The organism is Enterococcus sp. MMGLQ5-1, assembly GCF_013155265.1.
Lineage (GTDB): Bacteria > Bacillota > Bacilli > Lactobacillales > Streptococcaceae > MMGLQ5-1.
This window is the reverse complement of sequence record NZ_JABJXU010000006.1, coordinates 1-115,343: the sequence shown is the minus strand read 5'-3', so window position 1 is coordinate 115,343 and position 115,343 is coordinate 1. Positions and strand designations below refer to the sequence as shown.

Annotated in this window: 119 protein-coding genes; 111 read left to right on the top strand and 8 right to left on the bottom strand. The window is 36.2% G+C overall.

Annotated elements, in window-relative coordinates:
- Positions 1-216: 216 nt before the first annotated feature.
- The 20 genes from atpB to nadE all read left to right on the top strand — a co-directional run bounded on the left by atpB (position 217) and on the right by nadE (position 17,385).
- On the top strand, positions 217-939 hold the full coding sequence (gene atpB / locus HOY35_RS07905) for a F0F1 ATP synthase subunit A (protein ID WP_172211966.1): 723 nt from the start codon (positions 217-219) through the stop codon (positions 937-939).
- Positions 940-960: 21 nt separating this feature from the next.
- Positions 961-1,179 carry a F0F1 ATP synthase subunit C gene (gene atpE, locus HOY35_RS07900; protein WP_172211968.1) on the top strand — a complete coding sequence of 73 codons (219 nt, stop codon included), beginning with the start codon at positions 961-963 and terminating at the stop codon, positions 1,177-1,179.
- 38 nt (positions 1,180-1,217) lie between these two features.
- Complete coding sequence (gene atpF / locus HOY35_RS07895; RefSeq protein ID WP_172211970.1) at positions 1,218-1,730, top strand: F0F1 ATP synthase subunit B; 513 nt, start codon at positions 1,218-1,220, stop codon at positions 1,728-1,730.
- The gene (locus HOY35_RS07890) at positions 1,720-2,250 is read left to right on the top strand and encodes a F0F1 ATP synthase subunit delta (protein ID WP_172211972.1); all 531 of its coding nucleotides are present in this window, start codon (positions 1,720-1,722) and stop codon (positions 2,248-2,250) included. Before atpF ends, HOY35_RS07890 begins: the two co-directional genes overlap by 11 nt.
- Positions 2,251-2,318: 68 nt before the next feature.
- On the top strand, positions 2,319-3,848 hold the full coding sequence (gene atpA / locus HOY35_RS07885; protein ID WP_172211974.1) for a F0F1 ATP synthase subunit alpha: 1,530 nt from the start codon (positions 2,319-2,321) through the stop codon (positions 3,846-3,848).
- Positions 3,849-3,859: 11 nt separating this feature from the next.
- On the top strand, positions 3,860-4,738 hold the full coding sequence (locus HOY35_RS07880) for a F0F1 ATP synthase subunit gamma (RefSeq protein WP_172211976.1): 879 nt from the start codon (positions 3,860-3,862) through the stop codon (positions 4,736-4,738).
- A gap of 24 nt (positions 4,739-4,762) precedes the next feature.
- Positions 4,763-6,169: a F0F1 ATP synthase subunit beta gene (gene atpD / locus HOY35_RS07875; RefSeq protein WP_172211978.1), complete on the top strand. Its 1,407-nt coding sequence runs from the start codon at positions 4,763-4,765 to the stop codon at positions 6,167-6,169.
- A gap of 9 nt (positions 6,170-6,178) precedes the next feature.
- Complete coding sequence (locus HOY35_RS07870) at positions 6,179-6,598, top strand: F0F1 ATP synthase subunit epsilon (protein WP_172211980.1); 420 nt, start codon at positions 6,179-6,181, stop codon at positions 6,596-6,598.
- Positions 6,599-6,734: 136 nt separating this feature from the next.
- Positions 6,735-6,974 carry a DUF1146 family protein gene (locus HOY35_RS07865; protein ID WP_172211982.1) on the top strand — a complete coding sequence of 80 codons (240 nt, stop codon included), beginning with the start codon at positions 6,735-6,737 and terminating at the stop codon, positions 6,972-6,974.
- A 200-nt stretch (positions 6,975-7,174) separates the two neighbouring features.
- Positions 7,175-8,473, top strand: a complete 1,299-nt coding sequence (murA, locus tag HOY35_RS07860) for a UDP-N-acetylglucosamine 1-carboxyvinyltransferase (RefSeq protein ID WP_172211984.1) — start codon at positions 7,175-7,177, stop codon at positions 8,471-8,473.
- Between the two features lie 138 nt (positions 8,474-8,611).
- A complete protein-coding gene (locus tag HOY35_RS07855; protein ID WP_172211986.1) occupies positions 8,612-8,794 on the top strand; it encodes a DNA-directed RNA polymerase subunit beta in 183 nt (60 codons plus the stop codon).
- A gap of 165 nt (positions 8,795-8,959) precedes the next feature.
- Positions 8,960-9,136, top strand: coding sequence for a 30S ribosomal protein S21 (gene rpsU / locus HOY35_RS07850; RefSeq protein WP_002356740.1), 177 nt, complete (start codon positions 8,960-8,962; stop codon positions 9,134-9,136).
- Between the two features lie 103 nt (positions 9,137-9,239).
- Positions 9,240-10,007, top strand: a complete 768-nt coding sequence (locus tag HOY35_RS07845) for a competence protein CoiA (RefSeq protein WP_172211988.1) — start codon at positions 9,240-9,242, stop codon at positions 10,005-10,007.
- Complete coding sequence (locus tag HOY35_RS07840; RefSeq protein ID WP_172211990.1) at positions 10,007-10,393, top strand: hypothetical protein; 387 nt, start codon at positions 10,007-10,009, stop codon at positions 10,391-10,393. The genes HOY35_RS07845 and HOY35_RS07840 overlap by 1 nt, the downstream gene beginning before the upstream one ends.
- Complete coding sequence (locus HOY35_RS07835) at positions 10,365-11,300, top strand: YitT family protein (protein WP_172211992.1); 936 nt, start codon at positions 10,365-10,367, stop codon at positions 11,298-11,300. The genes HOY35_RS07840 and HOY35_RS07835 overlap by 29 nt, the downstream gene beginning before the upstream one ends.
- Before the next feature lie 636 nt (positions 11,301-11,936).
- Entirely contained in the window at positions 11,937-13,730 is a 1,794-nt protein-coding gene (gene uvrC, locus HOY35_RS07830; protein WP_172211994.1) for an excinuclease ABC subunit UvrC, read from the top strand.
- Positions 13,717-14,385, top strand: a complete 669-nt coding sequence (locus HOY35_RS07825) for an SHOCT domain-containing protein (RefSeq protein ID WP_172211996.1) — start codon at positions 13,717-13,719, stop codon at positions 14,383-14,385. Before uvrC ends, HOY35_RS07825 begins: the two co-directional genes overlap by 14 nt.
- A 9-nt stretch (positions 14,386-14,394) precedes the next feature.
- Entirely contained in the window at positions 14,395-14,958 is a 564-nt protein-coding gene (locus tag HOY35_RS07820) for a DNA-3-methyladenine glycosylase I (RefSeq protein WP_172211998.1), read from the top strand.
- A 120-nt stretch (positions 14,959-15,078) separates the two neighbouring features.
- Entirely contained in the window at positions 15,079-16,542 is a 1,464-nt protein-coding gene (locus tag HOY35_RS07815; protein ID WP_172211999.1) for a nicotinate phosphoribosyltransferase, read from the top strand.
- Positions 16,543-16,560: 18 nt separating this feature from the next.
- The gene (gene nadE, locus HOY35_RS07810) at positions 16,561-17,385 is read left to right on the top strand and encodes an ammonia-dependent NAD(+) synthetase (RefSeq protein ID WP_172212009.1); all 825 of its coding nucleotides are present in this window, start codon (positions 16,561-16,563) and stop codon (positions 17,383-17,385) included.
- A gap of 194 nt (positions 17,386-17,579) precedes the next feature.
- Here the strand turns inward: nadE and HOY35_RS07805 are convergent, their stop codons facing one another.
- The 3 genes from HOY35_RS07805 to HOY35_RS07795 form a co-directional block, all read right to left on the bottom strand.
- On the bottom strand, positions 17,580-17,993 hold the full coding sequence (locus HOY35_RS07805) for a hypothetical protein (RefSeq protein WP_172212011.1): 414 nt from the start codon (positions 17,991-17,993) through the stop codon (positions 17,580-17,582).
- A 344-nt stretch (positions 17,994-18,337) separates the two neighbouring features.
- Positions 18,338-19,825: a threonine synthase gene (gene thrC / locus HOY35_RS07800; RefSeq protein ID WP_172212013.1), complete on the bottom strand. Its 1,488-nt coding sequence runs from the start codon at positions 19,823-19,825 to the stop codon at positions 18,338-18,340.
- Between the two features lie 14 nt (positions 19,826-19,839).
- A complete protein-coding gene (locus HOY35_RS07795) occupies positions 19,840-20,610 on the bottom strand; it encodes a PHP domain-containing protein (protein WP_172212015.1) in 771 nt (256 codons plus the stop codon).
- A 1,150-nt stretch (positions 20,611-21,760) separates the two neighbouring features.
- On the opposite strand from HOY35_RS07795, the gene hisC reads away from it, so the two are divergent.
- From hisC to HOY35_RS07545, 50 genes are all read left to right on the top strand, one after another.
- On the top strand, positions 21,761-22,828 hold the full coding sequence (gene hisC / locus HOY35_RS07790) for a histidinol-phosphate transaminase (protein ID WP_172212017.1): 1,068 nt from the start codon (positions 21,761-21,763) through the stop codon (positions 22,826-22,828).
- The gene (locus HOY35_RS07785; RefSeq protein WP_172212019.1) at positions 22,825-23,991 is read left to right on the top strand and encodes an ATP phosphoribosyltransferase regulatory subunit; all 1,167 of its coding nucleotides are present in this window, start codon (positions 22,825-22,827) and stop codon (positions 23,989-23,991) included. The genes hisC and HOY35_RS07785 overlap by 4 nt, the downstream gene beginning before the upstream one ends.
- Positions 23,984-24,646, top strand: coding sequence for an ATP phosphoribosyltransferase (gene hisG / locus HOY35_RS07780; protein ID WP_172212021.1), 663 nt, complete (start codon positions 23,984-23,986; stop codon positions 24,644-24,646). The genes HOY35_RS07785 and hisG overlap by 8 nt, the downstream gene beginning before the upstream one ends.
- Positions 24,627-25,907: a histidinol dehydrogenase gene (gene hisD, locus HOY35_RS07775; RefSeq protein WP_172212023.1), complete on the top strand. Its 1,281-nt coding sequence runs from the start codon at positions 24,627-24,629 to the stop codon at positions 25,905-25,907. Before hisG ends, hisD begins: the two co-directional genes overlap by 20 nt.
- A gap of 30 nt (positions 25,908-25,937) precedes the next feature.
- The gene (locus tag HOY35_RS07770) at positions 25,938-26,645 is read left to right on the top strand and encodes an ATP-binding cassette domain-containing protein (RefSeq protein WP_172212025.1); all 708 of its coding nucleotides are present in this window, start codon (positions 25,938-25,940) and stop codon (positions 26,643-26,645) included.
- A 2-nt stretch (positions 26,646-26,647) separates the two neighbouring features.
- Positions 26,648-28,333 (top strand): hypothetical protein, encoded by a 1,686-nt coding sequence (locus tag HOY35_RS07765; protein ID WP_172212027.1) that lies wholly within the window; start codon positions 26,648-26,650, stop codon positions 28,331-28,333.
- Positions 28,334-28,418: 85 nt separating this feature from the next.
- Positions 28,419-29,078 carry a phosphoserine phosphatase SerB gene (gene serB / locus HOY35_RS07760; RefSeq protein ID WP_172212029.1) on the top strand — a complete coding sequence of 220 codons (660 nt, stop codon included), beginning with the start codon at positions 28,419-28,421 and terminating at the stop codon, positions 29,076-29,078.
- Between the two features lie 34 nt (positions 29,079-29,112).
- Positions 29,113-29,697, top strand: a complete 585-nt coding sequence (hisB, locus tag HOY35_RS07755; RefSeq protein WP_172212031.1) for an imidazoleglycerol-phosphate dehydratase HisB — start codon at positions 29,113-29,115, stop codon at positions 29,695-29,697.
- Positions 29,697-30,320: an imidazole glycerol phosphate synthase subunit HisH gene (gene hisH, locus HOY35_RS07750; protein WP_172212033.1), complete on the top strand. Its 624-nt coding sequence runs from the start codon at positions 29,697-29,699 to the stop codon at positions 30,318-30,320. The genes hisB and hisH overlap by 1 nt, the downstream gene beginning before the upstream one ends.
- On the top strand, positions 30,298-31,020 hold the full coding sequence (gene hisA, locus HOY35_RS07745) for a 1-(5-phosphoribosyl)-5-[(5-phosphoribosylamino)methylideneamino]imidazole-4-carboxamide isomerase (protein WP_172212035.1): 723 nt from the start codon (positions 30,298-30,300) through the stop codon (positions 31,018-31,020). The genes hisH and hisA overlap by 23 nt, the downstream gene beginning before the upstream one ends.
- Positions 31,010-31,357: an MmcQ/YjbR family DNA-binding protein gene (locus HOY35_RS07740; RefSeq protein WP_172212037.1), complete on the top strand. Its 348-nt coding sequence runs from the start codon at positions 31,010-31,012 to the stop codon at positions 31,355-31,357. The genes hisA and HOY35_RS07740 overlap by 11 nt, the downstream gene beginning before the upstream one ends.
- Positions 31,358-32,113: an imidazole glycerol phosphate synthase subunit HisF gene (gene hisF / locus HOY35_RS07735; RefSeq protein ID WP_172212039.1), complete on the top strand. Its 756-nt coding sequence runs from the start codon at positions 31,358-31,360 to the stop codon at positions 32,111-32,113.
- Between the two features lie 14 nt (positions 32,114-32,127).
- On the top strand, positions 32,128-32,463 hold the full coding sequence (gene hisI, locus HOY35_RS07730; protein WP_172212041.1) for a phosphoribosyl-AMP cyclohydrolase: 336 nt from the start codon (positions 32,128-32,130) through the stop codon (positions 32,461-32,463).
- Positions 32,463-32,786: a YnfA family protein gene (locus tag HOY35_RS07725; RefSeq protein ID WP_172212043.1), complete on the top strand. Its 324-nt coding sequence runs from the start codon at positions 32,463-32,465 to the stop codon at positions 32,784-32,786. The genes hisI and HOY35_RS07725 overlap by 1 nt, the downstream gene beginning before the upstream one ends.
- A gap of 27 nt (positions 32,787-32,813) precedes the next feature.
- A complete protein-coding gene (gene hisE, locus HOY35_RS07720; protein ID WP_172212045.1) occupies positions 32,814-33,125 on the top strand; it encodes a phosphoribosyl-ATP diphosphatase in 312 nt (103 codons plus the stop codon).
- 299 nt (positions 33,126-33,424) lie between these two features.
- Positions 33,425-33,577 carry a hypothetical protein gene (locus HOY35_RS07715; protein ID WP_172212047.1) on the top strand — a complete coding sequence of 51 codons (153 nt, stop codon included), beginning with the start codon at positions 33,425-33,427 and terminating at the stop codon, positions 33,575-33,577.
- A complete protein-coding gene (locus HOY35_RS07710) occupies positions 33,578-33,787 on the top strand; it encodes a hypothetical protein (protein WP_172212049.1) in 210 nt (69 codons plus the stop codon).
- 12 nt (positions 33,788-33,799) lie between these two features.
- Entirely contained in the window at positions 33,800-34,147 is a 348-nt protein-coding gene (gene acpS / locus HOY35_RS07705) for a holo-ACP synthase (protein WP_172212051.1), read from the top strand.
- Positions 34,148-34,154: 7 nt separating this feature from the next.
- Positions 34,155-35,264, top strand: coding sequence for an alanine racemase (alr, locus tag HOY35_RS07700; RefSeq protein WP_172212053.1), 1,110 nt, complete (start codon positions 34,155-34,157; stop codon positions 35,262-35,264).
- A 99-nt stretch (positions 35,265-35,363) separates the two neighbouring features.
- Positions 35,364-36,017: an adaptor protein MecA gene (locus HOY35_RS07695; RefSeq protein ID WP_172212055.1), complete on the top strand. Its 654-nt coding sequence runs from the start codon at positions 35,364-35,366 to the stop codon at positions 36,015-36,017.
- A gap of 185 nt (positions 36,018-36,202) precedes the next feature.
- A complete protein-coding gene (locus HOY35_RS07690) occupies positions 36,203-38,347 on the top strand; it encodes a glucosaminidase domain-containing protein (RefSeq protein WP_172212057.1) in 2,145 nt (714 codons plus the stop codon).
- Between the two features lie 14 nt (positions 38,348-38,361).
- Positions 38,362-38,805 (top strand): hypothetical protein, encoded by a 444-nt coding sequence (locus HOY35_RS07685; RefSeq protein ID WP_172212059.1) that lies wholly within the window; start codon positions 38,362-38,364, stop codon positions 38,803-38,805.
- A 237-nt stretch (positions 38,806-39,042) separates the two neighbouring features.
- Positions 39,043-41,592 carry a preprotein translocase subunit SecA gene (secA, locus tag HOY35_RS07680; protein WP_172212069.1) on the top strand — a complete coding sequence of 850 codons (2,550 nt, stop codon included), beginning with the start codon at positions 39,043-39,045 and terminating at the stop codon, positions 41,590-41,592.
- A 157-nt stretch (positions 41,593-41,749) separates the two neighbouring features.
- Positions 41,750-42,778 carry a 3-deoxy-7-phosphoheptulonate synthase gene (locus HOY35_RS07675; RefSeq protein WP_172212071.1) on the top strand — a complete coding sequence of 343 codons (1,029 nt, stop codon included), beginning with the start codon at positions 41,750-41,752 and terminating at the stop codon, positions 42,776-42,778.
- 61 nt (positions 42,779-42,839) lie between these two features.
- On the top strand, positions 42,840-43,865 hold the full coding sequence (locus HOY35_RS07670) for a 3-deoxy-7-phosphoheptulonate synthase (protein WP_172212073.1): 1,026 nt from the start codon (positions 42,840-42,842) through the stop codon (positions 43,863-43,865).
- Between the two features lie 147 nt (positions 43,866-44,012).
- Positions 44,013-44,411, top strand: a complete 399-nt coding sequence (spxA, locus tag HOY35_RS07665; RefSeq protein ID WP_172212075.1) for a transcriptional regulator SpxA — start codon at positions 44,013-44,015, stop codon at positions 44,409-44,411.
- Positions 44,412-44,559: 148 nt separating this feature from the next.
- Positions 44,560-44,829, top strand: coding sequence for a UPF0223 family protein (locus tag HOY35_RS07660; RefSeq protein WP_172212077.1), 270 nt, complete (start codon positions 44,560-44,562; stop codon positions 44,827-44,829).
- Positions 44,826-45,596, top strand: coding sequence for an inositol monophosphatase family protein (locus tag HOY35_RS07655; RefSeq protein WP_249641509.1), 771 nt, complete (start codon positions 44,826-44,828; stop codon positions 45,594-45,596). The genes HOY35_RS07660 and HOY35_RS07655 overlap by 4 nt, the downstream gene beginning before the upstream one ends.
- 196 nt (positions 45,597-45,792) lie before the next feature.
- Positions 45,793-46,683, top strand: coding sequence for a competence type IV pilus ATPase ComGA (gene comGA, locus HOY35_RS07650; protein ID WP_172212227.1), 891 nt, complete (start codon positions 45,793-45,795; stop codon positions 46,681-46,683).
- The gene (gene comGB / locus HOY35_RS07645) at positions 46,646-47,653 is read left to right on the top strand and encodes a competence type IV pilus assembly protein ComGB (RefSeq protein WP_172212079.1); all 1,008 of its coding nucleotides are present in this window, start codon (positions 46,646-46,648) and stop codon (positions 47,651-47,653) included. The genes comGA and comGB overlap by 38 nt, the downstream gene beginning before the upstream one ends.
- On the top strand, positions 47,650-47,967 hold the full coding sequence (comGC, locus tag HOY35_RS07640) for a competence type IV pilus major pilin ComGC (protein WP_172212081.1): 318 nt from the start codon (positions 47,650-47,652) through the stop codon (positions 47,965-47,967). Before comGB ends, comGC begins: the two co-directional genes overlap by 4 nt.
- Before the next feature lie 31 nt (positions 47,968-47,998).
- Entirely contained in the window at positions 47,999-48,391 is a 393-nt protein-coding gene (locus HOY35_RS07635) for a hypothetical protein (RefSeq protein ID WP_172212083.1), read from the top strand.
- Entirely contained in the window at positions 48,357-48,683 is a 327-nt protein-coding gene (locus HOY35_RS07630; protein WP_172212085.1) for a hypothetical protein, read from the top strand. Before HOY35_RS07635 ends, HOY35_RS07630 begins: the two co-directional genes overlap by 35 nt.
- A gap of 55 nt (positions 48,684-48,738) precedes the next feature.
- Positions 48,739-49,110 (top strand): ComGF family competence protein, encoded by a 372-nt coding sequence (locus HOY35_RS07625; RefSeq protein ID WP_172212087.1) that lies wholly within the window; start codon positions 48,739-48,741, stop codon positions 49,108-49,110.
- Positions 49,073-49,435, top strand: coding sequence for a competence type IV pilus minor pilin ComGG (gene comGG / locus HOY35_RS07620; RefSeq protein ID WP_172212089.1), 363 nt, complete (start codon positions 49,073-49,075; stop codon positions 49,433-49,435). The genes HOY35_RS07625 and comGG overlap by 38 nt, the downstream gene beginning before the upstream one ends.
- A gap of 85 nt (positions 49,436-49,520) precedes the next feature.
- A complete protein-coding gene (locus HOY35_RS07615) occupies positions 49,521-50,498 on the top strand; it encodes a class I SAM-dependent methyltransferase (RefSeq protein ID WP_172212091.1) in 978 nt (325 codons plus the stop codon).
- 187 nt (positions 50,499-50,685) lie between these two features.
- Complete coding sequence (locus HOY35_RS07610) at positions 50,686-51,882, top strand: acetate/propionate family kinase (RefSeq protein WP_172212093.1); 1,197 nt, start codon at positions 50,686-50,688, stop codon at positions 51,880-51,882.
- Positions 51,883-51,992: 110 nt separating this feature from the next.
- Positions 51,993-53,048 carry a D-alanine--D-alanine ligase gene (locus HOY35_RS07605; protein WP_172212095.1) on the top strand — a complete coding sequence of 352 codons (1,056 nt, stop codon included), beginning with the start codon at positions 51,993-51,995 and terminating at the stop codon, positions 53,046-53,048.
- Between the two features lie 61 nt (positions 53,049-53,109).
- Positions 53,110-54,468 (top strand): UDP-N-acetylmuramoyl-tripeptide--D-alanyl-D-alanine ligase, encoded by a 1,359-nt coding sequence (gene murF, locus HOY35_RS07600; RefSeq protein WP_172212097.1) that lies wholly within the window; start codon positions 53,110-53,112, stop codon positions 54,466-54,468.
- A gap of 183 nt (positions 54,469-54,651) precedes the next feature.
- Complete coding sequence (locus HOY35_RS07595) at positions 54,652-55,452, top strand: ABC transporter permease (protein WP_172212099.1); 801 nt, start codon at positions 54,652-54,654, stop codon at positions 55,450-55,452.
- A 1-nt stretch (position 55,453) separates the two neighbouring features.
- Positions 55,454-56,644 (top strand): polysaccharide ABC transporter ATP-binding protein, encoded by a 1,191-nt coding sequence (locus HOY35_RS07590; protein WP_172212101.1) that lies wholly within the window; start codon positions 55,454-55,456, stop codon positions 56,642-56,644.
- Entirely contained in the window at positions 56,644-57,489 is an 846-nt protein-coding gene (locus HOY35_RS07585) for a polysaccharide pyruvyl transferase family protein (RefSeq protein ID WP_172212103.1), read from the top strand. Before HOY35_RS07590 ends, HOY35_RS07585 begins: the two co-directional genes overlap by 1 nt.
- Before the next feature lie 53 nt (positions 57,490-57,542).
- A complete protein-coding gene (locus tag HOY35_RS07580; protein WP_172212105.1) occupies positions 57,543-58,574 on the top strand; it encodes a glycosyltransferase family 2 protein in 1,032 nt (343 codons plus the stop codon).
- A gap of 40 nt (positions 58,575-58,614) precedes the next feature.
- The gene (locus HOY35_RS07575) at positions 58,615-60,495 is read left to right on the top strand and encodes a rhamnan synthesis F family protein (RefSeq protein ID WP_172212107.1); all 1,881 of its coding nucleotides are present in this window, start codon (positions 58,615-58,617) and stop codon (positions 60,493-60,495) included.
- Positions 60,496-60,511: 16 nt separating this feature from the next.
- A complete protein-coding gene (locus HOY35_RS07570; RefSeq protein ID WP_172212109.1) occupies positions 60,512-62,182 on the top strand; it encodes a glycosyltransferase in 1,671 nt (556 codons plus the stop codon).
- Positions 62,182-63,021, top strand: coding sequence for an NAD(P)-dependent oxidoreductase (locus HOY35_RS07565; protein ID WP_213173263.1), 840 nt, complete (start codon positions 62,182-62,184; stop codon positions 63,019-63,021). The genes HOY35_RS07570 and HOY35_RS07565 overlap by 1 nt, the downstream gene beginning before the upstream one ends.
- The gene (locus HOY35_RS07560) at positions 63,011-64,060 is read left to right on the top strand and encodes an acyltransferase family protein (protein WP_172212113.1); all 1,050 of its coding nucleotides are present in this window, start codon (positions 63,011-63,013) and stop codon (positions 64,058-64,060) included. The genes HOY35_RS07565 and HOY35_RS07560 overlap by 11 nt, the downstream gene beginning before the upstream one ends.
- Before the next feature lie 33 nt (positions 64,061-64,093).
- On the top strand, positions 64,094-65,380 hold the full coding sequence (locus tag HOY35_RS07555; RefSeq protein WP_172212115.1) for a DUF6056 family protein: 1,287 nt from the start codon (positions 64,094-64,096) through the stop codon (positions 65,378-65,380).
- A gap of 19 nt (positions 65,381-65,399) precedes the next feature.
- Positions 65,400-66,344, top strand: a complete 945-nt coding sequence (locus HOY35_RS07550) for a glycosyltransferase family 2 protein (protein ID WP_172212117.1) — start codon at positions 65,400-65,402, stop codon at positions 66,342-66,344.
- Positions 66,345-67,170: 826 nt separating this feature from the next.
- Positions 67,171-68,973, top strand: a complete 1,803-nt coding sequence (locus HOY35_RS07545; protein ID WP_172212119.1) for an LTA synthase family protein — start codon at positions 67,171-67,173, stop codon at positions 68,971-68,973.
- A 70-nt stretch (positions 68,974-69,043) separates the two neighbouring features.
- Here HOY35_RS07545 and HOY35_RS07540 read toward each other — a convergent pair whose 3' ends face one another.
- Entirely contained in the window at positions 69,044-70,105 is a 1,062-nt protein-coding gene (locus HOY35_RS07540; RefSeq protein ID WP_172212121.1) for a nitronate monooxygenase family protein, read from the bottom strand.
- Positions 70,106-70,524: 419 nt separating this feature from the next.
- Here HOY35_RS07540 and HOY35_RS07535 point away from each other — a divergent pair, with 419 nt between their 5' ends.
- The 20 genes from HOY35_RS07535 to HOY35_RS07440 all read left to right on the top strand — a co-directional run bounded on the left by HOY35_RS07535 (position 70,525) and on the right by HOY35_RS07440 (position 90,476).
- A complete protein-coding gene (locus HOY35_RS07535; protein WP_172212123.1) occupies positions 70,525-70,965 on the top strand; it encodes a MarR family winged helix-turn-helix transcriptional regulator in 441 nt (146 codons plus the stop codon).
- Positions 70,966-71,940, top strand: coding sequence for a beta-ketoacyl-ACP synthase III (locus tag HOY35_RS07530; protein ID WP_172212125.1), 975 nt, complete (start codon positions 70,966-70,968; stop codon positions 71,938-71,940).
- 108 nt (positions 71,941-72,048) lie between these two features.
- Positions 72,049-72,273, top strand: a complete 225-nt coding sequence (locus HOY35_RS07525; RefSeq protein WP_172212127.1) for an acyl carrier protein — start codon at positions 72,049-72,051, stop codon at positions 72,271-72,273.
- Positions 72,274-72,402: 129 nt separating this feature from the next.
- A complete protein-coding gene (gene fabK / locus HOY35_RS07520) occupies positions 72,403-73,359 on the top strand; it encodes an enoyl-[acyl-carrier-protein] reductase FabK (protein ID WP_172212136.1) in 957 nt (318 codons plus the stop codon).
- A gap of 25 nt (positions 73,360-73,384) precedes the next feature.
- A complete protein-coding gene (gene fabD / locus HOY35_RS07515) occupies positions 73,385-74,314 on the top strand; it encodes an ACP S-malonyltransferase (protein WP_172212138.1) in 930 nt (309 codons plus the stop codon).
- The gene (gene fabG, locus HOY35_RS07510) at positions 74,315-75,052 is read left to right on the top strand and encodes a 3-oxoacyl-[acyl-carrier-protein] reductase (RefSeq protein WP_172212140.1); all 738 of its coding nucleotides are present in this window, start codon (positions 74,315-74,317) and stop codon (positions 75,050-75,052) included.
- A gap of 124 nt (positions 75,053-75,176) precedes the next feature.
- The gene (gene fabF, locus HOY35_RS07505; protein WP_172212142.1) at positions 75,177-76,412 is read left to right on the top strand and encodes a beta-ketoacyl-ACP synthase II; all 1,236 of its coding nucleotides are present in this window, start codon (positions 75,177-75,179) and stop codon (positions 76,410-76,412) included.
- A gap of 115 nt (positions 76,413-76,527) precedes the next feature.
- Positions 76,528-77,016 (top strand): acetyl-CoA carboxylase biotin carboxyl carrier protein, encoded by a 489-nt coding sequence (gene accB, locus HOY35_RS07500; RefSeq protein WP_172212144.1) that lies wholly within the window; start codon positions 76,528-76,530, stop codon positions 77,014-77,016.
- A gap of 28 nt (positions 77,017-77,044) precedes the next feature.
- A complete protein-coding gene (gene fabZ, locus HOY35_RS07495; RefSeq protein ID WP_172212146.1) occupies positions 77,045-77,464 on the top strand; it encodes a 3-hydroxyacyl-ACP dehydratase FabZ in 420 nt (139 codons plus the stop codon).
- A gap of 200 nt (positions 77,465-77,664) precedes the next feature.
- On the top strand, positions 77,665-79,026 hold the full coding sequence (accC, locus tag HOY35_RS07490; protein ID WP_172212148.1) for an acetyl-CoA carboxylase biotin carboxylase subunit: 1,362 nt from the start codon (positions 77,665-77,667) through the stop codon (positions 79,024-79,026).
- 29 nt (positions 79,027-79,055) lie between these two features.
- Positions 79,056-79,919, top strand: a complete 864-nt coding sequence (gene accD, locus HOY35_RS07485) for an acetyl-CoA carboxylase, carboxyltransferase subunit beta (protein WP_172212150.1) — start codon at positions 79,056-79,058, stop codon at positions 79,917-79,919.
- Entirely contained in the window at positions 79,912-80,697 is a 786-nt protein-coding gene (locus HOY35_RS07480) for an acetyl-CoA carboxylase carboxyl transferase subunit alpha (RefSeq protein ID WP_172212152.1), read from the top strand. Before accD ends, HOY35_RS07480 begins: the two co-directional genes overlap by 8 nt.
- 180 nt (positions 80,698-80,877) lie before the next feature.
- Positions 80,878-81,708, top strand: coding sequence for a transporter substrate-binding domain-containing protein (locus HOY35_RS07475; protein WP_172212154.1), 831 nt, complete (start codon positions 80,878-80,880; stop codon positions 81,706-81,708).
- A gap of 180 nt (positions 81,709-81,888) precedes the next feature.
- On the top strand, positions 81,889-82,572 hold the full coding sequence (locus HOY35_RS07470) for an amino acid ABC transporter permease (RefSeq protein ID WP_172212156.1): 684 nt from the start codon (positions 81,889-81,891) through the stop codon (positions 82,570-82,572).
- The gene (locus HOY35_RS07465; RefSeq protein ID WP_172212158.1) at positions 82,572-83,306 is read left to right on the top strand and encodes an amino acid ABC transporter ATP-binding protein; all 735 of its coding nucleotides are present in this window, start codon (positions 82,572-82,574) and stop codon (positions 83,304-83,306) included. Before HOY35_RS07470 ends, HOY35_RS07465 begins: the two co-directional genes overlap by 1 nt.
- Positions 83,307-83,425: 119 nt before the next feature.
- Positions 83,426-84,667 carry a folylpolyglutamate synthase/dihydrofolate synthase family protein gene (locus HOY35_RS07460; protein WP_172212160.1) on the top strand — a complete coding sequence of 414 codons (1,242 nt, stop codon included), beginning with the start codon at positions 83,426-83,428 and terminating at the stop codon, positions 84,665-84,667.
- 73 nt (positions 84,668-84,740) lie between these two features.
- Positions 84,741-84,977 (top strand): hypothetical protein, encoded by a 237-nt coding sequence (locus HOY35_RS07455; protein ID WP_172212162.1) that lies wholly within the window; start codon positions 84,741-84,743, stop codon positions 84,975-84,977.
- 17 nt (positions 84,978-84,994) lie between these two features.
- A complete protein-coding gene (locus HOY35_RS07450; RefSeq protein WP_172212164.1) occupies positions 84,995-85,312 on the top strand; it encodes a hypothetical protein in 318 nt (105 codons plus the stop codon).
- Positions 85,313-85,482: 170 nt separating this feature from the next.
- Positions 85,483-87,558, top strand: a complete 2,076-nt coding sequence (locus HOY35_RS07445; RefSeq protein ID WP_172212166.1) for a sodium:proton antiporter — start codon at positions 85,483-85,485, stop codon at positions 87,556-87,558.
- A gap of 512 nt (positions 87,559-88,070) precedes the next feature.
- Entirely contained in the window at positions 88,071-90,476 is a 2,406-nt protein-coding gene (locus tag HOY35_RS07440) for a glycogen/starch/alpha-glucan phosphorylase (protein WP_172212168.1), read from the top strand.
- 72 nt (positions 90,477-90,548) lie between these two features.
- Here the strand turns inward: HOY35_RS07440 and HOY35_RS07435 are convergent, their stop codons facing one another.
- The 3 genes from HOY35_RS07435 to ispE all read right to left on the bottom strand — a co-directional run bounded on the left by HOY35_RS07435 (position 90,549) and on the right by ispE (position 93,022).
- Positions 90,549-91,382: a metal ABC transporter permease gene (locus HOY35_RS07435; protein ID WP_172212170.1), complete on the bottom strand. Its 834-nt coding sequence runs from the start codon at positions 91,380-91,382 to the stop codon at positions 90,549-90,551.
- The gene (locus HOY35_RS07430; RefSeq protein ID WP_172212172.1) at positions 91,369-92,073 is read right to left on the bottom strand and encodes a metal ABC transporter ATP-binding protein; all 705 of its coding nucleotides are present in this window, start codon (positions 92,071-92,073) and stop codon (positions 91,369-91,371) included. The genes HOY35_RS07435 and HOY35_RS07430 overlap by 14 nt, the downstream gene beginning before the upstream one ends.
- A 100-nt stretch (positions 92,074-92,173) precedes the next feature.
- Entirely contained in the window at positions 92,174-93,022 is an 849-nt protein-coding gene (gene ispE, locus HOY35_RS07425) for a 4-(cytidine 5'-diphospho)-2-C-methyl-D-erythritol kinase (protein WP_172212173.1), read from the bottom strand.
- Between the two features lie 201 nt (positions 93,023-93,223).
- Between ispE and purR the strand changes: the two genes are divergently transcribed.
- Positions 93,224-94,045 carry a pur operon repressor gene (purR, locus tag HOY35_RS07420; protein ID WP_172212175.1) on the top strand — a complete coding sequence of 274 codons (822 nt, stop codon included), beginning with the start codon at positions 93,224-93,226 and terminating at the stop codon, positions 94,043-94,045.
- Positions 94,035-94,868: a helix-turn-helix domain-containing protein gene (locus HOY35_RS07415; RefSeq protein WP_172212177.1), complete on the top strand. Its 834-nt coding sequence runs from the start codon at positions 94,035-94,037 to the stop codon at positions 94,866-94,868. The genes purR and HOY35_RS07415 overlap by 11 nt, the downstream gene beginning before the upstream one ends.
- Before the next feature lie 85 nt (positions 94,869-94,953).
- On the opposite strand, the gene HOY35_RS07410 is transcribed toward HOY35_RS07415, so the two are convergent.
- Positions 94,954-96,084 (bottom strand): ABC transporter ATP-binding protein, encoded by a 1,131-nt coding sequence (locus HOY35_RS07410; protein ID WP_172212179.1) that lies wholly within the window; start codon positions 96,082-96,084, stop codon positions 94,954-94,956.
- A gap of 244 nt (positions 96,085-96,328) precedes the next feature.
- Between HOY35_RS07410 and HOY35_RS07405 the strand changes: the two genes are divergently transcribed.
- From HOY35_RS07405 to HOY35_RS07315, 19 genes are all read left to right on the top strand, one after another.
- Positions 96,329-96,943, top strand: coding sequence for an HAD-IA family hydrolase (locus tag HOY35_RS07405; RefSeq protein ID WP_172212181.1), 615 nt, complete (start codon positions 96,329-96,331; stop codon positions 96,941-96,943).
- A 32-nt stretch (positions 96,944-96,975) separates the two neighbouring features.
- Positions 96,976-97,359, top strand: coding sequence for a DUF1149 family protein (locus HOY35_RS07400; RefSeq protein WP_172212183.1), 384 nt, complete (start codon positions 96,976-96,978; stop codon positions 97,357-97,359).
- 57 nt (positions 97,360-97,416) lie between these two features.
- Entirely contained in the window at positions 97,417-98,265 is an 849-nt protein-coding gene (locus tag HOY35_RS07395) for a DegV family protein (protein ID WP_172212185.1), read from the top strand.
- Positions 98,258-98,599: a nucleotide pyrophosphohydrolase gene (locus HOY35_RS07390; protein WP_172212186.1), complete on the top strand. Its 342-nt coding sequence runs from the start codon at positions 98,258-98,260 to the stop codon at positions 98,597-98,599. The genes HOY35_RS07395 and HOY35_RS07390 overlap by 8 nt, the downstream gene beginning before the upstream one ends.
- A 40-nt stretch (positions 98,600-98,639) precedes the next feature.
- Positions 98,640-99,404, top strand: coding sequence for a 4-hydroxy-tetrahydrodipicolinate reductase (dapB, locus tag HOY35_RS07385; RefSeq protein WP_172212188.1), 765 nt, complete (start codon positions 98,640-98,642; stop codon positions 99,402-99,404).
- Positions 99,401-100,612: a CCA tRNA nucleotidyltransferase gene (locus tag HOY35_RS07380; RefSeq protein ID WP_172212190.1), complete on the top strand. Its 1,212-nt coding sequence runs from the start codon at positions 99,401-99,403 to the stop codon at positions 100,610-100,612. The genes dapB and HOY35_RS07380 overlap by 4 nt, the downstream gene beginning before the upstream one ends.
- A 19-nt stretch (positions 100,613-100,631) precedes the next feature.
- Positions 100,632-102,506, top strand: a complete 1,875-nt coding sequence (locus tag HOY35_RS07375; protein WP_172212192.1) for an ABC-F family ATP-binding cassette domain-containing protein — start codon at positions 100,632-100,634, stop codon at positions 102,504-102,506.
- A 27-nt stretch (positions 102,507-102,533) separates the two neighbouring features.
- Positions 102,534-102,854 carry a DUF2200 family protein gene (locus HOY35_RS07370; RefSeq protein ID WP_172212229.1) on the top strand — a complete coding sequence of 107 codons (321 nt, stop codon included), beginning with the start codon at positions 102,534-102,536 and terminating at the stop codon, positions 102,852-102,854.
- 39 nt (positions 102,855-102,893) lie between these two features.
- Positions 102,894-103,730 (top strand): thymidylate synthase, encoded by an 837-nt coding sequence (locus HOY35_RS07365; RefSeq protein WP_172212194.1) that lies wholly within the window; start codon positions 102,894-102,896, stop codon positions 103,728-103,730.
- A 95-nt stretch (positions 103,731-103,825) separates the two neighbouring features.
- Positions 103,826-104,329 (top strand): dihydrofolate reductase, encoded by a 504-nt coding sequence (locus tag HOY35_RS07360; RefSeq protein ID WP_172212196.1) that lies wholly within the window; start codon positions 103,826-103,828, stop codon positions 104,327-104,329.
- Positions 104,330-104,347: 18 nt separating this feature from the next.
- The gene (locus HOY35_RS07355) at positions 104,348-105,220 is read left to right on the top strand and encodes a glucosaminidase domain-containing protein (protein ID WP_172212198.1); all 873 of its coding nucleotides are present in this window, start codon (positions 104,348-104,350) and stop codon (positions 105,218-105,220) included.
- A gap of 130 nt (positions 105,221-105,350) precedes the next feature.
- Positions 105,351-106,412, top strand: coding sequence for a 23S rRNA (adenine(2503)-C(2))-methyltransferase RlmN (gene rlmN / locus HOY35_RS07350; protein ID WP_172212200.1), 1,062 nt, complete (start codon positions 105,351-105,353; stop codon positions 106,410-106,412).
- Positions 106,413-106,655: 243 nt separating this feature from the next.
- Positions 106,656-107,816 carry a 30S ribosomal protein S1 gene (gene rpsA / locus HOY35_RS07345; RefSeq protein ID WP_172212202.1) on the top strand — a complete coding sequence of 387 codons (1,161 nt, stop codon included), beginning with the start codon at positions 106,656-106,658 and terminating at the stop codon, positions 107,814-107,816.
- Positions 107,817-108,381: 565 nt separating this feature from the next.
- Positions 108,382-108,597, top strand: a complete 216-nt coding sequence (locus HOY35_RS07340) for a hypothetical protein (RefSeq protein ID WP_172212203.1) — start codon at positions 108,382-108,384, stop codon at positions 108,595-108,597.
- A gap of 12 nt (positions 108,598-108,609) precedes the next feature.
- Positions 108,610-110,118: an ABC transporter permease gene (locus HOY35_RS07335; protein WP_172212205.1), complete on the top strand. Its 1,509-nt coding sequence runs from the start codon at positions 108,610-108,612 to the stop codon at positions 110,116-110,118.
- 30 nt (positions 110,119-110,148) lie between these two features.
- Complete coding sequence (locus HOY35_RS07330) at positions 110,149-110,829, top strand: ABC transporter ATP-binding protein (RefSeq protein ID WP_172212207.1); 681 nt, start codon at positions 110,149-110,151, stop codon at positions 110,827-110,829.
- A gap of 346 nt (positions 110,830-111,175) precedes the next feature.
- The gene (locus HOY35_RS07325; RefSeq protein WP_172212209.1) at positions 111,176-112,531 is read left to right on the top strand and encodes an aspartate aminotransferase family protein; all 1,356 of its coding nucleotides are present in this window, start codon (positions 111,176-111,178) and stop codon (positions 112,529-112,531) included.
- 27 nt (positions 112,532-112,558) lie between these two features.
- Positions 112,559-113,281 carry an amino acid ABC transporter ATP-binding protein gene (locus tag HOY35_RS07320; RefSeq protein WP_172212211.1) on the top strand — a complete coding sequence of 241 codons (723 nt, stop codon included), beginning with the start codon at positions 112,559-112,561 and terminating at the stop codon, positions 113,279-113,281.
- A 12-nt stretch (positions 113,282-113,293) separates the two neighbouring features.
- Positions 113,294-113,986 carry an amino acid ABC transporter permease gene (locus tag HOY35_RS07315; protein ID WP_172212213.1) on the top strand — a complete coding sequence of 231 codons (693 nt, stop codon included), beginning with the start codon at positions 113,294-113,296 and terminating at the stop codon, positions 113,984-113,986.
- Positions 113,987-115,343: the final 1,357 nt, after the last annotated feature.

The following is a 115,343-nucleotide window of genomic DNA, read 5'->3' as shown; positions in this document are numbered from 1 at the left end:
ATTTTCTTAACGTAGAGTGTGGCAAGGGTTTTCGAAATTATGAGTATTAATAGTAATCGTTTACATAAAAAAAGAATTTTTTTTATTCAGTTTTTACTTGTTTAAATCAGACCTAAGTCGTAGAATGTATTTATCATTTTGCTTAAATGTAGATATTTTTTTCTTGTTTTTCTGCGAAATGAAAGTGGTTAGTTTAATAGAAAAGAGGTGAATGATGTGAGTGAAAAATCCTGGATTTTTCCAATAGGACCGCTTTATTTTGATGGTACTGTTTTAATTATGGTCGTCTTGACATGCGCGATTGTTTTTGGTTTGATTTACTGGGCTAGTCGTAATATGCAGCTTAGGCCAAAGGGTAAGCAAAATGTTTTAGAGTATTTAGTTGAGTTTGTAGGTGGAACAATTAAAGATAACTTACCTGCGAAGGAATTAAATAACTTTCATTTGCTCGGCTTTGTCTTATTTGCCTTTTTATTAGTTGCAAATAATATTGGCTTAGTGACGCATATTGTGGTTGGAGATGATATTACACTTTGGAAGTCACCAACTGCTGATCCAATTGTCACAATGACTTTAGCTGGACTGGTTCTATTGATGGGGCATTTTTTGAGTGTTCAACGCTTTGGTTTTAAAACGTATTTGGTAAATTCGTTTGCAAAACCGTTACCTTTTTTATTACCGATTAAGATTTTAGAAGAATTTACAAATCTTCTAACGCTTAGTCTACGGTTATATGGTAATATTTATGCTGGTGAGGTTTTATTATCTTTAGTAGCAAATTTAGGTGTTAGTCATGGTCTTTTAGTAACGCCTATTGCCATCTTACTTGAAATGGTTTGGATAGGTTTTTCAATTTTTATCTCATGTATTCAAGCTTATATTTTTGTCACATTAACAATGGTTTATACAAGTCATAAAGTTGTACTCGAAGAAGAGTAAAAATTTAGGAGGAAATTTAAAATGGATTTAGCATTACTTGGAGCAGCAATCGTAGCAGGGTGCGCAGCAATCGGCGCTAGTATTGGTAATGGTTTAGTTGTAAGCAAAACAATTGATGGCATGGCGCGTCAGCCTGAAATGAGCGGTCAATTACGTGTGACTATGTTTATTGGTGTCGCGTTGATTGAAGCACTACCAATTTTAGCAATCGTTATTGCATTCATTCTTTTAGGTAAATAATCGAGTCAAATACTCTTTAGAAAGGATGTGTTAGACTCATGATTTTATTAGAAGTAGCCCCTAAAACAACTTTGGGGAATATAATTGTTGTTTCTGGTGCTTTAATTATTTTATTATTGTTGGTCAAAAAATTTGCTTGGAAAAATATTACTGGCATTTTAGAGCAACGGGCAGCTAAAATTTCTCAAGACATCACTGATGCTGAACAGGCTAAAGTGAAGGCTGAGCAGTTGGCCAAGGAACGTGAAGTTAAACTAAATGATAGTCATAATGAAGCGACAGAAATTTTAAAAAAGGCCAAAGAAAGCGGCAATGTTTCAAGAGAAAATATTATTAACGAAGCCACTTCAGAAGCAAAACAAATAAAGGTAAAAGCTCAAGAAGAAATCGCATATGAACGTAGTGAAGCGATTCATTCAATTAAAGACGATGTTGCGGATATCTCTGTGCTCTTAGCTTCAAAAATTTTGGGCAAGGAATTATCGCCTGAAGCACACCAAGAATTAATCAATCAATATATTGATAAGCTAGGTGATCAACATGACCGATAATCATGAAATTATTAACAAATATGCTGAAGCATTGGTAAGTGTCGCAAAAACACATAATGAGCTTTCGGCGATTAGTGCTGAAATAGATGCACTGATTAACATTATTTCAAATAATTCTGATGTGTTTACAATTTTTGAATTGGCTACTTTTTCGGCTCAAAGAGATGTTGTAGATGCGTTAAAATCACAGGCGATGCCTCATGTTCAAAATTTTTTAGAAGTGCTGTATCAAAACAGACGATTACCTTTGATTTTAGATATTTTTGAACAGTATAAGGCTGAATATCGAAAAGAAACTGGAACAGGTCAAGTAACGATTACCTCAGCTGTTGAATTGAGTAATCAGCAGATGACTCGGCTAGTTGAACAGCTTAAAGTTAAATTTGATTATCAGGCAATAGAGGTCGAACAACGAGTTGCACCAGAAATATTAGGCGGGATTATCGTTGAGGTTGACCATAAAATTATTGATGGCAGCCTGAAAACTCAGTTGGATCAAATTGCTGAGCAAATCAGATGATAACAGTTAATTGTTAATTGTTAATTGTTAATTGTTAATTGTTAATTGAATTAGGGAGTGTGGAGTGAATGGCAATCAAAGCTGAGGAAATCAGTGCCGTAATTAGACAACAGATTGAAAATTACCAACAGGTCATCACTGTAACTGAAACAGGGACAGTAACTTATGTTGGGGATGGTATTGCACGCGCACACGGTCTTACGAATGTAATGAGCGGAGAATTGTTGGAATTTAACAATGGTTCTTACGGTATGGCGCAAAATTTAGAAACAAACGATGTTGGTATTATTATTTTAGGTGATTTTGAAGATATTCGTGAAGGTGATAGCGTTAAAAGAACTGGTAAAATTATGGAAGTGCCAGTAGGTGTTGCCTTAATTGGTCGTGTTGTTGATGCACTGGGACAGCCTGTTGACGGCTTAGGTGAAATTAAGACGGATAAAGTCCGTCCAGTTGAATTTCAAGCACCGGGTGTGATGCAACGTCAATCAGTCTCAGAGCCATTACAAACTGGTTTGAAGGCGATTGATGCATTAGTGCCGATTGGTAGAGGCCAACGTGAATTGGTGATTGGCGATAGGAAAACTGGTAAAACATCTATTGCGATTGATACAATTATTAACCAAAAGGGTAAGGATATGATTTGTATCTATGTTGCAATTGGACAAAAGGACTCAACCGTCAGAACACAGGTTGAAACTTTAAGAAAGCATGGCGCATTAGATTATACAATTGTCGTTACGGCAGGCTCATCACAACCTGCACCATTGCTTTATTTAGCGCCTTATTCTGGTGCCGCAATGGGCGAAGAATTTATGTATAATGGCAAACATGTTTTAATCGTTTATGATGATTTATCGAAACAAGCAGTTGCTTATCGCGAGTTGTCACTATTATTACGTCGTCCACCGGGCCGTGAAGCTTATCCGGGTGATGTATTTTACTTACATTCTCGTTTATTAGAGCGTGCGGCTAAGCTTTCAGATGAGCTAGGCGGCGGTTCGATGACGGCCTTACCATTTATTGAAACACAGGCTGGTGATATTTCGGCTTATATTGCAACGAATGTCATTTCAATTACGGACGGACAAATTTTCTTAGAATCAGATTTATTCTATTCAGGTATTAGACCGGCGATTGATGCTGGATCATCTGTATCTCGGGTTGGTGGTGCCGCACAAATCAAAGCAATGAAAAAGGTTGCTGGGACGCTACGCTTGGATCTTGCTAGTTATCGTGAATTAGAAGCCTTTACACAATTTGGTTCAGATTTGGATGCCTCGACGCAAGCGAAATTAAATCGTGGTCGCCGAACCGTTGAAATTTTGAAGCAAAAGCTACATGCGCCATTAGCGGTTGAAAAACAGGTAGTTATTTTATATGCGTTGACGCACGGTTACTTGGATTCAATTCCAGTAAATCAAATTTTGAAGTTTGAAAGTGATTTGTTTGATTTCATTGAATCTCAGCATCCAGAAATTTTTGAAGTAATCGTTAAGACGCATGATTTACCAGAAGCTGATCAATTGAACGCTGTGATTGCATCATTTAAATCAACGACATCATACAATGCTCAACCAGATGGTGCCAAGGCGTAAGGGGGAAAACAATGGGAGCCTCTTTAAACGAAATAAAAACAAGAATAGCCTCAACCAGAAAAACAAGTCAGATTACTAATGCGATGCAGATGGTTTCTGGTGCCAAGCTTAACAAATCAGAAAGCTTATCAAAGGATTTTCAAGTTTATGCAAGTAAGGTTAGAGAAGTCACAAGACACTTGGTTGCTTCAAGTAGTGGTAGCTCTAAAAATTCAATGCTGATTAAACGACCAGTTAAAAAGACCGGCTATATCATTATTTCAAGTGATAAGGGTTTAGTTGGTGGTTATAACTCAACGATTTTAAAGCAAACGATGCAAATGTTTGAACAGGATCATCAAGATCATCAAGAGATTGTTGTTTTGGCAATTGGCGGCGTTGGTTCTGATTTCTTTAAAAATCGTGGTTTAGATATTGCTTATGAAATGCGTGGTGTTTCTGATCATCCAACATTTGATGAAGTGCGAAAAATTGTTCAGAATGCAACAAATATGTATCAAGAGGGCATATTTGATGAATTATATGTTTGTTATAATCACCATGTCAATTCATTAACAAGTCGATTTCGTGTTGAACGAATGCTACCAATTTGTGATCTTGATACTGAGGATGTAGATGTTCAAACAATCAGCCAGACCTTTGAGTTTGAGCCGTCTGAAGAAGCAATTTTGGATGTCCTATTACCGCAATATGCAGAAAGCCTGATTTTTGGCGCAATATTGGATGCTAAAACTGCTGAACATGCTGCTGGTATGACTGCAATGAAGACTGCAACGGATAACGCCAAAAAGATTATTGATGAATTAACAATTTCGTATAATCGAGCAAGACAAACGACAATTACACAGGAAATTACTGAAATTGTCGGCGGAGCGGCAGCGCTAGAGTAATTATCAAGATGGGAGGATTTAAATTTGAGTTCTGGAAAAATCGTACAGGTCATTGGACCCGTCGTCGATATTGAATTTCCGCAAGATGCAACTTTACCAGATATTAATAACGCACTTGTCGTATATAAGAATGATGAAAAGAAACAAAAGGTTATTTTAGAAGTAACCCTCGAATTAGGCGAAGGCATCATTCGTTCCATTGCAATGGAATCAACTGATGGCCTACAACGTGGGATGGAGGTGCTGGATACAGGGAAACCAATTTCTGTACCAGTAGGTAAGGAAACATTAGGGCGTGTCTTTAATGTTTTAGGAGATACAATTGATTTAGAAGCACCATTCCCAGAAACTGCTGAGCGTCATTCAATTCATAAATCTGCACCAAGGTTTGATGAATTGAATACAAGTAGCGAAATTTTAGAAACTGGTATTAAGGTTATCGATTTATTAGCCCCATATTTAAAGGGTGGTAAAATTGGACTTTTCGGTGGTGCCGGTGTTGGTAAGACTGTATTAATTCAAGAATTGATTCACAATATTGCGCAAGAGCATGGTGGTATTTCCGTCTTTACTGGTGTTGGTGAACGAACTCGTGAAGGGAATGACCTTTACCATGAGATGAAGGAATCGGGTGTTATCGAAAAAACAGCGATGGTTTTCGGACAAATGAATGAGCCACCTGGTGCACGGATGCGTGTTGCCTTAACTGGTTTAACGATTGCTGAGTATTTCCGTGATGTTGAAGGACAGGATGTTTTGTTATTTATTGATAACATTTTCCGCTTTACCCAAGCCGGTTCAGAGGTTTCGGCCTTATTAGGTCGGATGCCGTCTGCGGTTGGTTATCAACCGACACTTGCGACAGAAATGGGACAATTACAGGAGCGTATCACTTCGACCAAGAAGGGCTCTGTAACCTCAATTCAAGCAATTTATGTACCAGCCGATGATTATACTGACCCAGCGCCAGCCACAGCATTTGCGCATTTGGATGCGACAACTAACTTGGAACGTCGCTTAACGCAGCAAGGGATTTATCCTGCCGTTGATCCATTGGCCTCCTCTTCAAGTGCCCTAGCACCTGAAATTGTTGGTGAGGAGCATTATGAGGTTGCGACTGAGGTACAACGCGTTTTACAGCGTTATCGTGAATTACAGGATATTATTGCGATTTTAGGGATGGATGAATTATCAGATCAAGAAAAAACCTTGGTTGGTCGTGCGCGCCGTATTCAATTTTTCTTATCGCAAAACTTTAATGTCGCTGAAACCTTTACGGGTCAGCCTGGTTCTTATGTACCAGTGGCTGAAACAATCAAAGGCTTTAGAGATATCTTGGATGGTAAATACGATGATTTACCTGAGGAAGCCTTTAGAAGTGTAGGCCCAATCGAAGACGTGATTGAAAAAGCGAAAAGCTTAGAAAGCTAAGGTGATTGAATGGCAGTGATGACGGTTAATGTAGTTACGCCAAACGGTTTAGTCTATGATCACCATGCTTCCTTAGTTGTTGCTAAGACCCTGGCAGGTGAAATTGGTATCTTGGCTAGCCATATTCCAATTGTTGCACCTTTGACGATTGATGAGGTTAAAATTCGCCGGACAGATTCTGACACGCACGTTGATTGGGTAGCTGTAAATGGTGGCATTATTGAGGTTAAGGATAATCTAGTGACAATTCTTGCCGATTCTGCTGAAAGAGAACGCGATATCGATGTTTCTCGTGCAGAGCGTGCTAAGATTCGTGCTGAAAAATTAATTGAAGAGGCTAATAAGGTTCACAATATCGATCAGCTAAAGCGTGCTGAGGTATCCCTTCATCGTGCGCTAAATCGGATTAATGTAGCGAAGCATTTATAATGCGTATTGAGTCTATTTTATTATTTTTTTGAATGTAGCAAATGTAGGCAAATTATATTAATTCGCCTATCGAAAATTATTTAAAAGTATTTTGAGAGCCTTGCTTTCAGAATACTTTTTTTAAAGGAGGTAAAAAATGCAGGTCTATGGAATAGATGCCGTTGTTAGAATTTTATCACATTTTATTTTTATATTTTTAGCTTTCAGAGCAGTGAATGCAATTAATTTAGAAACTTGGTTTAAAAAAGAATTCCAAAATTCTTCTGCGATTCGATTATTTTTAACATTTTTATCGATTGCAATCGGCTTTTCTGTTAGTTCATTTTTTTTAGAGTTTTTAAATTTGACACGAAATTTATTAATCTCATTTCAATAATTAATCATTTAAAAAAGTCTGAAAAATCTGATAATATTAAGAAATTGCTCTAAGCTTGTTTTTTAGAGTGCTAAAGCTTATAATGATGAATAGATTTTGGCAAAATTAATTTTATAATTAAATATTAAATTATATTCGAGCTGGCCGGAAGCTCAATACTTGGTATGAGTCTAAACGGTAGACAAGATAGGAGTGTTTTTGTGGAGCAAATCGTTGTTCATGGTGGTAATAACGTATTAAAAGGGACTGTCAAAATTGAGGGTGCAAAAAATGCTGTATTACCCATTCTAGCAGCAGGCATCTTAGCAGAGGAAGGGACAATGCATCTACGTAATGTTCCGATATTGTCCGACGTATTTTCAATGAATCAAGTGATTCGTCATTTAAATGCAACTGTCGATTTCGACCAAAGCGCTCATGAGGTATTAATAGACGCCTCTGCCGATTTAGGCTTTGATGCACCATATGAATATGTTAGTAAAATGAGGGCTTCAACAGTTGTTATGGGACCTCTGTTAGCACGCTGTGGTCGTGCAAGAGTATCGATGCCTGGTGGCTGTTCAATCGGTAAACGTCCAATTGATTTGCATCTAAAAGGATTTGAAGCTTTAGGTGCGACGATTACTCAGAATTCTGGCTATATTGAAGCAGTAGCTGATGAATTAATTGGTGCTAAAATATATTTGGATTTTCCTTCAGTTGGTGCAACTCAAAATATTATGATGGCTGCGGTTAAGGCTAAGGGCGTTACAATATTAGAAAATGTGGCCAGAGAACCAGAAATTATTGATTTAGCAAATGTTTTGAATAAAATGGGCGCTAAAATTAAAGGTGCGGGTACTGAAACCATGCAGATTACTGGCGTTGATAAGCTTCATGGTGCTGAGCATGCCATTGTTCAAGACCGAATTGAGGCAGGAACCTTTATGGTCGCAGCAGCAGTAACTGGTGGCGATATTGAAATCCTAGATGCCATTGCCGAGCATAATCGACCATTAATTTCTAAGCTACAGGAAATGGGTACTCGATTTATAGTGACAGATGAGAGTATTCGCGTGATTGGACCGAAGTATTTAAAGCCAACAAATGTTAAGACCTTACCACATCCGGGCTTTCCAACTGATATGCAAGCACAAATGACGATTGCACAAGCAGTAGCGCGTGGGCAAAATATGATGACCGAAACGATTTTTGAAAGTCGTTTTCAACATTTGAATGAGCTACGCCGAATGAATCTTGATTTTGAGATCGAAGGCAATTCAGCAGTTATCTATGGCGGTAAAAAATTACAGGGTGCTATTGTTAGATCAACTGACCTTAGAGCAGCGGCAGCATTGATTATTGCTGGTTTGGTTGCGAATGGTGAAACGATTGTAACTGATTTACATCATTTAGATCGTGGCTACTATAAATTTCACGAAAAGCTGCAGGCTTTAGGTGCAAGTGTGGCGCGTATTGATGTGCCAGATGCAGTAGTAGCTGAAGCAGAAGTGATTTAAGCTAATGATTGAAATAATAGAATCTTTTAAAGATTAGCTATTGCTATTTATGACGCATCAGGCTCTAGCATTATTACTTTGTATTATGGTAAGATATGTAAAAAGGTTTTTTCTCATACAACGAAGGGAGTGATAGAATTGAATATAGACATGCTTAAGCATATCGGCTTTAGTTTAGTTCGTTTAATCACTGTGCTGGTGATTGCAGCCGTTGTCTTTTATTTTGGTATCGTGATTGGCTATAGTGTAATTGGAAGTGGCAAGGCTTCTGAAATAATGAATGCTGCCGCTTGGAAAAACTTTTTTAGTCTTTTTGGTTAGTTTTTTTGTTTCAATTTGACTAAGATGTGATTATTTTGTAACATTTTAACTTTTTTGTTCAAAATGATTTGAATATCTAAAATCTTTTTGTTATTCTAATAAAGGACAGTTTTTATATGATTTTATTAAAAATTAGTTACGATTAGCTCGGAGGGAGGGATAATTATGTCAAAAACTGTAGTACGTAAAAATGAATCTCTTGATGATGCTCTTCGTCGTTTCAAACGTTCGGTTTCTAAAGCAGGTACTTTGCAAGAATCACGTAAACGTGAATTTTATGAAAAGCCTTCTGTTAAACGTAAAAAGAAATCAGAAGCAGCACGCAAACGTAAGAAATTCTAGTCAATTATTTTGACATTAATATGAAAGGTCCGCATACTGCGGTCCTTTTTTTACGTTTTTCTCGAAATATATAATAAAAAATGTATTTGGGGGAAACGGATTGATGTTTACTGCTATTAACAGTCTAGGTCAAAAAATCTGTTTGATGAGTTATGACTACAATGAAATAAAGGGATTTAAGGATTTAAAGTGGTTTTGTCCCGCTTGCCATGCTCGGCTGATTTTAAAAAATGGTATTATTAAGCAACCACATTTTGCGCATACTACCTTGGAAACCTGTCAGGCATATAGCGAGAATGAATCTGAATTACATCATGACTTGAAATGTCAATTAGCTAAATGGTTTCAACAGCAAAATTATAATTGTCAAATAGAATATTATTTAATAGAATTAAAGCAAATTCCTGATTTACTTATTAATCATCATTTAGCAATTGAAATTCAATGCAGCCCACTATCAATTCAGCGTTTCAATACGCGGACGAAAAATTATTTAGATCATGGTTATCAAGTGATTTGGCTGCTTGGCGAAAAAATGCAGATTAAGTCAAGGCTGACCAGCCTACAATTGGCAATGTGTGCTTTTTCGATAAATTCTGGTGTCTTTCTTTGGCAAATTAATCAAAAACAGCTGGAATTAATAGAAATGATTCATGTAGATCTGGAGCGAAGCATCAGCTATCAAAAGAAGACGTTCGCATTTTTTCAAGGGAATATTATTAATCACCTTAGGTTGCCATATCGGATTCACTCAAATAGTCTATCTGGCAATGTAGATTGGACTATGACCAGCTTGATTGTGCGCAAAGGCTTATATTACGCAAACCAGCAGTGGATGTGCCTACATCCTTTTGCTATCAAAAGGGGCTAGTGCTTCAAAATTTACCTGATTATTTTTATTATCCGAGCATTTTCCCATTGTTTTATCAGCCATTACGCTTTAGAATTGAACTTATAGAATTTCTGAAACAATCAAGAACATTTTCAGAATTAATGGCTAATTTTGCAGATAGGGTTCAACTACCTATCTTGATTAAATCTCAATTATTTATTAAAGCAATACTTGCTTTTGAAATTCAATGCTTGGCAGCTCAACGATTGTTAGTGATTACTAATAATAAATTTAAAATTATAGACAAACAAAATGTGCAAGTATCTGCTTTTAAAATTCAGTCACCCTTGCAGATTAATCAATGGCTAAGTGCGCAGCTTAGGGATGGGAAAAGAAATGAAAAAAGAAAGATCATTGATTCGTAATTTACTTGTTGTTACTCTCGGAATTGCGATTTATAGTTTTGGCTTTACAAAATTTAATATGGAAAATCATTTGGCAGAAGGTGGCATTGCTGGGATTACGCTGATTGGTAAGGCATTATTTGATATTAATCCGGCATATAGTAATTTCATTTTAAATGTGCCGTTAGTGCTTATCTCAATGAAGGTCCTAGGCAAAAAAAGTCTCTTTTTTACAGCCTATGGTATTTCCTGTTTATCAATCTTCATGTATATTTGGCAAAAAGTTCCAATTTATGTTGATGTGAGCCATGATATGCTGATTGCAGCCATCTTAGCTGGAGTCAGCGCGGGTGTCGGTGGCGGCTTGGTTTTTCGTGGTGGTGGTATCGTCGGTGGCGGTGATATTATTGCCCGACTAGCGCAGCATTGGTTTGGTATTTCCCTAGGTAAAATTTTATTATGCATCGATGCGGTTGTTCTTTGTCTTTCGCTGCTTTATATTGATATTCAACATATGATGTATACTCTAATTGCTTCCTTTGTCTTTTCTCGGGTGGTTGAGTTTGTTCAATCTGGCGGTTACACAGTTCGTGGTATGCTGATTATTTCAAGCAAGTATGAACAGATTGCCAACGAAGTAATGTATACGATTGAACGTGGTGTGACCTATTTAAATGGTGAGGGTGCCTATTCAAAGCAGGATAAAAAAATTATTTATGTTGTGCTGAACCCACGTGAAATCCACGAGGTTAAACGTAAGATTGAAAAAATTGACCCAAAGGCTTTTGTCTCAATCATTAATGTCCATGAGGTATTGGGAGAAGGCTTTAGCTTTGAAGCCTTTCAAAAAAATAAGCAAAAGGTTAAACGTAAAATAAAACAATCAAGAATTGAAGAAATGCAGCAGGCAGAAATCAAACAAAAGTAATTTATAAATAATAAGGGCTGAAGATAAATACAAGTCGACTAAAGTGATAATACCGCTTTTTGAGGCATTATAATAAATTGGACTGATAAATATTTCGGTCCAATTTATTTGTTTAAGGCTGATAAGCAAGACATATTGTCCAAAAATGAAATCGCACTTATGCTTGCGAATAATCCAATCTTTTCGAGAAATAATAACGTTTTCGCACTAAAGCTGCACCTGTGCCGTCAATTTGGAATTGTTTCCTAGACAGAATTCCAAGTTAACGATAATACGGAACCTTCAAAGCATACTTCTATAATCAGCGGTCACTAATCTAGCTTCAATGGCTTGAAAAAGTGCTCCTGAGTTAAAATTTGCCGTGTCAAAAACTGACACTTTGAATTTTCGACTAACATTCGCAGTTGTCAGACCAAGTCGTTTCAGCATTTTAAATAACCGTCTTAAATTGCTCCGTAATTTAAGGGAGGTAAGCGGCAATGGCAAAAGGCAGCAGCTTATGCTGACAAAACATCTATCTCGAGCATTTTAGCCAAACCACATCAATTTGATATTGAGCCCTTTTTAGTCGACTTTTTGTTATAATGAGAACATAATTGACTATTTTTTGAAATTAAGATAACTAGGTGAATTACTATGAATGAAAGAATCCATGAAAAATTAAAGCTATTACCCAACTCACCGGGCTGCTATATTATGAAAAATAAAAATAACGAAATTATCTATGTTGGTAAAGCAAAGATATTGAGAAATCGTGTTAGAAGTTATTTTCGGGGTTCACATGATACTAAAACAGAACGTTTAGTATCAGAAATTGAAGATTTTGAATATATCGTTACCGAATCAAATATTGAAGCCTTGCTTTTAGAAATTAATCTTATTAAGCAAAATTCCCCCCGCTTTAATATCATGCTAAAGGATGATAAAACATATCCATTTATTAAAATTACTAACGAAAAATATCCTCGATTATTAATTACTCGTAAGGTTTTAAAGGATAAGGCTGAATACTTTGGTCCTTACCCTGATGTCGGGGCCGCTAATGAAACTAAAAAGCTTTTAGACCGCCTTTTTCCATTAAGAAAATGTAAAACACTACCTAATGAGGTTTGTCTTTATTATCATATCAATCAATGCTTGGCACCCTGTGTTTTCAAAATTGATAAGCACATCTATCCTGAAATGGTAAATGAAATCCGCCTTTTTTTAAATGGTGGCGCAGATAAAATTACAAAGCGTCTACAAGAAAAGATGAAACAGGCTTCAAAAGAGCTGGCCTTTGAAAAAGCAGCTGAATTTCGTGATCAGATAAAAGCGATTGAAACCTTGCAGACGAAGCAAAAAATGACCTATGTTGATTTACAGGATCGCGATGTGTTCGGCTATTATGCGGATAAAGGCTATCTATGTGTTCAGGTTTTCTTTATTCGTCAAGGTAAACTGATTGAACGTGATGTCTCTATTTTTCCATTTTATAACGAGGTTGAGGCGGATTTTCTGACCTTCATTGGTCAATTTTATGGTGAAGCAGAGCATTTGATACCGAAAGAAATCTTCATTCCTAGCGACATCAGTCAGGAGTCAGTGGCTGCAATTGTATCCACAAAGGTTACTCAGCCTATGCGCGGTGAAAAAAAGAAGCTAGTTAATCTAGCGATTAAAAACGCCAAGGTTCAGCTAGACCTGAAATTTAATTTGATTGAAAGACAAATCGAAAGAACCTATGGGGCAATTGATAAATTAGGTGAAAGGTTAAATATTCCTAGACCTACCAGAATTGAAGCCTTTGATAATTCAAATATTTCGGGTACAAGCCCAGTTTCAGCGATGATTGTTTTTGTTGATGGTAAACCAAGTAAAAAGGATTACCGTAAATATAAAATTAAGACTGTGAGCGGTCCAGACGACTATGCTTCGATGAGAGAGGTAGTTTACCGGCGTTATGCACGGGTGATAAAGGATAATCTACCCCTGCCAGATTTGATTGTGATTGATGGTGGGAAGGGGCAAATTGACATTGCCAAGGATGTTTTAAATAATCAGCTTGGCTTAGATGTACCAATTGCTGGTCTTGCTAAGGATGAGAAGCATCAAACTCACGATTTATTATTTGGTGAGCCTCTTGAAATTATACCCATGTCAAGAAATTCTGAAGAGTTTTTCTTATTGCAGCGCGTGCAAGACGAGGTCCATCGCTTCGCAATCAGCTTTCACAGGCAAGTACGAAGTAAAAATTCTTTTGCCTCTTTACTTGATGGGATTGAAGGCTTGGGTCCTAAGCGAAAACAAAAATTATTGAAAGCCTTTAAATCAATGCCTAAAATAAAGGCAGCTAATTTAGATGAAATAGTTGAAATTGGCATACCAAAAAATGTCGCGATTGCAGTTCAAGATAAATTAAGGGCGGGTGATGAGAATGCAGACAGCTGAGGAAATGTATTATTATGCGAGAAGGCATAAGCTAGGGTTTAACTGGACACCTTTGATTGGTGGCTGGCTACAAAAACGTCATTTTAAATTAATTGAAGAAAGTTTATTAGACAAGGAACGAGTTCTAGTTAGCTTTATTGGTCGACATCGTGCATGGGATAGCCAACGAAAAGGCGAATACGGTAATACGACACAGTCATTTGAAAATGAAAAAATTCGTTATCGCGATACTCAAGGCTTTTATGCATACGCCATTACAACGGAGCAGCGTTTAATTTATGCCCATTGGCGTCCCTTGCATCATGATGCAACTAATATTCCATTATCCAATATTAATAATGTTAATCCTGAAACCTATCTGATTTTTGGAAGTGTTAAGATAGAAACCTTTGGTGATTATTTTAGTGTTTTTTGGACCAAAAATGTCATCAGAAAAATTACTAAAATGATTCAACAGGGCATTAGTGATAGTAAGGATGGCATAATGGATGGTAGGGGCGCAAGCGACCAGCCATTGAACAAAAGTATAAGGAAAGATGTGCGTTATGATACGAGAGCGCTGTATCAAAGCTTAAGAGAAGCCAAGCAGGCCTTGGACGAAGGCTTAATTACAGAAGCGGAGTATGAAACCTACAAGCAAAAATTATTAAGTTGAGGTTAAAGGATGAAGCAAATAAGATGTGCTTGGGCAATGTCAAGCGAAAAAATGCAAGCCTACCATGATACAGTTTGGGGTAGGAAAGAAACTGATGATACAGCCCTGTTTCGTAAATTGTCGTTAGATTTAATGCAGGCAGGTCTTTCTTGGCAAACCATTTTAAATAAGTTTGATGCTTTTGATCAGGCATTCGATCATTTTAATCTAGAGGCAGTTAGTAAGTATTCGGCATCGGATGTTGAACGATTAATGCAGAATCGTGGGATTGTGCGTAATCGCCTAAAAATCAATGCAATTATTAACAATGCTCAAATTATTAATAAAATGCAGTCAAAGGGTGAATCATTTTATCATTATTTAGCTTTTCAGATACCTGATGGCCATATTAAGAATCATTGGCAAAATATGATAGATGTCCCTGCTCATACACAATTGTCGGATCAAATATCGAAACAAATGAAGAGGGATGGCTTTAAATTTGTCGGTACGACAATTATTTATTCTTTTTTACAAGCGACTGGTTTTGTAAATGATCATTTGGTAGATTGTGTTTGCTACCAAAAAGTCTAAGATTACACCTTGATGTCAGTTTAGATTCGTCTAATTGATTTCATCTGGTGTATAATGATAAGGAATCATTTTTTAAATAAAAATAGATATTTATATCTAAAATCTTGGTTAGGAGTTAAGATGGCTACAAATTATTCAGATGATAGCTTGGTCTTACATACCGATCTCTATCAAATCAATATGATGCAAACTTATTGGGAAAAAGGACGTGCAGAAAAGCATGCTGTATTTGAGGTTTATTTTAGAGCAATGCCTTTTGAGAATGGTTACGCAATATTTGCTGGCTTGGAGCGCGTTGTTAATTATTTAAAAAGCTTGACTTTTTCAAAGACAGATATTGAATATTTGCAAACTTTGAATTATCCAGAACCCTTTTTAAGGTATTTAGCAGATTTGAAATTTTCTTGCACGGTTCGTTCAGCAAGAGAGGGTGATTTAGTTTTTGCCAATGAGCCAATCATCCAAGTTGAAGGCCCTTTAGCGCAATGTCAATTGGTTGAAACGGCAATTTTGAATATCGTCAATTTTCAAACCTTAATTGCGACAAAGGCGGCTCGAATTCGCTCTGTTATTGGTGATGATCCTTTACTTGAATTTGGTACTCGTCGTGCGCAAGAATTTGATGCAGCACTTTGGGGAACACGAGCGGCTGTTGTTGGTGGCGCTGATGCAACGAGTAATGTGCGTGCAGGCAAGCTTTTCGGCATTCCTGTTAGTGGGACTCATGCCCATGCCTTAGTTCAAAGCTACGGTAATGATTATGATGCCTTTGTAGCCTATGCTGAAACACATCGGGACTGTGTTTTTTTGGTTGATACTTATGACACACTAAGAGTTGGCGTTCCAACAGCCATTAGAGTCGCTAAAGAATTTGGCAATCGAATTAATTTTCTTGGTGTCAGAATTGATAGTGGCGATATGGCGTATATTTCTAAAAAAGTTCGTGAACAGCTTGATGAGGCAGGATTCCCTGATGCAAAAATTTATGCCTCGAATGACTTGGATGAAAATACAATTTTAAGTCTAAAGATGCAAAAAGCTAAAATCGATGTTTGGGGTGTTGGTACCAAGCTGATCACTGCTTATGATCAGCCTGCCTTGGGCGCAGTGTATAAATTAGTATCGATTGAGGACGATAATGGTCAGATGGTTGATACAATTAAATTATCTAATAATGCTGAAAAGGTATCAACCCCCGGCAAAAAGCAGGTCTGGCGCATCACCCGTAATTCAGACGGCAAATCAGAGGGCGATTACATTACCTTTAGCACTGATGATCCAAGAGAGCATCAAGAAATTTTCATGTTTCATCCAGTGCATACCTTTATCAATAAAACCGTCAAGGATTTCACAGCAATCCCTTTACTGACAACTATTTTCCATCGTGGTGAGTTAGTCTATGATTTGCCAGATTTAGAGACTATTAAGCAGTATGCCAGAGCAGAATTAGATAAGCTGTGGGATGAATACAAGCGTGATTTAAATCCACAAAATTATCCAGTTGATTTATCCAAAGAGGTTTGGGATCATAAAATGAAGCTAATTGAGAAAATTCGTAAAGAAGTTTCTCAGTTCAAAGTATAATTAACAGGAGGGGAATCAATGACTTTACAAGAAGAAATTATCAAAGAATTGGGTGTTAAGCCATTAATTAATCCAGAGGAAGAAATCAGAAGGTCGGTTGATTTTTTAAAAGCCTATTTGAAAAAAAATGACTTTCTAAAGACTTTAGTCCTTGGTATTTCTGGTGGACAGGATTCGTCACTCAGTGGACGCTTAGCACAGCTAGCAATTGAAGAGATGCGTCAAGAAACTGGTGATAGTCGCTATCAATTTATTGCAATTCGTTTACCATATGGCGTTCAAGCGGATGAAGTGGATGCTCAGCGCGCACTGGCATTTATCCAGCCTGATGTCAGCCTAACTGTTAATATTAAAGCAGCTGTAGATGGTCAAGTTGAAGCCTTAGAGTCAGCTGGGGTATCGGTTTCTGATTTTGTTAAGGGTAATATTAAAGCACGCCAAAGAATGATTACGCAGTATGCTATTGCAGGTGAAAAGTCAGGCGCAGTGCTAGGCACTGATCATGCTGCTGAAAATATCACTGGCTTCTATACTAAATATGGTGATGGTGGTGCTGATATTTTACCAATTTTCCGTCTTAATAAACGTCAAGGTAAACAGCTATTGCGTGCCTTGAATGCTGATGAACGTATTTATTTGAAAGTACCGACTGCAGATTTGGAAGATGGCAAGCCCGGCTTAGCTGATGAAGTTGCCTTAGGTGTTACTTATGATGATATTGATGATTATACAGAAGGTAAGGCTGTTTCTGAGGATGCTAAGGCTAAGATTGAAAATTGGTATTTGAAAACTCAGCACAAACGTCATATGCCAATCACAATTTTTGATGATTTTTGGCAGTAGCAATCCACTTAGATTTGATAATTGAATACATGCTCAAGGGGTTGGGACTTTTGTCCCAACCCCTTTCGTATTGTTCATAATTACGAGGTGATTTTGCCACTTTTTTACGTCGCTAAACATTTTCTATCCCATTTCAGATACTTTTGATTCGCCTTGCATAACGCGGCTGTAATAAATATAAATCAATTGTCATTTTAGTTTTGCTTGGCTGAAAAGGGGATTTGTTGATTGTGTTGCTTTAAAAAGGACACGCCAGCTATCGCTTGGTAAAGGCCGATTAAAAAGAAAATAAGATGTAGTGGATTGGCACCGAATAGCATTAGGATTTGAATTAAAATAAATCCCATTTGGATGATACCCAGTAAAATCAGTGAAGCAGCAGCATACTGATGATTTATTATGAGCAGATAGGTAACGCTAAAATTACCAAGACCGATAATTAAAATGAGCACCAAGGCTGGAATTAAGAAAGTTTTAAAGGGGGCATTTTTTAATAACGACTGTGAGACGCCCATAATTGTCTGATTATTTACAGAAAGGGCTAAGATGCCACCAAATAAGGCACCAATACCACAAAATAAATTAATGATCATAATTGATATTCTCATCAGCACTCCCTTAAAATAAATGACTTGCATAAATCGAGCTACCGCTAATTATTTTAAATAGTAGCCTGTTTAGCATGATACACTTGAGCGCTAGCTCACAGTGTCCTTTCATAGGCTAAATTGCCTAAAAAGCGTAAACGGGTCGTTTTGACAGGCTTTCTCTCTCAAAACTGTTCAAATAGATACGTCATCCGGTCAGATAGAAAGGTCTGACTAAATAAATGATTTGTCTATTTTCACAGTTTTAATCAGAGAGAGTAAGCACCTTGGTTTACGATTTTTTGTGAGGTAATTTAGCACCTTTTTCTAGGTCCTCAAACGTCTCTTGTCCCACTGCTATCCAATTATTTAATTTTTAAAATAGAAGTCACAATTGCTTGCATTTCATCCTCAGCAACAACAGTTTGATGTCTAATTTTAGCAGCAAATAAATCCTTAACTGCTAAAGGAATTTCAATATCGCTGATCTGATTTAGAATTTTAACAAGCTCAAAATCGTCTACCTCAGCTGGGCCATTGATAGCTTCTACAACAACTCTTGGAAATTTATAGGCGCTGGCAGTTGAAACGATAACACTAGGTGTCTGGTCTCCTGTTTTTGCGAGATATTTTTGGTAAACTGCTTCAGCAACTGCGGTGTGAGGATCCTCAATATAGTTTTCATTTTTAAAGGTTTGTGCAATTTGTGCTGCTGTTTGAGCCTCAGTTGCATAGCTGGCAAAGAAATCTTTTAATTGACCCTGCATCTCTTCTGTAATAAGGTATTCACCTTTAGTCTCAAGCTCAGACATAAACTGTGCCGTCGCTTGGTCATCATTCCCTGTCAGATGGAAAATAAGTCTCTCTAAATTACTTGAAACTAAAATATCCATAGATGGACTTGTCGTGACAAAGAAATCACGATTTTTATCATACGCACCTGAGTTAAAGAAATCAGTTAAAACGTGATTTTCATTGGAGGCACAAATTAGTTTATTTATTGGCAAGCCAATCGCCTTAGCGTAATAAGCTGCTAAAATATTACCAAAGTTCCCAGTTGGTACAGAAAAATTGATTGCATCACCAGCCTTAATCGCACCATTTTTTATCAGTTTTGCATAAGCATAAACATAATAAACAACTTGAGGGAAGAGGCGCCCAATATTCATTGAATTAGCGGATGAAAATTGCTTACCATTTGCTAATAATTTTTCACGTAGTGCTTGATTATTAAACATTTTTTTAACATTGGTTTGTGCAGCATCAAAATTGCCATCAATTGCTACTACATGGGTATTATCTCCCTTTTGCGTCACCATTTGGCGTTCTTGAATCTGTGAAACACCGTCCTTTGGATAAAAAACAATGATTGAGGTGCCAGGAACATCAGCAAAGCCTGCCATGGCTGCCTTACCAGTATCTCCTGAGGTGGCAGTTAGAATTACAATTTCATTTTCAACTTGATTTTTTTTAGCCGCTGTTGTCATCAAGTACGGTAAAATTGAAAGTGCCATATCCTTAAAGGCGATTGTTGAACCATGAAATAATTCCAGAAAGAATTCATTGCCAACTTGCTTTAATGGTGCAATTTCAGGTGTATCAAACTTATGATCATAAGCTGAGTTGACACAAAAGGCAAGCTCATCACTTGTATAGTCATCGAAAAATGGTTGTAGTATTTGGAGTGCTAGTTCTTGATAGCTTAATTTTGACAATTCATTAAAATTCAAATTAAATTTAGGCAATTCGGATGGTACATAGAGTCCGCCATCAACTGCTAAGCCTTGTAGGACAGCTTGAGATGCGGTTACTTTGTTATTTTTATTACGTGTACTTTGAAAGTATAGGGTCATTTTTTCTTCCTTTTCTATATTTTAACTAATTTTAGCTGGCCATGCTGATAGGTAGCTAATTCATTGATGCCTTTGCTCTTGATTAAAGCAAGTAATTCATCAAAATGCAACCTAAAATGTTCAATTTTGTGTCCATCAGAGCCTAATGATATGAGTTTACCGCCTAAGGCTAAGTATAAATCTAAAGCATAATCATAAAGTGCTAAGTTATGATAGAGATGAGTGCTCTTTGCATTGACTTCAAAAGCAAGTTGATGTTGAATTGCATTATTAAAGATTTGGATTAGCTGTGGCTCAAAAGCTTTGAGCTGATCTACAGACAAATCAAATAAACGAATCCCATAATCAAAATGCGCGAGGACATTGGCAGGAATTTCATTGATTGCTTCATTCATTGCTTTAAGATACTCATCTAAAATTTGACGATAATCCATATCAGCAACAAAGTCATCTAAATAGTCAAATTTACCATTATGGTGAATACTTAGTAGCTTTAAATCAAAATCCTTGTGCCTTAAATAAGCCTTGATTCTGTCCTTTTCAGAGGCAATATAACCAATTTCAATCCCCTTTAAAACACGATTTTGGTATTTTTGATTTAATTCGGCTATTTTTTCTTGATAGGCAGCATAATCAGGGACATCATCTTGATGCGTAACTGGATTAGCAAGATCAAAGTGTTCTGTGGTGACTACAAAGCCATCAAAATTTTCAAGATAGCTCTCAAATTTTTCCTGTGCATCATATGAAAAATAAGTATGTAAATGCTGATCGTAATATTCCATTGTTTTCTCCATTTAGTATATAATTTAAAATAATCAATTTGAGTTATTCTCTATATTTATTTTATTTATAAATATTGCTATGAAATTATTTTTCTAATAGTGGGCCTTCTTAAGACTAAAAAATAATTTAGGTAATCATTTTAGACCAATTTTAGCAATTTTTTAATGATACTACTAACACATTTTACCAAATTTTCAGAAAAATCTAAACAATGCTTGCAATTTTTGTTTAAAAAAATTATGATTAGAGCATATAGTACAAAATGAAGAGAGAAAGAAGCGTCTGGTTTGCTGAAGAAAGCTCTTGGTTGATGAAAAAGAGTGCATTAAGGACGTCTACACATTCTTGAGTGTTTATCTGAATATGATGATTTTAGTAGGATAGGCCGTTGGTTACGTTATAGCCAGAGTTATAGACTCACAGAGGTCAATGCTGTAAGGTGTTGATGAATCTGAGGTGGGAACACGTTAATACGTCCTCTAGCAATTTTGCTAGGGGCTTTTTTGCCATTGCCACTTATCTTCCGAAAATTGCTAAGCAATTTGAGTCGGTTAGTGGCAAAGGTATGCATTTGAACTTGTTTTTACAAGCAACCAAAGGGCGCTTTAAAAACTTAGTTCAAAGGCTCAAACAGCACTTATCTTCCGAAAATTGCTAAGCAATTTGAGTCGGTTAGTGGCAAAGGTATGCATTTGAACTTGTTTTTACAAGCAACCAAAGGGCGCTTTAAAAACTTAGTTCAAAGGCTCAAACAGCACTTATCTTCCGAAAATTGCTAAGCAATTTGAGTCGGTTAGTGGCAAAGGTATGCATTTGAACTTGTTTTTACAAGCAACCAAAGGGCGCTTTAAAAACTTAGTTCAAAGGCTCAAACAGCACTTATCTTCCGAAAATTGCTAAGCAATTTGAGTCGGTTAGTGGCAAAGGTATGTGTTTTACGAGCACAATCAAAGGGTGCTTTAAAAGCTTATTGCTAAGGCTTAATACGCGCATACTCTTTGAAAGCTACGTTATAAATTGAGCCGGTTTTAAAGCTTATTAAATTTTTATTTATAGAAGAGAATTGAGATGTTTCATTTGCTTATAGCAAAATATATTTAATTCCTTAATCAAATCATAAAATGAAAGATAATTAGAAAGAGGTAGCTTATGCGTGGATTACGAAAAATTGAGCCTTATATTCCAGGAGATCAACCTAAATTTTCAAAAATGATTAAAATAAATACCAATGAAAATGCTTATCCGCCTTCTCCAAAGGTGAGTTCAGCGCTTGCTAATTTTGATACAAATCAATTACGTTTGTATTCTTCATTAGATAATCATCATTTAACCTCTGCTCTTAGCAAAAGATTAAACATTAATGCCGATTGGATAACAACAGCTAATGGCAGTGATGATGTATTGGCTTTGGCATTTCAAAGCTTCTTTAATTCATCTGATCCAATTATTTTTCCTGATTTGACATATGGCTTTTATTCGGTCTGGTGTGAACTTTTTGGGATTCCATATCAAGAAGTGTTGCTAGATGAAAATTTTGATTTTGACTTTAATAAGATACCTGATAAAATTGGTGGCATTGTTTTGGCTAACCCTAATGCACCAACAGGACGTTATAAAGCATTAGAACAAATTGAAAAAATTCTAAAGAAATATCATGATATTGTCGTTATTGTTGATGAGGCTTATATTGAATTTGGCGGAGAAAGTGTGCTGGCATTATTAAAAAAATATGAAAATTTATACATTACCCGTACTTTTTCCAAAGATGCTGCATTAGCTGGATTAAGGGTTGGTTATGGCATCGGTAATCCGAATCTAACAGGTGTGATTCAGGCGGTTAAAAATTCTTATAATCCATACGCAGTAGATAGCATCTCGGAGACCTTGGCAGTTGCAGCAACCGAGGATTATCAATATTATCAAGAGATTAATGGTGAAATTGCAAAAACTCGTGATTGGTTTATCGCTGAGCTAGATAAAATCGGCTTTAATACTGTGCCAAGCTTAACTAATTTTGTTTTAACGACACATCCACAGCAGTCAGCGGCAGTAATTTTTAATGCTTTGAAAAAAAATCAAGTATTTGTTCGTTTTTTTCCAACTAAAGAAAGAATTAATAATTATTTGAGAATATCGATTGGTACTAAAAATGAAATGATTACGGTGATTGATTTATTAAAAAATGTTTTAGCAGAAAATGACGGAGGCAGTAAATGAGAAAGAAACAATTGCCGGCTGGCACGCACGATAAGCTGTTCAGACGTGGACTTGGGGTATATCAATTAGAGGTTAAGGTCAATGAATTTTTAAATACACGGGGCTTTCAGCGTATCGAGACCCCAACGATTGAGTTTGCTGAGGTTTTTGAAGATGAACGTAATCAGGATGATCTATATCGCTTTTTCGATCATCAAGGCAGATTATTAACCTTGCGACCAGATATGACCCTGCCGGTCGGAAGGGTGGTTGCTTCGACCAAGGTCGAGCTGCCTTTAAAATTAATGTATAGTGGTAAGGTTTTTCGTTATCATGATGAAATGAAGGGACTGCAAAATGAGTTTACTCAGGCAGGTGTTGAGATTATCGGCTTTCCCTCAATTAAAGCAGAGGTTGAGGCTATTTTATCAGCTGAATCAGTCCTGCGTAAATTGGAAGTGCCTGAATTTAATATTGAAATTGGTCATGCCGCAATTTTTACAAAAATTATTGATGAATTAGCACTTTCAGAGCAAGCAGCTGAGAAGCTAAAGCTACATTTTTTAAATAAAAGTATTACCGGTTTATATGCTTTTACCAAACAATTTCCGAGTGTCCTAGATAATTTTATTGCTGAAATTCCAAAATTATTTGGTGATGTGACACATGTATTGACAAAGGCAAGAACTTTATTACCCGAGGGACATCCAATTTTAAAGGACATTGCTGAGATAAACACCTTATATCAGCTATTTTCATCAGAAACGCAAAAAATCCTTCGTGTTGATCTTGGTATGGTTGGTGTCATGGATTATTATACAGGTATTATGTTTTCAAGCTTTAGCGAGGGTATTCCTGAGAATTTTCTAAGTGGCGGTCGCTACGACTACCTCTTTAAACGGTTTAATATGGAGTCTACTAGCTCTGTTGGCTGGGCAATCAATCTCGAATCAGTTTTCGATTCGCTGTATAAATCTAATACAAGACGTTTGAAAAATAAGGTTCTTTTACATTTTAATATTGATGAAGCTAAAAATGTTGCTGATTTAGTTAGTGAAACTGTTGAACTGTCTTTATTTACGGAGCTTGAAGAAACTATGAGCTTTGCAAAAAAATGGCATTATGAGGAAGTATGGTATTTTAATAATAACCAGCTAGTTAAAAGGGAGGTTCAAATTGACTAAGCCAATTACAATTGCTTTGACTAAGGGACGTTTAGAAAAAGATACGGTAAAATTGCTAGAAAAAGCTGGTTTTGATATGACCTTTATTAAGGATAAAAAAAGAAAATTGATTTTTGAAAGCCCCGATGGCCGATTACGTTTCTTATTAGTAAAGGCGCCTGACGTTACCACTTATGTTCGTCATGGCGTGGCTGATTTAGGTGTGGTTGGTAAGGATGTATTAATCGAGCATCCTTATGGTTATTATGAAATGCTAGATTTAAATATCGGCATCTGTAAGTTTTCGGTTGCTTCAACACCTAAATATGATGCAAAAGATCATAAGCGCAAGCGAATAGCTTCTAAGTATCCAACGGTTGCAAGTGATTATTTTAATTCGAGAAATGAAGATGTTGAAATTATAAAAATTGAGGGTTCAGTGGAAATTTCTCCAATTCTTCATTTAGCTGATGCAATTGTAGATATTGTTGAAACAGGTAATACCTTGAAGGAAAACGGGCTGGTTGTTTTTGAGGATATTTGTCGTATTTCTGCTCGTTTGATTGCGAATAAAGCGGCGATAAAAAGTAATCCTGCCGTGATGCCTTTTGTCAATCAATTAGAAGAAATTGTAGGGAAAGAAGAGGTGAGCTTTGATGAAGCAGTTAACAGGTAGTGTTGAAGAAATTGTTGAAATATTAAAGCAGGAGCAAATCGCGCTTAACCAAAAAAATGAACAGGTTGAAGCGTTGGTTTCTGAGATTATTGAAAATGTTAAAGTGAATGGTGATCAAGCACTATTGGCTTATACCGCTAAATTTGATGAGGTTCAGCTTAGTCAATTATTAGTTGCAGAAGATTTAATTGATGCCGCCTTTGAACAAATTGAGCCTGAGGTTTTAGAAGCCCTAAAGCTTGCTAAGGCAAATATTATTTCATATCATGAGCATCAAAAGGAACAAGGCTTTACGGATTTTCCCTCAGAAGGCGTCATACGTGGACAGCTTATCTTACCTTTAGAAAAAATTGCAGTTTATGTGCCTGGTGGAACTGCTGCCTACCCTTCAAGTGTTTTAATGAATACCCTGCCTGCTAAAATCGCAGGTGTTTCAGAAATTATTATGCTGACACCGCCGCCCAAAAATGGTCAATTTAATGCCGCAATACTCGTTGCAGCCAGATTGGCAGGTGTTGATAAAATTTATCAGGTCGGTGGTGCGCAGGGAATTGCTGCTGCGGCCTTTGGGACAGAGACGATACCACAGGTTGATAAGATTGTTGGTCCTGGTAATATTTTCGTTGCAACGGCTAAAAAGCAGGTCTTTGGACAAGTTGGCATAGATATGATTGCTGGACCGTCTGAGGTGGGAGTGATTGCAGATGAAAGTGCCAATCCTGCCTATGTTGCGGCAGATTTACTCTCTCAAGCTGAGCATGATAAGCTGGCACGTGCGATTTTAGTTACTAATTCACTGCCGTTTGCTAAGGCAGTAGATAAAGAAATCGAACGTCAATTAGCTAAGCTACCACGTGAGACGATTGCTCGACCGGCGATTGAAAATAATGGTCGTGTAATTGTTACAGATACGATTGATCATATGTTTGAGTTAATGAACAAGGTTGCGCCTGAGCATTTGGAGATTGAGCTTGAGGATCCAATTAAATATTTGGGTAAGATAAAAAATGCTGGTTCAATTTTCTTAGGTAAATATACAAGCGAGCCAGTCGGTGATTATTTTGCAGGTACGAATCATGTATTACCAACCAATGGTACCTCCCGTTTTTCATCAGCGCTTGGTGTTCACGATTTTATTAAACGAATGCAATATACCTATTATGATAAAGCGGCTTTGGTAAAGGCAGCACCGTATATTACTGCGTTAGCCTATAAGGAATCTTTGCAGGGGCATGCTAAGGCGATTGAGATTAGAGATTAATTTTTAGTTTTTTTGGGAAAGGGAGTATTAATGAAATTAGTTTTAAATAATGTAAGTAAGTCCTTCGATGATAAGCAATTATTTGATAAGCTTAATTTTACCTTTGAAACTGGTAAGATATATGGTTTATTGGGGCGCAATGGTGCTGGTAAAACAACATTATTTAACTGCATTGCACACAATTTAAAAATTGATAGTGGTCAAATTTCGATTATTGATCAGGATGACATTGAACATAGGGATTATGATAATACAGAAATCGGTTTTGTAACGACTAATACAAATTTACCTGATTTTATGACTGGCTTAGAATTTGTTAAATTCGTAATGGCTCTTAATCAGGAACGTTTAACTACAAAATTATCGGCCAGTGAAAATCTTTTAAAATATGGGATTAAAATCAGTGATCAAAACATTTTATTAAGAGATTACTCACATGGTATGAAAAACAAGGTCCAGATGCTAGTGACTGAAATTACTAATGCCCCAGTCTACTTATTAGATGAACCATTAACAAGCTTTGATCCGGTTGCCGCATTTGAAGTAAAAGAGAGAATAAGAGAGCTTAAAACGAATGCAATTGTTATTTTTTCAACTCATATTTTAGAATTGGCGCAGGAGCTTTGTGATGAAATTGTACTATTGCATGATAAACAGCTTGAGGTTTTAAACCGAGAAAAGCTACAATCGGCGGATTTTGAAAAAGATATTGTAGCAATTTTAAGTGAAGGTGAATAATCATGAGAGATTATTTGAACTTTTATATGAATTATGTGCAAATTCAAAGCACTGTTTTGCTTAATAGTCTCTGGTTTTGGCTTCGACGCTTGCCCTTGATTGGTAAAAAGATATCCCCAAAATTTTATCAAATGATTGATTTAAAAACAGCACTTTTGATTTTGCTGAAATGGCTTTATTTACCAATTACGATAATTAAAAAAGGGTTATTAATATTTTTAGCGTGGTTAATTGCCTTTTTAGCTCATTATATTGTGTCGCCAGGTGGTAATCAGCTATTGAACCCGTCAAATTTTACTGCACCTGAGGTGTTTAATTGGACAATCACAATTTTTCTTTTCTTTTGTCTTTTTGAACGTTTAAATTTCCTTGATGCTTCGGGCAAAACGTTATTTAATTTGGTCGATTTCGCAAAGATATATCAGCTTTCATATAGTGAAACCTTAAAAAAATATTATCGGATTAATTTGGTTATCAGTTCTCTAGCCTATCTCGTCCCGCTATTTTTATTTGGTTGGTTTTATCATCAAATATTGATTGCAATCATACTACCATTTGCCTGTCGCTTATTGTTTCTTAATATTTCGATGATAATTGCTGCCCAAGCCTTTTGGCTGAAAGTGATTGATTGGTTACATGGTGAAATAGTACGTTGGATTTATGGTTTTTCAATTTTAATTATCGGCGGCTTTGCGGTTATTTATTTTACCATCTTTCAAACGATTGTTTGGACGAATCTAGTAACCTTAACGATAGCTTTACTTGCTGTTTTTAGTTATTTTTGGGTTAATAGAATAGCCTTTAAGCAAGGCTTTATCCAGAGGATATTTATTAAACAGGCATATCGTGACGAGGCTTATGCTAAAGCTAAGACCAATCAAGGCTCAACAGGTATACTTGCTGCGCAAAGGGCAAGTCAGAAAATTGAAGCGACTGACGAGAGTGCTTTATTTAATCGTTATTCGGGTATTCAATTGCTTAATCACCTACTGTTTAAACGTTATCAAAAGGTTTTTAGCAAAAAGCTACTTTGGCGACTTGGCTTTTTGATTGGTTTGCTGTTAATTATTATTGGCTTTTATTTCTATCTCACCATGACTAATTCACAAAATATGTTGATCATGGACAGTAATCAAGTCGCTAAAGCTTTACCAAGCTTGTTTCCGATAGTTTATATTTTGAATTTATCTAAAGAAATTGTGGCGATTTATTACTTGAAATGTGATAAAGCGATGCTGAACTATCCATTTTATCGAACGAAATCAGCTATTTTAGGCAGCTTTTTAGATCGACTAAAGCAATCCTTTATTGTAAATACACCAATTATCATTGGTATTTTTCTTAATATTTTTGCGATAATTTTATTATTTGGTGAAAATATTTCACCTGCAATTTATGGTTTAATTATTTTTTATGGTATCGCGATGAATTTATTATTTTCATTTCATGAATTATTTTTATACTATATTTTACAGCCCTTTGACAGAGAGGGAAAAGCAAAAAATCCAGCTTTTCAATTTATTAATTGGATTTTTTATTTTTTCTGTATTTATAATTATAATGTTGAGGGCTTCTTCAACAGCACAATATTATATGTTCTAATTATTTCAATTGTCATTGTTTTATATGTTGGTCTCGGCTTAATGATGGTTAGATTAAAGGCGCCTAAGACATTTAGATTGAAATAGCGGATTTTGTATATTAAAAAGAATAATGTCTATTTTGTAGTTGTCAGGATGAACCATTTTGGCATTTTAGAATTTGGAGATGAAGATGGCTGAATTAAAAAAAGGGCTTCTAGTTATGGATGTTGATAGTACATTAATTAATCAAGAGGGTATTGATATCCTAGGTGAAATTGCTGGTGTCGGTGAACAGGTAGCAAGTATCACTTCTAGAGCGATGAATGGCGAGCTGAATTTTGAAGCTGCGCTTCGCGAACGTGTTGGTCTTTTAAAGGGCTTACCGGCTACTGTCTTTGATGAGGTAGCCAAACAGATTAGCTTTACAACTGGTGCTGTTGAATTAATTGCAAAATTAAAATTTGCTGGCTGGTCGGTTGGTGTTGTTTCAGGTGGCTTTCATGAAACGGTTGATCGATTGGCTCAACAGGCTAATATAGATTTTGTCAAGGCGAACCGATTAGAGATAATTGATGGTCAGCTATCTGGTCAGGTCGTTGGCGAAATTGTTACTAAAGACGTTAAATTAGCAAAATTAAAAGCGTGGTCAAAGCAACTAGCTTTACCCCTGTCGCAGACAGTAGCAGTTGGTGATGGGGCAAATGATTTGTTAATGATTCAGGCGGCAGGAATTGGTATCGCTTTTGATGCTAAGCCTGTTGTACAAAGTCAAGCACCCTATGTAATTGACGAACGTAATCTATTACAAGTATTAAAAATTATTGAAACAAATGATCATTTTATTGCTTAAGCGATTTGGATAAGAAGAAAGGCAAGGTGTAGATATGCGTCAAGCAAGAATAGAACGAAATACTTTTGAAACCAAAATTAAACTTTCACTTAATTTAGATGCACAAGAGCCGGTTCAAATTAATACTGGTGTTGGCTTTTTTGATCATATGCTGACTTTATTTGCACGGCATTCAAGAATTTCCCTCGTGGTAGATGCTGATGGCGATATTGATGTAGATAGTCACCATACAGTTGAAGATGTCGGCATTGTTCTTGGTCAAGCAATTAAAGAAGCACTTGGAAATAAGTCAGGTATTAATCGCTATGGCACCAGTTTTGTACCAATGGACGAAACATTAGGTATGGCGAGTCTTGATTTATCTGGCCGCAGCTTTTTAGTCTTTGATGCAACCTTTGATAATCCAAAGCTTGGCTTATTTGATACGGAACTGGCTGAAGAATTTTTCCAAGCGCTTGCATTTAATGTACAGATGAACCTTCATCTAAAAATTATACATGGAAAGAACACGCATCATAAAATTGAAAGCTTATTTAAAGCTACTGGTCGTGCTTTGCGTGAGGCGATTACAATTAATCCTGAAATTAAAGGCGTGAATTCTACAAAGGGTGTGTTGTAATGATTATTGTGATAGATTATGATGCAGGCAATACAAGAAATGTGATGAGAGCGTTAACTAAAATTGGTTTGGAATCCAAGCTGTCAAGTGATGCTGCTGAAATTAGAGCAGCGGATGGCTTAATCTTACCGGGAGTTGGTGCATTCCCTTTGGCGATGCAGGCGCTAGAAAAGCGGGGCTTAGTTGAGGTTATTAAAGCAGCTGTTGCAAAGGGAAAACCACTATTAGGCGTTTGTCTGGGTATGCAATTACTATTAGAGAGCAGTGAAGAGCATCATTACACTAAAGGATTTGGTTTTATACCGGGCAGCTGTAAATTAATTCCAAGTCAGTCTGGTTTTCCAGTACCTCATATGGGCTGGAATCAACTAAAAGTCCAACAGGAAAACGCTCTAACCAAAGGAATTAACGGCGAATACGTTTATTTTGTGCATAGTTATTATACCGACGTGCCAAATGCATACTTAGATGCAGTCAGTCAATATTCAATGACTGTTCCGGCAATTATTTCAAACGGGAATGTCTTCGGCGCACAGTTTCATCCTGAAAAGTCAGGCGAGACTGGCCAAGAAATACTATTAAATTTTAAGGAGTATGTCTATGCAAATTCTACCCGCAATTGATATTAAGAATGGGCGTGCCGTTCGCTTATATAAGGGTGATTTCAATCAAGAAACGGTGGTTAATGAAAGCCCCTTAGCACAAGCCAAAGTCTTTGCTCAGGCAGGAATTGATTTCATCCATGTCGTTGACCTAGATGGTGCTTTAGAGGGTCAAGCCACCAATGCCAAATTAATTGCTGAAATCAAGGCGACAACAGGCTTGAAAATTCAGGTTGGTGGTGGTATTCGGACGCTTGAACAAATCGAAGCCTATTTAAACGCCGGCATTGATCGGATCATCATCGGCTCAATGGCGGTTAAATCGCCTGACTTTGTCAAACAAGCGATTGCGCAGTTTGGCGCGACTAAAATTGTCGTCGGTATTGATGCCAAAGCTGGAATGGTGGCAACTGAGGGCTGGCTGGAAACCTCAGATGTTGATTTTATTAGCTTAGCCTTGGCGATGGAGAAAATTGGCGTTAACTTATTTGTCTATACCGATGTTGATCGGGATGGGACGTTGACCGGTCCTAATTTTGAGCATTATGAAAAATTGCAAGCGGCTTTAACAACGGCAGAGGTTATTGCCTCAGGTGGCATTGCCGAGCTAGCGGATTTAACTAAGCTAAGGGCGATTGGTGTAGCTGGCACAATTGTCGGCAAAGCCTATTACAGCGGTGCAATTAGCCTTGACAATCTGGGAGATTTTGATGGAAAATGACGAGCTGCTAAATTACGCCAAGCAATTGACCGCAAGTGAAGTTTATTGGTATCAGCAGTGGGAATGTTATCGTTTTGATATTGGTGGCAAGATTTTTGGTTACCTCAACGAGCGGTATTTAACACTTAAAAATACACCAGAAAAAAACGAACGGTTGCGTGAACAATTTTCAGCGATAATTGCTGGCTATTACATGAATAAAACACATTGGAATAGCGTTTTAATGCAAGAAAATACCGAGCTTGGCTTGCCTGAGCTAGAACAGTTGATTTTGGAAAGCTATCAGCTGGTTGTTTCAAAGTTATCGAAAAAAGAACGTCAACGATTGGGGGTATAAATGTTAGCTAAAAGAATCATTCCTTGCCTAGATGTGACAGAGGGTCGTGTTGTCAAAGGGATTAATTTTGTCAACTTAACAGATGTCGGCGATCCAGTTGAGATTGCTAAGGCCTATTATGAACAGGGTTGTGATGAACTGGTTTTCCTTGACATTACAGCAACGCATCAAAAGCGTGGTACGATGGTCGAAGTCGTGGAAAAAACGGCCGACCAGGTTTTTATTCCCTTCACCGTCGGTGGTGGGATTCGATCAGTTGAGGATATGAATAGAATGCTCAGAGCAGGGGCTGATAAGGTGGCAATTAATTCGTCAGCGATTAATAATCCAGACCTAATTTCTCAAGGGGCAGAAAAATTTGGTAATCAATGTATTGTCGTAGCTGTTGACGCTAAGCGTGTCGGTGATTCCTGGCATGTTTTTGTGACAGGCGGACGTGAGGATACAGGCATCGATGCGATTGAATGGGTTAAAAAAGCAGTAGCGTTAGGAGCTGGTGAAATTCTCTTGACCTCAATGGACAAGGATGGTACAAAATCAGGCTATGACTTAGCGCTTAATCAAGCCGTTTGTCAGGCCGTTTCGGTTCCTGTGATTGCTTCAGGTGGTGCTGGTAATCAAGCAGATATTTTAGAAGTGCTTGAGCAAACAGATGTCACTGCAGCCCTTGCCGCGAGTGTTTTTCATTACGGTGAAATTAGCATTCCAGAAACAAAGGCGAAATTAAAAGCAGCTGGTGTTGAGGTTAGGGGATAAGAGAGGTGCACGAATTGTCAAACCTAAAATTAGATTTTGAAAAGCAAGGTGGTCTAGTTCCTGTTATTGTGACTGAACACGATACAGGCGAGGTTTTGATGCTTGCCTATATGAATGAGGCGAGCTATCAAAAAACATTGGAAACTGGTCAGATGTGGTATTGGTCAAGAAGCCGCAATGCACTTTGGTTAAAAGGTGAAACGAGTGGGCATTTTCAAGCTGTGCGCACGATTAAAGCGGATTGTGATTTAGATACATTACTAATTTCAGTTGACCAAGTAGGTCCTGCCTGCCATACCGGTGCGCACAGTTGTTTTTTTAATGAGATAGATTTAGCAGAGGGCAGCTAATGCAAGCATTTTTCTTATTTATTGTGGCGGGTTTAGCTGAAATCGGTGGTGGATACTTGATTTGGCAGTGGCTTAGAGCAGATAAAACTGGGTTGCTGGGTTTTTTAGGTGGTATTTTGCTCATTTTATATGGCGTGATTGCGACTTATCAGAAATTTCCAGATTTTAGTCGTGTTTATGCAGCCTATGGTGGTATTTTTATTGTACTTTCGTTGTTGTGGGGCTGGTTATTTGATAAAAAAACACCCGACTTTTACGATTGTTTAGGTGCAATTTTTTGTTTGATTGGTGCTATAATTATTTTGTATGCACCAAGACAATAATGTTTACATAAAGAAGGGAAGTAACAAATGATTAACGAACTTTACCAAGAAATTTTAGACCGCCAAGCGAGCCCTAAAGAAGGTTCATACACCAACTACCTCTTTGATAAGGGCTTAGATAAGATTTTAAAAAAGGTTGGTGAGGAGGCTACTGAGGTAGTGATTGCTGCCAAAAACGATAATCAAGAATTAATTTCGGAGACCGGTGATTTAGTCTATCATATGCTTGTTTTATTAGCAGAAAAAGGGATTAGCTTAGAAGCTATTTCTGAAGAGTTGGGTAAAAGGGTCGGTAAGCAAAGCAATGTTCATGATCGAAAGGAAATTGATAAATATTAATTGCTGAGATAATCGACGCTTAAAAATTCAAATAAACTGTTAAAATAGCATATAGCATAATCAATGATTATTTTTAAAGATACTATTGCAGCAATTCTAACCAATCAGGGCTCTTTTATCAAGTCGACAGGCGGTAATGCTTTGTCGCTTTTTTAGTTGTATTAAATTACTTAAGTTTTATTCTCCTTACTTTACAAAGCCCGTTATCATTCTTTATAATTAACTTTACATAGTTTATAGAGCACTAGCAGCGCACTAAATATCGTCTAGTAGCAGATGTTTGGAATTGAGGGTTAATCATGGTAAGTAAAGATGAGTACGAAAAAACATTAAATCAATTTTTAGGTTATTTAATGCAAAACAATAAAGAAAAAGCAAGTGAGCTGAGACAGAAATTACGCGAATTAGGCGTGCAATTGATGGAAAATAATGAAAGGGTGGATCGTAAGTAAATGCAAATCATTTTAATTATTGTTTTACTAGGCTGTTATTTTTTATTTTTTAATCAAGATATCAAAGACACGGCAGGTATTTGCATTATAACTCTGCTTATCGCAGGTGCCTGCGGTCTGATTTTTGGAATAGCTAATGCCTCGGCCTTGGAAATAGCCCTTGTTGTGAGCTTAGGCTTTTTACTTCGGCAGGCCTATCAAGAAATTTAGAAGAGGTGGCAGATGAGAATTGGTGTTGACATGGAGGAGCTGAGTCGATTTACGGAATTGATTCAAAAGCCACGCTTTGTTTTGCGGGTGCTGACGGAGAATGAATACCAAGTTTTTAATCAATTAAATACTAAAAGGAAAATTGAGTATTTAGCAGGTCGTTGGGTGGCTAAAGAAGCGTTTGCCAAGGCGTATGGCACTGGGATTGGTAAGCTAAGCTTTCAGGAGATAGAGGTATTGAATGAGGACAACGGTGCGCCCTATTTTTCAAAATTTCCAAAAATAAATGGTCAGGCGGAAATATCACTAAGTCATACGAATACTGGTGCTATTGCTTTTGTTGTCATTGAAGGAAAGTGAGCAGGAAATGATTAATTCTAAACATCGTCCAACTGTTGCCTTAATAGATTTAGACGCGATATGCTGGAATATTAAGCAAGAACAGAGGCATAGTAATAATTCGGAAATTTTTGCAGTTGTCAAGGCTAATGGCTATGGTCATGGTGCTGTTGAGGTTGCTAAAGCAGCCTTGAGCTCGGGAGTGAGCGGACTTTGTGTTTCTAATTTAGATGAGGCCTTGGATTTAAGAAAAAATGGCATTTCAAGTCCAATTCTGGTTTTGAGTGAAATTCCAGTTGCTTATATTGATTTAGCAATTGCCAATCAAATTACGCTGACAGTTGCCAGCTTATATTTTTTAGAAGCACTAGCTTTTAATGCTGATTTAGCCAAGCTTAAGATTCATCTAAAGCTTGATACAGGTATGGGGCGGATTGGTCTGAGAAATGTTGAAGAGGTTAAAGCTGCGGAGCGATTAATCAATCGTTTAAATCTACAATTAGAAGGCGTATTCACTCATTTTGCGACTGCGGATGAAGCAACGACTGATTATTTTAATCGTCAGGTACAGCGTTTTAAAAAATTGAAATCGGCCTTAGCGGTGATCCCAAAATATGTTCATGTCAGCAATACAGCAACAGCTTTTTGGCATCAACAATGTGATGGCAATCTGATTCGCTATGGCATTGGTATGTATGGCTTAAATCCCTCTGGTAAGACCTTGGACTTACCCTTTGAATTAAAGCCAGCACTTGCTCTTATTAGTCAGCTTTCATACGTCAAGCAGGTTAAAAAGGATGAATTTATTAGCTATGGCGCAACCTACGAAACAAAAACAAACGAATGGATTGGCACTGTGCCAATCGGCTACGCTGATGGCTGGTTGAGACGCTTACAAGGCTTTAAGGTTTTAGTAGAAGGTGAGTATTGTGAGATTGTCGGTAGGATTTGTATGGATCAATTGATGCTACGCTTGCCAAGGTCGTTTTCAATCGGTACTAAAGTGACCTTGATTGGCAAAGACCGAGATGAAGAGGTGAGTGCGACTTCGGTCGCAGAGTTTAGTCAGACGATTAATTATGAGATTACCTGTGGCCTGTCAGATAGAATTCCCCGCATTTTCCAAATCAAAGATTAAGAATTAAATAGACTAGCTTGTCAAGCTAGAATTATTTGACTTTATTTGTTATACTCACTTTAAAGTCTATAAAAATAAGAAAGAATCGAGGTGTTTCATATGGAACTGGAGCACATTAATGATGGCAATGTTAGAATTACCATCACTAAAGAAGATTTAGCAGATCGAGGATTAACTTTAATTGATTTAATGAGTAATCAGCAAGCTGTTGAGGAATTTTTCTATACGATTTTAGACGAGGCTGGCATTGCTGATGAATTTCAAGATTCAAGCGTTTTAAGTTTTCAGGTAGTGCCAAAAGACAATAGTTTGGAAGTCTATGTATCAAGAGATGATGTGGCGATGGAAGACACTGTTGAGCGCATTCTTAAAAGTATGGAAAAACAGCCGAGCGGCGATGAAATACAAGATAAAGCTACTGATGGCAGTCAGAAGATAAATGATGATAAGCCTGAAGAGGTACAGGAGTTTGTTTATTTTTCAATTGAATTTAATAATTTTGAAGATATTATTACTTTAGCTAAGGATTTGTTTATAGAAGCGGATGCGACCGAGCTTTATAAATTAAATGGCAAGTTTTATCTTATTATTTTACTAAACCAATTAGAGCTGGGTCAGACGCAGGTTCAAGATATTCTTGGTAGAGTCATCGAATATGGTGACAAAACCAGTATCACGCGTGATGTGCTTGTTGAATATGGACAACCCATATTACAGTATGATGCAATTGAAGTGATTCGCAAGAATTTCTAATTTTTTTTAAAGTATTGAATATCATTGTCGAAAAGATAATGATATTTTTTTGTAAGAAAGGGTGTACTAATTTATTTGTGATTTAATTGGAATTGTAATTACAAATTAGTGGTAAGCTTAATCCTGTGTTAATATGATAACAGCTATTGTCGAATATTTTATAAGGGAGAAGGGAAATAGAATAAATGAAATTGTTTCAAAGACTTGGAATAAAAAATAAATATATATGTCTGGTTGCAAGTATTATTTTTGTAAACTTTTTTTACTCAACGAAAGTAAATGCTAATGCAGTAAATGATTATATCATTTCAAATGGTTATACGCCTGTCGCTGAAACTAATCAGCTGGGGGGGATTTATGTCTATGAAAAGTATAAAAATGAATATGATTTTTCATATGCTGATAATATACCTAAAATGGTCATTATTCATGAGGTTGGTGTGGAAGGCAGTACAGTGAGCGGAGAAATAAGCTATATGCTTCGTAATCAAGAAAATGCCTTTGTTCATTCATTTGTTTCTGATAGTCAATTGATAACCATAGCTGATACCTCTAAAAAGGCTTGGGGTTCAGGAGCTTATGGGAATAAATATGGTGTTCAAATCGAATCAATTAGAGTTAATAGCAAGGAGGCTTTTGCTAAGCAAATCAATAATCTAGCTAAGTATACTGCTGATTATTTGATGAAATATAATATGGGTGCACCGAAGCTAATGTCAAGTCCGAGTACGCCTCAAAGTAATAGTTTAAGTACACCATTAGATGGTAATTTGGCGAGCCATAAAATGCTATCCTATAAATTTAATCAAACAACAAATCATGTTGATCCTGATGCATATTGGAATGATCGAGCAAGTAGATTTTTCGGAACTACCTATACAATGGCTGATTTTAGAGAGCTCGTTCAAAGGTATTATGAGCCACAACCTCAAATTAATAGTGTTACTATTGAAGGTAATCCGATGATTACAGGGGTTTTTAAAGTAAGAGTTAAAACGAATAGTACAAGTACGATGAAGGTTAAGGTACGGATGTGGAATGGTACCGATGAAACTAATAATGATGACGTTTATTGGGCTACCAAGGTTGGAGATGGTGAGTACCTTGCCACACTTGATTTACGAAAGCACCAGTATGTACCAAATACAGTGACGAATTATTCAGTTCGAGTAGCCGCAACGAACCAATCTGGCGGAGCTGTTTATTCGTATGGTAAAGTCGCCACATTAGCGCCTTACTTCTGCGACCTCTATAACTCTGGTGAGGAAGCAGTTACCTCAATTAATTGGTTATACCAAAATGGCATTACAGTTGGGTATAGTAATGGAAATGATGATATTCATGTTAACTTTGGACCTAGTGATCATGTAACTCGGGGGCAAATGGTTACTTTCTTATATCGTTTAGCTGGAAGCCCTACTGTCACTGATACTAATAATTACCCAGATGTTTCCGGGCAAAGCGACGAAACAAGACGCGCTATTTCTTGGGCAACAAAGCTCGGAATTACAACGGGTTATGGGAATGGTTTTTTTGGACCAAATGATTTTGTAACCCGAGAACAAACAGCTGCCTTTTTATATCGGGGGGCGGGATCTCAACTAAATAACTCAACTAATAGTTTTATTGATGTTAACGTAAATAGTTCATTTTATGATGCGGTATCATGGTTAACTGCTAATGGTATTGCGAAGGGCTATACTAATATTATCTTTGGTAGCTCTGATTTTACAACGCGCGAACAAATGGCGATGTTTATTAAACGTTTTTCTGATAAAGGATTTACACTGGTAGGTACCCCTACTTCAGCAGAAGGAGCTGAAAAGGTTGACTTAGTTGATGCAAACCAAACGCAAAAAGATTGGTATCAATCAATTGAATCAATTGCAGTTTCGGTTGCCAATAATAATAATCTTTATCCTTCGGTCATGCTTTCTCAAGCAATTGCCGAAAGCGCTTGGGGACAAAGCGAGCTTGCTAAAAATGCTAATAATTACTTTGGTATTAAGGCAGATGATTCATGGGTAGCAGCAGGCAAGCCTTATTATTCAAAAAATACGCAGGAATATGTGAATGGACAGTATATTACTGTTGAAGCTAAATTTAGAAAATATGCAACACCACAAGAAGGCCTGCAGGGCTATGCCGATAAATTAAATACGACAATGAATGGCTCCCAGCTTAGATATCGTAATGTATATCGTGATCAAGCGCTAAGCTATCAACAGGCTTGCCAAAATCTGCAAAGTGATGGTTATGCAACCGCACCTGATTATGCAACAAATTTGATTAATCGAATTCAAAAATATAAGTTAAATACGCTAGATTAATAATTGGGGGAAAAATGAAAAAAATCGTGATTATTTGTGGCAGCTTAATTTTAGCAATTTTTATTATTTTTATTGGTTGGTTATTATTAGGTGATAGCGACACAGGCGCTAAAAAAGCTCAAAAGAGCTCAGAATCAGCGGTTTCATCAAGTATTATAAAGGATAATAGCAGCTCTAGCCAATCAAAAGCAGCTAGCTCTGAGCAGATTTCAGGCTCTACCAATGAATTCTCTGATGATCCAACTGAAGAATCTATTTATCAATCAAGAGCGACAGAGGATGCTCAGACAATTGAAGCTGCCGGTGGTGTGGATAAAATAGCTGAAGCGCGAAAGCTACTTGATCAGGCTGGAATGGATAGTAATGATTTCAGTAATCTAGATATTGCCAACTACATTAATGCGGCAAAAGAAAATAATATGGAATTAGTTGAATATTTAAAATCAATTGGTTTTTAAATTAATACTTTAAGGCTGGACTTTTGGTTCAGCCTTTTTAATTAATAAACCATATAAATAACAAAATTAATATTTTTTTAACGTTATTTTCACATAATTAATTTGATTTAAACCATTGCTATTAAACTAATTCTATTATAAATATCAATTTTATTTGAAGTTGAAAAGTAATTTGAATTTTAATTCAATATTTGATAGTATTAAGAGTATTGTATTAGGAAAATGAGAGGGAATAGAATGGCCAATATTCTTAAAAAAGTAATTGAAAATGATAAAAAAGAAATTAATCGTTTACGAAAAATAGCAGAACAGGTGGATAGTTATTCAGAGGCATATAGTCAACTGACAGATGATGCCCTGAAAGCTAAAACTGAAGAATTTAAAGAACGTTATCAAAACGGTGAAACCTTAGATGATTTATTACCAGAGGCATTTGCTGTTTGTCGTGAAGCATCAAAACGAACTCTAGGACTTTTCCCTTATTTAGAGCAAGTAATGGGGGCTGTTGTTTTACATAACGGTGATGTTTCTGAGATGAGAACCGGTGAGGGTAAAACATTAACTGCAACAATGCCTGTTTATCTTAATGCGATAAGTGGTCAAGGGGTTCATGTCGTGACGGTAAATGAATATTTATCAACGCGTGACGCAAGTGAGATGGGTGAATTATACAATTGGCTTGGCTTAACCGTCGGTCTTAATATTAATTCCAAGTCCTCTGATGAGAAGCGTGAGGCTTATGCTTGTGATATTACATACTCTACTAACTCAGAGCTGGGGTTTGATTATCTTCGTGATAATATGGTAGTCTATCAAAGTCAAATGGTTCAGCGTCCTTTAAATTATGCGATTGTCGATGAGGTCGATTCTATTTTGATTGACGAAGCGCGGACACCTTTAATTATTTCGGGTCAGGCAGAAAAATCGACCGCCTTATATATTCGTGCAGATAATTTTGTTAAGGGCTTAGTTGAGGATGATTATAAAATTGATGTACAATCGAAAACTATTGGTTTAACAGAGCAAGGGATTGATAAGGCAGAGGCTATTTTCGCCTTAGAAAATCTTTTTGACATTGAAAATACAGCTCTTACGCATCATATTGATCAAGCACTTCGTGCCAATTATATTATGCTGAAGGAAATTGATTATATCGTTGACGATGGAGAAGTTAAGATTGTCGACCAATTTACTGGTCGGGTAATGGAGGGACGTCGTTGGTCAGATGGGCTACATCAGGCAGTTGAAGCCAAAGAGCGTGTCGAAATCGAAGATGAATCTAAAACGATTGCAACAATTACTTATCAAAACTATTTTAGAATGTATCAAAAATTAGCTGGGATGACAGGTACTGCTAAAACAGAAGAGGAAGAATTTAGAGAAATCTATAATATGCAAGTAACAGCAATCCCAACGCATCGTCCAGTGATTCGGATTGACCAGTCTGATTTGCTATACCCTACACTTAAATCAAAATTTAAGGCAGTGGTTGAGGATATCAAGGAACGGCATGCTAAGGGGCAACCAATCCTAGTTGGTACGGTAGCTGTTGAAACGTCAGAATTGCTTTCAAATTTATTAACACAGGAAAAAATTCCGCATGAAGTATTGAATGCTAAAAATCACTTCAAGGAAGCTGAAATTATCTTAGATGCTGGTCAACGTGGCGCAGTTACAATCGCAACGAATATGGCTGGTCGTGGTACTGATATTAAACTCGGTGCTGGTGTAATTGAAGCAGGAGGCTTAGCTGTAATCGGTACTGAGCGTCATGAATCTCGCCGGATTGATAACCAATTGCGTGGTCGTTCTGGTCGACAAGGTGATCCAGGGGAGTCACAATTCTATTTATCATTAGAAGATGAATTGATGAAGCGTTTTGGTTCAGAAAGGATTAAAACTTTCTTAGAACGGATGAACATGGCTGAGGAGGATGTTGCAATTCAGTCTAAGATGTTGACGCGACAAGTAGAATCAGCTCAAAAGCGGGTAGAGGGTAATAACTACGATACTCGCAAGCAGGTATTGCAGTATGATGATGTCATGCGTGAGCAGCGTGAGGTAATCTATAAGCAGCGTTATGAGGTTATAACTGCTGAAAAAGATTTAAGGCAACAAATTCTTTCAATGGTTAAACGGACGATTAACCGCGTTGTTGAGACACATACGTCTGCAATTTCTGATAAATCAGAGGATTGGAATTTAGAAGCAATTGATGATTTCTCAAGTAATGCACTTGTGCACGAAAAAGATATTTCAGTTGATGATTTAAAGGGCAAGACACCAGCTGAAATTTCAGACTTTTTATACCAAAAGGCCTTGACAACCTATGAGCGTCAAGTATCTAGTCTGCAGGATGAAAAGCAGGTTTTAGAGTTTCAAAAAGTTGTTATTTTACGTGTGGTTGATGATAAATGGACTGATCACATTGATGCGATGGATCAATTACGTCAGTCTGTCGGTTTGCGGGCCTATGGTCAAAATAATCCATTAGTTGAATATCAAACTGAAGGCTATCGAATGTTTGAAGATGTGATTGGGGCAATTGAGTACGAGGTAACCCGTCTCTTCATGAAGGCTCAAATCAGACAAGATGTTCAGCGGGAGCAGACACCGATTGAAGAAGCACAGCCAAATTTGGAGGCTGGTCAAGGTGTGGTTAGTGAAAACCAGTCTAAAAAACCAATTACTAATCGTGATAAGCCATATGCTAATGTTGGACGCAATGATCCTTGTCCTTGTGGCTCAGGTAAAAAATTTAAGAATTGTCATGGTAGAAACGCCTAATCTTAGCTTTATGAGCAGCAGAATATGATGATGAGCTATAGATTTTATTGATTAAAAAATAATTAAAATAATTTTGAAAAGACTGGAAATTGTTCCAGTCTTTTCCCGCAAAAATTACTACCGTTTAAAAAAATTTAAATATAAAAAGAGGATTATTATGTCATTTACAGAGGTATCGCCAAAGCTTGATATTCAGCAGATTAAAGAAATATCAAAATTAACACCTGAGCAGTTTGTTAAAAAGCAGTCTCGTGATGAGGAGCTTAAAAACATTATTTCGGGAAAGGACAAACGTTTACTTTTAATTATTGGTCCTTGCTCTGCGCATGATGAAGCAGCAGTTTTAGACTATACTAAGCGCTTAGCCAAAATTCAAGAAAAGGTTAAGGACAAGATTTTTATGGTGCCGCGTATTTATACGGCAAAACCAAGAACGAATGGCGATGGCTATAAAGGATTAGTTCATCAACCAAAATCAAATGAAAAGCCAAGCCTAATTAATGGTATTAAAGCGGTACGTGATCTTCATGCTAAAGTAATTGCCGAAACAGGCTTGACAACGGCTGATGAAATGTTATATCCAGAAAATTTACCACTCGTTGATGATTTGGTAAGCTACATTGCAATTGGTGCTCGTTCTGTTGAAGATCAACAGCATCGCTTTGTTGCTAGTGGCTTTGACTGCCCAGCAGGTATGAAAAATCCAACAAGCGGTAATTTAAACGTAATGTTTAATGGTATCTATGCAGCGCAACAGCCGCAAAATTTCTTATTCAATAACGCCGAGGTGAACACCTCAGGTAATCCATATGCGCACGTCATTTTACGTGGTGCTTTGAATGAATATGGTGAAAATATTCCTAATTATTATTATGAAAATATTCTCAAGGCAATTGAGATTTATGAGCAAATGGGCTTAGTGAATCCGTTTATTATCATTGATACAAATCATGATAATTCAGGCAAACAGTATCTTGAACAAATGAGAATTGTAAAGCAAACCTTGGTAAATCGTAATTGGAATCAATCCATTAAAAACGCTGTTAGAGGCTTCATGATTGAAAGCTATATTGAAGATGGTCGTCAAAACGAAGCAGTTGAGTATGGTAAATCTATTACAGACCCGTGCTTAGGCTGGGATAAAACTGAGCAGCTAATCAATTATATTTATGAAAACTTAGATTAATAAATACCAATTGCAGATATTTTAGATCGTTTAAATTTTGAATTAGAAAAGGAACTTAGAAATGGCATTTATTGCGAAAAGCGAACCATTAGATTTAAATAAAGTACATGAAATCGCAGCATTATCAGAAGCTGCGATTGAACAAAAACGCATACGTGATCAAGAGCTAGAAGCGATTATTAAAGGTGATGATGATCGATTCTTATTAGTTATTGGTCCTTGTTCGGCGGACAATGAGCCTGCAGTTTTAGAGTATGCAAGGCGCTTGGCTAAGCTACAGGAAGCAGTTAAAGATAAAATTTTTATTGTGATGCGTGTTTATACAGCTAAACCGAGAACGAATGGTGATGGCTATAAAGGGCTAGTGCATCAGCCTGATACCGAGGGTAATCCGAGCTTAATTAACGGTATTCGAGCGGTTCGTGAATTACATGCGAAGGTGATTTCAGAAACTGGCCTAACAACAGCTGATGAAATGCTCTACCCAGAAAATTTACCAATTGTTGCTGACTTGGTATCTTATCATGCGATTGGCGCACGATCTGTTGAGGATCAGGAGCATCGATTTGCAGCTAGCGGTATTGATGCACCAACAGGGATGAAAAACCCTACAAGCGGTAATCTTAGTGTGATGTTTAATGCGATTCATGCGGCACAACAAAAGCAGAGCTTTTTATACAATAGTCAAGAGGTAGAAACGACCTCAAATCCATTGGCACACGTGATTCTTCGTGGTGCATTAAATGAGTATGGTGAAAATATTCCTAATTTTTACTATGAAAACTTAGTTAAAGTAATTGAAAAATATAAAAAATCAAATTTAAAAAATCCATTGATAATGGTGGATACAAATCATGATAATTCAGGTAAGAAATTCATAGAGCAAATTCGGATTGTGCGTCAGACCTTGATTAATCGTTCTTGGAATGATGAGGTTGCCAAATATGTTCGTGGCTTCATGATTGAAAGCTATCTTGAAGATGGTCGTCAGGATCATCCAGTTGAATTTGGTAAATCTATTACTGATCCTTGTCTAGGCTGGGATAAAACAGAGTCCTTAGTTAAAGAAATATTTGAAACACTTTAGTCGTCAGGAGATTTTAAGTGGAGGTGCGAGCTGTCTTTCTACTTAAAATCTTTTTTTATTCATACTTTGGACTGATTTAAAAAAATACTATTGAAATTTAATATTAGTTTGTTATTATAAGAATAAGCTGACTAAGGGAGGGATCACATGATTACTTTATTTATTTCACCAAGCTGCACATCCTGCAGAAAGGCAAAGCACTGGTTTGAAACACATGAAATCCCATATAAAGAACGAAATATTATTGGTCGTCCAATGACAAATAGTGAATTAAAGCAAATATTAGAGCTCTCCTTAGAGGGTACGGAGGAGATTATTTCTACACGCTCCAAGACCTTTCAAAAATTAAACATTAATTTGGATGATTTGTCTTTGTCCCAATTACTTGAATTAGTTGAAAAGTATCCAAATTTATTAAGAAGACCGATGATTATGGATGAAAAGCGTCTTCAAATTGGATTTAATGAGGACGAAATTAGAGCTTTTCTGCCTCGTCAGGTAAGGAGACTTGAAATGAGAGATGCACAAATGAGAGCCGGCTTTTAACAGTTTAATTAATTAACAGAAGAATACTTGAGTTGAGGGTTAGTTTTTAGAGCTAGCCTTTTTTATTCTAATTTTGCTAAACTATCCTTATTTCATACAGATTTTTTGTTATAATAATAACAAAATTACTGAGTGATTAGGAGGCATCATGAAAAATTATAGCTATCCGATTGACTTGGATTGGTCAACTGAGGAAATTGTAATTGTTACTGAATTTTTAGCTGCAGTTGAACAAGCGAATGAATCTCATATCGATAAACTAAAATTCATGACAAAATATCAATTATTTAAATCTGTGGTTAAGGGGATTGGAGCGGAGAAGCGTTTAGGTAAAGAATTTGAAAAATTAAGTGGCTTTTCAATCTATCGAACTGTGCAGGCGGCTGAAAAAAGTACAAGGAAAGTGTTTAGTGTATGAATCAAAATAAATTTAATTTAATGGAAAGCTGGCTAAGGGAAGTTCGGGAAAAAATTTTGGCTTGGCTTGATGAGGATTTTACAATTGAAGAAAAAACAGGTCGTTCGGATTTAGTAACGGCTGTTGATAAAGCCGTTCAAGATTTTTTAGTGGCAAAAATAAATACGCATTTTCCAGAGGATGCAATCTTAGCAGAAGAAAATGGTATGGATAAAACCTCAATTGTTTCAGGTGCAGTTTGGGTAATTGATCCAATTGATGGCACCTTAAACTTTGCTGTTCAGCATGATAATTTTGCGATTTTGGTTGCCTATTATCTTGATGGTACGGGGCAGTTTGGCTTTGTTTATGATGTGATGAAAAATAAACTATTTTCTGGTGGTAAAGCCTTTGGTGCTAAACTAAACGGAAAGCTGATTGAGCCAGTTAAAAAGAGAACGTTCTCTGAGGGGCTTATTGGGATTAATGCTGGAATGTATCGTAGAAATAGTCATCAGGTTGCTGATTTGGCCGATCAAACGCTTGGTGTACGGGTCAATGGTTCTGCGGGGCTTGAATTTTGTGCCTTATTTGAAGGGAAATTATTAGGGTATGTCAGTCGTCTTTGTCCTTGGGATTATGCGGCGGGTACAATTATTGCTGAACAATTAGGCTTTTCATACAGTGATTTAGATGGTCAGCCGTTAGACTATCAATCCTGGCAGCCCTTTATTATTTTTCAGTCGAGCTTGTATCCAGAGGCAATCACAATTTTAAATTCAAATTAAAAAAATTTATAAGATTGAAAGTAGCAGGTCTATTTTCAATCTTTTTTACGTAGTAAAAAGTGAGCAAAGAGGTCGATATTTAGCTTTAGCTGAAGTATGCACCTGTTACTCAATTTAAGATATTGGAGGTAAGAGCACAAATGGAAGTATTTGTTGGAACTTTAATCAAAAAAGCGAGTGAAAAAAAGTAAGTGATATTTATATTTTGCCAAATAATCAGCATTATCAAGTGATTTTTAGAGAAGGGGCGTCTACCAGGCTCTATCAATCAATTGATGAAAAGCTTGGTTATCGTCTGATTACGCACATAAAATATTTAGCCAACATGAATGTAGGTGAAAATCGTCGAATTCAGCTTGGTGGGTTAAATTATACTTATGAGCAGCAGCTATTTCGCCTTAGAATCTCAACGGTTGGTGATTATCAAAAGCGTGAATCCATGGTGGTTCGAATTCTACATGATTTTCAAGCAAGAGAACTACATTTTTTGCTAGCCGAGCAGCAGCAGCAGTCGATTCAATTGATTCAAGAAAGAGGCTTATATTTATTTTGTGGTCCAGTTGGCTCAGGAAAAACCACATTAATGCACTATTTGGTAAGTAAAAAATTTAAAGGACAGCAAATTATCTCAATAGAGGATCCTGTTGAAATTGAGAATACTGAAATACTGCAGCTACAGATTAATGAAGCAATTGGTTTGGATTATGAATCCTTAATCAAGCTCAGTCTAAGACATCGACCAGATTTATTAATGATTGGCGAAATTCGCGATTTAAAAACTGCCAAGGCGGTCTTCCAGGCTGCTTTAGCTGGTCACACTGTTTTTTCATCGATTCACGCCAAGAGTCCGGCTAGTATTTTAAGTCGACTGATTGAGCTTGGAATTCCTAAAAGTGACATAGAGCATGCCTTGAAAGGAACGATTTATCAAAGGCTTTTAGCAAGTAAAAATGAAATTGGCTTATGCTTACAAATTGATTCAAATATTATAGTCTCTAATCAGCAATGGAATCAAAATTTGGAAAAATTAGTTAAAATGGGGGTGATCAATGCCAGTCAGACTCAAAAAGAATACTTTAAATGCTAAGGAGCAGCAAAGATTTTTAATGCTGGTGATAGCTTTATTGGAATCTGGCTTTAGTTTGCGTCATATTTTGCAATTTTTAGAATTAACACAATTTTTTAAATTTAAGGTAATGACTAATATTGAGACTATTATCTCTGAGGGTGGTAGTTTACCCGAAGTATTTAATATTTTAGGCTTTAAATCACGTTATACTGCTCAAATTGAGCTTAGTACTACTCATGGTGATTTATTACGCTGTCTAAAGTCGATTGAAACAAGCTTGAGGTATCAATTTCAGCATCGCAGAAAATTACTCCAGGTGGCTTCGTATCCAATTATTTTGATCTGTTTTTTAATTTTTTTAATGCTCGGTCTGGGAAACTATTTGTTACCTCAGCTGGATACAAAAAATTGGGCAACGGACTTAATTATTACTTTACCTAATTTATTAATACTATGTACTGCAATCTCAATCAGTCTTGGCCTTATCATCACCTATTGGTTAAAACAAAAAAATCCAATTACTATTTTAGATGCCGTTACTTGTTTGCCAATTGTTGGTCAATTGATTAGAAATTATTATACAGCCTTTTTTGCAAAGGAGCTTAGCTTATTGATGGCCACAGGTGTTGATATGTTAACAATTACCGCCTTGTTAAAGGGAGTAACCTTCGGTAATTTTTTGTGTAGTGTCGGTCAGTTCATTGATAATCAACTATTGTTGGGAAAAAATTTTCACGAAACAATTCGTATGCTAAAATTTTTAAATCCAGAATTATCATTAATTATACAAACTGGTGAATTGAGAGATAATTTAGCAAAGGAGCTAGAGCTTTATTCTGATGAATGTGAAAAAAACTTTTTCTATCAAATTAATCAGATGCTACAGCTCATTCAACCACTTATCTTCTTGATTGTGGGAATTGTTATTTTATGTATTTATGCTGCCATGCTTTTACCGATTTATCAAAATATGGAGGATATGATTTGAAAAAAATTTTGAAATATCATTTTGAAGCCTTTACTTTAATTGAAATGCTAATCGTCATGGTAATAATCAGTATTCTCCTTCTCTTATTTGTGCCAAATTTGTCCAAACAAAAAGAAGAGGTGCAGGCAAAGGGTGAGACAGCGGTTGTAAGGGTTGTTGAGGCACAAGCCGATATATACGAAATTACGAATGAGAAACTACCATCAATTGCGCAATTGGTTTCTGAAAATTATATTACAGAAAAGCAGGCGAATACTTATCAAGCATATTATCAGAAGCATCCTGAGGACAAATCAAAGCTTAAAATTGATTAGTGCCTTTACTTTACTAGAGTCAATAATTGTAATGTCAGTAATTAGTTTAGTGAGTATTATTTCTATTAAAAATTATCAGGTGGTTCAGCGAACGATAGTTGAGACTTTATTTATTCAACAAATTGAATCTAAAATTAGAGCTACTCAGCGTTTAGCGACAGCTTATGAACAGGATTATTATTTTGGATTTGAAGCTAATAATTTTTATATCCGTTCGCAAGCTACTAACCAAAATGACTGGCAAGCTAAATTACCGACTCATATTAAAAGTTCAAGAGAAAATTTTGTAATTAAATATTTAGCCAATGGTAATTTATCGAAAATTGAAAAGATTGATTTTTACTTAGAGACAAAAATGGAAAGAGTAAGCTATCAATTTTTATTGGGAAGTGGTCAATATAAAAAAACGATATCAGACAATTAGAGGCTATGTTTTAATTGAATCACTACTTGCTTTAGGACTTTCTGCTTTAATTACTGTTTATTTTCTGGATGGACTCAATCAGTTTATTAGCAATAAACAGCTATTGATTAGCCAAGTGACTATACTCAGAGCACTTCAGGAAAGAAAAAATCAATTAGAAATTGCCAAAGATGATTTTGAAATTATTAATGATGAAAAACCTGAAATCAAAGTATCTGCTGATGATTGGCAGAAAATTAGAATATTAAGCATAGAAGGGGCTGAAACCATTACTTTTAAAATTTTGGAGTAAGGCATTTACGATACTGGAAGGTTTGGTTGCTTTAATCGCGATATCAGGTACTCTAATGCTTGTAATTGGGCTAACAAAATTAGAAGCAAAGGTAATATCAGAATTTAAAAATGTTAGTGCTGCAGATTGGGTAAGATTTAGCAATCTATTAGATATCGAGCTGCAGGATGCTCGGTTAATCAAGGTTGAAGAAAATCAGTTATTTGTAGTAAAAAATAGTGACAATAATCAACAAATTATTTCTTTTGGTAGCTCAAGGTCAGGAAATGGCACTGACTTTAGAAAAATGAATGCAGAGGGACTAGGCTATCAGCCAATGCTGATGAACGTTAAGCAGGTAATGATTACGCAAAATGCTGCTTTAATTAAAATTGAGGTGATACTAAAGGATGGCTTTAAAGGCAAGTATTATTGGTATGCTAAATAAGAAACAGGATGGTGGTATTTTATTAATTGTATTAATTTTGTTTAGTATTTTTTTTCTAACCTTTAATTTTTGTCTTGAGCTGCAACAGGACGAATTGCGATTTTTAAAATTACAGAGGCTGTCAACTCGGGTTGGTATCATGGAAGTCATGGCTAAACGTTATCTTATTGAGAAAAATTTAAGGGGTGAGGGCGCCATTCGTTTTGAAAACGGGTTGGTAGAATACTCCTTCATAAATCAGAACGAAGCCATGGTCGAATTTAGAATTTTCCCTGATAGAAATAATCGAATGTATTATTGGTCAAGGCAGGCTATACTAGATTAATAATGATTGCATTGTTCTGTCTGCTCTTGCTAAAATAGAAGCTAGGTAAGCAATTAAAATAATGTTTTAGAAGGTAGAGGTTATAATGCAAATCGAGAAAATTGAAATCGCAGTTGATAAAATAATTTATAATACGCAGCTCATCCAAAATGAATTAGGTGCTGATTTTTTTGATGCATTAGTTGAGCATAATATTCGCTACAAGCAATTTATTGAGTTGAGCAATTCTGAAGACTCGATTTCGGAGCTTGAAAAAAATTTTGAAGCAATTAAAGAACTTGAGCTTACTTCAGAAGCTTTAAGGAAGGCTTTTCAATTTGTAATTATTAAAGGCTATCAAACGACGCGTATTCAAGCTAATCATGCCTTGACGCCTGATAGTATTGGTTTTATTTTTACTTTTTTAATTAATCAGCTAATGGAAAAGGAAGCTCTAAACATACTTGATTTTGGTAGTGGAACGGCTAATTTAAGTCAAACCATTGAGTTTGGTTTACCTAGTAGCAAATTCGGCACTTTAACTGGCATTGAAAATGATCCATTACTAGTTGAGCTAGCAGCGAGTATTGCTGATTTAACAGCAAGCCAGCTCAAGCTAAAGCATATGGATGCAGTCCAATATCAAGACAAAGCAATGGACGTGGTTATTAGTGATTTGCCTGTCGGGTATTATCCACTTGATGGAATCTCTGAGCAGTATCAGGTATCTGCGAAAGAGGGGCATACCTATGCTCATCATTTATTAATTGAGAATGCGTTAAGAAATTTAAAAGCTGGTGGCTTTGCAATTTTTTTAGCGCCGCTTACCTTATTTGACTCCGAACAATCTGATCTATTAGTAAATTGGTTGAAAAAAAGCTGCTATTTACAAATGGTTATTAATTTGCCATCTGAAGCTTTTAGAGCTGAACAAGTTCAAAAGGCAATCTATCTTTTTGAAAAACCAAGCGATTCCAATCAACAAAATGAATTATTTATTTATCAATTAATGAGTTTAAAATCACCTGAAGCTATTAAGGATTTTATGAAAATGTTGAAAAGCTGGCAAGCAAAGCGGGCTTAATGCTTTTCTTCATTTCTTCAGAATATCATAAAAAAGCGTTTTCAAAATCCGTTTTTTTTGTTAAACTGGATATGTTAACCTAAATGAATGATAGAAGCTAAGAACAATTTTTTGCTACTCTTTGATAGAGCTTGTGTTAATTATAAAGAGTAGCAAGTTGTTTATGGCTAGATAAGGAAGAATGATTATGTCTAAAACAATCGCAATCAATGCAGGAAGTTCTAGTTTAAAATGGCAGCTTTACAAAATGCCTGAAGAAATCGTTATTGCCAAGGGTATTGTTGAAAGAATTGGTCTAAAAGATTCAATATTTACAATTAAATATGGTGATGGTCAAAAATTTGAAGAAATTGAAACCGTTCCCAATCATGAACAGGCGGTTGAAAAGCTTTTAGAAGAGTTAATTAATTTAAAAATTATTGAATCATTTGATGAAATTACTGGTGTAGGACATCGCGTTGTTGCTGGTGGGGAAACATTTAAAAAATCGGTTGTTGTGACAGATGAAGTTTTGAAAAAAATTGAATCGCTTGCAGAGCTTGCACCACTTCATAATCCGGCCAATGCTTCGGGAATTAGAGCATTTAAAAAAATCTTGCCAGATATTGTGTCGGTTGCAGTTTTTGATACGGCATTTCATTCAACAATGCCACCAGTTAATTATTTATATAGTTTGCCTAGAAGCTACTATGAGGATTTTAAAGTCAGAAAGTATGGTGCGCATGGTACAAGTCATGCCTATGTTAGTAAAAAGGCTGCAGAGATTTTAGGCAAACCGCTTGAAGAAACAAAGTTGATTACTGCTCATATTGGAAATGGTGCTTCTATCACTGCTGTAAGACATGGTCGCTCAGTCGATACTTCGATGGGATTCACACCATTAGCAGGGGTAACAATGGGTACGCGTTCAGGTGATATTGATCCGTCAGCTCTGCCATTTATTATGGAGAAGCTTGGTCTGACAAATATTAATGATATGATTGATATTTTAAATCGTCAGTCTGGGTTATTAGGTATTTCAGGGATTTCCTCTGATATGCGTGATATTATTGACGAACGTAAGGCTGGTAATCATGACGCTGAATTAGCCTTTGATATTTTTGTTAATCGAATTCAAAAATATATTGGCCAATATTTAGCAGTCCTACATGGCGCAGATGCGATTGTCTTTACTGCTGGAATTGGCGAAAATTCAACTTGGGTAAGAAGTGCCATTGTTGAAGATCTTGAATGGTTTGGCATTAAAATTGATGAGCGTAAAAATGTTTTTGGCGTTGAAGGGGATATTTCAACAGAGGATTCTAAGGTTAAAGTGCTTGTGATTCCGACAGATGAGGAATTAGTAATTGCACGTGATGTGGAAAAGTTAAGAAATAGATCATAAAAATAAAAAACTCAAAGTCTTCTTGTACTTTGGGTTTTTTTATATGATAAAATATAGTAATAATAATTATAGAGAAATATCAATCTATCAATAGATTATGGGAGGCAAATATGAAACAAACAATAGTGATGCTATATGGCGGTCGTAGCGCTGAACGTGAGGTATCTATCCTTTCAGCTTTTTCGGTATTGAGTGCGATCGATTATAATCGCTATTTTGTTAAAACTTACTTTATTACTCAGGCAGGGGACTTTATTCGTGGTAAGCATTTTGACATTAAGCCGAATACACAAGAAGAATTATTAACTAATCAAAGTATTACTCTAGCAGATAAAATTTCGCCAAGCGAAATTTATGAAGCAAAGGCAATTTGCTTTCCAGTTTTACATGGTCCAATGGGAGAGGATGGAACGATTCAGGGCTTTTTAGAAACAATTAAAATGCCTTATGTAGGTGTAGGTGTTCTGGCATCGGCGACTGGTATGGACAAGATTACGACGAAATTATTACTTGAGACAGCAGGTATCCCACAGGTTAAATTTATCGCACTTAATCGAAGTGAGTTTGCCGAAAATAGCCAGCAAATCATTGATCGCTGTGAAGAAAAATTGGATTATCCGATGTTTATTAAACCAGCTAATATGGGATCATCTGTTGGTATCTCTAAAGCAGATAATTCTTCAGAATTGGTTTCGGGTTTAGCCATAGCAGCCAAATATGATTCAAGAATTTTGGTTGAACAGGGTTTAGCTGCACGTGAAATAGAGGTAGCTGTTTTAGGTAATGAGCTAGTCGAAACAACAGAGCCTGGAGAAATTGTTAAGGATGTCGCTTTTTATGACTATAATTCTAAATATATTGATAACCGCATCGAGATGCAAATTCCAGCTCAGGTTAATGATGCTGTTAAGCATAAGGTACGTATTTATGCCAAAAGGGCCTATCAATTATTAGATTGTTCAGGTCTGGCACGCTGTGATTTTTTCTTAGATGAAAATAATGAAGTTTACCTAAATGAGCTAAATACAATGCCAGGCTTTACTGAATTTTCAATGTATCCATTATTATGGGAAAATATGGGCTTGACCTATGCGGATTTAATCGAAAAATTATTAACGTTAGCTGTTGAACGCTTTGAATTAAGACAGAGCTATTTTGAACAATAGTCTGTATTGTGAATCGTGGATTAAGAATATTTAGTAGTGAATAGAAAGCAGTGATTTATTAATGAAACTAACTTTACATCAAATCGGTGCAATTGTTTCGGCTGAAAATGATTACCAATCGTTCCCTGATTTAATAATTGGTGATTTTGAATTTGACTCTAGGAAAATTAAGGCAGGCGATTGCTTTCTACCACTTAGGGGCTCAAGAGATGGTCATGACTTTATCGATTTGGCAAAAGAAAAAGGTGCAATCGCAACCTTTTCAGAACGGGATATCAGCAATATGCCATATCTTAAAGTTAAAGATAATTTAGTTGCCTTTCAACAATTAGCAAGCTATGTCAGACAGCATTCGGATATTAAGGTAATAGCAATAACTGGTAGTAACGGTAAAACAACTACTAAAGATATGATTGCTGCTGTCATGTCAGAAGCATGCCATACATATAAAACACAGGGTAATTATAATAATGAAATTGGCTTACCCTATACAATTTTGCACATGCCAGAGGAAACGACTTATTTAGTATTGGAAATGGGTCAGGATCATTTTGGTGATATCCGTTTGCTTTCAGAAATTGCACGTCCTGATATTGCTGTTATTACGATGATTGGTGAAGCGCATCTTGAATTTTTTGGCAGTCGAGAAAAAATTGCTGAAGGCAAAATGCAAATTCAGGATGGTTTATCAGAGAATGGGTTATTAGTGATACCAGATGATGAAATATTAGACCCATATATTAAGGTGCAGCGAGTTAAACGTTTTGGAGAGAGTGGTGAAATTTTTATTACGAATTTTAAGGAAGGTAAAACTAAAAGTCTTTTTTCCGTAAATTTTGCTGAAGGTGAATTCGAAATACCGCTTAGTGGCCTTTATAATGCAAAAAATGCACTTTTGGCGATTTATGTCGGCCTAGCGACACACCAGCTGACAATCTCTAAAATTCACCATGCCTTAGTAAATTTAAAGCTAACGCGTAACCGAACAGAATGGTTGTATTCAAAATCTGGTATTGAAATTTTAAGTGATGTCTATAATGCTAATCCAACTGCTATGGGCTTAACCCTGGACTCCTTTTTAGAATTGCCAGGTCAATCTAAAATTGCTGTTTTAGCAGATATGAAAGAATTAGGAGCGGAATCGAAGGCCTTACATCAATCGATGATTTTACATCTTAATCCAGAAAAGCTTCAAAGGCTATTTTTGTACGGTGAAGAAATGTGGCCATTAGCAGAGCTGGCAGCAGAGATTTATCCACGAGGCGCAGTTCGGTTTTATCAAAAAAATGCAAATATAGATGAGAAATCCGAGCTGATTGAAGATTTATTAGACTGTGTTTCGGCTACAGATCAAGTACTTTTGAAGGGCTCAAATAGTATGCATTTAGATCAGGCTGTTGAAAAATTATTAGAAAAATAGGTGAGTTTAAAGTATATTTATATGTTAAGAGTTGTTAATTATTTATTGTTAATTACTTAACGTAAGATGAATTATATTAGCACATAGTGTATACTTAAATATGTTTTGTAGCCATTTTTAATTAAAGAAAAGTGATACTACAAATAATCATTAAAAAAATTGGTTATTAATTAAGGAGAAATCATGTTTTTGTTTTCAAAAAAAGATCGAATTTTACTTAAAGAATTAGTGAAAACAGATTTTAAATTACGTTATCAAGGAAGCTTGATTGGACACTTATGGTCCATTTTAAAGCCTATCATGCTATTTAGTGTGATGTATTTGGTGTTTATTCATTTTTTAAGATTAGGACAGGACATTCCACATTTTGCTGTGGCCTTACTTTTAGGTATGATTATGTGGAATTTTTTTCAAGAAACCACCTCAATGGGTTTAACCTCTATTGTTGCGCGCGGTGATTTATTGAGAAAGCTTGATTTTCCAAAAGAAATTGTCGTTATTTCTGTATCTATCAATGCGATGATTAATTTTTTGATTAATTTGCTTGTTGTTATTGCTTTCGCCTTGATTAATGGTGTTAGCTTGTCTCCATTTGCCTTACTAGCACCCTTATTATTTGTCGAGCTGTATATTTTTTCTTTAGGAATTGCATTTTTACTGGCAACCTTATTTGTTCGTTTTCGAGATATTGCACCGATATGGGAAGTGGTCATGCAAGCTGGAATGTACGCAACACCTATTATTTATCCAATTACAATGGTGATTAATACAAGTCCAACTATAGCGAAGGTAATGATGATGAATCCACTTGCGCAAATCATTCAAGATGCGCGACATTTATTAATTAGTGATCAAAATATTATAATCAGTCAAATGGTTTCAACAAAATTTATGTGGATTCCTTACTTTATACCTTTTGTTGTTTTATTAATCGGTTATTCAGTATTCAAACATAGCTCAAAAAAATTTGCGGAGATTCTTTAATATGGAAAAAAATATTGCAGTTAAAGTTGACCATGTTAGTAAATCTTTTCGTTTACCAACAGATGTGTCACAATCACTTAGAACAACCTTGGTTAACGTCTTTAAGGGCGTTAAAGGTTACACAGAACAAAAAGTTTTGGAAGATATTGATTTTGAGGTAAATAAAGGCGATTTTTTTGGAATTGTTGGTCGAAACGGTAGTGGTAAATCAACACTTTTAAAAATTATTTCACAAATCTATGTACCTGAAAAAGGAAATGTAGCAATTAATGGTAAGCTTGTTTCTTTTATTGAGCTGGGAGTTGGCTTCAATCCTGAATTAACTGGTCGTGAAAATGTCTATTTAAACGGTGCATTACTCGGCTTTTCAACTAAAGAAATTGATGGGATGTATGAAGAGATCGTTGAATTTGCTGAATTACGAGATTTTATGCATCAAAAATTAAAAAACTATTCCAGTGGAATGCAGGTTCGATTGGCGTTTTCAGTAGCTATTAAGGCCAAATCGGATGTTTTAATCTTGGATGAAGTTTTAGCGGTCGGAGATGAGGCATTTCAAAGGAAATGTTTTGATCATTTTGCGCAATTGAAAAAAGAAAATAAAACGGTTATTCTTGTTACTCATGACATGGGAGCTGTTCAAAATTTCTGTAATCGGGCGATTTTAATTAACGATGGACAACTAGAGATTGATGGTACGCCCCTTGAGGTTGCTAAGCGTTACCGCGAGCTTAATCGCCAAAATGAAATTGGAGAAGCAGTTGACGAACCTGAAGAAACTCGTGTAGAAGAAGCCGAAGCAGCACAAAGGGTTAAGCTTAATTCCAAGGTTGCTGTTTCAAACGAACAGGTTATTTTCGACTTAAATTTTGAATCTAAAGTTGATATTGATGATCCAGTAGTCACTTTTGTACTTATGGATCCAACTGGTCGATGGATTTATCGATATGTTACAGATGAAAAAATGGATGAAAAACAGACGATGATTGCTGGGCAATCTCGAAATTATCATATTGAATTAGAAAATATTTTTCCAGATGGTAAGTATACATCCTTGATTAGTGTGAAAAAGCGTGATCGTAGTGAAGAATATGCTAATTATGAAGAGGCAACACCTTTTGAAATTATTAGTTCGGGCAGCTTTCCAAATGATAAATATTGGAAAATTTCTGAGAGGATTACACTAAGCTGATGCTAAAAAAAAATTTTGATTTTAGGTACTTTAAAATTAAATACCTAAATTCTCCAATAAAATTATGGCAGTATCGTGAGCCGGGCTTTATTAACTTCGGTGATGAGCTAGGTGCTGATATTATCCAACGTTTATTTAGAAAAAAAGTAGAACTCTATGCCTCCAGTTCGATTGATAACCATATTAAGTATGATTTGATTTCAGTAGGTTCGATTTTAGATTTTTTTATGAAAGTTGATTATCCTTTAAACATCTGGGGCTCTGGTATGATGTTGGATTACCAAAAAACTGAGGATAATAATAATTTGACTTTTCATGCAGTCCGAGGTGAAATTACCAGAAAACAATTGGGGAGCAAGTGGCAAAATATTGCCTTAGGAGATCCAGGGTTATTATGTAGCTTAATTTATACTAATGAAGTGGAAAAATTAGATAAAATTGGGATAATACTCCATTTTTCCGATGAAAAGCAATCGTTAATGGATAAGGTTAACTCAGAGTCTGAAAAATATTTATTGATTTCTGTAAAACAAGAGCCCGAAAAAGTAGCCGATTTAATAAAACAATGTAAATTGATTTTATCTTCTTCTCTTCACGGCTTGATTGTTGCGGATAGCTTTGGTATACCAAATATTCATGTCCCATTGTCCAACCTAAATGGTAATGGCGGTAAATATGGTAATAAATTCTTAGATTATTATTCGGCGATTGGTAAAGATTATCAGTTTTTGGCGGCTGATTTGATTTTTGATGCTGCTGCACATGCGCAAGTTATTACTAATTATCAAAAAATAAGTACCTTGAAAGATATTCAAGAAAAATTGATTAACTCTTTTCCATATTAGTTATCAGATTGTTTAGTGTAATTTGTATTTACTTAAAGTTGAGGGAGATTGATATGAAAAATATTGAAAAATCGAGAAAACCTTTAGTAAGTGTAATCATAACTAATTATAATAAAAAATTATATATAAAAGAAGCTGTTGAAAGCGTCTTTAAACAAGACTACGAAAATTTTGAATTAATCATTGCTGATGATTGCTCTACGGATGGTAGCATTGAAATTTTAAAGCAGTTAGAAGAAAAATATCCAAAAATTAAATTAATTTTAAATTCTGAAAATCTTGGTATTGCAAAAAATTGGATTAATGTTTGCAAATTAGCAAAGGGTAAATACATTGCTCGTTTAGATGGCGATGATTATTGGCTTGATCCGGCAAAGCTTTCAAAACAGGTTGCTCTTTTAGAAGCTCATGTAGATTTCGGACAAGTATATACAGACTATGATATTCTGAATATTGATGGCACCATCGAGCGTGCTGTCAATAAAAATTTGGTTGCAGCCAATCCTGAGAATTTTGCGACACATCTGGTATTATTGACAATGACCATGTCTGGCTCTTGGCTGGTCAGGACAGAGTTAATGCAAAAGATTAATCAAGAAATTAATCAGGAAACGGCTGATGATACTTTTGACATTCAATTAGAACTATTTGCGCAATCAAAAGTTTATTATTTAGATGAGGCGACTGTTGTCTATAGACGTTTAGAAAATAGTGACAGTAGCATAACTGATGGTAAAAAGTATCTAAAACGTTTGAAGAAGCTTAATGAGACGCAATGGCAATATATTAACAAGTACCCAGATTTATTTTTTGAAAACATTGCGGCGAATGAATTAAATCGTTTTGGTTTGAAAGTTCAAAATCATAAATGGCATGAGCTTAGTAAAGAAAAGGATAAGCAAATTTTTCTTTTTAACAATGAGCTCTCTGAGTTGAAAAAACATTTGGCTATTCAGAATCAGCTATTAGCTTCTAAGGAAGCTGAGCTATTGCAAAAAAATCAAGAATTGAATGAAATAAAAAATTCATTTTGGTATAAAGTTTTCAAGGTTTTTTTGCATCGTGCTTCAAATGATAAGAAATAGTTTTATCTATATTGTGAGAGATTTGTGAGGGTGTTAAGGGATGAAACGGATAGCAATTTACTTTTTTTATGATTCAGCAGGCACAGTCCATGACTATGTTGATTATTTTTTAACAGATTTGAGTAAGAATACTCAAAAAATAATTACTGTAGTTAATGGTAGCCTTGATGAAGCCAATAAAAAGAAATTATTAAAGTTTGGCGAGGTAATTGAAAGAGAAAATCATGGTTTGGATGTAGGTGCTTATCAAGAGGGTATTAGGAAGCTTGGCTCTGATTTAAAGTCGTATGATGAGCTAATCTTGTTAAACAATACCATTATGGGACCACTTTATCCATTCAAAGAGACTTTTGATAAAATGGACCAAAACAAAGAAATTGATTTTTGGGGCTTAACTAAGGTTGGTGAAATGCAATTACCACCTCATCTTTTACCAACAGCATATTACGGATACTATCCTGATCACATTCAATCACATTGGATTGCAATTAGGTCCAGCTTATTTAATACAATGGATTGGGAAAAATATTGGTATGATATGCCAGAAATTACTTCCTATGACATGAGTGTTGGACACCATGAAACAGTTTTTACCAGATATTTTGCTGACTTAGGCTATAAATGGCAGGTTTCTGTGGATACTGATCATTTTTATCCGAACACGATTGCGCCAATTTACTATATTCCGCATTTAATGGTGAAAGAATTACGATGTCCAATTTTTAAAAAACGGGCGGCTTTTAATGATTTACAGCAATATGTGGAACAGGGAAGTGGTGAACAAAATCCTGAGTTATTTGACTTTATTAAAAATCAAACTGACTATCCGTTTGAATTAATTGGGCCAAGTATTTTGCCAAATTATCACTATTACGATATTTACAAAAACATGGCTAATGTCGAAATATTACCTTCTGAGTATTCAGTAGCACAGAAGAATCGTCTAAGAATTGCTTTTATTCTTCATCTTTATTTCGAGGATTTAATCGATGATTATTTAGCGTACGCTAAAAATATGCCAGCTAATGTTGACGTTTTTGTAACAACTAGCCAGCAGCATTTGATTAATCAAATTGAAGAGAAATTTTCAGCTTTGACAAATCAGGTCAAAGTTATTTTAGTAAATAACCGTGGAAGAGATGTTTCGGCGCTATTAGTTGGGGCTCGTGAGATTGTTTTAAACGGTGGTTATGATTTAATTTGTTATTCTCATGATAAGAAAACTACTCAATTAGGGAATCAGACCGTAGGCTATAGCTTTGCTCATAAATGTAATGTGAATATCTATGGCACTAAGCCGTATGTTGAAAATGTGATTCATTTATTTGAATCAGATAACCAATTAGGCTTAGCCGTTGCACCAGAGCCTAATCATGGTGATTTTTTTTGGACGGTTCAAAAAGAATGGACTCCGGATCCAAATAATGTTGAAAATACGAAATCATTATTGAAACGTTTAGGGGTTAATGTGCCAATTGATGGTGAGCATCAAGTAGTAGCACCATTAGGTTCGGTTTTTTGGTTTAGACCTAAGGCGATGGCTAAATTATTTCAGGTTGAATGGCAGTATGAGGATTTTCCAGAAGAGCCTTTACCAGTTGACGGTACAATTTCTCATGCCATTGAACGCTCGTATCCGTTTATTGCCCAGGATGCAAATTATTACATCAAAACAATTATGACGGATAAATATGCAGCAGTAGAATATTTAAATTTAAAATTTTATTTACGTCAGATTACAAAGAAAATTGCGGCATTTCCACCTTTTGATCAGCAGGGGACTCTTGCAGGTAAATTAGGTGCAATAGAGCTACTTACAGATATTGGTAATCAGAATAAGCAAGCTGTCAAATTTAATTCTGTTAAAACTTTTTTACGTCGAGTTAAAAATTATATTTTGAGAAAATTGAATAAAAGATAGTATTTGAGGATGTATAATGAAAAAAATTTTAAAGCGTCATTTATCTAAGTACCCGATTATTAAACGCCAGTATCAGAAGTTTAGAAGAGCTTATGCGATTAATCCGATGGAAAAATTACAGCAAACGATGCTGTCGGAAATGATGCCTTCAAATTCAGAATTAGCAGCGATGAGAAAAAAAGCGGAAGCATTTGTTTATCAGCCACTAATTTCTATTATTATGCCTACCTACAACACAGATTTAGGAATGCTAGTGGAGGCAATCGAATCTGTTCATGCACAGGCTTATGAAAATTGGGAGCTAGTTATTGTTGATGATTGTTCTCCAAATGCTGCTGTTCGTGATAAAATTAATGAATATGCGCGTAAAGATACAAGAATCGTTACAGAATTTTTATCTACCAATCATCATATTGCCGGGGCCACTAATCGCGGTTTTGAAGTGGCTACTGGTGACTATATCGCACTTTTTGACCACGATGATTATCTTTATCCAAATGCCCTTTTTGAAAATGTACTTGTAATTAATCAATATCCACAGCTATGCTTTATTTATTCAGATGAGGATAAAATTGATGAACATGGCAACCATCATTTTGATCCCTATCTTAAACCAGAGTTTAATCCGGATTTTTTAAGATGTATGAATATGATTACTCATTTTGTTGTTTTTAAAAAAGAATTACTTTCTGAGCTTGGTGGTGAAGATAAAGGCTATAATGGCGCTCAAGATTGGGAATTTGTGATGCGTTTAACGGATCATCTGGCACTTACAGAAATTTATCATATTAACAAAGTGATTTATTCATGGCGAGTGCATAGTAATTCGACTGCCATGTCAACAGGGACGAAGCCTTATGTGCCAGAAGCACAGAGAAATCTACTTCGTAAAGATTTAGCAAATAAAGATGCTAAAGGTGTTAAAATTTATGAAAATTATGAATCAATTGGTCAATGGTTATTTCAATATCCTATTCAAGATAATTTTCCATTAGTGAGCATTGTTATTAAAGATGAAGGAAATATAGCGAATTTAGAGCGACTATTGAATTCGATATTCATAAAAACTTCTTATTTTAATTATGAAATTATTTTAGATTCCAAACGAGAGGCCAGTCTTGAGATTTTGCGCGCCTTTACAGTAAAGCATGAAAATATTAGTGAGTCAATTAATGGTGAATATGTTTTGGTAGTGAGTAGTCAATTAGAAATTTTGACTTTTGATTGGATTGAAAAGCTACTGGGTCAAGCTCAACGTGAGGAAATCGCCTATGTAATGCCTAGATTAGTTGGTGAAGCCATTAATGAGGTTAAAAGTGTGGGGATTGTTGTAACAGATAAAGGTGAAATCTTGAATTTATTAAATGGATTTGATACCCTTGGACTTAGGACATTATCAGAACATATTTATTTAAGTACTCATCATTATATTAGTGGTGTTAATCCAAGCTGCTATATGGTGAGTAAGGCGCTATACCATAACCAGACTAATGCTTTAATTAATTCTTTGCAGATCAATCGTAAAGGCTTACATAATCTGTTTATTAGTGATGTCCAAATTAGAACCAATCAATTTGATTTGATTCCAAAATCATATGGTATTTATAAAGAGTTTGAAAATTTTCAAGACTTATATGTTAATGCCAATTTTCTAAAAATTGAGAGAAAATTTATACGAGGTGAATGATGAAAGTTGCAATTACAGGTGCAAATGGCTATATTGGTCGTCATGTTGTAAATGCCGCAATTAAGGCTGGACATGAAGTTTATGCAATTGATATAGACTTTAAAAATGTTCCAAATGAAGCTAAAAGAATAGAAATTGATATTTTTGATCATAAAAGCAATGTATTTCAATTAATGGCTAAACCCGATGTCTTAATTCATTTGGCATGGCGAGATGGATTTATTCATAATTCAGAGCAGCATATGAAAAATCTCTCTGACCATGTGCAATTTATTCGTAACTATGTTAAGCATGGCGGAAAAAATGTTGCTGTTATGGGAAGTATGCATGAAATTGGCTATCATGAAGGGGCAATTGACGAAAATACACCTTGTAATCCGCTCTCACAGTACGGTGTTGCTAAAAATGCGATGCGCCAATCCTTATTATTAGCGGCGAAGGAGCTAAATTTTAATTTATACTGGCTACGTGCCTATTATATATTTGGTGATGATCGAGTTGGTAGTTCTATTTTCGCTAAATTAACTTTAGCAGCTGATGAGGGTAAAAAGACCTTCCCGTTTACAACCGGCAAGAACAAGTTCGATTTTATTTCCGTGCAAGAATTAGGTAAAATGATTGTTGCAGCGTCTACACAAGATAAAATAACTGGAGTTATAAATGTCAGTACGGGTAATCCAAAATCCTTGGCAGAACAAATTGAATGGTATATTAAAGTACATCACTGGGATATCAAGCTTGAGTATGGGGCTTTCCCTGATCGTCCTTATGATAGTCCAGCAATCTGGGGCGATGCGACTAAGATTCAACAAATTATGGGTGAAGTAGATGGCAAGTAAACATCAGCGTATTTTTTATTTGGATTTAATCCGAGCAATCGCTGTATTGCTAATAGTGTTATGCCATTATAATGCTAATTTTATAGGTTATAATGGTCCAGCTCAACTAGAAAAAATTGTTTTTTTTGAATATCCTTTTGGTATTTATATAGGTGATTTAGGTGTTGGTCTGTTTATGCTGATTTCTGGTGCTGCAATGTGGCATGTTTATGGTGGACGAAAACTAAACTATTTTAAATTTATCAAGAAACGGTTATTGTCCATTTTACCGATGTTCTATATTGCTTACTTGTCCGCTTTTCTATTTCAATTTTGGCTAAATAGAGGTTTTACTGCTGCTGGCGTCTCGTTGAAATATTTTATTAGTACGATTCTAGGATTTGATTCTTTATTTGCCACGTTAGGGCTTCCGAATTTTATGCTTGTTGGCGAATGGTTTATTGGTATGATCATTGTAATTTATTTATTATTTCCAATAATCAAGTGGCTTGTGGCGAGTAGTAGTCTATTTTCATTAGCAATTGCTGTTATTATTGAAATTATTGTAAATATACCAGTACAAACTGTCAGTACAAATTGGCATTTTTTACAATTAACGATTGGTTATGTACCAATTTTTATTGCTGGTATGCTTATTCAAAAGCATATTGAGAATTTCAAACGATTATGGCTGTTAATACCTAGTTTAACCATATTAGTTCTAAATTCGTTTATTGATCAAACAATAATCAATAGTAAAATTCAAATGATATATATTAGTATTGCTTGTTTTTTTATTGCGATTTTAGTTGCAAAATATGTTAATCAGACTTTATGTCGTAATGTTGTGAATTTGATTTGTAAATATTCATATGCAATTTTTCTGACTCATCATTATATTACAAATCAATTAGTGAAACATTTTGATATTCAAATAATTAGTATTAAACAAAGCTATATCTTGTTTTTTATGATTTTACCAGTTATTTTTTTCTGTAGTTGGGCCTTATATAAACTTAATATTTCACTTTTTCAATTGTTTAAAAAACAAACAGGATAAATTTTTGCTGAGAATGAAAGGAATTACAATATAATGATATCGAAAAAAATAGCTCCATTTGGCTTAATAGTGATGTTTATTATTTGGTCAATAATTGCCAGTCAGAGTCCTTTTTACATTGATGATTGGAATTGGGCATATGGTGGTTCTGGAATTAGTTATGGTGGTCGTTTCATAGGTAACTTTTTTTCTGTTATTTTAAATGCAACACATAATCAAATTATAGTTGGAATTTTTAAGAGTTTTATTTTAACCTTGATTTGTTTTTTTGTTTGTATGTTGACTGGAAAAGTAAAATTATCAAGAATTATCGTTTTTAATGTATTGTTTTTATTAATGAATATGAAGATAGTATATGAATCATTTTTATGGACTTCAGGTTTTGTTAATTATTTACTACCCTTTGTATTTGTGTTACCAGTTGTAATTATTAATATAAAATTAAAAAATGATAATAACAATAAAAATAATAATTTGCAGTTAAAGGCCATTAGTTTAATCTGTATTTTTGCTTCTACCTTTTTTTTAGAAAATTTATCGATAACGATGATTATCTATTTATTTACAGAATTGATTTTAAATTTGTTTTCTAAAAAGAAAGAAATTCTATATGGGTTGATTGCGTTCTTAACTTCTATTATTTCATTTATGATTATGATATTGAATTCTGAAAGATTCAGTAATAATAATAGTGGTTATAGTGTATCAATATTTCACAATTTGGGTGAATTATTAGATAATGCGTATCAAGTTCACTTGAAAATTGTAAGTTTGTTTTTTCATGAAAATGTCTTTTTTTGGATATTGTTTTTTGTTATTTTAACTGCTTTTCTAGCAATCGTTTTACCTAAATATGATTTTGAAAAAAATAAGTGGTATTATATTTTATTAGCATTACAAGGCGTTGTAATTGTGTTGTGCCCAACGTATCAATTTATTGTTTTAAATATCAATTTAATAAATCCACGTGTTTTATTTCCAAGCTTTATGATATTAATAATTATTGCAATGTTATGTTTTGGAAAAATTGAAGATAATTTTGATAACGCTAAAATTATTAACGTATCACTAGTTGCCCTATTAATTATTAGCATGATTTTTCCAACGCTCTTTTTTGTAGACATGGCAGGTTGGAATAGGCGCATTAATCAAGCCAATCAGAATGCAATTACGAGTAAATCAGATATTAATTATTCTGGAATTAGACCACAATATGCACAGTATTATTATTGTACAGCAAATGGCCCGTTGATTGGTTCAAGTTGGTCAACAAGTTATAAAGACTATTATGGCATTCCACAAGATGTGGTTATAAAATGATTTGGAACGGAGCATTATTATGAAAAAACTTTCAGTTGTCATCCCTTGCTACAATGAAGAAGCAGCAATTGGGATTTATATCTCAGAAATGAAGAAAATTGAATCAGGAATGGATTTAGATTATGAGTATCTTTTTGTTAATGATGGTTCAAAAGACGACACTTTAAAAGTTCTTCGTGACATTGCTAAGAAGTATTCAAATGTTAAATATATCTCTTTTTCAAGAAATTTCGGTAAAGAAGCAGCGCTCTTAGCTGGAATAAAGCTTGCTAAGGGCGACTATGTGACTGTAATGGATGTTGATTTACAGGATCCACCTGAGCTATTGCCTGAGATGTATCAAAAAATTCAAGAAGGCTATGATATTGTTGGTACTAGACGTGCTGATCGGACAGGAGAGCCCAAAATTCGCTCTTTTTTTGCCAAAAAATTCTATCAGCTAATCAACCGGATTTCCGATACAGAGATGGTGGATGGGGCGCGCGATTTTAGACTGATGACACGTCAAGTTGTTGATGCAATTCTAGAATTGAATGAAGTCAATCGATTTTCAAAGGGAATCTTTAGCTGGGTTGGATTTGATACTTATTATATTTCTTTTAAAAATCGTGAGCGTTCGGCTGGAGAAACCTCTTGGAATTTCTGGTCATTGTTAAAATATTCAATTGAAGGCATTATTAATTTTTCTGAAGCCCCATTGACGATTGCTACTTTTGTTGGTATTACTAGCTGTGTTATTTCGGCTGTCGCAATGCTATATTTTTTTATTTCTAATTTAATTACTCAAAATCCGGTTCCCGGATGGCCTTCTTTGGTTTGTATCATCTTATTTTTAGGCGGTCTTCAGCTTTTCAGCTTAGGAATTGTAGGTAAATATATCGGAAAAATATTTTTAGAAGTAAAGAAGCGACCAAATTATATTATTAAAGAATCTAATATTGATAAATATTCAAAGAAAAACTAATTTAATCGTTTAGCTTTAAGTTGACGTACAGCTGCTGCCAGAGTAGCTGTATTTTTTTAGCTCATTTTTAAATTAGACTAAAATGTTCGAGATAAATGTTTGGGTTTGGAATCAAAATTCTAGCCCTTTTGTATTGTTCGCAATTTACGGGGGACAATGCGACAAAGACTAGTCAATGCCTAAGCAAAAAGTCTGCTAAGGTGCATTGCCACTAGCTTTTTTGTAAGTCGCTGAAGTGACAGCTTAAATGCTATAGGAAAATAGACAAATTTCCGAATATTGTCTAAAAAGCGTAAACGGCTCGTATTAACAGGCTATCTCTCTCAAAACTGTTCAAATAGATACGTCATCCGGTCAGACAGAAAACGTCGGACTGAATAAATGAATGACTCGTCTATTTTTCACAGCTTTAATCAGAGATAGAAAGCACCTTTTTTTACGCCGTTAAACGTCCTTTGTCCAATCTCCTTTTGCGTTGTTCAAGTCTGCTTCGTATGTTGCAGTTTTATTGTGAAAACGGTATTGTTTCTGAGAAAGAAGCCCAAAATCACGTGTCATATGTTGCTTTATTTGGAAAATGGAATTGTTTTGCGGAAATATTGGATGATTCACAAATAGAAGTGCGAATTCATTTTAGGATGATACGTCTTGCTTATCATTTTTAGACCAATAAAATTGAGCGAAATATTCATCAATCCAATTTATTGCAGAGTCTTTTTTAAAAAAAAATTAAGAAAATGTTAATTATTTGTTTTCATCATGTGAAATTTGTTATAATCTTCTTTGCAGGTATTTGATTTAGAAGAAATTGAATGGAGAAGTTGGAATGGTTTTATATCAAATGATTTTGACTACCGGTTTTATATTATCATTAATATTGTTTATTACCCGTCAATATAGACGTGAAATTTCTATTATTCATAATTTAGTAAGCGCTATCTACTTAAGCGTTTCAATTACGATTATAGCCTCTTTTTTATCAGTCTATTTGTACGGTTATTCTTTATCGTTAGAGGTTGCTTCGGCAAATGTAAACTATCTACTGACAGTGCTGATATTGCTGATGGTTATAAGCTTAATTAAGAGGCTAATACTATTCATGCCAGAATATAAGCATAGTATAAAGCGTAAACTGCCCTTTAAGAGCAAATTATTTATTTTCTTTTTTAATTTTATTATCTTTTTATCGTTAATTATCTATACAAGTGCAATTTGGGTTGGTGAAAAATTTGGGGATGTTTCAATTGAACAACTACTCTATAGCATTAGAAGCTTAGAGGGTACAGATACTCAGATGGTATTTAATTATTTAGATACAATCTTAATTCCGATTTGCTTTTTTACTTTATGCACAAGTATAGTTACCTATTCATTAGAAATATTTTTATCAAAATTTATAAAACCAAAGCGGTTACTCTATTATATGCAGGCCTTGTCCCCCTTGCTGTTATTAATAATTGCAACAACAGGCGCAGTTAGAGCTTTTGGAGTGGAGAAAATTACAAATTATTTTGCCACATCTACCTTCATTGAAGATAATTATGTTGATTCAAGGCAAGTCAATATTAGTTTTCCTGAGCAAAAAAGAAATTTGATTTATATTTTTGTTGAATCATTAGAAGGGACTTATACCAGTATCGAGAATGGCGGTATTGAGGACACTAACTTAATAGAACCACTTACTGACCTAACTAATAGTGGAGCGATAAATTTTTCCAATACAGATTTAATTGGTGGCGCACTTCAATTACCGGGTATGGATTATACAGCTTCGGCAATGGTTGCGCAGTCTTCTGGGATGCCGCTAAAATCTGTTATTTCTGGCATGAATAATCTGGAGGACAGTGAGCATATTCAAAATAATTTTTTGCCGGGGATTGTTTCGCTCGGCGATGTCTTGCAAGAGAATGGGTATAAAAATCAGTTTATCATGGGCTCTGATTCACGCTTTGGTGGTCGCAAGTCATATTTAACCTCACATGGTAATTATGAAATTATTGATTGGAATTTTGCATTAGTAAGTGGCATGTTACCAAAAGACTATGCTGAAAATTGGGGGTTTGAAGATCAAAAATTATTTGAGTTTGCCCAAGCATACTTAAATAGCTATGATTTTTCTGTCCAGCCGCTTAATTTAAATCTTTTGACCTCTGACACTCATTTTCCAGATGGCTATGTCTACCCAAATCAAACACCCGTTTCAGAAGATATGCAGTATAAAAATGTGATTGCATACTCTAGTACAATGATTGCTGAATTTATTGCCTGGTGCCAAACACAGCCATGGTATGAAAATACTACTATTGTTCTGTCTGGTGATCATTTAACCATGGATCAAAAATATAGCAAGTCAGTTCCTGATACCAGTACTAGAACCGTTTTTAATCTTTATATCAATTCTTCAATTCAAACAGATTATGCAAAAAATCGGCTTTACTCCAATTTAGATACTTTTCCAACTACTTTAGCAAGTCTAGGTGTTGAAATTGAAGGTAATCGACTTGGTTTAGGTACAAATTTATTTTCTGGTGAGCCAACATTGATTGAGCAAAATTCATTGAAAACAGTTACGGACGAATTGGAAAAAAGATCAGTTTTTTATAATAATAATATTCTAACAGCACCATAGCGATAAAAAATTTATATTAAAAATAGGATGTCCCCAAGATCAAATTCTGATCTTGTGACATCCTGTTTTTTTATTGATTCAATTCTTCCAAAATGGCTTTAACGGTTGTAATCTCATTAACTCGGTAAGCATTTGCCCCAGCAAATACTAAGCCATTCTCTGCATTACCTTCAACGGAATGAAGCAGAGCCTCTGAAATACAGTATGGAATTGTTTTACGGTCACAATGCTTGAAGCTAAGGCAAGCCCGACATTTTTCAATTGGAATATCTTCACGATTGATGCGCTCAATGAAGCTATTTTTAATGGCTCGACCAGGTAAACCGACTGGTGATTTAGTAATTTGAATATCTTCTTTTTTGGCATTCAAGTATTTGTTTTTAAAATCATCTGGTGCATCACATTCCACTGTTCCAACAAATCTTGTTGCCATCTGAACACCCTCACAGCCGAGTGCTAGGTAGTGATCGATATCTTCACGCGTAAAGACACCGCCAGCAAAGACAACGGGTACATGAACATTAAAATCTGAGCCATATTTTTTAACGATTTCGATAATTTCAGTGACTTCTTCATCCATTTTATCAATTGCAGCTTCAATTTGATCCTTCTTGAAGCCAAGATGACCACCTGCCTTAGGCCCTTCAATGACCACAAAATCGGCAGTGCGATTATATCTTTTTGCCCAAGTTCTTAAAATAACTTTTGCAGCTTTTGCACTGGAAACAATGGGTGCAATTTTAGTCTTGCTGTCACCGACAAATTTAGGTAAGTCAACTGGTAGCCCTGCTCCAGAAATAATCACATCTGCGCCGGCTTCAACACATTTTTTAATATATTTATCATAATGGAATTGAGCAACCATCACATTAAAGCCCACGATACCATCCTTGGCGATTGCTTTTGCCTTTTTGAACTGCTCTCCAATTGCTTCAAGATTAGTTCTGAGTGGACTTTTTTCAAATTTTTCTTTGTTTTGATAACCGATTTGTGCAACAGAAAGAATACCGATACCACCTTCCTTAGCGACATTACCTGCTAAATTGTGTAGTGAAATTCCGATACCCATACCACCTTGAATGACTGGAATTTTGGCAACCAAATCTCCAATTTTTAAAGGTTCTAACTTCATATTTTCTCCTTTACTTAAAGCAAAAAATTAAAAAAACACTTGCCTTATTAGTAATTTCATTTGCTAATGAAAATAGATTAATAATCAAATACTTTGATACTCAAAGTATTTTAGCGATTGAATTAATCTTTTTAAAGGATAGACTGAATTAAAATAATTGTCAATCAATAAATCTGAAAAACGGTTGGATAAAATCAAGCATCGACTCATGAATGTTTAGTTAGACGGCTTTACAATACTCTTTTCATTGCTTAAGGCTTTATATAAATTCAAGACATTAAAAAAATTTTAAGTTAAGCCTTGCTTTTTTTTGATAAATTGATATACTTTGATAGTCAAAATAAATGTTTTGAATATCAAATTATTTGTATATTAAAATAATTTTTGAATAAAAATAGATTAATTAAGAGGTGGCATTGTTGGAAGTTAACTTTTCAAAGGTAAATGAATATCTCGTCAAAATTTTCAATGATGTTTTAATTGTCGAAGAACGAGAGCTTAGAAAATCTCGTTTTAATGATTTAACGATTAAAGAAATGCATACGATTGATTGTATTGGCTTAAATCGTATGAAGACTTCATCGGAGGTTGCTAAAGAGCTTTCAATCACGATGGGAACTTTAACAGTTTCTGTTAATAATTTGGTTAAAAAGGGTTATGTTGAAAGAATACGTTCGGAGAGTGATCGCCGTGTTGTTCGACTTCATTTGACAAAGCAGGGGAAGCTTCTTTATCGGTTGCATGATAGATTTCATCGTGAAATGGTAAAAAATATTATGGATGGGTTAGATGAGGTTGAACAAGGGGCAATTACAAAGGGTTTAGAAAATTTACATCAATTTCTTGGGGAGTTAAAGTAAATGAATTTTGCAAAGATTACGCAAGTTGCACATTATGCGCCAGCACAAGTAGTTACAAATGATGATTTGGCGGCCATTATGGATACAAATGATGAATGGATTTCTTCTAGAACTGGTATAAAATCTCGCCATATTACCTATGATGAAAATACCTCTGATTTGTGCATTAATATTGTTCAATCGCTTTTAAAAAAATCGGGCGATTTACCAGAAGCAATTGATTTTTTAATCATTGCAACCATCTCACCAGACTCATTAATGCCAACCACAGCGACGATTACGCAGGGTAAAACAGGTCTAGTGAATGCTTTTGCTTTTGATATGCAAGCTGCTTGCTCAGGCTTTATCTACGCTTTGTCGCTAGGCGAAAAATTAATTGCAAGCGGGCGATATAAAAAAGGAATAGTTATCGGTGCTGAAACACATAGTAAAACACTAGATTGGGATGATCGTTCAACGGCGGTACTCTTTGGTGATGGTGCAGGTGGTGTGTTATTAGAAGCCGATAATCAGCAACATTTTTTGGCTGAAAAATTACAATCTGATGGAATTCGAGGCTTAGCATTAACTGCAAAAACATTTTATCCAAAATCACCTTATTCTAAAGAATTTAAAGCAAATGAAAAGCTAACAATGGATGGTCGTTCTGTTTTTGATTTTGCTGTGCGTGAGGTACCACAAAATATTCTGGCTACGCTAGAACTGGCGGGTATTGAAGCCGATGAGATAGATTATTATTTACCTCACCAAGCTAACGTGCGTATTATCGACAAGTGGCCAAGGAAATTGAAGGTCGATCCAGCAAAGTTTTTGGTTAATTTGGAGAATTACGGTAATACCTCAGCAGCCTCGATTCCAATCCTTTTATCAGAAGCGATTGATAAAGGCACATTGAGCTTTGGTAGCGGACAGAATGTTCTGTTGACTGGCTTTGGCGGGGGATTAACATGGGGTAGCTTGATTATTAAGTTATGATATTAGTTTAATTTAGGTCGTAAACCTAGTATACTAGGTTTAAATATTTACCTTATCGAGGTTTCATAATGAAATCGGGATTAATTTATATTTTTGGAGGACATATAAATGGCAGTTTTTGACAAGGTGCAAGATATTATCGTTGAAGAATTAGGTAAGGAAAAAGAAGAAGTAACTTTAAAAACTTCTTTTGAAGATTTAGAAGCAGATTCTTTGGATTTATTCCAAATTATTAATGAAATCGAAGATGAATTCGATGTTCAAATCGAGTCAGAAGAAGGCTTGAATACTGTTGAGGATTTAGTGAAGTTTGTTGAAGCTAAATTAGCCTAAGTCGTATATTGATGGCAGTGTTCTTCACTATCATCAAAACAATTTATGTGATTATGGAAATAGAATTGTTCTATTTCCATAATTTTTTAAAAACTCCAATTAATTTAAAAAAGGAATGTGAACTGAAAGATGAAAAATCGAGTAACGGAATTATTAGAGATTAAATACCCTATTTTTCAAGGTGCAATGGCCTGGATTGCCGATGCTGATTTAGCAGGTGCGGTCAGTAATGCAGGTGGATTAGGGATTATTGCGGGTGGTAATGCACCCAAAGAGGTCGTTGTTGAACAAATTAGAAAAGTAAAAAAAATTACTGATAAACCATTTGCGGTAAATATAATGCTACTTTCACCCTTCGCAGAGGATATTGTCGATGCAGTGATTGAAGAGGGTGTTAAGGTAATTACAACAGGTGCTGGTAATCCAACGAAGCATATGCCACGCTTTAAAGCAGCAGGCATTAAAGTGATCCCAGTCGTACCTTCAGTTGCTATCGCAAAAAAAATGGAGCGTATTGGTGCGGATGCTGTTGTTTTTGAAGGTATGGAGGCTGGTGGACATGTCGGAAAGACAACAACCATGGCTGGTCTACCACAAATTGTTGATGCATTAGAAATTCCTGTCATTGGTGCAGGTGGTGTCGGTGATGGTCGTGGCATGGCTGCTGCTTTCATGCTAGGCGCAGAAGGTGTGCAGGTGGGCACTCGTTTTGTAGTTGCTAAAGAAACGAATGTTCATCAAAATTATAAAGATAAGGTCATTAAAGCGCGTGATATTGATACGGTTATTTCAAGTGTTCATTTCGGTCATCCAGTACGTGCTTTAAAAAATAAATTAACGCGTGAATTTGAAAAAGCTGAAATCGCAGCGTTAAGGGTCGAAAATCCGGATTTAGAAATTTTTGAAGAATTGGGGAAGGGCGCATTGCGTGCTGCTGTTGTTGATGGTGATATGGACAACGGTTCTGTTATGTCAGGACAAATTGCCGGCTTAATTCATAAAGAAGAAACTGTCTCAGAAATTGTTGAAGATATTTATGCCGGCTTTCAAGCAACCTTGAAAACAGCACAGCGGTTTGAGGACTAAGTGAGATAATCCTATGGGAGGGACAATGAGTAAGACTGTTTTTATGTTTGCTGGCCAAGGTGCACAATATACTGGTATGGCAAAGGATTTATATGAGCAATTTCCAATTGTTCGTGAAACATTTGCCGAGGCAAATCAGGTGATAGGCTATGAACTTGAAGCCTTAATTTTTTCGGAAAATCCTAAATTAAATGAAACACAATATACACAGCCAGCTATTTTAACGGTAGATGTGGCAATTGCTCGTCTCTTAATTGAAAAGGGGATTCGACCTGAAGCAGCGCTTGGTTTATCTCTAGGTGAATATGCAGCTTTGGTGATTGGCGGCGCTATTGAATTTCAGGCTGCTGTTGCTTTAATTGCTAAGCGCGGACAATATATGTCTGAAGCAGCGCCGGCAGGTACAGGTAAGATGGTGGCAGTGATGAATACCCCGATTGATACAATTGAGACAATTTGTGAACAGGCGAGTGAAAGAGGAATTGTTGCACCAGCGAATTATAATACACCACAGCAGATTGTTATTGGTGGTGAGGTGTCAGCGGTAGATTATGCAGTTGAATTATTGAAAGCTGCAGGTAGCAAGCGTTTGATAGAACTAAATGTATCGGGTCCTTTTCATACAGCACTCTTAAAGCCAGCTTCAGAAAAATTAGCGAAGGCATTAACAGCAGTTGAATTTCAGGCTTTGCAGTTACCTGTTGTTAGTAATACAACTGCTCAGCTCTTTGAAACTAATGAAATTAGCTCCTTATTGACACGCCAAGTTATGGAACCTGTTCGCTTTTTCGAATCCATTAATACTTTGATAATCAAAGGATTTGATACCTTTATTGAAATCGGGCCAGGTAAGACCTTGACAGGTTTTATGAAGAAAATTGATAACTCACAGAACACTTATCGTGTCGAAAATATTGAAACGCTAAACACCTTATTGGACATAGGAGAAAAATAGATGGAATTAACTGGAAAGAATGTTTTTATTACTGGATCAACTCGCGGCATCGGAAAGGGCATTGCCTTGGCCTTCGCCAAGCGTGGTGCCAATGTAGTGCTTAATGGTCGTTCAGCAATTAGTCCTGAATTGGTTCAAGAATTTACTGACTTAGGTGTGAAAGCAATTTCTGTTTGTGGTGATATTTCAGATTTTGCTTCTTGTACAGCAATGATAGCAGAAGCGACTGAAGCGCTGGGATCAGTGGATATTTTAGTAAATAATGCAGGCGTCACTGCGGACAAATTGATGCTGAAAATGACTGCGGAAGATTTTGAAAAGGTTTTGAAAATTAATTTAACTGGTACTTTTAATATGACTCAGCAAGTGATAAAAGCAATGAGTAAGCAGCGTCAAGGTGCGATTATCAACTTAAGCTCAGTTGTTGGGCTAGTTGGTAATATTGGTCAAGCGAATTATGCAGCGAGTAAGGCTGGTGCGATTGGATTCACTAAATCTGTTGCCCGAGAGGTTGCTGGACGAAATATACGAGTAAATGCCATTGCGCCAGGCTTTATTGAAACTGAAATGACTGAAGTTTTATCAGAGAAGGTAAAGACAGCTTCTATTGCACAAATACCAATGAAGCGTTTTGGTACAGTTGAAGAGGTTGCAGATATCGCAATCTTTTTGGCAGAGCAAGAGTATTTAACAGGTCAAGTCATCGCCATTGATGGCGGTATGACAATGAATGGTTAATAATTAACAATTACCAATTAATAATAGTGGTTAATTTTGGATAACCTTTTTGAGTTAAGCCTATTTGCTTGGAATGGCTGCAGGTTAATTTTTGAATATTGATAAGAGATTGAAAGGAATTAAAATGACAAATCGTGTAGTAATTACGGGTTATGGTGTCACCTCACCAATTGGAAGTACAGCGGAAACATTTTGGAATGCATTAAAAGCTGGGAAATCAGGCATTGCTCAGATTACAAAATTTGATACAACAGAATTTGGTGTGCATAATGCAGCAGAAGTCAAGGATTTCCCCTTTGATAAGTATTTTCAAAAGAAAGATGCAAAGCGAATGGATTTATTCTCGTTATTTGGTATTTATGCAGCACTTGAGGCACTAGCGATGAGTGGAGTCGATACCGACAAGGTTAATAAGGAACGCTTTGGTGTCATCGTTGGTTCAGGTATTGGTGGGCTGCAAACGATTCAAGAGCAGGTTGGTCGCCTAGTTACTAAGGGACCTCGCCGTGTTCAACCGTTATTTGTACCGATGTCAATTGTCAACATGGCGGCAGGAAACATTGCGATGCGTGTCGGTGCAGAGGGTATTTGTACGTGTGTAACAACAGCTTGTGCTTCAGCTACTAATTCAATTGGCGAGGCCTTTAGAAATATTAAGCATGGGTATTCAGATATTATTTTAGCTGGTGGTGCAGAAGCTTCAATTACTGAAATCGGAATTGCAGGCTTTAATTCATTGACTGCCTTATCAACAACAGAAGATCCTGCGCGTGCTTCAATTCCATTTGACAAGGATAGGAATGGTTTCGTGATGGGTGAAGGTGCCGGTATTCTAGTTTTAGAAAGCTTAGCACATGCCCAAGCTCGAGGTGCAACAATCTTAGGTGAGGTTGTTGGCTATGGCTCAAACTGTGATGCCTACCACATGACCTCGCCTCGTCCTGATGGTAGTGGTGCGAAAAAGGCGATGGCCTTGGCGCTTGAGGAAGCAGGGATTGAACCAAATCAGGTTGGCTATGTTAATGCACATGGCACGAGCACACAAGCGAATGAGAAGGGTGAAAGCCAAGCTATCGTTGAATTATTTGGCAAGGATACGCCTGTTTCTTCTACAAAATCTATGACAGGACACCTGCTCGGTGGTGCTGGTGGTGTAGAAGCCATTGCCACCTTAGAAGCAATTCGTCAAGATTTTATTCCAGTTACTGCTGGTACTAAAGAATTAGGTGAAGACATTGAAGCAAATGTCATCTATGGTCAAGGACAAGCAGCTCACTTTGATTATGCGATTTCAAATACTTTTGGCTTCGGTGGACATAATGCTGTTATTGCATTAAAACGTTGGACTGCTAAAGACTAATCATAAAAATTAGAGGTGCTTAATAATGAATAACTACATTATTTATATGTTTAATTATTTATTAATAATGCAAAATATTTAGTGTTTTATGATGAATAATAGGGAGGCTTTATTCTTGAATTTTTCTGAAATAAATAAAATTATTGATAAAATTGATCAATCGTCAATTAAAGAAATCCATTTAAAGCAAGGGGATTTTGAATTGGTATTAAGTAAAAACGAATTTGTTAATACTAAAACACCCGATTCCAATAATCAAGTGGTTGCTAGTCAGTTGAATAAACAAAATGGTATTGAAGAGGCTGTATTGAATGATGTGACAGAGGTTTCTATTGAAGAAACAATTGTCGAATCAACAGTTGAGCCAGAGGGAGATTTAGTGTCTAGTCCTCTAGTTGGTGTGGTTTATCTTCAACCAGCACCAGACAAAGCAAAATTTGTCGAAGTTGGCAGTCAAGTAAATAAGGGTGATACGCTTTGTATTGTTGAAGCAATGAAAGTAATGAATGAAATTCCAGCTGACAAATCAGGTGTTATTTCTGAAGTTCTTATTGATGCGGAAACAGTTGTTGAATTTGGACAACCGCTATTTAGAATTAAATAATTAATTATTGGATTGAAGTGAGGCCGTAATGAATATTAATGAAATTAAAGCAATTATTCCACACCGTTACCCATTTTTATTATTAGATCGAGTTGAAAGTATTGAGCCCGGTCAAAAAGTAGTTGCTAGAAAGAATGTGACCGCTAACGAAGAGTTCTTTAATGGTCATTTTCCTGAAGAGCCTGTCATGCCGGGTGTTTTAATTATTGAAGCCCTTGCTCAGGCTGGGGCTGTCGCATTACTTTCACTAGATGAATTTAAAGGCAAAACGGCTTATTTTGGTGGTATTGATAAGGCGAAATTCAGACAAAAGGTTGTTCCTGGTGATACCCTCCAATTAGAAGTTGAAATTATTAAGGTGAAGAAGATTGCTGGTATCGGAAAAGGTATAGCTTATGTTGATGGTAAAAAGGTTGCTGAGGCTGAACTGACCTTTATGATAGGCTAAGCATTAGGCAGCTGTTAAGATAAGGACTTTTGACTTTAAGCAGTTTATCGCTTTAGTTAAGTTTATTTATCTTAAAAATCTTAGCTTCAGAGATAAGCTTTGAGGCTTATAGTTGAGTGAAATAAAAAACGCCAAAAATATTGAATACAGTTGTTTACTAGCATATCCCATTCAATTTCATTCAAATTAAAGGAGAAATTATGTTTCAAAAAATATTAATCGCTAATCGAGGGGAAATTGCTGTTCGTATTATCCGTGCAGCAAGAGAGCTTGGTATTCAGACGGTTGCTGTTTATTCTCAGGCGGATTCTGAAGCACTTCATGTTTATCTCGCTGATGAAGCGATTTGTATTGGAAGTGCTAAGGCGAGTGAATCATATTTGGATATGAAGCAAATATTAAGTGCAGCGATTGTGACTCATGCGGAAGCCATTCATCCGGGCTTTGGCTTTTTATCTGAAAACTCAAAATTCGCAAGAATGTGTGAGGAAATGAATATTACATTTATTGGTCCGAGTGCTGAAGTGATGGATTTGATGGGCGATAAAATTAACGCCCGTAAAGAGATGATTGAAGCTGGTGTTCCTGTAATTCCGGGCAGTGATGGCGAGGTTTATACAGCTGAGGACGCGATAGAGATTGCCAAAGCAATTGGTTATCCGGTAATGTTAAAGGCATCAGCAGGTGGTGGTGGGAAGGGTATCCGTAAGGTTGCCAGTCCAGAGGAGCTGCCTTCGCAATTTGAAAATGCTAGCGAGGAAGCCAAGGCAGCATTTGGTAATGGTGCCATGTATATCGAGAAGGTAGTTTATCCAGCTCGACATATTGAGGTGCAGATTCTTGGTGATTCTTTTGGGCATGTCATTCATCTTGGTGAACGTGATTGCTCATTACAGCGTAATAATCAAAAGGTTTTGGAAGAAGCACCAAGCATCGCCATTGGGCAAACATTACGCTCAAAAATTGGTGAAGCAGCAGTCCGAGCGGCTAAGCATGTTGGCTATCAAAATGCAGGTACAATTGAATTTCTACTGGATGAAGTAAGTGGAAAATTTTACTTTATGGAAATGAATACCCGTGTTCAGGTTGAGCATCCTGTGACAGAATTTGTGACAAATGTTGATATTGTTAAAGCTCAAATCAATATTGCAGCTGGTGAGCCACTAGAGCTGACTCAGTCAGATATACAAATTAATGGTCACGCAATTGAATGCAGAATTAATGCTGAAAATCCAGCCTTTAATTTCGCACCAAGCCCTGGTACGATTCAATCACTTTTTTTACCGAGTGGTGGTGTCGGTGTCAGAGTTGATTCAGCAATGTATGAAGGCTATACAATTCCCCCTTACTATGATTCGATGGTTGCCAAAGTAATCGTACATGGTAAAAATCGTTTTGAAGCATTGATGAAAATGCAACGTGCGCTTGGAGAATTTGAGGTTGAGGGTATTATTACGAATGTTGATTTTCAATTAGATTTAATTGCCAATCCAAACGTGATTGCGGGGGATTACGACACTGCTTTCTTGACCGAGCATTTTTTACCCAATTGGAATCAATGAGAAATTATTTAAAAATTGGGAGGCAATAAATGGCTTTATTTAGTAAAAAGAAAAAATATATCAGAATTAATCCAAATAAAACGTTAAATTCATCAGTCAATAAAGCGCCTGAAGTACCTGATCAAAGCTGGGCAAAATGTCCTAGCTGTAAAGCAATGATCTATACGAAAGACCTTGGCTGTCACATGATTTGTCCAAGCTGCCATTATAATTTTAGGATTACAGCGAAAGAGCGTCTTTCATTGATTGCAGATGAATTTGAAGAATTATTTACGGGTATTCAAACAGAAGATCCACTTGATTTTCCAAAATACAAGGAAAAATTGGCGACGGTCAAGGCAAAAACTGGTCTTGATGAAGCAGTTTTAACGGGTCATGCGACGATTAATCAATTTGAAGCTGCTCTTGGTATTATGGATTCTAATTTTATTATGGCATCAATGGGAACTGTCGTGGGTGAAAAAATAACACGTTTATTTGAATATGCGCTTGAAAATCAATTACCTGTTATTTTATTTACAGCCTCTGGCGGTGCTAGGATGCAGGAGGGGATTATGTCATTGATGCAAATGGCAAAAATTTCTGCTGCGGTAAAAAAGCATTCCAATGCTGGTTTGCTATATTTAACAGTCCTAACTGATCCGACAACGGGTGGTGTGACAGCGAGCTTTGCCATGGAGGGTGATATTATTTTAGCTGAGCCTCAGACCTTGGTTGGTTTTGCTGGAAGGCGAGTGATTGAGCAAACGATGCGAACTCAACTACCGGAGGATTTTCAAAAATCAGAATTTTTATTGACTCATGGCTTCGTTGATGCAATTGTTAAACGTGAAAAAATGAAAGAAATGATTTCACAAATTCTTTCCATTCATCTGGAGGTGACTCATGATTAAAAAAGCGGCTGACATCATAAAAATTGCAAGAAGTCAGGATCGTTTTTCAACGCTTGATATCATTCAAACAGTTTTTACAGATTTTATTGAATTTCATGGCGATCGAAATTTTGCAGATGATTTGGCAATTGTTGGTGGTATTGCTAAATTAGATAAAAGGCCTGTAACTGTTATCGGTATCCAAAAAGGAATTAATTTGCAGGATAATCTTGATCGCAATTTTGGACAGCCACACCCAGAGGGCTATCGTAAGGCTTTACGCTTAATGAAGCAAGCAGAAAAATTTAATCGGCCAGTTGTGACCTTCATCAATACAGCAGGTGCATTTTCTGGTATTGGTGCAGAAGAGCGTGGTCAGGGCGAAGCAATAGCTCATAACTTGATGGCTATGTCTGATTTGAGTGTGCCAATTATATCTGTCATTATCGGTGAAGGTGGTTCTGGTGGCGCCCTAGCTCTAGCGGTAGGAAATGAAGTATGGATGTTTGAACATGCGATGTATGCCATTCTTTCACCAGAAGGCTTTGCCTCAATCTTATGGAAAGACGGCTCAAGAGCTAATGAAGCAGCTGAATTGATGAAAATTACTGCCAATGACTTGCTTGAAATGCAAGTCATTGATAAAATAATCCCTGAGACATTCAAGGGGGAAAATTTGCCAGTCAGCAAAAGCTTAAATATCCTGCGCAAAAGCTTAATTGAAAAAATGAGTGAGCTGTCAACAATGTCGAAAGAAGCATTAAAGGCACAGCGGTATGAACGTTTCAGGAAATTTTAGTTAAATACTTTACGGATAAGCTATTAAATTAGAGAAGGGGGTCGGATTAAAAACGACCTTTTTTGCATAATTATAAGATTTTGGTTTGACTATATGAATATTTATGCTATAATTAAGCTGTTGAAATGAATAATAATCTTTTTTGATTATTGTTAAATGTTGGGTTAAGGAGTTTTTATAATGAAAAAAATAGTTTTTGGTGCATTGATGGTATTAACAATCTCAGTAGGACTTGCTGGATGTGGCAGCTCTAGCGATAAAAAAGCATCTAGTGATGATACGACTGTGCTTGATGCAGTAAAAAAAGATGGCAAATTGACGGTTGCAACCTCAGCTGATTTTCCACCCTTTGAATTTCAAATTTTAAAGGATGGTCAAAATCAAATAGTCGGCTCTGATATCGATTTAGCACAGAAGATTGCTGACAAGCTAGGCTTAACCTTGGAAATTCAAAATTCCGATTTTAATACTGTTTTGACTTCGCTGCAGGCGGGTAAGTCAGACATTGCGATTTCAGGAATTTCAGCACAGCCTGAACGTAAGAAAACCTTTGATTTTTCAACTACATATTATCAATCTGTTAATAAAGTTGTTGTTAAGAAATCGGAATTAGCTAATTATCAAAAAATTTCTGATCTTAAGGGCGAAAATGTGGGCGCGCAAAAGGGGTCAATTCAAGAAGGCGTGGTTACTGATCAAATTAAAGATGCGAATTTGATTTCAATCGCTAAAATCCCTGCATTGATTAATGAGTTGAAAAATGATAAAATTGCAGGTCTTGTTTTAGAAGAGCCGATTGCTAAGGCTTATGTGGCTAATAACCCTGATTTAGTAATTGCTGATATTGAGCTAAAATCCTCTGAGGATGATGCCTATGCAATTGCATTACCTAAAAATTCAGGTAAATTAAAAACTGAGGTCGATTCAGTCATTAAAGAGTTAAAAGAGTCTGGTGAAATCGATCAACTTATTCAAAAGAATTTTGAATTATCACAATCACAAAATGATTAATATATTTATAAGGCTGCTATTAATGGCAGCTTTTTTCTTTTGATTTCTAATGCTTCAAATTGTCTTTTTTATTTATTGAGAACTGAAATATGGTATACTAAAAGATATGAATTTTCAGATAGTGAGCAAAAGCATGGTGTGTTAGCTTTGCTCAAAACTATTTTATTTTAAGGAGAAGCTATGAATTTTGATTTTTTACCTAAGTATTTGCCATATTTTACTGATGGTCTTGTTTTTACGGTCATTATTTCAATTTTAGTTGTAAGCTTTGGCACAATTTTTGGCGTTATTCTTGCCTTGATGAAACTCTCAAAGAATGTTATTTTAAAAGCAATTGCCAATGTCTATATTGAATTTTTCCGTGGTACACCAATGGTAGTTCAAATCATGTTTGCCTTTGTTTTAACAAAGGTTTCCCTGCCTACGGTGCATTTTGGCATTTTAAGTGTCGGCTTAGATCGTTTGGTACCTGGTATTTTGGTGATGGCAATGAACAGTGGTGCCTATGTTGCTGAAATAATTCGTGGTGGGATTCTTTCAATTAATAAAGGGCAGACCGAGGCAGCCTATTCACTTGGTCTAAAGCCCAATCTAACTCTGCGCTATGTTATTTTGCCGCAGGCAATTCGTAATATTTTACCAGCGCTTGGTAATGAATTTGTGGTAATAATTAAGGATTCTTCATTACTGTCTACAATTGGTGTAATGGAGCTTTATAACGGTACCCAAACAGTGATGAATGCGTCGTATAATCAGATTGGACCTCTATTCTTTGTTTGTATCTTGTATTTTATTTTAACTTTTGTAACGACTCGATTGATTGGTTTAGGTGAGAAGCGTTTGGGACGGGGGTATCAGCGATAATGGCAGATGCGATTTATAAAATCGAAAATTTACACAAATATTTCGGTAAAAATGAAGTTTTAAAAGGCATTTCAACTGAAATTGAACGTGGAGAGGTTGTCGTAATGATTGGACCTTCCGGTAGCGGCAAAAGCACTTTTTTACGTTCTTTGAATTTACTAGAAAGCCCAACTAAGGGACATATCTTTTTTGAGACCACAGATATCACGAATCCGAAAAATGATATTTTTAAAATGCGTGAAAAAGTGGGCATGGTTTTTCAGCAATTTAACCTCTTCCCAAATATGAACGTTTTAGATAATATTACACTTTCGCCAATAAAGGTAAAGAAAATAGCAAAAAATCAGGCAGAATCCTTAGCCTATAGCTTGCTTGAAAAAGTTGGTTTAAAGGAAAAAGCGACTGCCTATCCTCAAAGTCTATCAGGTGGGCAACAGCAGCGAATCGCCATTGCTCGCGCGCTTGCGATGCAACCAGATGTGATGCTATTTGATGAGCCAACTTCGGCCTTGGATCCAGAAATGGTTGGTGAGGTGCTTCAGGTGATGAAGGATTTAGCTAAAGAAGGGATGACAATGGTTATTGTCACACATGAAATGGGATTTGCAAAGGAAGTAGCGGATCGAGTCTTATTCATCGATGGAGGTGTCGTTGTTGAAGAGGGGACGCCATTAGCAGTATTCGACCAAACTAAAGAGGCGAGAACTAAAGATTTCCTATCAAAGGTTCTATAAATAAATAAAAAATGAAACGTCTTTTTTAATAACACTGTATTGTTACTTTACAGCGATGATAGTCATGATAAGCTATACTTATTTTCAAAAAGGGATGTTTTTATGAAGAGGAATAAAAAATGACAGCGAGTATTGATTGGATACATAGTCGATTAAAATTTGGTTCACGACCTGGCTTAGAGCGGATTGAGTATTTATTAAAACGTTTGGGGAATCCAGAAAAAGAGCTTCAAATGGTTCACGTCGCTGGAACCAATGGTAAGGGCTCAACAGCTGTTTTTTTAAGAGAAATTTTAGTGGCTTATGGTTTAAAGGTCGGTACCTTTACCTCCCCTTACATTGAGTCGTTTAATGAACGAATTGCGATTAACGGGCAATTTATTTCAAATTCTAAACTAGATAATATCGTTGAAAAAGTGCGCCAAATTGTTGAAGCAATGGATCAGGATGAGCGATTAGCAGGTATTACGGAGTTTGAAATTTTAACGGCGATTGGTTTTTATTATTTTAAGGAAGAAGCGGTTGACCTTGCAATCATTGAAGTTGGTTTGGGTGGTCTTTTTGATTCGACCAATGTTATCACACCTGTAGCTTCTATCATTACTACAATTGGGCTGGATCATCAGGATATTCTTGGTCAATCGATTGAAGCAATTGCCTTTCAAAAGGCAGGCATTATCAAAACGCGGCGTCCGGTTGTCCTAGGGCGAATTAGTGAGGCTGCAAAGACTGTGATTAAAGCTGTAGCTCAGGAAAAGGAAAGTCCAGTTATCGAATTGCAGACCGATTATCGTTTTGAAATAAAGGCAAAGCAAGAGCTGTCATATTTCGGTTCTAAAATTAAGGCCGATTTTAAAATTAGCTTATCAGGAAAATATCAATTAGATAATGCTGCTGTGGCGCTAGCTACCTTTGAAATATTAGCAGCCAAGCTAAGCTTATTAATTGATAATCAATTAATTCAGCAAGGTCTGATAAATGCGCATTGGCCAGCTAGAATGGAAAAAATAGGCGATTTTATTTTAGATGGCGCTCACAATCCACACGCTATTAATCGTTTGGTTGATGAATTTATGAATGACAAGCGAACAGTTCATATTTTATTTTCAGCAATTCAAACTAAGGATTATCAACAAATGATTCAACAGCTTTTAACCATTCCTAATGTTGATCTAGCTGTCACCACCTTTGCTTATCCGAATGCAATTGAATTAACTGATATTGAGCTACCGATGGGGGTTGGCATTGTTCAGGCTTGGCAGGATTATATTAAGCAACCCCGAAAGTCAGAGGATTTATATTTAATAACGGGCTCTCTCTATTTTTTATCGCAGGTAAGAGCGGTATTGTTAGAATATTAAAATAAACGACTTGCCCCAAATGGACAGATGGCTTATAATTTGAGTATTAATTAAATGAAGAAGGAAAAAAAGAATGTTTTTAGGCGTAAAGGTTGACCGCATTACGATGCCAAGTGGCATGACAAAAGGTAAGGCTTATATGAGAGGCATCGATAATATGCATATTCGCTTTCAGCAAAATAACAATCAAATTATAATTGATGAATATTTTTATTATGATGATGGTTCTGAAAAAACTGACTTACCAAAGGATGCTGGGTTATATCAAGAAATACTAACGGAGTTGAGTCGGAATTATTTTGAAAAATGAGAAGGAAGGCTACGAAAATGGGTACTGAAATTCCTAGGAATGGTGGCGAGTTTTCACGATATATTGAAAAGCTCAAGGGACAGTATTTGGAAAAGAAGCATGAATCAGAAAATAGGCTTTCGAGAGAGGCACAAGAAAAATTGGCTAAGCGTAGACAATTATTTGATACAATGACCATTTCTGCTCGTGATAAGGAAAGAATGAAACGTGAAATGTGTCGCCTTGAGGCTAAGCGAATTCAATGTGATTTAGAAGGTAGAAATAACGAAGAGCATGTTTTATTAAGTAGAATTGAACAAAAGAAGGCAATTTTTAGGCAAAAGTATGGCAAGTAATTAGTGATTGGTTGATGTTAGTTCTATATTTGTGGATAAAATCATGGTATTCTCTAAAGTATTATTGAATTGCCATGATTTTTCTATTTATATAAATAATAATTGTTATTTTTTGGTTATGAGCTAGCAATCAAATATTTTTAAAGACATTGAAAAAAAGGGGGAATTTCATGGCACATTTAATCTTATATTTGATTATTTTTTTTATTACAATTCTTTTTTCAAATATTTTGAATAAAGTATTTCCCAAAATTCCTTTACCCTTAATCCAAATAATATTTGGTGTGATCTTAGGGATGTTAGGCGCTGGCGATGTTATCCATATGAATTCAGAGGTATTTTTAGCTTTGATTATTGCACCGCTATTATTTAGGGATGCTGAAATTGCTGACATCTCTTTTATCCTTAAACATTGGAAGATTGTTTTTTATTTAGTGATTCCTGTTGTCTTTATTTCGGTTTTTGTAATGGGAGGGATGATTCATCAATTGTTACCAGCAATTCCGTTTGCGGCCTGCTTTGCTGTTGGTGCTGCTCTTGGTCCTACTGATGCAGTTGCAGTAGAATCTGTTGGTTCAAGATTTGAATTTCCAAAACGTGTCAAAAATATTTTAAAAGGTGAAGGGCTGGTTAATGATGCCTCAGGAATCATTGCCTTTCAATTTGCAATCGCAACCTTAACCACAGGCTATTTTTCAATTTTTGATGCCACCTGGCAACTGTTGGTAACAGTTGCTGGCGGTGTGCTTATTGGTTTAGTTACCGCTTGGGTTTCTAAAAGTCTAACGACGCTTTTAGAGGAAATGGATGCTCATGATTCAACGGGCTACCTATTATTAGAGCTGCTATTACCCTTTGTTTCTTTTTTCATTGCTGAAGAATTTCATGTTTCAGGCATTATTGCAGCTGTAGTTGCAGGGGTTTCTCAAAGTTCTCGCTTTAAAAAAATTAGTCTTTTTGATGCGAAAGTTGATGTTATTACTAATTCTTTTTGGAATATGATTGCTTTTATTTTGAATGCCGTAGTGTTTGTATTATTTGGCTTAGAAATGTCAAGAATTGTTATTCCAACCCTTCAAAGTCCTGCTTATTCTAATTTATTTTTATTGTCAACGATTGTAATTGTTACAATTGTGCTATTTTGTACGAGATTTGTTTTGATTGGCTTATTTTATAAAATAATCAGTATGCGTCGTAAGCAGCCCTTTAGTCGATATATGAATGATATTTTACTACTGACCTTTAGTGGTGTTAAAGGAACAGTTAGTATTGCAACAATTTTATTGACACCAGCTACCTTTAATGAGGGACAATTTGTATTTTGGCATCGTTCAATTATGTTATTTATTGTATCAGGTGTTACTTTACTAAGCTTTTTAGTAGGCGTAATTGTCCTGCCATTATTGTCAGAGGCCAAAGAAACCAAGCGCAATCATATTATGGAAATTGCTTTGCTAGAAGAGGTTGCTCAGCTATTGGGAGAAGAAGCTAAGATGCGTAAGGATCCAAAGGCTATGTACGCAACAATTGATAATTATCGAGGTCGAATACAGGATTTAATTGTCGATCAAGAGGGCTCCATGATGAAAAGTGATTTTAATGAGCTACGTGTACTGATTTTGAGAATCGAGGTTGAGGGCTTAGAAGAAATATATAAGCAAAAGCAAATTGATGATGCCAGCTACAAAATTTATCAGCGTTATATCAAGGAAATGGAGCGCTTTATTGTCCATAAATTTGTTTCAACCGTCGCCTTTACGCTTGTCATTGTTAAGCGAGCGTTGCGTGCCTTTTTACATCAGTTGGTAACTTTAAAAATATCTGAGGGATATGATCAAAAACGTATTTATTTGAGTGAAGCACAAAAAAAATCATTACGCTTTGTTTATTTAAATAATACCGAATATGTTCTTGAGGCCTTGGAAAATCTGGAAGGTGTCTATGATCCAAAGCTAATTGATTATCTGCAGGCTGAAAGAATTCGCCAAGCCGAGCTATTACACGAGCGTTCTTTTATTGATCGGGTGATTCAGAGGTATCGACCAGTCAATATTGAAGAGATGATGCGCGGCTATTATCTTGAACGAAAACTAATTTTTGAATACGAGGCAAAAGGCTTGTTTACACATTTGCAGGCCAAGGAGCTACGACAAAATGTTAATGCGCTAGAAAATTATTCCCTAAAAGACAATTATAATAACCTGCCTTATGAATTTTTTGATTATCTAAGACATCATTCAGGCTGATACACCTTTCTGTGTATTAGAATTAGTCACCTTATGGTGATTTCAGAATCTAGACAGATGCCTGAAATATAACCGAACGTTTGTCTATATGCTGTGGCAGCACATTTTGTGCTGCTTTTTTGCGTTGCCAAAGACTGCCTTGAGTGTTGTTGTTTTAATGTGAAATCGTTCTTGTTTCCGGTGAACAATTCCACAAACAGGATTTAGGTGCCTTTTTTTGTAGGGTCAAAAAGATAAAGCATACCCTAAAAGTATACTTTGTCTATATTTTGTAATCACCATAGAGTGACTTGTATTTGCAGCCAACATCCTGTGTTTAAAAATTTCATTTTTTTATAAAATAATCAGTATAATCAGTTAGGTTAAAATTAAGTATAGTTTATTGTTTTTTTATTAAAAATAAATTAACAAAGGGCTGTCAAATTCAAAGAAATAATATAAATAAAACTAAGCAAAATCGTTGGGAATATGCTAATATTCTAATTGTAAAGCCAATTTATTAGGAGGTTATTATGCAATTATCGAAAGAACAATTCACTTCTGATTTTAAAAAGACGTTACATGAGACCTATGCAATTGAAACACGTGATGCTAATAATGAACAGCTTTTTATTGCGCTTGCTGAAACGGTCAAGGCTTATATCTCTGCTAGTTGGCGAGAAGAACGCGAAGCGAGAAGTTTAGAACGCTTCAAGATTGCCTATTATTTTTCAATTGAATTTTTACCTGGCAAAATGTTAAAAAGTAATTTATTAAATTTAGGTATTTTAGAAACAGTTAGAGACAGTATTCAATCACTTGATTTAGAATTTGACGATATTGCAAAAACGGAAAAAGATATGGCGCTCGGTAACGGCGGCTTAGGAAGATTAGCTTCTTGCTTTATGGATTCTTTAGCGAGTTGTGCGTTACCCGGATTTGGTAATGGCATTCGTTATCAATACGGTTTATTTAAACAAAAATTTGTCAATGGTTATCAAGTGGAATTACCTGATGCTTGGCTTGAATCAAATGATGCCTGGGAGGTTAAAAAACTCCACCAAGCAGTGAATGTCAATTTATTTGGTCATGTCTATCTTAAACCGGTCAAAGCAGGCTCTGAAGAACTAGTGCCTGTTTATGAAAATCCAACAGTTGTTCGAGCTGTACCCTACGACACGGCAATGGTTGGTTATCAGAATGATGTAATTAATAATTTACGTCTTTGGGATGTGGAAATTCCAGAAGAGGAGGAACAAAACTATCATTCAATTGAGGATCGGCGTAAAATTCAAGATATTACGAGTATTTTATATCCAGACGATTCGACTTATGAGGGTCGCAAGCTGCGTTTGGTACAGGAGTATTTCTTTGTTTCAGCAGGAATTCAATCCATTGTCAGAGATTATTTAACAAAGGATTTACCTTTAAAACGTTTTGCTGAAAAAGTGGCCATTCACATTAATGATACACACCCAGCGCTCTCAGTTGCTGAATTAATGCGTATTCTAGTTGATGAACAAAAAATGGCTTGGGATGCTGCATGGCAGGTGACAGTAGCAACGATGAGCTATACAAACCATACCATTATGCAGGAGGCTTTGGAAAAATGGCCGATGGATATGCTAATTACCGTAATACCGAGGATTTATCAGATTATTGCTGAAATTGATGCTCGATTTGTTAAAAATTGGCAGGGAAAAGTTGAGGATAGTTTAATTTGGCGGACAAAAATTATTCAAAACGATCAAGTTCATATGGCAAACCTAGCAATTATAGGTTCACACTCTACTAACGGTGTGGCCAAAATTCATTCAGATTTATTGACTAATGTCGTTTTGCATGATTTTTATCTCCTTTACCCTGAGCGTTTTAATAATAAAACGAATGGAATTGCTTTAAGACGCTGGCTTCAGCTAGCGAATGAGCCCTTGTCAAATTTATTAGACGAGACGATCGGTAATAGCTGGCGCTTTGATCATCATCAGCTCGCAAAATTAGCAGATTATCAGGCCGACCCAATCGTTTTAAGTGATTTAGCGGCAGTGAAATTAAAAAATAAAACAAAATTAGCACGATATATTTTCGAAATAACAGGCATCACTGTTAATCCTCACGCCATTTTTGATGTTCAGGTTAAAAGGCTTCATGCCTATAAGCGTCAATTATTGAATTTAATGCATATTGTAAAGCTATACCAAGATTTAAAGGCGAATCCAGATTTAAATATTGTACCCCGTGTCTTTATTTTTGGTGCTAAGGCCGCACCTAGCTATTACTTTGCTAAATCGGTGATTAAGGTGATTAATGAAGTTGCTAATTTAATCAATCAGGATGAAGGCATAAATGATAAGCTTAAGGTCATTTTTTTAGAAAATTATAATGTCAGCTTGGCAGAGCTCATTATCCCCGCGGCTGATATTAGCGAGCAAATTTCCTTAGCTTCTAAAGAGGCCTCTGGTACCTCTAATATGAAGCTGATGGCAAATGGAGCGATTACTGTTGCTACCCTAGATGGTGCGAATATTGAAATAAAAGATGCTGTCGGTGATGAAAATATTATTATCTTTGGCTTAGATAAAGATGAGGTTTATCGTCTATACGGTGAGAAAAATTACCATGCCTGGTCTGTTTACAATGATCACCCAGACGTAAAACGGGTTGTTGATGCTTTTATTGATGGGAGCATTCCAAATATTCACCGCGAGGGTCAGGAAATCTATGATTCACTAATTAAATATAATGATGAATACTTTGTTTTGCTTGATTTTCTTCCTTATGTTGAGGCGCAGGAAAAAATTAATGTGCTTTATCAAGATGAGCTTGCTTGGCAGAGGGCAAGCCTAATTAACATTGCGAGTGGTGGTAAATTTTCTAGTGATGACACGATTAAAAAGTATGCTGATGAAATTTGGCATATTAAGCCAACCAGTGATTAATAAACGTAAAGCATCCCCCTTGAAGCCTTTAACTGCTTCAAGGGGGATGCTTTTAGTATATCTGCTTTTAAATTAGCTTGATTTTTTTCTTTGCTTTCGACTAATAACACTAATTTTTTTAAAAACACCAACTAATAATAATATAAAGATAAAAATTAATGCGATACTGGCTCCAGGCGGCGTCTCTAAGTAATAAGAGGTGAAAAGACCGCTCATCATTCCGATAAGTCCTACAAGAATCCCTGCGACAATGACTACCTTAAAGCTGCGTCCGATACGCATCGCAATTGTTGCAGGTAATACCATGATAGCACTAACTAGTAGAGCACCTGCAATTGGAATCATGATAGCGATTGCTACCCCGGTTATGATATTAAAAATAATTGAGATTAATGTGGTTGGTAAACCGTCGACATAGGCTGTATCCTCATCAAAAGTCAGAACGTACATTGGACGTCTAAAGAAGAAGAATAGGATATAGACTAATAGCAATAGTCCAAATAAGATATAGACCTGTGGCCAAGATATTGTCACAATTGAGCCAAATAGGTACTGCTGGATACTGGTTGAGCTGGTACCCTTGCTTAAGTTCATTAAGACTAACGCACCAGCCAGCCCACCGCTCATCAGGATAGCTGTTGAGACCTCTGAATAGGTTCGATAGACCGTTCTTAGATACTCTAAGGCAACTGCAGCCAGAATCACAATTAAAATTGTAGAGATATCTGGGTTTATGCCTAAAAATAAGCCGAGTGCTACACCAAGTAAGGAAACATGAGAAAGCGTGTCGCTTAGGAGGCTTTGCCTTCTGAGCACTAAAAAGATACCAAGTAGTGGTGCGAAAAGCGAAATCGCAAATGAGGATAATAGGGCACGAATCATAAATTCATAATTAAAAATGGACATCATTTGCCTCCTCTGTATGCACCTGGAAGCATCGCCAAGGTGTATTTTGTTTGCGGACCAGATGGATATGACGATCAAAGTAGCCTTTTAAATCTTCGTGATCGTGAGTAATCATTAAGATTGCCTTATCATGCTGATGCGCATTATGCTGCATTAATTCGTAGAAGGCATGACGGCTTTTTTCGTCCATCCCAGTAGTGGGCTCATCTAAAATAAATAAATCTGGATCAGAGACAAAAACTCTGGCTAAGGAAACACGTTGCTTTTGTCCCCCAGACAACTCACCAATTTTTTTAAAACGCATTTCCCACATATCAACTGCCTTAAGTGCTTTTTCTACATGGTCTAAATCATGCTGAGTAAGGGGTTTAAACCAGCGTCCTCTTGGATAGCGTCCACTTTTGACGAGCTCTAATACAGTGCTAGGAAAACCAGCGTTAAAGGAAGCAACCTGTTGCGGAATGTAGCCGATGCGTAAAGGCTTTCCTTGACTATTTATTTTAGAAAGCGTGACTGTACCAGCTTCAGGCTTTAATAGTCCTAGGGTGGCTTTGATAAGTGTTGATTTTGCTGCACCATTTTCACCGGTTAATATGACAAATTCACCATTATCGATATGATAGGTAATATTTTCTAAGACAGGCTCATCATCATAATAAAAGCTTAGATTTTGAACATCAATATAATGCATAATTCACATCCCTTTATACTTTTTTAAATCAGAATCATTACAATTTAACTATATTATTTTAACACGACTAAAAAAGAATACAAGTAAAATGTATTCTTTTTTATAATGTTCTAACCAGATAAACCTCTTCACAGAATCCGTTGATGCTGTTGAAAACTCGTCGTGCTCTGGACTCTTGCCTGCAAAGTGCAAAAACCGTGGGGCCACTGCCACTCATCAGCACACCATCAGCACCATAGCAGCTTAATTTTGATTTAATTTTTTCAATAATTGGGTATTGAGAAATTGTAATTGCTTCAAGTGAATTTCCGATTAAGTTTGGTACCTCTTGATAATTATTTGTTTCAATTGCCAGCTTAATTGCTGAAATATCGGGGTGCTGGATGGTTGCTAGGTTGACCTGGTTGAAGATGCTTGGTGTTGAAACGCTCATTTGAGGTTTGACGAGCACTACCCAAAACCCTTGAAATTTTGGTAATAATTGAATATTTTCACCACGCCCAGTCACATAAGCTGTTTGCGAATAGACACAATACGGCACATCACTCCCCAGCTGCTCGCCAAGCTTCGCTAAGCTTTTAAAATCTAGCTTGAGCTGCCAGAGATTATTTAGACCACGAAGTGTTGCTGCGCAGTCACTAGAGCCACCAGCCAAGCCAGCGGCGACAGGGATAACTTTATCAATGTTAATATGAACGCCTTGCTTAATATTGAATTGTTTTTTTAATAATTCAGCTGCCTGAAAAACTAGATTTTTTTTACCTGTTGGCAAGAAAGGAACATTGGAGGTAATCGTAATTTGATCTGTATCATTAGTCGTGAAAGTTAGTGTATCTGAGAGATCAATGCTTGTCATAATCATTTCGAGCTCGTGAAAGCCGTCTTTTCGCTTGGCGACCACATCTAGTCCTAAATTAATTTTAGCTGGTGCTTTTTCAATCCATTCCATAGAAAATGTTACTCCAATTCCGAATTATATATGATTAGTTGAAAGATAATTTTGATTTGCTTAATTATACCTTACTTACTATAACAAATTATTTAATTTTTAAAAAGCTTATCTGATTTATTTGAGCTGGAATAATTAATTGAACATTAAAGTAAAAAATAAAGCCGAAATAGCGTATAATAACAATGAGGTGTATTTTATATGAAAATAAAACGTAGTGAACGAATGATTGATATGACCTATTATCTAATTAATCATCCACACGAATTGGTTTCACTTTCTTTTTTTGCTGAAAAATATGATTCTGCCAAATCAAGTATGTCTGAGGATTTAGCAATTATTAAAAAAAGATTTGATGCACAGGGTGTTGGTGACCTTTTAACAATACCTGGTGCAGCAGGTGGTGTAAAATTTGTCCCTAAATTAAGTCAGGCAGATGCACTTAGAAAAGTTAAGAGAATTGCAACGATGCTCTCCGAAAGTAATCGCCTTTTACCAGGCGGGTATGTTTATTTATCTGATCTACTGGGCAATCCATATATTTTAAAAGCGATTGGTCAAATTATTGCTTCAAAGTATGCGGATGAAAAAATTGATGCAGTAATGACCATTGCAACAAAGGGCGTTCCAATCGCCCAGTCGGTTGCCTCTTATTTAAATGTTCCTTTTGTAATTGTGAGGCGTGACTCCAAAATTACTGAAGGCCCAACTGTCTCGGTTAATTATGTTTCAGGCTCAAGTGAGCGCATTGAGAAAATGGCTCTTTCTAAGCGTAGCTTAAGACGCGGCAGTAGAGTCTTAGTTGTAGATGACTTTATGAAAGGGGGCGGTACACTGAATGGTATGAAATCGCTGGTTGAAGAATTTGAAGCTGAATTAGTTGGCATTACAGTCTTTGCCGAAGGGAAATTTAATGGCGAGCGTCAAATTTCTGATTATAATTCGTTGCTTTTTGTCAGTGATGTTGATTTAAAAACTAAAACGATTACAGTTGTACCGGGCAATTTATTCAATGAAAATTGAGCAATTTTTAACGATTTTTCCAACTGCTAGGGCAGGTGCCACTGGTCCTGAATATTTTTCAGTTGAATTAGAACAACAAATTTTTGGGATTAAGGCTGATGAGCTAACTATACGGGAAAAAGATATTTTATCCGTTTTTTTACCTGTTGGTGATGCTCAGCTGCCGACGAATCTATGGCTAAAAAAATTAAATGATCAGCATTTTAACAACCAATCCAAGTTTCGACTGATTCAGTTTGTTATTAATCAAGCAACGAATCAATCAGATTTTATAGCCAGTATTAAGCTGCTTGTCCCTAATGTCGATTCCGTTTTTTTTATTGATGAGTATCAAGGATTAATTGTTGAAACCTTTCAAGCCAATCATTTGACCTTAGAAGAGTTGGAGGATATTTTTCAAGCGATGGGCATTGACTTCGCTTTAGAAATTAGAGCCTATGCTGGTATATTTATCGACCAGCACCAATACCAGCCGATGTTTTATCAGGTGGAGGCTGAATATTTTTCTGATTTAAGAAGCCAACGTAAAAAGCGGAGCGTTGTAACCTTTGCGGATTATTTTTTGAGTCATTTGCAGCTGTTTGATTTTACCAGTCCAATTGCCGCTTATTTAGCGGGGAAATTAATTGCCGATGAAGACTTATCAGCATTAATTATCGCACTATGGGAAAGTGAAAATTCATTAAGCTTAACGAGTCAGAATTTGTTTATTCACCGTAATACCTTACAGTATAAATTAAAAAAGTTTCAAGAAGAATTTGGTTTTTCATTGAAAAGCTTGCGTGAATTGGCCATGACATATTTATTGATTATTAATCAATAAGATAATTAATTTATAAAATTTCATTGCTAATTTTACTCGTTAAAAAAAATAGAGATTGGGTATATTCCCAATCTCTATTTTTTTATTATTCAACAATTCTAACTTCTGTATCCTTATCGAAGAAATGTCCCTTGTTTGTATTAAAGACTAGCTCAACGACTTCGCCTGGCTGATGGAAGTCTCTTGCATCAACCTTAGAGATAAATTCAGTTTGACCAACGCGAGAATAAAGCATTGTTTCAGCACCTAAAAGCTCAGAAACAACAACCTCTGCTGTAACCTTGGCTTGAGGGAAGACATCTTTTACAATATTTTCTGCTGAAATATCTTCTGGGCGAATACCGAAGATTAAGTCTTTACCATTGTAGCCCTTATCGTTTAGTAATTTCTTTTGACCCTCTGGAATTTCAATGCGAAGGCCTTCGTTATTTGAGATGATACCATCCTTGTAGTTAACATTGAAGAAGTTCATAGCAGGGCTACCAATAAAGCCAGCAACAAATTTATTGACAGGCTCGTTATAAAGCTCTTTTGGCGTTCCGATTTGCTCAATACGACCAGTTGTACCTTCCTCGGTTTTAGTTGAGCTCATAATAACAATACGGTCTGCTAATGTCATAGCTTCAGTTTGGTCATGCGTTACATAAATTGTAGTTGCGCCAATTCGACGATGAATTTTAGCAATTTCGGCACGCATTGAAACACGAAGTTTGGCATCTAAGTTAGATAATGGTTCATCCATTAAGAAAACCTTAGCATCACGTACGATTGCACGACCCATTGCTACCCGTTGACGTTGACCACCGGACATATCTGCTGGTTTACGTTTTAATAATTCTGTTAGACCAAGAATTTTAGCAGCATCTTCAACACGTTGTTTAATTTCTTCTTTGGGATATTTACGTAATTTCAATCCAAATGCCATATTGTCAAAAACGGTCATATGTGGATAAAGTGCGTAGTTCTGGAAAACCATGGCAATGTCACGATCCTTTGGTGCAACATCATTCATTAATTTATCGCCAATATAAAATTCACCAGCTGTAATATCTTCTAAACCAGCAATCATGCGGAGTGTAGTTGATTTACCGCAACCTGAAGGGCCTACGAATACGATAAATTCTTTATCTTTAATATCAATTGTAAAATCGTCAACTGCTTTTAATTTTGCATTTGGATAAATTTTGTCAACGTGTGTTAATTTCATCTCTACCATTTAGATTTCCTCTTTTCATTTATTTAACATTTATAAGTATAAGCCTAGTGTAATGAAAACGGTTTCTAAAAGATAGGAAACGCTTGCACAAAATATTTTTAATTTTTTGTTCAACTTGACTAAAAATGATAATTATACAGCAATCAATTCTGTGATACAATAAAACGTAGAATATTATTTTAATTAGTATTATTAATTGATGAATAAAAGCTGGATAGGAGTGCTGAATAATTGAGGTATTATAATGTTTGACAATTATATCTGGGATTTTGATGGCACGTTATTCGATACCTACGGTGTTATGAGCGCAAGCCTGTTTGAGATAGTTAAGCAATACCAGCTACCTTTAACATTTGACCAAATGTACCAATGGATAAAAACGGAGTCAGTCAGAGACTTGGCAGCGCATTTTTTACCGATGGATGAGCGTTTAAGCTTTTTAGCCGCATATCATTATTTAGAGGCAAAACGGCAGGTAGCTCCTCAACCCTTCCCGCAGGCAAGTGCTGTAATCAAGCAAATTGCAAGCCAAGGTAAGCGCCAATTTATTTTAACGCATCGAGATAAAAAAACGATAGAGTTTTTAAGAGCACTTGACTTATTGCAGTATTTTGAAGAAGTGATTACATCTGATTATCAATTCAAGCGTAAGCCCAATCCTGAAGCAATTCAATACCTGATTGATAAGTATCATTTGTCTCCTGAGCAAACAGTTATGATTGGAGATCGCGCCTTGGATATTACTTCTGGTCAGCTTGCACGAGTTAAAACGATTTTATATGATATAGATTTTTTCTTAGAAGGCATTGAGGCAGATTATGTCGTTCATGATTTGAAGTCAATTTTAAAAATAGAATAAATGATGGGATACAGAGATAAAAGGAGAGAAAAATGAAAATAACACGCCAAAAGGAATTTGTTCAAGGCTATCATTACGATGCACGAAATACGGAATGGGAAAAAGAAAATGGTACACCTGAAACGGAATTAAATGTCAGCTTTCAGCTTCACGGCTTGGATGAAGAGAAATCAGAAACGACTATTGCTGCTACTTTGCAGTTTCAGCTAGTTTTTGATAATTATGTCATTACAGGTATTGTTTCACAGCTCAACCAAATTCATCAGCGTTTGGTCAAGGCGCAAGCAGATTTAAATCAGTCAGAGGTTGAAGAGCTGGCGGCACCATTATTTGATATTGTCAAACGCCTGACGTACGAGGTAACAGAAATTGCGATGGATGAACCTGGCCTTCAGCTTAATTTTGAAAAGAAATAATTGATGATTTTTAGTGTTGAAGTTTAGCAAATAGCAAGAAAAAGATTAAGGTGATTTATGAAATTAGCAGTATTAACAGATACAAGTGCGACTTTTACCAATATGCCGCACTTTGATAATTTATTTATTTTAGATATTCCAATTAATATTGATGGCACTGATTATGTCGAAAATAAAAATATTACAATAGATGATTTTTATATTAAAATGCGTCAAGCAGCGTATTTTCCAAAGACAAGCCAACCATCAATTGGTGCAACATTTGAATTAGTTGAGCGTCTGGTTAAAGAAGGGTACGATACCTTTATTGGTCTTTTTCTTTCTAGTGGTATTTCTGGTTATTTCCAGACAATTCAAATTTTGAAAACACAATTTCCAGAAGTTAGGTTTCATTTTATCGATTCAAAAATTACTAGTGCACCATTAGGTGAAATGGTGAAAACAGCTTTATTAATGAATCAGCAAAATAAATCGATTGAATCAATCGTTGCAACCCTTGGTAAGCTTATTGCAGAAACAGCTGCTTATATTATTGTCGATGATTTAAATCATTTAGTTAGAGGTGGGCGACTTAAGGCGAGTAATGCAATGATTGGCAATCTATTAAAGATAAAACCAATATTAATGTTTGATGATGGTGAGATTGTACCAGCAGAAAAGGTTAGGACTCAAAAGAAAGCAGTAAAACGCTTAATCCAACTCGTAAAGGAACGCACAGAAGCTGTGCCTTCAAAGATTTGGGTTATCCACGCCAATGCATTTGATAAGGCGGCTGACCTCAAGGCTGAGCTTAATACCTTATATGATTTATCGGTGGAAATCGTCCCGTTTAATGCAGTTATTGCGACACATTTAGGAGAAGGAGCGATTGGTGTGGGCTTCACACCGGTATTAGAAGATGAGTGATTTAACGGTAAAGCAGATGCAAGCAAAATTGGATCACTATGTTAGTCAATATAAGGTGGGTTATTTTCCCCCTTTGTCACAGGTTGCGAGGTTGACTGAGGAATTAGGGGAGCTAGCCCGTGAGGTAATGGACAAATACGGTGAAAAGCCTAAAAAGGAAACAGAAACAGCAGGCAGTGTTGCTGAGGAATTGACGGATTTAATGATTAGTCTCGTTATTTTTGCCAATAGCTTAGAGATTGACCTAGCTAAACAGTTTGAACAGAATATGGAAAAATTTGAAAGACGAGATAAGAATCGCTTTGAGCGAATGGACAAGTCAGAGGAATTATAGCTCAATCTTCTGATAATTATTAAGAACGGGACGTGACGAGATGACAAAAATAGTAATCGCAGGCTTTATGGGTAGAATGGGTCAGGCGGCCGTGAAAATGGTTAAGGAAACGCCGGAATTTGAATTGGTTGGCTTAATTGATCCAAATACGACCGAAACAGAAATTGATGGTGCTAAGGTATTCAACCAAAAAGAAGGTGTATTAACAATTGAGGCGGATGCGTGGATTGATTTTACGATACCGAAGGTGGCTTTTGAAAACACTAAATTTGCGCTTGAAAATGGTATCTCTCCGGTGGTCGGTACAACTGGTTTTACTGATGATCAGCTTATAGAGTTAAAAGCACTCGCTGCGGCTAAAAAAATAGGTGGGTTAATTGCACCAAATTTTGCAATTGGTGCGGTTTTGATGATGCAATTTGCCCAAAAAGCAGCTGCTTATTTACCGGATGTGGAAATTATTGAGTTACATCACGATAATAAGCTTGATGCACCAAGTGGCACTGCCTTAAAAACTGCTGAAATGATTGCCGAGGTTAGAAAGCCTAAGGTTCAAGGGAATCCGGCTGAAGAAGAGCTGATTGAAGGAGCACGTGGGGCTGACTATCAGGGCATGCGTATTCATAGTGTGCGTCTACCGGGTCTGATTGCGCATCAGCAGGTGCAATTTGGTGCGCTTGGTGAGGGCTTGACGATTCGTCATGATTCGTATGATCGTGTTTCATTTATGTCAGGTGTTAAGCTAGGGATTCAAAAAGTGATTGATTGTGATGAATTAGTTTACGGCTTAGAAAATTTGCTATGAAAATAGAGATATTACCGCAAGAGTTCCAAGCTGCTTTACCAGTTTTAAATCAAATTCAAGCTGCTGGCTATGAGGCGTACTTTGTTGGCGGTAGTGTGCGTGACTCACTTTTACATCGTCCAATCCATGATGTCGATATTGCGACTAGTGCGACACCGCTGGAAATTAAAAAAATTTTTAGTCGAACGGTGGATATCGGTATTGAGCACGGGACTATTTTAGTTTTGCATGGTGATATTGGTCTTGAGGTCACGACTTTTAGAACTGAATCTGATTATCAAGATTTCCGTCATCCAAGTGAAGTCACTTTTGTCCGCCAGCTTTCTGAGGATTTGAGACGGCGCGACTTCACTATTAATGCCTTGGCGATGACCAATGAGGGTGAAATTATTGATCATTTTGAGGGAATCTCCGACATAGAAAAGCGAATGATTAGAGCGGTTGGTAATCCCTACGAGCGTTTTTCAGAAGATGCCCTAAGAATTTTAAGGGCATTTAGATTTGCTAGTGTCCTAGGCTTTTCAATTGATTCAGAGACGATTGCTGGTATCAACGCTACCAAAAAATTGTTGGCTAACATTTCAATTGAGCGGATTGAAATGGAATTTTCAAAACTATTGGTTGGTGATTTCAGACAGGCTGCTTTAGCGCAATTGCTGAAGCTAGCGATTGAGAGGCAATTTCCTGTTGATTTGCATAAGGGCTTACTTGGATTAGAAAAAATATCAGCTAAGCTCGATTTAGAAGAGGCGTGGACGTTATTAGCCTACTTTAATCAGTTTGATGCTGAAAAGACTAAAGAGGTATTAAAATGCTTCAAGCATTCAAACCATTTTGTCAAGCAGATTGGTACACTTTTAATTGGATTGAATGAAAGATTGTTGGCGGATTGGAGCATAGATCGTATCTATACATATGGCTTAGAGGATAGTATAAAGATTGAGTCTATGTTTAAGATATTAGGCTTTGAAAATAATTATGAAATAATCTATGAAATTTACAATAAATTACCAATTTATAGTAAGCGTGATTTGAAAATTAATGGTAAGGATTTATTAGGGCTATCAGCTGATAGACAGGGGAAATGGATTGGTATCATTTTAAATCGAATTGAATATCAGGTTTTGCACGGCCAGCTAATAAATGATAAGACAGCTCTGCTAGCAGCTGCAAAAGCGCAATTAAAGAACGAATTTTTAGTAGATTGAATAGCTACAAGGAGGAGACATGAAGGAGTTAAAGGTTGAACATCTTAGAAAATCGGTGGGAGACAAGGTGCTTTTTTCAGATGTCTCTTTTTTATTGAAGGAAAATGATCGAATTGGTTTAATTGGTCAAAATGGTACTGGAAAAACAAGCTTACTTAGTATTATTGCAGATGAATACGGCTTTGATGGGGATATTAATCCGATTCAAAAATCCAATGATTTCCGTATTACGTATCTGTCTCAGTTACCAAATTTTAATGAGGATGCGACAGTGCTTGATGCTGTTTTAAATAGTGATGCGCCTAAGATAAAAATAATTAGAGATTATGAGAAAGCATTATCAAGCTTTGCAAAAGATGCGTCTGAAAATCAGCAAAATCTTTTGACAGAGGCCGAAGAACGAATGCATGCAGCAGAAGCATGGACCTTAGAAGCAGAATTAAAGTCAATTTTAACTCAGTTGAAAATTACCGATTTTCAACAAAAAATTAGCCAATTATCTGGTGGTCAAAAGCGCCGTGTCCAGCTGGCGAATGTTTTAATAACACCGACGGATTTATTATTATTAGATGAACCGACTAACCATCTGGATATTCCCGCAATTTTATGGTTACAAAATTATTTAGCTAAATTCAAGGGAATTTTATTATTTGTAACTCATGACCGTTATTTTTTAGATGCAGTTAGTAATAAGATTTTTGAGCTAAGAAATCAAAATATCTATGAATATCAAGGGAATTATGCAAGCTATCTTGCTCAAAGAGCTGAGCAAGAGCTGCTTGATGAAAATCAGGCGCATAAAGCAAAGCAGTTGTATAAACAAGAACTTGCGTGGATGCGAGCAGGCGCTCAAGCACGCTCAACCAAGCAGCAGGCGCGGATTAATCGTTTTAAAGCATTAGAGTCTTCAGTTAAACAGCAAACAACAACAGGTGCTTTAAATTTACAATTTGAGCAATCACGAATTGGTAAGAAGGTGCTTGAAATATCTGCGGGTACTTTTGAGTATAATAATCGGCCTATCTTTGAGGACTTTAGCCTTTTAGTGCAAAATACTGATCGTATTGGTATTATTGGTCCAAATGGTGCAGGTAAAACAACCTTATTAAAAATATTTACTGGAGAGCTGGCATTAACTTCTGGAACAATTGAGCTTGGTGAAACGGTTAATATTGGTTATTTTTCACAGGAAATAACAGGCTTACCAGCTGATAAACGATTGTTGCCCTTTTTACAGGAATTTGCCCAGGAATACAAGGGTGGTAATGGCATTGTCAGTATTACCAATCTCTTGGAACAATTTTTATTTCCAAAGGATAGCCACGGTAAATTGATTGGCAAGCTCTCAGGAGGCGAACGTAAGCGTCTTTACTTATTGACTTTATTAATCAAGCGTCCGAATTTCTTGATTATGGATGAACCAACTAATGATTTAGACATTGATACGCTGGTAGTGTTAGAGCATTTTATAGACCAATTTAATGGTCCAGTGGTAATTGTGTCACATGATCGCTATTTTATGGATAAAGTAGCTGAAAAATTATTAATAATCGAAAATCAACATATTTCTGAGTATTTTGGTATTTATTCGGATTACCTTCAAGAACAGCCTCAGGATAAGTCTAAAGCAGAAGTCTTAGCCAAGGCTAGTGAAAAGCCAAAGCCAAAGGTAAATCGCAATCGCCTTACATATTTTGAAAAAAAGGAATGGCTGACGATTGAGGATGAAATTGCTGAGCTTGAAGCGCGCATTGAAGCAATTAATAAAGAAATGAATGAGTGCGGTAGTGATTTCGCTAAGCTGAATGCTTTACAAAAGGAATTAGATGAAAAAGCCTTGCGATTGGAAGAAAAATACGAGCGTTGGGATTATTTGAGTGATAAGACAGAATAGGGGCGAGCCTTGGCTAAAATTTTTGAAATGAAATTTGGTAACATTTATTCTTTATATTTGAAAAAAGTACAGCGGAAAAATCGAACACAAAAAGAATTGGATGAAGTTTTAGCATGGCTGACTGGTTTAGATGCTGAAAAGCTACAGAAGCTGCGTGATTACACCTTGGTCGATTTTTTTCAAACAGTACAGTTAAATTCTAAGATTAAGCAAATTACTGGTGTTGTTTGTGGTATTCGTGTTGAATTAATAGAGGATGAATTGATGCAGAAAATTCGCTATATGGATAAGATTGTTGATGAGCTTGCTAAGGGCTGGTCAATTGATAGGATTAAACGTCAATCATGAATTTTGTCTAATAAAAAAACAAAAATTAAAGGAGAGTCCATGACCTACGCAGATAAACTATTTAAAGCTAATATTTTAAAAATCTTGTCAGAGGGTGTTTATAGTGAGAATGCGCGTCCTAAATATAAGGATGGGCAAGTCGCAAACAGTAAATATATCACGGGCAGCTTTGCTGAATATGATCTTTCAAAGGGGCAGTTCCCAATTACAACGCTACGACCAATTCCGATTAAATCGGCAATCAAGGAATTAATGTGGATTTATCAGGATGAATCTAATGAGCTGGCTGTTTTAAAGAATAAGTACCATGTTAATTATTGGGATGACTGGGATATTGGTGATGGAACGATTGGTGTGCGCTATGGTGCAACGGTTCGCAATCACCAAATCATTAAAAATCTGCTTGCTGGCTTGGCAAAAAATCCTTGGAATCGTCGAAATGTGATTAATCTGTGGCAATATGAAGATTTTAAGGAAAGTGAGGGCTTATTGCCCTGTGCTTTTCAGGTGATGTTTGATGTGCGACGTGTCAATGGCACAATTTATCTTGATGCAACCTTGACGCAACGCTCGAACGATATGCTAGTTGCGCACCATATTAATGCAATGCAATATGTTGCCCTCCAAATGATGATTGCGACGCATTTTGGCTGGGAGGTTGGTAAGTTTTTCTATTTTGTTAATAATTTACATATTTATGATAATCAATTTGAGCAGGCAGAGACGCTTTTAAGTCGAAAAGCCTCCGAAATTGAGCCACGGCTTGCCTTAAATTTGCCAAAAGGTACGAATTTTTATAATATAAAAGCAGAAGATTTTGAGTTACTGGATTATCAGCCAGTTAAACCACAGCTTAAATTTGATTTGGCTATCTAATTAATTTGAGAAAATGTCAATTTTTTATTAATAAATGAAAGTTTTTATTGTATGATGTTAATAATAGATTAATCTGAGAATGGAGGCGCGAGGAAATGATTTCAGCGATTTGGGCAGAAGACGAAAACCATTTAATTGGTAATCAAGGTACCTTACCTTGGCATCTTCCTGAGGATTTAAAGCATTTCAAGAATTTAACCTTAGGCAAGCCGATAGTAATGGGCCGTATTACCTATGAGGGCATGGGGAAACGAGCACTACCAGATCGTCAGACAATCGTCTTGACTCAAAATTCGGATTATAATCCAGAGAATCCTCAAGTCATCGTGATGCAGACGAAAGCAGAAGTGCTTAACTACGCTAAATCAGTAGATGAGTTAATGATTATTGGTGGTCGGCATATCTTTGATTTATTTATGGATGTCACAGATAGAGTCTATTTGACAATTATTCATCACAGTTTTGCTGGAGATACTTGGATGACGGATAGTCAGCTATCTGGCTTCAAACAGGTTTCTTTGGAGAAGCATCAAAAAGATGAGAAAAATCCATATGATTTTTCATTTATAGAATATCAGCGGTTGACTGAAGCAAATTAAAGTAAGCGAGGACTTAGGATGAACGAAACTAGACTGGATCGAAGAAAAGAATTATTAAGAAATAAGCAGGCAACGAATCGCCGATTGGCAAAGCGTTCTTTTATCACTTTTTGTAGTGCTGCAATTATTGGTGGCTCAACCGTCTTACCTAAATTTACAGAGGAGGCTAAGGCAGATGAATATGGTACCAATGACCTAACAAGCTTTATTAATACAATTGCACCCTCTGCAGCTCTTTTAGCCGACGCAAATGATTTATATGCCTCTGTTATGATTGCTCAGGCAATTTTGGAAACAGGCTATGGTCAGAGTGCCCTATCTCAAGCACCTTATTACAATCTTTTTGGTGTAAAGGGTGATGGTGTTGTTTTGGATACCTTAGAGCATTTAGATGGCTCTTACGTAACAATAAAAGATGGTTTTGCGGTTTATGATTCTTATTATTCTTCAATGGTTGATTATGTGGATGTTCTACTCTATACCTCTTTTGATGGTGAGAATCAGTATTACTCACAGGTTTTTAAACGTAATACCTCGACATATGTCGATGCAGTGAATGCCTTAACGGGTACCTATGCAACCGATCCTAATTATGGGAATGCCTTAATTTCAGTAATTCAAAATTATGGCCTAACAGCTTATGATACGCCAAGCTATTATGCACCAGATGCCTATACAGCGAATGCGGCGGCAGCGAGTACCTCACAAGAAGCAACCTATGTTGACCTAGCTGCTTCAGCAAATGCGACAACAGGTAATGCTTATACTGTTCAAGCAGGAGATACCTTATGGGATATCGCTCAAAAGTATGGCTTGAGCTTGGAGCAATTAATGGCTCAAAATAATCTAACGGATTATAATATTTTTGTTGGCGAGGTTTTATATATTTAGCTTAAAGAGAAGTCTGCGGACTTCTTTTTGCTATAATCGACGATTTATTTGAAAAATAGATTGATTTTTCAGTAGATGATGTTAGACTGATAAGGTTGACGTGATAATGATAATAAATACAGAGGTAGAAATGAAACAATCAATATATAGTTTAACGAGAAATGAATTAATTGAATGGTTTTTGGCACATGATGAAAAAAAATTTCGAGCAACTCAGGCTTGGGAATGGCTTTATCGCAAGAGAGTAAGCTCCTTTGCTGAAATGACCAACTTATCAAAGTCATTAATTGCCTTATTGACAGCACATTTTGAGTTTAATACCTTAGAGCAAAAGGTTGTGCAAGAGGCAAGCGATGGTACTGTTAAATATCTTTTTGAATTAGCGGATGGTATGCTGATTGAGACGGTTTTGATGCGTCAAAAGTACGGCTTATCTGTTTGTGTGACAACACAGGTCGGCTGTAATATCGGCTGTACCTTTTGTGCAAGTGGCTTATTGAAAAAACAGCGTGACTTAACGGCAGGAGAGATTGTTGCACAAGTCATGATGGTTCAAAAATACTTTGATCAACGTGGCTTAGATGAGCGTGTCAGCCACGTTGTTGTGATGGGGATTGGCGAGCCTTTTGATAATTACGATAATGTATTGAATTTCTTGCACGTGATTAACGATGATTTAGGCTTAGCAATTGGTGCTCGGCATATCACCGTTTCAACGAGTGGCCTTGCAAATAAAATTCGTGATTTTGCTCAAAATGATATGCAGGTTAATTTGGCGATTTCCTTGCATGCGCCTAATAATGAAGTAAGAACTTCAATTATGCGTATTAATCGAAGCTTCTCAATTGAAAAATTATTTGAGGCTATTGATTACTATATTGAAACTACCAATCGAAGAGTAACCTTTGAGTATATAATGCTCAAAGGTGTCAATGACCAACCAGAACATGCATACGAATTAGCTGAATTATTGAAGGATAAGAAGAAATTGGCTTATGTTAATTTGATTCCTTATAACCCTGTCTCTGAGCATGATCAGTATTCACGTTCACCCAAGGCGACAGTTTTAGCATTTTATGATATTTTAAAGAAGAATGGCATTAATTGTGTGATCAGACAGGAGCATGGCACAGATATTGATGCGGCCTGCGGGCAGTTGAGATCAAAAAATCTCGATAAAAAGAAGGCTTAGTAGCGAGTTTATAAAATAATTATAATGGTAGATAATGCTTATTTTTCGATAAAACTTTAAATATTGAATTAAACTGAGAAGATGGGCTCAGTTTTTTTCATATACCAAAATTGATTTAAACTTGCTTTTTTTTTGTAAATCTCTTTATTTTTTATGTGTTTTTTGGTATCATTAAAACAATGGCTTTATTATCTTAAAAAAATAGTTAGTAGGGTCGATGTTGCCAAGGAGGAAAGTATCTAAATGTCAGAATTTGAAGAACTATTAAACAGTGTTGAAGAAGTAAAAGTTGGTGATGTTGTTCAAGGTCAAGTGCTATCTATTGAGTCAGACCAAGCAACAGTTTCTATTGTTGGGACAGGTGTTGAAGGCGTCTTAACTTTAAGAGAACTAACTAACGATAAAGAAGCAGATATCAATGATTTTATTAAAGTTGGCGATGAATTAGAATTATTAGTGATTCGTCCAATCGTAGAAAAAGACAGTGGTTCTGCAGGCTTCCTACTTTCTAAAAAACGTCTTGAAGCGCGTAAAGCTTGGGATGAATTAGTGGGTAAAGAAGGCGAAGTAATTAAAGTTAAAGTAATTAAAGCTGTTAAGGGTGGCTTGTCTGTTCAATATGGCGAAGTTCGTGGCTTTATTCCTGCTTCATTAGTAGACGATCATTTTATTTCAGATTTTTCAACTTATGTTGGACAAGAATTTGATGCAAAAATTGTCGAAATTAATCCAGCGGACAATCGTTTCATCTTGAGCCGTCGTGCGATTGTTGAAACTGAAAAGGCTGCAGCTCGTGAAGCAGCTTATGAAACTTTGGAAGAAGGTACTGTCGTTGAAGGTACAGTTGCCCGTTTAACTAATTTCGGTGCATTTGTAAACTTGGGTAGTGTTGATGGTTTAATTCATATTTCTGAAATTTCTCATACACATATTAACCGTCCTCAAGAAGTTTTGAGTGTTGGTGATAAAGTAAATGTTCAAATTTTATCTATCAATAAAGAAGAAGGTCGTATTTCACTTTCATTAAAAGCGACTGTACCTGGTCCTTGGGATGATATTGAAGAAAAAGCACCAGTTGGTGCGGTTTTAGATGGTGTCGTGAAGCGTCTAACTACTTTTGGTGCGTTTGTTGAATTATTCCCAGGTGTTGAAGGGCTAGTTCATATCTCACAAATCTCGCACAACCATATCGGTACGCCACAAGAGGTATTATCTCCTGATCAAGAAGTTAAGGTTAAGGTTTTAGAGGTTAACCCAACTGATCGTCGAATTGCTTTATCAATTAAGGCTTTGGAAGAACGTCCTCAAGCTGAAAAAGAAAAAGCAGTTGAAGAAGAAAATACTTATGAATTGCCAGAAGAACAAACCGGTTTTTCAATCGGCGACTTAACTGGTGAAGAATAATTAATTATTAAATGAAAATAAAAGCACTTCGAAATTTTGGAGTGCTTTTTTATGGCTTAATATCAAATTGGACTGATTTTACTAAAATGATTAAGATGGCTGTAAGGTAGCTGCCTTTGAAAGACTACCCATTTTTGTGATTTTCGTGCGAATTTCCCGATGTTTCTCGGAAAGATTGGAAAATCTGTCAATATCAGAGTGATTTTATTGTAGGACGATTTGTTTTTTTAATTTAAGCTTTATTTAAGGTTGTCGCTATAGGATGAACTTATCCCAAATAATTAATCTTTTTCATAAACTCCTAGCACTGTCAGAGATGGCAGTGCTTTTTTTGCTTAATATGGGGATTCAGGCTGTGGCTATCTGCTTTGATGGCTTGAAATGCTAATAATATGCCATCCTTTCTCGGCGCTGATATCTGATTTAAGTTTCGTTTAAGCTAACGTTAAGGGATTCTTAAGGATTTAAAAATAAGATAATAACAGCTCAGTTAATGAATTGCTAATTGATGACAATTCAAATTGAAGGCAATTATTATTATTTTTAAATTAGAAAGGAATCTGATATGAAGCATTTAAAGGAATTGAATTATAAAATTGCAATTTTTAGTTTAATCTTTTTATGTCTAGGTTTTATCATTGGCTACCAAGTTTCATCAGGTATTTCAAGTATGAACAGCAATAATAATCTACAGGAACAGCCCTTTGGTCAAAGTAATAGCCAGCAGGGATCTAGTAATTCGCAAAGTGGCAGCTTTGGTTCATCATCAAATTATAATTAGGAGGAATTATTCATGGATTTTTTTAGACGTGCTTGGTTGTCTTTAAAAGCAAAAAAAGGCAGAACCACGTTATTAATTTTAGTTTTTTCAGCGATTTTAATTTTTGTTTTAGCAGGGTTGACAATTCGCTCTTCAGCTAATCAATCGATAGAAGCGGCCAAAAAGTCAACAGGAGCAACGGTTAGTCTTTCGATTAATCGCGACGCACTAATGAAAGCTAGGACAAATGAATCAAGCAGCGATAGTACATCGACAACAGAAACGCCTACTATGCCAACAATTTCTTTGGCAACGGCTGAAAAAATAGCAGCCTTGGATGGCGTCAAGTCTTATAACTATGCAACAAGTACAACGGCATTAGCGGTTTCCAATATCACTGCGATTGTGACAGAGGATAGCTCTGATGCGACTACCTCATCTAGTGAATCAGCTGAAAATAGTGGTGGACCACAAGGTGAAATGGGCGGTGGTAGCCAGATGATGGAAATGAATAGTGGCGATTTCCAAATTACTGGCACCAATTCAACAGAAACTTCGAGCGATTTTACTGATGGTACATCGAAAATTACTTCTGGTAGAGGAATCACCAGTGAAGATAAGGATACAAATAATGTTGTCATCTCTGAGGATTTAGCTGAGGATAATAGCTTAAGCGTTGGTGATAAATTTACGATTTCTGACACGGATAGTACAGCCTCAATTGAGGTCACAATTGTTGGTATTTATTCTACCTCTGCACAAGTAGATGATATGATGATGCGCAATGCAACAATGAATCCGGTTAACGAAATATATGGTTATTTAACGCTTGCTAATACGATAAAAGGTAGTGACGATACTGATACAATTAGCGCTGCAACTTATAATTTAGAAGATCCAAATGAGCTGGATAGCTTTGTTGAAAAAGCTAATAAACTGATAGATACAGATCAGCTACAATTACAAACGAATGATGAAATGTATCAGCAAATGCTTAAACCATTAAATAATGTTGCTTCATTTGCAACGAACATCGTTTGGCTTGTTTCAATTGCTGGTATTATTATTCTAAGTTTAATTGTCATTATGATTATTCGTGAACGTAGATATGAGATTGGTGTCCTATTGAGCTTAGGAGAGGGTAAATTTAAAGTAATTATGCAATTCTTCTCTGAATTAGTTGTGGTGATGGTTGTAGCAGTTGGTATTGCAGCGGTTTCAGGCAATTTTGTCGGTAATATCGTAGGGCAACAGCTATTAGATCAGCAAACAACTGCTCAAACGGAGTCTTCAACAACAGCAGATAATAGCCAACAAGGACCTGGTGGTCAAGGTGGTGGATTTGGTCAGCAGATTGGACAAGGGCTAGGTATAAATCAAACCTCCGCCCAAACGCAGGCCATTGATGAGTTGGATGTTAAGCTATCTCCAAAAGAGATAGGATTCCTTGGCTTGATTGCGCTTGCCATTTCAATTGTGGCAACATTACTGGCATCGCTTGGCATTTTAAGGATGCAGCCTAAAGATATTTTAAGTGTCTAGTCTAATTAATCTAAGAAAGGATTTAAACTAATGTTAGAAACTAAGGATTTGGGTTATTGGTATACCCAACAAAATGACTATCTGTTTAAAGATATTAACCTCAGCTTTGAAGCAGGCAAGGTATATGCAATTTTAGGTAGCTCAGGCAGTGGTAAGACAACATTTCTTTCACTGCTTGCAGGCTTAGATCAGCCCAAAAGCGGTTCAATTCTCTATAAGGGTGAGGATATTAAAAAGATTGGTATGACGAATTATCGAAAAAAGGATGTTTCAATCATCTTTCAAGCCTATAATTTATTTTCCTATATGACTGCCTATGAAAATGTGCAAACTGCTTTACGAATTTCAGGTGCTAAAAAAACTGATGAAAAGGATTATATTATTGAATCGTTAAAGAAGGTTGGTATCACAGAGGATTTAATCAATAAGCGAGTGACGCACTTATCTGGTGGTCAGCAGCAGCGGGTAGCTATTGTTCGTGCCTTTGTATCAGGACATGAATTAATTATTGCTGATGAGCCTACTGGAAATTTAGATGAAATAACAACAGGCGAGATTGTCGACATATTTAAGTCAATTGCTCATGAGCAGCATAAAACGGTAATAATCGTAACCCATGAGCCAGAAGTGGCTAAGCAGAGTGATTTAGTCTATGAATTAAAAAACAAGGAATTTTCACTTAAAACAACAGAAAAAATTGTGGTCGACTAATTTTTTATCAGATTGATTCTGTTGAAAACGAATACTAAATTTAGAGGTATGGACTGTGGTCTAACCTCTTTTTTTGTTTAAAATAACAATCTTACAATTTAATGTGATAAAACTTATCTATAAATGTTAGATATTATTGTGCTTTAGAACAATTTGATGTCTTTTTTTTTATACTTCGCTTACATATCTTTTCAGAAAATTTTATGATAATTTTAATTCATAGCTATTACTGATGTATTAGCCAAGGATTATTGAATTGCATATCTTTCTTTTTAAGATATATATTCAGAATATTCTGTTTATTTATACAAGCATGATATTATTTTTAATAATGAAGGAGTAAACTATGTTAAGAAGTGCACTACCTAAGATTAAAACAGAAGCACTGCCAGGACCTATTGCTACTAAGATGATTGCTGAGCGTTTAGAGATTATCCCTCAGGGTGTTCGATGCCAATACCCACTTGTCATTGAAAAAGGAGCAGGTGCGATGATAGAGGATCCAGATGGCAACCGATTTTTAGACTGGGTTGGTGGTGTCGGTGTCCTAAATGTCGGTTACTCTCACCCAAAGGTGATTGAGGCTGTTCAAGCACAATCGACCAAATATTTTCACGCCATGGTCAATATTGCAACTCATCCCGAATATCTGGCACTTGGTAAACGCTTAGCGGCTTTAGCACCAACGAAATATCAGGACAATAAGGTTTTTTTCACAAATAGTGGTGCAGAAACAATTGAAAATGCGGTTAAAATTGCCAAATCATATACCGGTAGACAGAATATTATTGTTTTTTCTGGTGGTTTTCATGGTCGTACCTACCTAACTATGACGATGACCTCTAAGAAGGCTTATGCGGCAGGGCAAGGTGCCCTCGCTAACGGTGTTTTTCGTGCTGAGTTTCCATATTACTATCGCAGTCCGGTCTCAGCAGATGAATGCTTAGCCTATTATCAATCAAAATTTGAAAAAATTTTTGAAGAATGTGCTGCGGCAACTGAGATTGCTGCCGTTGTGATTGAGCCTCTGCAGGGTGAAGGTGGATTTATTCCAGTACCGCTTGAGTATGTCAAGGTATTACGGCGGCTTTGTGATCAAAATGGTATTTTACTAATTGCAGATGAGGTCCAAACTGGCTTTGCCCGTACAGGTCGACTATTTGCGACTGAGTATTGGGCGGAAAGTGGTGTAAAGCCTGATATTTTAGCCTGTGCTAAATCAATTGCAGCAGGCCTACCCTTAGGTGCAGTAATTGGTAATCGTGAAATATTAGATTCAGTCCCAGCGGGAGTTGTCGGCGGCACCTATGGCGGTAATGCGGTTGCTTGCGCGGCAGGACTAGCTGTTTTAGAGGTGATTGAGTCTGAACGATTAGTTGAAAGAGCGCAAGAGATTGGTCAAAAATGTATGACGGTATTTCAACGTCTACAAAATGAATATGCTGAGATTGGCGATGTTCGTGGTCTGGGGGCAATGATTGGTATCGAGTTTGTAAAGGATAAGCAAACGAAGACACCATTTCCTGAGCTTGTCAGTCAATTAGTTGAAGGGTGTGCGAAAACAGGCTTAATTATTGAAAATGCAGGTATTTATGGTAATGTGATTCGTTTTTTAGCACCTCTTGTCATTACCGATAAGCAGCTTGAAGCCGGCTTTGAAATATTTGAGAAGAATTTAAAAGAATTGCTAGTAGCCTTATAAAAATATTTAAGTGAAAGGGTCGATTAAATGTTATCTATTAAACAGCTTTCAAAATCTTTCGGCGATAACGAAGTCTTAAGGGATGTTAATTTAGAGGTTAATTCCGGTGAGGTTGTCTGTATTATTGGCCCCTCTGGATCAGGTAAAAGCACACTCCTGCGCTGTGTAAACCTGCTAGAACAGCCAAGTGGTGGCAAAATTTCTTATCGTGGCCGCAGTATTACTGATAAATCAATGCGTCCAAATTATTATCGAAAATCAGTAGGAATGGTTTTTCAACGTTTTAATTTATTTCCTTTCAAAACGGTTCTTGATAATATCACAATGGCACCAAGAAGCTTGAAAAAAATGTCTAAAAAGGATGCTGAAAAGCAGGCAATTGAATTATTGAGAAAGGTTGGTTTGGAGGACAAGCAGGCAGTTTATCCAAATTCACTATCAGGTGGTCAGCAGCAGCGGGTGGCGATTGCTAGAGCCTTGGCAATGGCACCTGAAATGCTACTATTTGATGAGCCAACTTCAGCATTGGATCCTGAGCTGGTTGGCGATGTTTTAGATGTTATGAAGCGTCTTGCTGAGGATGGCATGACGATGATTGTTGTGACACATGAAATGGGATTTGCAAGGGAAGTTGCCGACCGTGTGATTTTTATGGAGGGTGGCTATATTGTCGAGGAGGGCAAGCCGAGTATTTTATTTACAAATCCGAAAAATCAGCGAACACGAGAATTTTTATCTCGTGTATTATAAGGGAGGACTACGATGGATTTAAAATGGAATCTTGTATTTGAACAGCTAGGTCCTTCATTATTGCAAGGGATTGCTGTTGTATGTCAGGTTACTTTTTTTAGTTTTTTATTGGCAATGGCATTTGGTCTTTTAATTGCAATTGGGCGAATTAGCCGATTTAAAATTTTGAAAGTAATTTTAGCAATTTTTGTGGAAATTATTCGCGGTACACCACTTTTAGTTCAATTATTTTATATTTATTATGTGGTGCCAATTTTATTAAATCTCTTCTTTAGTCTATTTGGTATGACAACTGATGTCCAATTTACTGCAATTGAAGCAGGGATTGCTGGGCTGACTATTAATTATGGTACTTATATGTCCGAAGTTTTCCGTTCAGCAATTATTTCAATTGATAAAGGACAGGAAGAAGCAGGCTTAGCTTTAGGCTTCACAGGTGTCGAAGTCCTATTTAAAATTGTTATTCCACAGGCGTTTAGAAATTCTGTACCAGTTTTTGGTAACTACCTAGTGATGATGATTAAGGATACCTCACTTTTGGCAATTATTTCAGTTAATGAATTATTGCTTCGGACCCAGACCTATGCATCGCAGACCTTTAGCACGATAGAATCATATACACTGCTTGCTCTGGTTTATCTCCTGTTGAGTATTCCATTGTCTCAGCTAATGAAATTACTGGAGCGGCGCTTAGCGACTCAATAAGTAAGATGAGAAACGTTTGCTTTTCAGCAGACGTTTTTTTTGGTGAATTCGGTCTTGCTTCCCAGAAAGCACGGGCAAACTGTCAGAATATCTTAGAATTGCTGCGAATATCCCAATCTTTCTCGGAAACAATTCCAAATTCACGTTGAAAGTGCTGTTTTTGTGAGAATCGGGTATTGTTTCGCAGAAAGAATGCCAAATTCACGTTGAAAGTGTTGTTTTTGTGCGAATCTGGTGTTGTTTCACGGAAACAATTCCAAATTCACGTTGAAAGTGTTGTTTTTGTGCGAATCTGGTATTGTTTCTCGGAAAGAATGCCAAATTCACGTTGAAAGTGCTGTTTTTGTGCGAATCTGGTGTTGTTTCTCGGAAATAATGCCAAATTCACGTTGAAAGTGCTGTTTTTGTGAGAATCGGGTATTGTTTCGCAGAAAGAATACCAAATTCATGTGAAAGGTGCTATTTTTAAGCGAATAACCAAATCTTTCTCAGAAACAATTCCAAATTCACGTTGAAAGTGTTGTTTTTGTGCGAATCTGGTATTGTTTCCCGGAAAGAATACCAAATTCACGTTGAAAGTGTTGTTTTCCTGCGAATCTGGTGTTGTTTCACGGAAACAATTCCAAATTCACGTTGAAAGTGTTGTTTTCCTGCGAATCTGGTATTGTTTCACGGAAAGAATGCCAAATTCACGTTGAAAGTGCTGTTTTTGTGCGAATCGGGTATTGTTTCGCAGAAAGAATGCCAAATTCACGTTGAAAGTGTTGTTTTACCGCGAAATTGGTATTGTTTCACGGAAAGAATGCCAAATTCACGTTGAAAGTGCTGTTTTTGTGAGAATCCGGTATTGTTTCGCAGAAAGAATGCCAAATTCACGTTGAAAGTGCTGTTTTTGTGCGAATCTGGTGTTGTTTCCCGGAAAGAATGCCAAATTCACGTTGAAAGTGTTGTTTTTGTGCGAATCTGGTATTGTTTCGCAGAAAGAATACCAAATTCACGTTAGGTGCGTTTTTTCCTGCGAATAACCCAATCTTTCCCAGAAAGCACGGGCAAACCGTCAAAATATCTTAGAATTGCTGCAAATAATCCAATCTTTCTTGGACAGAATGCAAAATTCACGTCCGATTTCATCTTAATATTTGTTGCTTTCTGGTGAGTTTTATATTAAAATTTAATTAGTTTATTAAAATTAATTTTAATTTAATTTCTAAAAAGACTTGACAGGAGGGGTGACGATGCTTAGACTTGGACGACACGACACGACACGACACGACACGACACGACACGACACGACACGACACGACACGACACGACACGACACGACACGACACGACACGACACGACACGACACGACACG

Coding starts and splice junctions, on each gene's coding strand:
- atpE (WP_172211968.1), top strand. CDS start 961: ATGGATTTAGCATTACTTGGAGCAGCAATCGTAGCAGGGTGCGCAGCA.
- atpF (WP_172211970.1), top strand. CDS start 1,218: ATGATTTTATTAGAAGTAGCCCCTAAAACAACTTTGGGGAATATAATT.
- HOY35_RS07890 (WP_172211972.1), top strand. CDS start 1,720: ATGACCGATAATCATGAAATTATTAACAAATATGCTGAAGCATTGGTA.
- atpA (WP_172211974.1), top strand. CDS start 2,319: ATGGCAATCAAAGCTGAGGAAATCAGTGCCGTAATTAGACAACAGATT.
- HOY35_RS07880 (WP_172211976.1), top strand. CDS start 3,860: ATGGGAGCCTCTTTAAACGAAATAAAAACAAGAATAGCCTCAACCAGA.
- HOY35_RS07870 (WP_172211980.1), top strand. CDS start 6,179: ATGGCAGTGATGACGGTTAATGTAGTTACGCCAAACGGTTTAGTCTAT.
- HOY35_RS07865 (WP_172211982.1), top strand. CDS start 6,735: ATGCAGGTCTATGGAATAGATGCCGTTGTTAGAATTTTATCACATTTT.
- rpsU (WP_002356740.1), top strand. CDS start 8,960: ATGTCAAAAACTGTAGTACGTAAAAATGAATCTCTTGATGATGCTCTT.
- HOY35_RS07845 (WP_172211988.1), top strand. CDS start 9,240: ATGTTTACTGCTATTAACAGTCTAGGTCAAAAAATCTGTTTGATGAGT.
- HOY35_RS07835 (WP_172211992.1), top strand. CDS start 10,365: ATGAAAAAAGAAAGATCATTGATTCGTAATTTACTTGTTGTTACTCTC.
- uvrC (WP_172211994.1), top strand. CDS start 11,937: ATGAATGAAAGAATCCATGAAAAATTAAAGCTATTACCCAACTCACCG.
- HOY35_RS07825 (WP_172211996.1), top strand. CDS start 13,717: ATGCAGACAGCTGAGGAAATGTATTATTATGCGAGAAGGCATAAGCTA.
- HOY35_RS07820 (WP_172211998.1), top strand. CDS start 14,395: ATGAAGCAAATAAGATGTGCTTGGGCAATGTCAAGCGAAAAAATGCAA.
- HOY35_RS07815 (WP_172211999.1), top strand. CDS start 15,079: ATGGCTACAAATTATTCAGATGATAGCTTGGTCTTACATACCGATCTC.
- nadE (WP_172212009.1), top strand. CDS start 16,561: ATGACTTTACAAGAAGAAATTATCAAAGAATTGGGTGTTAAGCCATTA.
- HOY35_RS07805 (WP_172212011.1), bottom strand. CDS start 17,993: ATGAGAATATCAATTATGATCATTAATTTATTTTGTGGTATTGGTGCC.
- thrC (WP_172212013.1), bottom strand. CDS start 19,825: ATGACCCTATACTTTCAAAGTACACGTAATAAAAATAACAAAGTAACC.
- HOY35_RS07795 (WP_172212015.1), bottom strand. CDS start 20,610: ATGGAATATTACGATCAGCATTTACATACTTATTTTTCATATGATGCA.
- hisC (WP_172212017.1), top strand. CDS start 21,761: ATGCGTGGATTACGAAAAATTGAGCCTTATATTCCAGGAGATCAACCT.
- HOY35_RS07785 (WP_172212019.1), top strand. CDS start 22,825: ATGAGAAAGAAACAATTGCCGGCTGGCACGCACGATAAGCTGTTCAGA.
- hisD (WP_172212023.1), top strand. CDS start 24,627: ATGAAGCAGTTAACAGGTAGTGTTGAAGAAATTGTTGAAATATTAAAG.
- HOY35_RS07770 (WP_172212025.1), top strand. CDS start 25,938: ATGAAATTAGTTTTAAATAATGTAAGTAAGTCCTTCGATGATAAGCAA.
- HOY35_RS07765 (WP_172212027.1), top strand. CDS start 26,648: ATGAGAGATTATTTGAACTTTTATATGAATTATGTGCAAATTCAAAGC.
- serB (WP_172212029.1), top strand. CDS start 28,419: ATGGCTGAATTAAAAAAAGGGCTTCTAGTTATGGATGTTGATAGTACA.
- hisB (WP_172212031.1), top strand. CDS start 29,113: ATGCGTCAAGCAAGAATAGAACGAAATACTTTTGAAACCAAAATTAAA.
- hisH (WP_172212033.1), top strand. CDS start 29,697: ATGATTATTGTGATAGATTATGATGCAGGCAATACAAGAAATGTGATG.
- hisA (WP_172212035.1), top strand. CDS start 30,298: ATGCAAATTCTACCCGCAATTGATATTAAGAATGGGCGTGCCGTTCGC.
- HOY35_RS07740 (WP_172212037.1), top strand. CDS start 31,010: ATGGAAAATGACGAGCTGCTAAATTACGCCAAGCAATTGACCGCAAGT.
- hisF (WP_172212039.1), top strand. CDS start 31,358: ATGTTAGCTAAAAGAATCATTCCTTGCCTAGATGTGACAGAGGGTCGT.
- HOY35_RS07725 (WP_172212043.1), top strand. CDS start 32,463: ATGCAAGCATTTTTCTTATTTATTGTGGCGGGTTTAGCTGAAATCGGT.
- hisE (WP_172212045.1), top strand. CDS start 32,814: ATGATTAACGAACTTTACCAAGAAATTTTAGACCGCCAAGCGAGCCCT.
- HOY35_RS07715 (WP_172212047.1), top strand. CDS start 33,425: ATGGTAAGTAAAGATGAGTACGAAAAAACATTAAATCAATTTTTAGGT.
- HOY35_RS07710 (WP_172212049.1), top strand. CDS start 33,578: ATGCAAATCATTTTAATTATTGTTTTACTAGGCTGTTATTTTTTATTT.
- acpS (WP_172212051.1), top strand. CDS start 33,800: ATGAGAATTGGTGTTGACATGGAGGAGCTGAGTCGATTTACGGAATTG.
- alr (WP_172212053.1), top strand. CDS start 34,155: ATGATTAATTCTAAACATCGTCCAACTGTTGCCTTAATAGATTTAGAC.
- HOY35_RS07695 (WP_172212055.1), top strand. CDS start 35,364: ATGGAACTGGAGCACATTAATGATGGCAATGTTAGAATTACCATCACT.
- HOY35_RS07690 (WP_172212057.1), top strand. CDS start 36,203: ATGAAATTGTTTCAAAGACTTGGAATAAAAAATAAATATATATGTCTG.
- HOY35_RS07685 (WP_172212059.1), top strand. CDS start 38,362: ATGAAAAAAATCGTGATTATTTGTGGCAGCTTAATTTTAGCAATTTTT.
- secA (WP_172212069.1), top strand. CDS start 39,043: ATGGCCAATATTCTTAAAAAAGTAATTGAAAATGATAAAAAAGAAATT.
- HOY35_RS07675 (WP_172212071.1), top strand. CDS start 41,750: ATGTCATTTACAGAGGTATCGCCAAAGCTTGATATTCAGCAGATTAAA.
- HOY35_RS07670 (WP_172212073.1), top strand. CDS start 42,840: ATGGCATTTATTGCGAAAAGCGAACCATTAGATTTAAATAAAGTACAT.
- spxA (WP_172212075.1), top strand. CDS start 44,013: ATGATTACTTTATTTATTTCACCAAGCTGCACATCCTGCAGAAAGGCA.
- HOY35_RS07660 (WP_172212077.1), top strand. CDS start 44,560: ATGAAAAATTATAGCTATCCGATTGACTTGGATTGGTCAACTGAGGAA.
- HOY35_RS07655 (WP_249641509.1), top strand. CDS start 44,826: ATGAATCAAAATAAATTTAATTTAATGGAAAGCTGGCTAAGGGAAGTT.
- comGB (WP_172212079.1), top strand. CDS start 46,646: ATGCCAGTCAGACTCAAAAAGAATACTTTAAATGCTAAGGAGCAGCAA.
- HOY35_RS07635 (WP_172212083.1), top strand. CDS start 47,999: ATGTCAGTAATTAGTTTAGTGAGTATTATTTCTATTAAAAATTATCAG.
- HOY35_RS07625 (WP_172212087.1), top strand. CDS start 48,739: ATGCTTGTAATTGGGCTAACAAAATTAGAAGCAAAGGTAATATCAGAA.
- comGG (WP_172212089.1), top strand. CDS start 49,073: ATGGCTTTAAAGGCAAGTATTATTGGTATGCTAAATAAGAAACAGGAT.
- HOY35_RS07615 (WP_172212091.1), top strand. CDS start 49,521: ATGCAAATCGAGAAAATTGAAATCGCAGTTGATAAAATAATTTATAAT.
- HOY35_RS07610 (WP_172212093.1), top strand. CDS start 50,686: ATGTCTAAAACAATCGCAATCAATGCAGGAAGTTCTAGTTTAAAATGG.
- HOY35_RS07605 (WP_172212095.1), top strand. CDS start 51,993: ATGAAACAAACAATAGTGATGCTATATGGCGGTCGTAGCGCTGAACGT.
- murF (WP_172212097.1), top strand. CDS start 53,110: ATGAAACTAACTTTACATCAAATCGGTGCAATTGTTTCGGCTGAAAAT.
- HOY35_RS07595 (WP_172212099.1), top strand. CDS start 54,652: ATGTTTTTGTTTTCAAAAAAAGATCGAATTTTACTTAAAGAATTAGTG.
- HOY35_RS07590 (WP_172212101.1), top strand. CDS start 55,454: ATGGAAAAAAATATTGCAGTTAAAGTTGACCATGTTAGTAAATCTTTT.
- HOY35_RS07585 (WP_172212103.1), top strand. CDS start 56,644: ATGCTAAAAAAAAATTTTGATTTTAGGTACTTTAAAATTAAATACCTA.
- HOY35_RS07580 (WP_172212105.1), top strand. CDS start 57,543: ATGAAAAATATTGAAAAATCGAGAAAACCTTTAGTAAGTGTAATCATA.
- HOY35_RS07575 (WP_172212107.1), top strand. CDS start 58,615: ATGAAACGGATAGCAATTTACTTTTTTTATGATTCAGCAGGCACAGTC.
- HOY35_RS07570 (WP_172212109.1), top strand. CDS start 60,512: ATGAAAAAAATTTTAAAGCGTCATTTATCTAAGTACCCGATTATTAAA.
- HOY35_RS07565 (WP_213173263.1), top strand. CDS start 62,182: ATGAAAGTTGCAATTACAGGTGCAAATGGCTATATTGGTCGTCATGTT.
- HOY35_RS07560 (WP_172212113.1), top strand. CDS start 63,011: ATGGCAAGTAAACATCAGCGTATTTTTTATTTGGATTTAATCCGAGCA.
- HOY35_RS07555 (WP_172212115.1), top strand. CDS start 64,094: ATGATATCGAAAAAAATAGCTCCATTTGGCTTAATAGTGATGTTTATT.
- HOY35_RS07550 (WP_172212117.1), top strand. CDS start 65,400: ATGAAAAAACTTTCAGTTGTCATCCCTTGCTACAATGAAGAAGCAGCA.
- HOY35_RS07545 (WP_172212119.1), top strand. CDS start 67,171: ATGGTTTTATATCAAATGATTTTGACTACCGGTTTTATATTATCATTA.
- HOY35_RS07540 (WP_172212121.1), bottom strand. CDS start 70,105: ATGAAGTTAGAACCTTTAAAAATTGGAGATTTGGTTGCCAAAATTCCA.
- HOY35_RS07530 (WP_172212125.1), top strand. CDS start 70,966: ATGAATTTTGCAAAGATTACGCAAGTTGCACATTATGCGCCAGCACAA.
- HOY35_RS07525 (WP_172212127.1), top strand. CDS start 72,049: ATGGCAGTTTTTGACAAGGTGCAAGATATTATCGTTGAAGAATTAGGT.
- fabK (WP_172212136.1), top strand. CDS start 72,403: ATGAAAAATCGAGTAACGGAATTATTAGAGATTAAATACCCTATTTTT.
- fabD (WP_172212138.1), top strand. CDS start 73,385: ATGAGTAAGACTGTTTTTATGTTTGCTGGCCAAGGTGCACAATATACT.
- fabG (WP_172212140.1), top strand. CDS start 74,315: ATGGAATTAACTGGAAAGAATGTTTTTATTACTGGATCAACTCGCGGC.
- fabF (WP_172212142.1), top strand. CDS start 75,177: ATGACAAATCGTGTAGTAATTACGGGTTATGGTGTCACCTCACCAATT.
- fabZ (WP_172212146.1), top strand. CDS start 77,045: ATGAATATTAATGAAATTAAAGCAATTATTCCACACCGTTACCCATTT.
- accC (WP_172212148.1), top strand. CDS start 77,665: ATGTTTCAAAAAATATTAATCGCTAATCGAGGGGAAATTGCTGTTCGT.
- accD (WP_172212150.1), top strand. CDS start 79,056: ATGGCTTTATTTAGTAAAAAGAAAAAATATATCAGAATTAATCCAAAT.
- HOY35_RS07480 (WP_172212152.1), top strand. CDS start 79,912: ATGATTAAAAAAGCGGCTGACATCATAAAAATTGCAAGAAGTCAGGAT.
- HOY35_RS07475 (WP_172212154.1), top strand. CDS start 80,878: ATGAAAAAAATAGTTTTTGGTGCATTGATGGTATTAACAATCTCAGTA.
- HOY35_RS07470 (WP_172212156.1), top strand. CDS start 81,889: ATGAATTTTGATTTTTTACCTAAGTATTTGCCATATTTTACTGATGGT.
- HOY35_RS07465 (WP_172212158.1), top strand. CDS start 82,572: ATGGCAGATGCGATTTATAAAATCGAAAATTTACACAAATATTTCGGT.
- HOY35_RS07460 (WP_172212160.1), top strand. CDS start 83,426: ATGACAGCGAGTATTGATTGGATACATAGTCGATTAAAATTTGGTTCA.
- HOY35_RS07455 (WP_172212162.1), top strand. CDS start 84,741: ATGTTTTTAGGCGTAAAGGTTGACCGCATTACGATGCCAAGTGGCATG.
- HOY35_RS07450 (WP_172212164.1), top strand. CDS start 84,995: ATGGGTACTGAAATTCCTAGGAATGGTGGCGAGTTTTCACGATATATT.
- HOY35_RS07445 (WP_172212166.1), top strand. CDS start 85,483: ATGGCACATTTAATCTTATATTTGATTATTTTTTTTATTACAATTCTT.
- HOY35_RS07440 (WP_172212168.1), top strand. CDS start 88,071: ATGCAATTATCGAAAGAACAATTCACTTCTGATTTTAAAAAGACGTTA.
- HOY35_RS07435 (WP_172212170.1), bottom strand. CDS start 91,382: ATGTCCATTTTTAATTATGAATTTATGATTCGTGCCCTATTATCCTCA.
- HOY35_RS07430 (WP_172212172.1), bottom strand. CDS start 92,073: ATGCATTATATTGATGTTCAAAATCTAAGCTTTTATTATGATGATGAG.
- ispE (WP_172212173.1), bottom strand. CDS start 93,022: ATGGAATGGATTGAAAAAGCACCAGCTAAAATTAATTTAGGACTAGAT.
- purR (WP_172212175.1), top strand. CDS start 93,224: ATGAAAATAAAACGTAGTGAACGAATGATTGATATGACCTATTATCTA.
- HOY35_RS07415 (WP_172212177.1), top strand. CDS start 94,035: ATGAAAATTGAGCAATTTTTAACGATTTTTCCAACTGCTAGGGCAGGT.
- HOY35_RS07410 (WP_172212179.1), bottom strand. CDS start 96,084: ATGGTAGAGATGAAATTAACACACGTTGACAAAATTTATCCAAATGCA.
- HOY35_RS07405 (WP_172212181.1), top strand. CDS start 96,329: ATGTTTGACAATTATATCTGGGATTTTGATGGCACGTTATTCGATACC.
- HOY35_RS07400 (WP_172212183.1), top strand. CDS start 96,976: ATGAAAATAACACGCCAAAAGGAATTTGTTCAAGGCTATCATTACGAT.
- HOY35_RS07395 (WP_172212185.1), top strand. CDS start 97,417: ATGAAATTAGCAGTATTAACAGATACAAGTGCGACTTTTACCAATATG.
- HOY35_RS07390 (WP_172212186.1), top strand. CDS start 98,258: ATGAGTGATTTAACGGTAAAGCAGATGCAAGCAAAATTGGATCACTAT.
- dapB (WP_172212188.1), top strand. CDS start 98,640: ATGACAAAAATAGTAATCGCAGGCTTTATGGGTAGAATGGGTCAGGCG.
- HOY35_RS07380 (WP_172212190.1), top strand. CDS start 99,401: ATGAAAATAGAGATATTACCGCAAGAGTTCCAAGCTGCTTTACCAGTT.
- HOY35_RS07375 (WP_172212192.1), top strand. CDS start 100,632: ATGAAGGAGTTAAAGGTTGAACATCTTAGAAAATCGGTGGGAGACAAG.
- HOY35_RS07370 (WP_172212229.1), top strand. CDS start 102,534: ATGAAATTTGGTAACATTTATTCTTTATATTTGAAAAAAGTACAGCGG.
- HOY35_RS07365 (WP_172212194.1), top strand. CDS start 102,894: ATGACCTACGCAGATAAACTATTTAAAGCTAATATTTTAAAAATCTTG.
- HOY35_RS07360 (WP_172212196.1), top strand. CDS start 103,826: ATGATTTCAGCGATTTGGGCAGAAGACGAAAACCATTTAATTGGTAAT.
- HOY35_RS07355 (WP_172212198.1), top strand. CDS start 104,348: ATGAACGAAACTAGACTGGATCGAAGAAAAGAATTATTAAGAAATAAG.
- rlmN (WP_172212200.1), top strand. CDS start 105,351: ATGAAACAATCAATATATAGTTTAACGAGAAATGAATTAATTGAATGG.
- rpsA (WP_172212202.1), top strand. CDS start 106,656: ATGTCAGAATTTGAAGAACTATTAAACAGTGTTGAAGAAGTAAAAGTT.
- HOY35_RS07340 (WP_172212203.1), top strand. CDS start 108,382: ATGAAGCATTTAAAGGAATTGAATTATAAAATTGCAATTTTTAGTTTA.
- HOY35_RS07335 (WP_172212205.1), top strand. CDS start 108,610: ATGGATTTTTTTAGACGTGCTTGGTTGTCTTTAAAAGCAAAAAAAGGC.
- HOY35_RS07330 (WP_172212207.1), top strand. CDS start 110,149: ATGTTAGAAACTAAGGATTTGGGTTATTGGTATACCCAACAAAATGAC.
- HOY35_RS07325 (WP_172212209.1), top strand. CDS start 111,176: ATGTTAAGAAGTGCACTACCTAAGATTAAAACAGAAGCACTGCCAGGA.
- HOY35_RS07320 (WP_172212211.1), top strand. CDS start 112,559: ATGTTATCTATTAAACAGCTTTCAAAATCTTTCGGCGATAACGAAGTC.
- HOY35_RS07315 (WP_172212213.1), top strand. CDS start 113,294: ATGGATTTAAAATGGAATCTTGTATTTGAACAGCTAGGTCCTTCATTA.